This is a genomic window from Azospirillum sp., assembly GCF_050789165.1.
This window is the reverse complement of record NZ_JBOZRT010000010.1, coordinates 1-113,786: the sequence shown is the minus strand read 5'-3', so window position 1 is coordinate 113,786 and position 113,786 is coordinate 1. Positions and strand designations below refer to the sequence as shown.

Below are 113,786 nucleotides of genomic sequence, written 5' to 3'. Positions count from 1 at the left end.
GGCTCCTCCCGTCGATGGAGACGTTGATCCGCGTGACGCCGCTGCCCGCCAGTTCGGCGCAGGTGTCCTCGGTCAGCAGCATGGCGTTGGTGTTGAAGTGCAGCCGCTCGACGCCCGTCTCCTCGGTCACCCGCCGGCACATCGCGGCCAGACGCGGGTGCAGCAGCGGTTCGCCGCCCAGGTACATGACGCAGGCCTGGAAATGCGGCAGCCGCTTCAGATCCTCAAGCACCCGCTCGAACAGCGCCGCCTTCATCAGCCGCCGGTCGACACCGCCGTAGGCGACGCCGGTCGGGCAATGCCGGCAGCGCAGGTTGCAGGCGCTGGACACTTCGACCCTCACCCGCATCGCCGAGATCGGCATCGTGCCGTCGGGCCGCATCGGCGTCATGGCGGCGGCCTCCCTCTGGCGCCTTTCCGACAGCGCCTGCAAGGCCATGCCGTGAACCTGCGCGCTGGCCTTGATTCGCACTTCCGCGTCGGGATCGTCGAACAGCGCGCGCAACGCGGCCACCGCCTCCTTCCGGCGGCCCTGGGCACATTCGGTGACGGCGTCGTTGTACACGGTGCGTGACATTCGGCTGAAGAACTCGGCCGCCTCCGCCGTCGGCCCGACGCGCAACGCTCGCCGTCCGCACCGCAGCGCCTCCTCGCGCCGCCCATCCTGCCACGCCGCCCGGCCCAGGGCGTGCCAGGTTTCGGCCGAGGCCGGGTCCGCGGCGACCGCGCACGCCAGGACCGCCTCGGCGTCGCCCGCCCCCTGCTCCAGCCTCAGCGTGCCCAGCAGTCCCAGCGCCTCGCCGTGGTCAGGCGTGCCCGCGAGAACGGTGCGCAGCGCGGACTCCGCAGCCGGCCGGTGGCCCGCCGCCAGCAGAAGGCGGGCGAATTCGAGGCGTGGAGCACTGGCGGTCATGGCCGGGGTGTCCATGGTGGCGGTCGGATCGATCTACCCTGATAGCGGCGAATGCTGAAGATTCGGCAAACGGCGCCGCTACGCCGTTACACCCGCCCCAGCCGCTCCACCGCCAGCCGCAGGTCGGCGTGGAAGGCCGGCAACTCGACCAGCTGCCCGCGCAGCAGGTAGCTGGGGTGGAAGGTCGGCACCACCTCGGCGCCCTCCACCATGCGGCAGGGCAGCATCTTGCCGCGCAGCTGCAGGATGCCGTTCTGTCCGGTCAGCGCCCAGGTCGGCGTGCGGCCCAGCGCGACGATGACCGACGGGCCGTACTCCCGCAGCGTCGTCTGCAGATGCCCGATGTCCGCCGCGAACTCGGCCAGCGGCCAGTCGGAGGTGCCGAACGGCCCCCAGCGCTCCTCGATGCCGCGCCCCTCCTTCTTCGCCCGGGTGCGCGAGGCGAAGAAGTGGCCGACCTTGTTCCCCGGCGGCTGGCGGCGGAAGACGTTGGCGACGAGGCAGCGCGCCCGCTCAATCCCCACCTGCTTCAGGCTCTCGTTGAGCAGCTGGCCGCTGCGCCCGGCGAAGGGGATGCCCTGGCGCACCTCCTCGGCCCCCGGCGCCTCGCCGACGATGGCGAGCCGCGGCCCCTCGGGCGGCAGCGAGGGGAACTGGTAATCGACGAAGGGCCATTCGGTGGTCATGTCGGGTCGTCCGGACAGGGAGTTCCGCCGGAGAACAGGCGGAACGCGGCAAGGGTTCACCGCAGCCTATAGCCCAGCCGGCGCTCCCCCTCAACGCAGGCTTGCCGAAGCGTCCGCCGGACCCCAGGTCAGCACTGCGACGATGCACATCAGAGATCACAGACGGGAGAGAGACAATGGCAACCGCCCAACCGCCCCGCCCCGAATCAGCCCGCGACGAGAACGGCATGGTCTGCGACCTCGCGTCCGGCACGTGCGAGCCCTGCCGCGGCGGTATCCCGCCGATGGACCGCACCATGATCCAGCGCTACCTCGTCCAGGTGCCGGGCTGGAGCGTGGCGGAGAACCCGGACCGGCTGGTCCGCACCTTCACGTTCGACAACTTCCGCGCCGCCCAGGCCTTCGCCGTGCGCGTCGGCGACCTGTGCGAGGAGGAGGGCCACCACGCCGACATCCACCACGGCTGGGGCTACTGCACGGTCGAGTTCTGGACGCACAAGATCAACGGCCTGCACGAGAACGACTTCATCATGGCGGCCAAGGTGGACGGGCTGTACTCCGGCCCCTACGTGCCGGCCTCCGCCTCCATGGGCGACGCGGTGCCGACCAGGCGCTGAGCGGGGCGGCCTTGGCTGAAGACCCTTTTTCGAGTAGGGTCTAGCTGCTCCCTCCCCAGCGAGAGGCCCGCCCCGTGACCGACGCCGACGCGCTGCGTTCCTGGATCGGCCGCACCGAGCGGCGGCGCGACACGCTCTCCCCCTGGCCGCTGGCGGGACTGGCGGCGACGCTCGACCGCGAGGACGGGCATCCCCGCCTTGGCGACCCGCTACCACCCGGCGCGCACTGGCTGTATTTCCTGGAAGCCGCGCCGATGAGCCGGCTCGGCCCCGACGGGCACCCGCAGCGCGGCGGCTTCCTGCCGCCGGTGGCGCTGCCGCGGCGGATGTGGGCCGGCGGACGGCTGAGCTTCCTCGCCCCGCTGCGCGCCGGCGACGACGCCGAACGCGTGTCGGAGGTCGCCGACATCACGGTGCGCACCGGCCGCACCGGCGAACTGGTCTTCGTCATGGTGCGGCACACCATCAGCGGTCCGCATGGCGTTGCGCTGGTGGAGGAGCACGACATCGTCTACCGCGACCACCTGCCGCCCGGCGCCGCCCCGCCGCCGCAGCCCGCCCCGGCCGACGCGGCGTGGAGCGAGACGGTGCACCCCAGCCCGACCCTGCTGTTCCGCTATTCGGCGCTGACCTTCAACGGCCACCGCATCCACTACGACCGCCGCTACGCCATGGAGGAGGAGGGTTATCCCGGCCTCGTGGTGCACGGGCCGCTGATGGCGACGCTGCTGCTCGACTTCGCCGGTCGGCTGCGGCCGGGGCGGACGCCGGCGCGCTTCGCCTACCGGGTGCTGGCGCCTGTGTTCGACACCGCGCCCTTCACGCTGAACGCCCGGCCGGACGGCGACGGGCTCGCGCTGTGGGTGGCCGGCCCGGCGGGCGAGCTGGCCCTGTGGGCGGACGCGGTGTTCTGACGGCGGAACCGCCCGCCCCGCCCGCTGTTGCCCCGGTACCAGACCGGAGGCCCGCATGACCCAGGACACCCCCGAGCGCAAGCCCGACACCGCGAAGGACGAGGCGGCCAACGACAGGGCAGACATCACCATGCCGCCGCGCTGCGACGAGTACAGCGGCGGCGGCGGCTCCTTCCCCGACACCCGCGACCGCGTCGACCCCGGCCACAAGAACGGCGACTGCGACCGCATCGGCAACGCGCCCGACTGAGGGCCCGGGGTACTCCCGCCGCCGACCGGGCGCATCCGTCCCCTCCCCCAAATTGGCCGTAGCCAGCGGCGGCGCGCCGGGATAGAACCGCGGCATCGCAGCCACGGACCGCGACGGGACATGCTGAAGCGCCTCTACGACTGGACGATGGAGAAGGCCGCCTCGAAGAACAGCCGCACCTGGCTGGCGGCGGTGTCCTTCGCCGAAAGCTCGTTCTTCCCGATCCCGCCGGACCTGCTGATGATCCCCATGGTCATGGCGGACCGCCGCAACGCGTGGCGGATCGCGGCGCTGGCGACCGTCGCCTCGGTGGTCGGCGGCATCGCCGGCTACATGATCGGCTATTTCCTGTACGAGACCATCGGACGGTGGGTCATCGACCTCTACCACCTGACCGACAAGTTCGAGGCGCTGCGCCAGACCTTCCGCGACTACGGCGCCGAGATCCTGATCATCAAGGGGATGACGCCGATCCCCTACAAGCTGCTGACCATCACCGCCGGCGTCGCCGAGCTGAACATCTGGGTGTTCATCGGCGCGTCGATCATCTCGCGCTCCATGCGCTTCTTCCTGGTGGCCGGCCTGCTGTACTTCTTCGGCGCCCCGATCCGCACCTTCATCGAGAAGCGCCTGACCCTGGTCACCAGCGTCTTCGCCGTGGCGCTGGTCGGCGGCTTCCTGGTGGTGAAGCTGCTGTAGCCGAGACACCGTCGAGACACTGCCGCCCCTTCCCCTGTTGCCACCGGTGACGGAGCGATGGGAAGGAGCGGCATCATGAACACGTTGCAGGGCGCCTCGGTCGTGCTGACGGGCGCGTCGAGCGGGATCGGACGGGCCGCGGCGCAGGCGTTCGCGCGCCAGGGCGCGCGGCTGGTGCTGGCGGCGCGGCGCGGCGGCTTGCTGGAGGAGGTGGCGGAGGAGTGCCGCGCGTTGGGCGGCGAGGCCGTCGCCGTGCCGACCGACGTCACCGACGCCGACGCGGTGCACGGGTTGGCGCAGCGCGCGCTGGAAGCCTACGGCGGCATCGACGTCTGGGTGAACAACGCCGGCATCGGCGCCGTCGGCCGCTTCGAGGAGACTCCCGTCGAGGCGCACCGCCGCGTCATCGAGACCAACCTGCTGGGCCCCCTCTACGGCAGCCACGCGGTGATGCCGGTGTTCCGCCGCCAGGGGCGCGGCGTGCTGATCACCACCATCTCGGTCGGCGCCTACACCCCCGCCCCCTACGCCGCCGCCTATGCCGCCAGCAAGTTCGGCCTGGAGGGCCTGCTGGAGAGCCTGCGCGCCGAGGTCGGCGACCAGCCGGGCATCCAGGTCTGCGGCATCTACCCGTCCTTCACCGACACGCCGGGCATCCGGCACGGCGCCAACTACACCGGCCATGAGTTGGACCCGGAAAGCCCGTTCTACGACGACCCGGAGGACGTGGCGGAGACCATCGTCGCCGTGGCGCTGAAGCCGCGCCCGCGCACCACCGTGGGCGCGCTGGCCAAGCTGGCGCTGCTTGGCCACGTGGTGGCGCCGCGGTTGATGGAGCGCATCGGCGGCTACGGCGCCCGCCGTCACTTCAGCCGCACTCCGCCGGCCCCGATCACCGACGGCAACCTGTTCGAGCCGATGGAGGAGGGCCGCGGCGTGCACGGCGGCTTCCACCGCCCGCCCCCGTCCTGGGCCGCGCCGGCGATGATGGCCGGGGTGGCGGTTGTGGCGGCGGCGACCTACGCCGGGCTGCGGCGACGGCACTAAGCGGTTGGCGCGGGGGCGGTGCTTGCGCCACACTGCGCGCCATGCCGAAGCCCCCCACCCCCCGCAAGCCAGCGCCGGCCCACACCCGCCGGCCCGCCGCCCCGCCGTCCCAGCGCCCGCACGCCCCCCACCACGCAGAGGAGCACCGCAAGCTGTTCCGCGTCGCCGGTCTGGCCGCCGTGTCGGCGCTGTTCGAACGCGAACCGCAGCGGGTCGAGCGGCTGTTCTTCGACGAGCGGCTGAAGGACGCGGTCGGCGCCATCTGCCAGCGTCTCGCCCGCGCGCGGCGGCCCTACCGCATGGTGGACGGCGAGGAACTGGCGCGCGTCGCCGGGACCCCGATGCACGGCGGCGTGGTGGCGCTGATCGAGCCGCGCCCGGTGCCCGCCTTCGACCCCGAAGCCGCCCGGCGCTGGGCCGCCGACAAGCGGCCGCTGCTGATCCTCGACGGCGTCGGCAACCCGCACAACCTCGGCGCCATCGTGCGCACCGCCGCGTTCTTCGGCTTTCCCCGGCTGATCCTCTCCGACCACCCGGCCCAGGCCCTGCCGTCGGAAGCCGGCTACCGCGTCGCCGAAGGCGGGTTCGAATGGCTGGAGGTCTACCGCGCCGAGCGCTTCGTCACCGCGCTGAAGCGGCTGAAGGGCGCCTACCGGGTGGTCGGCACCGCGCTCAGCCCGCACGCCCGGCCGCCCGCCGCGCTGGCCCCGTCCAAGGACGGCCGCCCGGTCGCCCTGGTGCTCGGCAACGAGGAGGAGGGGCTGCCGCCCGCCACCCTGGCCGCATGCGAAGAGGTGGTGATGATTCCGGGGGCCGGGCACGTGCAGTCGCTCAACGTCGCGGCCACCGCGGCAATCCTCTTCCATGCGCTGTCATCGGCGGAATCGCTGCGACTTTCCTCGGATACATGATATAGGTCACGTACAACGATAGAGTGCTTGCCGTATGACCGGAGAACCTGGGCCGCGAGATGGTCCCGGTTGGCGCCACTCTATCCGACTCCTGACCGACGCCGCACGCGCATGGCATCCGACACCCACATGGCCTTCCAGGTCGACGCCGTGCCGAGGCCGAAGGCCGCCGCGCCCGCGACACGGCTGAACCCGCGGGTGCTGCTGCTGGCCTTCGCGGTGCTGACCGCCGCCATCCTCGGCGCCGCGTGGTGGATGGCAGGGGAGTTCGCCGCCTCGGCGCGCAGCGTCGCCGCCCGCCACCTCGCCACCATCGTGGACCTCCGCCTGGAGCAGGTCATCGACTGGCAGGGCGACTGGAACGGCGCCGCCAGGGTGATCCACGGCGACACCGTGCTGGGCGAATGGATCGACGAACTGTTCGGCGGCATCGCGTCGGAGGACCGCATCGCCGCGCTGTCGGGCCGCCTCGCCTCGGTGCGCGAGGGCTACGGCTACCACGCGGTGACGCTGTACGACCGCGAGGGCCGGGCGTGGCTGGGCGCCGATGACGGGCAGCCCGCGCCACCCGCCGACGCCGTTGACGCCGCGCTGGTCCGCCAGGCGCTGACGGGCAAGCGGATCGTCAATTCCGACCTGATGGTCTTCGCGCGCCCGACCGGGGAGGAGGCGCCGCGCGTCACCGTGCACCTGCACAGCGCGGTGCCGCTGCGCCGCCACGGCAGCGACGAGCCGGTCGGCGTCATGGTGCTGAGCCACGACGCCACCCGCTCGCTGGCCGCCTACCTGCAGGGGGTCGAGACGTCCGGGCCGCGCGTCGACCTGCGGCTGGTGCCCGACCAGCCGGGCGACATTCCGGTGGTCGGCGCCGGCGCCCACCTCGGCACGCTGGAGCGCATGGGCCCGGCCACGCCCGCCGCCTACGCCGAGGTCCGGCGGGCCGGCGAGGCCGCGGTGACCACCCGCGGCGAGGTCGGCCGGCCGCTGCTCGCCATCGCCCGCCCCATTCCCGAGACGTCCTGGCAGCTCGTCGCCCGCACCGAGATGCGCGCGATCGAAGACGCCAACCTGCGCGAACGCAACCAGCTGCTGGCGCTGGCGCTGGCCGGCGTCGTGCTGGTGGCCTCGGTGCTGGTGGCGCTGCGCCGCGACCAGGAGCTGAACGTCGCCCGCACCCGGCTGGCCGCGCAGGCCTCGCTCGACGAGAGCGAGGCGCGCTTCCACATGTTCATGGACAACTCGCCCGCCATCGCCTTCCTCAAGGACGAGCGCGGCCGGCTGCTCTACACCAACGTCGCCTTCCGCCGCGCCTTCGGCTTCGACGACCGGGAGTGGTTCGGCCGCCCGACGGAGGAGCTGTGGCCGGCCGACACCGCCGGTGCGCTGATGCGCAACGACCGCATGGTGCTGGAGACCGACGCCCCCGGCCTGTTCGAGCAGGATTACACCGACGCGCGCGGCACCACGGTGTGGCTGGTCTCCAAGTTCCCGTTCCGCGATTCGTCCGGGCGCCGCTTCCTCGGCGGCACCGCGGTGGACATCACCGAGCGCCGCCGGCAGGAGGAGGCGCTGCGCCGCCGCACCATGGCACTGGCGGCGTCCAGCCGCTGCGGCGACATCCTCGCCCGCGACCTGCCGGAGGAGTCGCTGCTGGCCGAGATCTGCCGTGCCATCGTCGAGGAGACCGGCTGCCGCCTCGCCTGGGTTGGCTACGCGCTCGACGACGCGGCGAAGTCCGTGCGCGCCGTGGCGCGGGCCGGCGTGGACGCCGGCTGCATCGACGGCGTGGCGATGTGCTGGGCCGACACCGAGCGGGGCCGCACCCCGATGGGCACGGCGATCCGCACCGGCCGGCCGGTGGTGGTGCGCGACATCCGCACCGACCCCGGTTTCCGGCCCTGGCGCGAGGAGGCGACGCGGTGCGGCTTCGGCTCGGTCCTCGGCCTGCCGATCGCGCTGGGTCAGCCGGGCGCGGCCACGGCGGAGGCCGGCGGCCACGTGATCGGCGCGCTGAGCGTCTACGCAGCACCCACCGACGCCTTCGGCGCCGAGGAGGTCGCGCTGTTCCGCGAACTGGCGGCCAAGTTGGCGCTGGGCATCGCCCGCGAGCGCGAACGCGCCGAACGCCGGCGCGTCGAGGCCGCGCTGCGCGAGAGCGAGCAGCGCTACCGCCGCCTGTTCACCGGCGCCAAGGCGGTGGAGATGCTGATCGACCCGGCCGACGGCTGCATCGTCGACGCCAACCAGGCGGCAGAAAAGTTCTACGGCTGGCCGCGCGCCACCCTGACGGCGATGCGCATCGCCGACATCAACTGCCTGACGGCGGAGGAGACCGCCAGGGAAATGGCGCTCGCCCGCGCCCAGGACCGCTCGCACTTCGAGTTCCGCCACCGGCTGGCCTCGGGCGAGGTGCGGGACGTCGAGGTGCACTCCGGCCCGATCATGGTCGGCGACCGCGAGCTGCTGTACTCCATCGTGCACGACGTCACCGACCGCCGCCGCGCCGAGCGCGCGCTGGCCGAGACCACGGCGGCGCTGGAGCGCTCGAACGCCGAGCTGCAGCGCCTCGCCATGCGGGACGCGCTGACCGGCGTCTCCAACCGCCGCCACTTCACCACGGTGGCCGAGCGCGACATCGCGACGGCGCGCCGGCACCACCGGCCGCTCAGCGTGCTGATGATCGACTTCGACCACTTCAAGGCGGTGAACGACACGCACGGCCATGCGGTGGGCGACGAGGTGCTGCGCGCGCTGGTCGGCGTGATGCAGACGGTGCTGCGCGCCGCCGACCATCTCGGCCGCCACGGCGGCGAGGAGTTCGTGGTGCTGCTGCCCGACACCGCCATCGACGGTGCCGTCGCCTCGGCCGAGCGGCTGCGCGCCGCGGTCGCCGGCACGGCGCTGACCGGCCGCGACGGCGCGCCGCTCGCCTGCACCATCAGCGTCGGCGCGACCGAGTGGAGCCCCGCCGACGCCACCATCGAGGCGGCGTTCAGGCGCGCCGACGCCGCCCTCTACGAGGCCAAGGCCGCCGGCCGCAACACGGTCCGCTGCGCGATGCCGGAGGCGGTGGCGTAAGGACTGAAAAGCCCCTCCCCCCTCTCCCGTTGAGGGAGAGGGGCTTCACGAACGAACACCGGCAACTCACGCCAGCGCCACGATCAGCAGCACCGCCACGATCCCCATCGACAGCAGCGGCAGCAGCTCGACGCCGTTGCGGTTCCAGGTCGGCGCCCGGCCGTGGCCGCGGCCGTGGTGGCCGTGCGGGTGCGGGTCGCCCATGGCGACCACGTCGGCCCGGGTGGTCGGGCGCACGTTCGGCGCGGAGATCGCCGGGGCCGCCGGGCTCGCGATGGTGACGACGCCATCGCTGTTGCCGCTGGTGGCGTCGGGATGCGGCCGGGTCAGCGTCGGGTCGACGTCCACGTCGATGCCGGCGCGCTCAAGCCGGTCCACCACCTCGGCGACCTCGGTGGCCGACATCGTGTCGATGGGCAGGGCGCGGCCGAGGTCCTCGACGCTCAGGCGACCGCCCTGGCGGCGGGCGTCCTCTTCCAGGCGGCGGTAGGCGGTGTCGTCGATGGGCATGGATGCGACCTCCCGTTTCTGTGTCTTGCGCACTCCTTAACGGTCGGGAGCGGCTGGGGGTCCGACAAGCCCCCCTCGGAACGCCGCCTCCGCTTCGGCCGCCAATTCCCCTTCCCGCCCGGCGTAGCGCGGCGAGAAGTGGAAGGGCACGATCCGCCCTACCCCGGCCGCCGCGGCCAGCCGTCCGGCCTGCGCGGCGGTGAGGTGGTTGCGCTGCGCCGCCAGCTCGGCGTCGACGTCGAGGAACGGCGCCTCGATGAACAGCACGTCGGCGCCGCGCGCCAGATCGACGATGCGCTCCCCGTTGCGGGACGGCGGGCCGGCGTCCACCACGTAGGCGATGGCCTGCCCCGGCGTGGTGGACAAGGCACCCTCGCGCAACCGGCCGAGCGGCAGCACCGCCTCGCCGCCGCCCGGGCGGGCGGCGAGAACGGCCGTGTCGTCCGACTCGCCGCGCAACACCGCGCGCTTGAGGTCGCGCAGCCACGGCCCAGTGCTCAGCCCCAGCGCCTCCAGGCCGCTCTTCCAGACGTTGACGTGCGCCGGCTCTTCGACGCGCAGCGCGAGGCACGGCGTTCCGTGGTCGAGCACCGCCGCCCGCACCGTCAGCGCGTCCTCCCGCAGCAGCACGCCGTTCCCGACGCGGGTTTCCCGCTCCGCCTCGCGGCTGAAGGCCCGGCGGCTGTGGAAGTCGGCGGTCCGCGCCGAGCCGTCTCCATGCAGCGCGGTGGCGGTGATCACGAAATCGTGCACATAGCCCGGCGCGAGGTTCCAGGTGTAGCCGGCCAGCCGCCCGGCGACGCGGTCGATGAACCCCTCCGGCCCGAAGAGGTGAAGCGCCTTCTCCCGCCCCAGGCAGACGCGCAGCAGCCGGTCGAGCCCGGCAAAATGGTCCATGTGGGCGTGCGTAACGAAGGCGTGCGTCACCCGCAGCAGGGTGCGCGGCGGCACCGGCGCCAGATCGCCGAGGTCGAACAGCAGCGCGCGCCGCTCGAACAGGAACTCGACCAGCAGGCCGGGATCCTCGTCGGGCGGGTTGATGAGCCGGGGGTGCAGCAGCGGTTTCAGGGTCGTTGTCCCCGGATGAGGGTTGCCGGCGCGGCCGGGCGGTCCAACCTTGCCCCTGGGCTACCATATAAGAGCGAATCCGATGACCGGACGGGAGGCCGGACCGCCATGCTTGAACACTTCCTGCGCAAGCCCCTCACGCTGCCCACCGCCGCCGAGGCCCTGCCCGGCCGCGACCGCGCCATGCCGGTGCCCGAGCGCCACCACGTCAACGGCCGGCCGCTGAAGCCGCCCTACCCCGAGGGGCTGGAGGTCGCCGACTTCGGCCTCGGCTGCTTCTGGGGGGCGGAGCGCAAGTTCTGGCAGGTGCCGGGCGTCTGGGTCACCGCCGTCGGTTACCAGGGCGGCGAGACGCCCAACGCCACCTACGAGGAGGTGTGCAGCGGCCGCACCGGCCACGCCGAGGTGGTGCGCGTCGTCTACGATCCGGCCAAGGTGCGCTACGAGGATCTGCTGACGGTGTTCTGGGAAAGCCACGACCCCACCCAGGGCATGCGCCAGGGCAACGACGTCGGCACGCAGTACCGTTCCGCCATCTACGTCCATTCCGAGTCGCAGCGTGCGGCGGCCGAGGCCTCGCGCGCCGCCTACGAGCGGGCGCTGAAGAACGCCAGCTACGGCGCGATCACCACCGAGATCCGCGACGCGCCGCCCTTCTATTTCGCCGAGGACTACCACCAGCAGTACCTGTCGAAGAACCCCGGCGGCTACTGCGGCCTCGGCGGCACGGGGGTGAGCTGCCCGGGGTGAGCGGGCATCATGTGCCCCCACCTTCCCGCACTTACGGCGGGGAGCGTGGGGGCAGGTGATGCAGGGGAGTGACATCGCACCGCCGTCACCAAGGCTTGGTTGCAGCCGGCGGTGGGTTCCGGGTATGGTTCCGGCGGCCCTTGAAGCCGTCCCGGCACCCGACGCGAAACCGCACATTTCATGACCAAGGAAAGAACTGAGCTGTCCACGCCCGCGCTGAGCGGCCTCCTGGACTTCTGGCTCAGCAAATGCTCCGGCGGGAATCCGCCGGTGTCCAGCACGATCACGCCGGCTGAGCTGCGGCCGTGGAAGGACAACATTGTCATCTTCGAGGTCATCGGAGAGGACAACTACGTCTATTCCTATTACGGCAAGGCGCTGGAGAAGGCCTGGGGGCACTCGCGCCTCGGCCACACGCTGGACGCCCTGCCCGACGACCAGCGCCGCACGCTGCACGAGGAGTACGAGACCGTGCTGCGCGAGCGCCTGCCCGTGTCGCGCGTCTACACCGGCAGCTTCGACGACGTCGCCCGCACCTGGGAACGCCTGGTGCTGCCGCTGTCCAGCGACGCCGGCATCGTCGACAAGCTGCTGGTCGCCGCCTACGAGATGCCCACCTCCTTCCCCGTCCGCCCCTTCACCCTCGATTCCAAGCCAGCGGGAGCCACGGCATGAAGCCGCGTACGCCCCACCTGACCGCGCCCGCCACACAGTCGGGCATCGTCACCGCGGACGAGTTCAATCTGTGGTGCGCGCTGAACAGCCGCCCGTTCAACCTCGTGCCCAACGCGCGCAGCGATGGCCACACGCTGTGGGACGTCGAGGTGCTGCCCGGCACGCCCGGCTCGGGCCGCGTGTACTCGACCAACCTGGGTGACGAGGCGCTGGCGGTGGTCGCCGGCTTCGCCTTCCTGGCCGGCGTCGAGTGGGCCTACGAGGCCCGCTCCGCCATGGCCGAGGAGCACCAGCAGGCCGCCGCGCCGAAGCCGGAACCCGCCCCGGCCGCCGCCGCGCCGGAGGCCGCCCCGGCCGAACCGCCGGCGCCCGCCGCTGTGGAGCCCCCCGCTCCCGTGGCCGCCCCGCTGCACGTGATCGTCCCGGCGCCCGCTGTCGAGGAGTCGAAGCCGCGCGCCGCGGGCGAGCCGTACCGGTTGCCGGCCTCCACGCTGCTGCAGTCGCCGCCGCCGCTCCCGCCGGCGCAGCACGATGAAACGGTACTCACGCAGAACACGCGCATGCTGGAGACGGTGCTGAAGAACTTCCGCGTGCGCGGCGAGATCATGGACGTGCGCCCCGGCCCGGTGGTGACGCTCTACGAGTACGAGCCGGCGCCCGGCACCAAGTCGGCCACCGTCATCAACCTGACCGATGACATCGCCCGCTCGATGAGCGTGGTCACCGCCCGCATCGCCATCGTGCCCGGCCGCAGCGTCATCGGCGTCGAGCTGCCGAACCCGGTGCGCGAGATGGTCTACCTGCGCGAGATGTTCGACTCCGAGTCGTTCCGCTCCTCGCAGGCGCAGCTCGCCATCGCGCTCGGCAAGGACATCAGCGGCGAACCGGTCGTCGCCGATCTGGCGCGCATGCCGCACCTGCTGGTGGCCGGCACCACCGGCTCGGGCAAGTCGGTGGCGATCAACACGATGATCCTGTCGCTGCTCTACCGCCTGCCGCCGGAGCGCTGCCGCTTCATCATGATCGACCCGAAGATGCTGGAGCTGTCGGTCTACGACGGCATCCCGCACCTGCTGACCCCGGTGGTCACCGACCCGAAGAAGGCCGTGGTCGCGCTGCGTTGGGCGGTGCGCGAGATGGAGAGCCGCTACGAGGCGATGTCGCGCCTCGGCGTGCGCAACATCGAGGGCTACAACGCCCGCATCGCCGAGATGCAGGCCAAGGGCGAGAAGCTGCCGCGCCGCGCCCCCGCTGGCGACACCGACTCACTGTTCGACCTGACCTCGGACGAGCCGGTGCCGCTGCACTACATCGTGGTCATCGTCGATGAGATGGCCGACCTGATGCTGGTGGCCGGCAAGGACATCGAGGCGGCGATCCAGCGTCTGGCGCAGATGGCCCGCGCGGCGGGCATCCACCTGATCATGGCGACGCAGCGCCCGTCGGTGGACGTCATCACCGGCACCATCAAGGCCAACTTCCCGACCCGCATCAGCTTCCAGGTGACGTCCAAGATCGACAGCCGGACCATCCTCGGCGAGGCCGGGGCAGAGCAGCTGCTCGGCCAGGGCGACATGCTCTACATGCAGGGCGGCGGCCGCATCACCCGCGTGCACGGCCCCTTCGTCTCCGATTCGGAGGTCGAGGAGATCGTCCAGTTCGTCAAGGCGCAGGGCCAGCCGAACTACGTCACCGCGATCACCGAGGAGGAGGAGGAGCTGGTCGCCGACGAGGACGACGATGCGGCCGGCGGCGCCACCGGCGACGACCTGTACATGCAGGCGGTCAACCTGGTGGTGCGCGACGGCAAGGTGTCGGTCAGCTTCATCCAGCGCCAGCTGCAGATCGGCTACAACCGCGCTGCCCGCCTGGTCGAGCGCATGGAGCAGGAACGCGTCGTCTCCCCCGCCAACCACCAGGGCAAGCGCGAGGTGCTGCTGTCGGTGGCCGGCCTGTCGGCGAAGCGCGCGGGGGTGTAGTTTGCAACCGTAGCCCTCCCCCGCTCCGGCGGGGGCGGGCGAGGAACGGAGGCCGCCCATGAAGTCCCACTTCGTCACCTTCGCGCACTACAACCGCTGGGCCAACCGCCGCCTCTACGCCGTCGCCGCGGAGCTGACCGACGCGCAGTTCCGCGAGGACCGCGGCGCCTTTTTCGGCTCGCTGCGCGGCACGCTGAACCACCTGCTGGTCGGCGACCGGGTGTGGTTCAACCGCTTCACCGGCGAGGGCGTCAACCCGCCGAGCCTCAACGCCATCCTGCACGACGGCTTCGACGAGCTTCGCACCGCCCGCGCGGCGGAGGACGAGCGCATCCTCGCCTTCGTCAACGACCTGGACGCATCGCGCCTCGACCGGCCCTTCGCCTACCGCAGCATGGACGGCTCGCCCGTCGAGCTGCCGCTCGGCCAGCTGCTGGCGCACGTCTTCAACCACCAGACGCACCACCGCGGGCAGGCGCACACGCTGCTGACGCAGTTCGGCCTCAGCGTGCCGGCGCTGGACCTCGTCTACTTCCTGCGCGATTGACGCGGAACGCGCCCCCCCCTGAGGCGGCCAAGCATCGCCCGCGCCGGACTTCAGCAAACACTCCACGCGTGCATATCTATATATTCATACCAATTTTCTGGCCGCAGCATTATTATCCGCCTACGATTAAAGGAGATCCGATCAGGGGAACAATACATTAATCGGGCGAAGCATTCGCATGCCTTCGCCGGAAAGGACTCTCCTCGGATCGCTTATACGGCACAGCGGGAGAGAATTATGGTATTTCGCACCATCATGGGGGTCGGCGTCGCCGTCGGCCTGCTGGCCGCGACGGCGGCGCACGCGCAGGACGCCGCGGCCCAGTCGAACGCGCAGAAACCGAACGCGCAGGGCTGGACCCCCGCGCAGCAGGCCCAGTACTACACCGAGGACCAGGGCTCGCGGATGATCCCGCTGCGCTGGCTCCAGGCGCTGAAGCAGCGCGACCGCAAGACGCCGTTCCTCGCCGACAGCCTGCAGCGCTACGGCTACCTGCCCAACATGGCCTCGGCCGTCGCCGGCCTGCCGGTCGGCTTCAACGCGACCAACGGCAACCGCAACGACAGCGTCATCGGCATGACCTGCGCCGCCTGCCACACGCGCGACCTGCGCATCAACGGCCAGACGCTGCGCATCGACGGCGGCCCGGCGATCACCGATTTCTTCGCCTTCATGGTGGACCTGGACGACGCCGTCACCTACGCGCTCGGGCCGGGCTGGGTCGAGTTCGCGCAGGCGGTGCCCGAGCCGAGGAACAAGGCGCAGCTGCGCAAGCAGGTGCTGGAATGGGCGATCCCCTTCCACACGCTGATGAGCAAGGCGCTGACCGGCACGCCGTGGGGCCTCGCCCGCCTCGACGCGGTGTCGATGATCTACAACCGGCTGACCGGCCTCGACCTCGGGCCCAAGCAGGCCAACTACCTGATCCCGGAGAACATCCAGCCGGCCATCGCCCCGGTCCGCTACCCGTTCCTGTGGAACGCCGGCCGGCAGAACAAGACGCAGTGGCCGGGCTTCACCGACCAGACCAGCGTGCTCGCCCCGCTCGGCCGCAACATCGGCGAGGTGTTCGGCGTCTTCGGCCAGTTCAACCCGGTGAAGAGCGAGTGGCACCCGATCCTCGGCGTCAACTACTGGAACAACAACTCGGTCCAGATGACCGGGCTGAAGATCCTCGAGGACCTGATCACCACGCTGAAGCCGCCGCCCTTCCCCGGCGCCATCGACCAGACCAAGGTGAACCGCGGCCTTCAGCTCTACAACGCGGAGTGCCTGGGCTGCCACGCGCTGCCCACCGGCACCGCGCGGGCGAGCTGGAACACGCCGATCCAGAACGTCGGCACCGACGGCACGGAATGGCTGGTGCTGCCCCGCACCGCCAACCCGGGCGTGCTGACCGGCGCCTCGCTGCCGAAGGAGCTGGACCCGACCAGCGCGCCGCTGGCCAACCCGTCGCCGTCCATCGCGATCCTGCAGACGTCGGTGATGGGCAGCATCCTGCAGCACCTGCTGCCGGCGCTGCAGCCCACCGACGTCTCGCTGAAGAACGTCGACGCCGACGCGCTCAACACCATGCAGTTCTTCAAGAACCGCGGCATCGACGCGCAGACCGCCACGGCGGCGGCGGCCACGGCGAACGCCGCGGACAAGCCGCAGTCGTCGGGCACCTTCTGCGACGTCGGCTACAGCCCGCCGTGCTACGAGTCGCGCGTGCTCTACGGCATCTGGTCGGCGGCGCCATACCTGCACAACGGCTCGGTGCCGACGCTGTGGGACCTGCTGACCCCGGCCGCCCAGCGCCCGGCGACCTTCGAGATCGGCGCCGACTACGACGCGGTCAATGTCGGTCTGGCGAAGACGCAGACCGGCCTGAAGACGGTGATGAAGACCACCGGCTGCGAAGACCTGAAGTCCGGCAACAGCCGCTGCGGGCACGAGTTCGGCACCACCCTGTCCGACGCGGACAAGTGGGCGCTGGTCGAGTTCCTGAAGGGGCTGTAAGCGGTCCGGAACGGCGTGCGGCGGCGGAGCGATCCGCCGCCGCTTCACCCCAGCAGCTGCAGCGTGCCGCTGGCCGCGAACAGCACCAGCATCGCCTCGATGACGGCGAGCAGGCCGCGCAGCATCACCAGCACGGCGTCGGTCAGCCGGTCGCGCTGGGGAAAGACGTCGGTGACCATCTCCACCACGGCGCGGCGCAGGCGGGCCGTCGCCGTGCCGGTGACCAGCAGCATGACCGGGGAGCCGACCAGGAAGTACGCCACGCCCTTCCACCAGGTGAACAGCGCCGGGGCACCGGCGAAGGCGTAGATGCCCGCGGCGATCCACAGGACCGCCGGCCACAGGTCCACCGGCCCCAGGCTGCCGGTGGGCGCACCCTCATGCGGGCCGCCCATCGCCCTCAGCCGCCGGGCAGGTGGCGGTAGGCCAGCACGCTGGCCGGCCGGCCGGACTCGTCGGTGAGCGGCAGCATGACCTCGACGAAGCGGGAGCCCGGCAGGATCGGGTCGCCCTTGACCAGCAGGCTGACCGGTTCGCCGCCGTCCAGGCAGGCCCTGAGATCGACCAGCCAGCGCTCCGCCGCGTCGGGGTGCAGCGCCGACACCGTCTTCATCAGCGGGCGCGTGCCCAGCCGGCGCTGGATCGCCCGGCCGCAGGCGCGGTAGAGGAAGTCCTTGCCGCCGTCCACCGGCACCAGCAGCGCCAGCCGCGGCACCGCCTCGCGGATCTGCGCGGTGTCCAGGTCCCAGGAGGCCGGCAGCGCCTTGAGCTGCGCCTTCAATCGTAGCCAGTGCGCGACCAGCACGCGCGCCGCGGGCGGCACCTTGTCGATGTCCAGCGGCTCGGTCCGGCGGCCGTCCGGCTCGGGTTCGGCCTTCGGCTTGGGCGCAGGAGGGGCGGCGACCGCGGCGGGCACGCTGGCGCCGCTGGCGATCAGCGCCGAGATGGCGGCCGAGGGCCCCGGCGTGCGCTCCGACCGGCCGCCATGGGACCGCAGCAGGGGCAGCGACTGCCACGCCGTGCAGGTGTGATAGGCCTTGGTGACCTTGCGGTAGTCCTGGCTGATCGCGGTCAGGCAGGCGCCCTCGACGCTGTAGCGGGTGACGTGCACCAGGGTGTTGTCGGGCGCCATCGCGCGCTCGCCGCCCCAGGAGACGCAGGCGGCGCAGGCGCGGCTGTCTTTGGCGAAGGCGTGCACGGACATGGAGGCGGCTCCGAAAGGGGTACGGCAACCCCGGTGCATCGATTGATGACGCCGTTCGAGCGGCGGTTCAAGCGGCGTTTCAGCCCACGCTTGCATTGTTTCAGCGGCATGGCCGGATCGCCCAACCGGGCTCTTCCCCCCGGCGGGGTTAGTCCGTATAAGGGGGCCTTGCCACGTCATATTCCCGCCCCCTCTCCCCGCGCACACGGCGGGGAGGGGGCTTTTGCTGACTGAATGCCAGAAGCGAGCCGCCATGCCCAAGCGTACCGATATCAAGTCCATCTGCATCGTCGGCGCGGGGCCGATCGTCATCGGTCAGGCTTGCGAGTTCGACTATTCCGGCGTCCAGGCCTGCAAGGCGCTGAAGCAGGAGGGGTACCGGGTCATCCTGGTCAACTCCAACCCGGCCACCATCATGACCGACCCGGGCCTCGCCGACGCCACCTACATCGAGCCGATCACCCCCGCCGTGGTCGCCAAGATCCTTGAGAAGGAGCGCCCCGACGCGCTGCTGCCCACCATGGGCGGCCAGACCGCGCTGAACACCGCCATGGCGCTGTCCGACGACGGCACCCTGGAGCGCCTGGGCGTGGAGATGATCGGCGCCAAGCGCGACGTCATCGCCAAGGCCGAGGACCGCATCCTGTTCCGCGACGCCATGGACAAGCTGGGCCTCGAGTCCCCGCGCTCGCGCATGGTGAAGTCCTTCCGCGAGGCGCTGGAGGCGCTGGAACTCGTCGGCCTGCCCGCCATCATCCGCCCGTCCTTCACGCTGGCCGGCACCGGCGGCGGCATCGCCTACAACCGCGAGGAGTTCGAGGACATCGTGCGCGGCGGCCTGCGCGCCAGCCCGGTCGGCGAGGTGCTGATCGAGGAATCGGTGCTGGGCTGGAAGGAGTATGAGATGGAGGTCGTCCGCGACAAGGCGGACAACTGCATCATCATCTGCTCCATCGAGAACATCGACCCGATGGGCGTGCACACCGGCGATTCGATCACCGTCGCCCCGGCGCTGACGCTGACCGACAAGGAATACCAGATCATGCGCAACGCCTCGATCGCGGTGCTGCGCGAGATCGGGGTGGAGACCGGCGGTTCCAACGTGCAGTTCGCCGTCAGCCCGACCACCGGCCGCCTGGTGGTGATCGAGATGAACCCGCGCGTGTCGCGCTCCTCGGCGCTGGCGTCGAAGGCCACCGGCTTCCCGATCGCCAAGATCGCCGCCAAGCTGGCGGTCGGCTACACCCTGGACGAGCTGACCAACGACATCACCGGCTGCACGCCCGCGAGCTTCGAGCCGACGATCGACTACGTCGTCACCAAGATGCCGCGCTTCACCTTCGAGAAGTTCCCGGGCGCCGAGCCGCTGCTGACCACCTCCATGAAGTCGGTCGGCGAGGCGATGTCGATCGGCCGCACCTTCGCTGAGTCCGTGCAGAAGGCGCTGCGCTCCATGGAGACCGGCCTGACCGGCTTCAACGAGGTGCACATCGGCGTGGCCGGCGTCGAGCCGGATGCGGCCACCATCCGCGGCGCGCTGGCCAAGCCGACGCACGACCGCCTGCTGGTGATCGCCCAGGCGTTCCGCCACGGCTTCTCGGTCGCCGACGTGCAGCACGCCTCCAAGTACGACCCGTGGTTCCTGGAGCAGATCAAGGCCATCGTCGAGGCCGAGGCGGTGGTGAAGGCGAACGGCTTGCCGACGGCCAAGGACGGCTGGCTGAAGCTCAAGCAGATGGGCTTCTCCGACGCCCGCCTCGCCGAGCTGTCAGGCAAGTCCGAAGCCGAGGTCGCGGCGGCCCGCCGCGCCGTGCAGGTGACGCCGGTGTTCAAGCGCATCGACACCTGCGCCGCCGAGTTCCCGTCGCGCACCCCCTACATGTACTCGACCTACGAGACCGACGGGTCGGGCGAGGCGGAGTGCGAGTCCGAGCCGACCGACAAGACCAAGGTCGTGATCCTCGGCGGCGGCCCGAACCGCATCGGCCAGGGCATCGAGTTCGACTACTGCTGCGTTCACGCCGTCTACGCGCTGCGCGAGGCCGGCTATGAGACCATCATGGTCAACTGCAACCCGGAGACGGTCTCCACCGACTACGACACCTCCGACCGCCTGTACTTCGAGCCGCTGACCGCCGAGGACGTGATCGAGCTGGTCCGCGTCGAGCAGCGCAACGGCAAGGTCCTGGGCTGCATCGTGCAGTTCGGCGGCCAGACGCCGCTGAAGCTGGCCGAGGCGCTGGAGAAGGCCGGCATCCCGATTCTCGGTACCTCGCCGGACGCCATCGACCTCGCCGAGGACCGCGAGCGCTTCCAGAAGCTGCTGCACGAGCTGGGCCTGAAGCAGCCGGCCAACGGCCTCGCCCGTTCGCTCAAGGAGGCCGAGACGGTCGCCGAGCGCATCGGCTTCCCGGTCGTCATCCGCCCGTCCTACGTGCTGGGCGGCCGCGCCATGGAGATCGTCCACGACATGGCCGGGCTCCAGCGCTACATGGGCACCGCCGTGAAGGTGTCCGGCAAGAACCCGGTGCTGATCGACAGCTACCTGCAGGACGCCATCGAGGTGGACGTGGACGTGGTCTGCGACGGCCAGCAGGTCTACGTGGCGGGCGTGATGGAGCACATCGAGGAGGCCGGCATCCACTCCGGCGACTCCGCCTGCGCGCTGCCGCCCTACTCGCTGCCCAAGGACGTGATCGCCGAGATCGAGCGGCAGTCCGACTCGCTGGCCCGCGCGCTCAAGGTCGTCGGCCTGATGAACGTGCAGTTCGCGGTGAAGGACGGCACGGTTTACATCCTGGAGGTCAACCCGCGCGCCAGCCGCACGGTGCCCTTCGTCGCCAAGGCCACCGGCACCGCCATCGCCAAGATCGCCGCCCGCGTCATGGCCGGCGAGCGCCTGAAGGACTTCAAGCTGAACGGCCCGAACCCGCCGCACACCGCGGTGAAGGAAGCCGTCTTCCCGTTCGCCCGCTTCCCCGGCGTGGACGTGGTGCTGGGCCCGGAGATGAAGTCCACCGGCGAGGTCATGGGCCTCGACCACAACTTCGCGCTGGCCTTCGCCAAGTCGCAGCTGGGCGCCGGCGTCACGCTGCCGACCCAGGGCACCGCCTTCATCTCGGTCAAGGACCGCGACAAGGCGTCGCTGGTGGCCATCGCGAAGAAGCTCCAGGACATGGGCTTCCGCCTGGTCGCCACCGTCGGCACCGCCGCCTTCCTGAAGGACTCGGGCGTCGTCGCGGAGATCGTGAACAAGGTTGTGGAGGGCAAGCCGCACATCGTCGATCACATGATCAACGGCGAAGTGGCGCTGGTCATCAACACCACGGAGGGTGCCCAGGCGCTGTCCGACAGCTTCAGCCTGCGGCGCACGGCGCTGACCTACAACATCCCCTACTACACCACCGTGGCGGGGGCGCGGGCGGCGGTGGAGGCCATCGCGGCGCTGCGGAACGGCAGCCTTGAAGTTGCCCCGCTGCAGTCGTACCTTAGCGGATCGTACTAGGGATGGTTGACGGCGCGGCGGCTTCCGTCGCGCCGAAATCTTTCCCTGGATTCGTGTTCGCTGGGTTGATGGACCGCAAGACATGGAAAAAGTGCCGATGACCGCGGCGGGTTACGACCGCCTGCAGGAAGAGTTGAAGCACCTGAAGGTCGTGGAGCGGCCCGCCGTCATTAAGGCGATCGCCGAGGCGCGCGAGCACGGGGACCTGTCGGAAAACGCCGAGTACCACGCCGCGCGCGAGCGCCAGAGCTTCATCGAAGGCCGCGTCGGCGAGTTGGAGGACAAGATCAGCCGGGCCGAGGTCATCGACCCGTCCAAGCTGTCGGGCGACACCGTCAAGTTCGGCGCCACCGTGACGCTGGCCGACGAGGACACCGACCAGGAGATCACCTACCAGATCGTCGGTTCGGAGGAGAGCGACATCAAGAACGGCTTCCTGTCGATCACCTCGCCGCTGGCGCGCGCGCTGATCGGCAAGTCGGTCGGCGACAGCGTCGAGGTGCCGACCCCCGGCGGCTCGAAGCTGTACGAGATCGTCACCCTCGCCTTCAAGTAAGCCCGTCCGGGCTGCCTCCCGATGCGCCACGCCCTCGCCCTGGCCGCCGCCTGCGCGCTGCTGTCCGGCTGCCTGCTGCCGGACCGCTTCGACGCGACGCTGGAGGTCGGGGCGGAGCGGGCGACGCTCGACTACCGCGGCGAGTTGGTGGCGATGTCCGCCTACGCCGACGCCGCCAAGCTGACGCCCGCCGAGGACGAAAAGGCCGTGCGCGAGGCGCTGGACGCCGTCGCCGCGGACGTTCGCACGGACGGCGGCACGGTGGACTACGCGCCGCTCGGCAAGGGCCGCGCCAAAGCGGCGGTGCACTGGATGCAGGCGCTGCCGCCGGTGGGTGAAAAGACCACGTTCGCCGACCTCGTCGCCATCCGCCGGCAGCCCGACGGCTCCCTGGAGATCGTCACCCCGGCGCTGAAGGACCGCGACCGCACGCAGCTCGCCAGGATGGGCCTGGGTGACGCGGCGGGGCGCCTGTGCGTGAAGACCGCGGGGACGGTGGTGGAGAGCAACGCGCAGACCAAGCCGGAGACGGCCGGCGGCTGCTGGGGCTGGAACATCACGGTGCTGAAGGACGCGCCGGTGCGGATGGTGGTCCGGTTCTGAAGAGACGGCCCGCGTCGGCCCGGTCCCTCGCCACTTCGCGGAGGAAGAAGAAGCCTCTCTCCCCTTGCGGGAGAGGGGTTTGGGGAGAGGGGGATTACCGCCAGATGGCGGGCAAGAGAGTCTTTATGCGGCCTCCCGGCCGCTACGCCCCCTCTCCCCACCCCCTCTCCCACAAGGGGAGAGGGGCATTTCACATTGATAATGCGCCTGCGGCGCGGTCATGGGGAATCGCGGAAAGAGATCACTGCTCCAGCAGGCTGCGCAGCATCCACGCGGTCTTCTCGTGGATCTGCAGGCGCTGGGTCAGCAGGTCGGCGGTCGGCTGGTCGTTGGCCTGCTCGGCGGTGGGGAACGCGGCGCGCGCCGTGCGGGCGACCGCCTCGTGGCCTTCCACCAACTGGCGGATCATGTCGGTGGCGCGCGGCACCGTGGTCTCTTCCGCGATGGACGCCAGCTTGGTGAACTGCGTGAAGCTGCCCGGCGCCGGGTAGCCCAGCGCGCGGATGCGCTCCGCCAGCTCGTCCAGCGCGGTCCACAGCTCGGTGTACTGCTCCATGAACATCACATGGAGCGTGTTGAACATCGGCCCCGTCACGTTCCAGTGGAAGCTGTGCGTCTTCAGGTACAGCGCGAAGGTGTCGGCGAGCACGCGGCTCAGCCCCTCGGCGATGGCCTTGCGGTCGGCTTCGGCGATGCCGATGTCGATCTGCATGGTGTAGCCCTCCTTGGTTTGGTCCGTCTGCCTACCTTGGTCGCGGCGCGGCGGTTTCAACCCCGCCGCGCCACGATGCCGCACCCCTGGGTTTCGCGGTCAGCCCTGCCGCAACCGGTCGATGAACCGGCGCACCTCGCCGCCCAGCGTCACCGCCTGACCGTCCAGCAGTTCGGCGGCGCGCAGCACCTCGCCGGCCGCGGTGCCGGTCTCGCCGGCGCTGGCCGAGACGTCGCCGATGGTGCTGGAGACGTCCGCCGTGCCGGCCGCCGCTTCGTGCACGTTGCGGCTGATCTCCTGGGTGGCGGCCGCCTGCTGCTCCATGGAGCGGGCGATGGTGCCGATGATCTGGTCGATGGCGACCACCGTCTCCCCCACCCCTCTGATGGCGCCGACGGCGGCGCCGGTCACCGCCTGCATGCCGCCGACCTGGTTCTGGATGTCCTCGGTGGCCTTGGCGGTCTGGGTGGCGAGGTTCTTCACCTCGCTGGCCACGACGGCGAAGCCCCTGCCAGCCTCGCCGGCCCGCGCCGCCTCGATGGTGGCGTTCAAGGCCAGCAGGTTGGTCTGCGAGGCGATGGAGTTGATGAGTCCGACGATCTCGCCGATCTTGCCGGCGGCGGACGACAGGCCGACGACGTGGCCGTTGGTCTCCTCCACCGCGCGCACGGCGGCGCGCACCATGTCGAAGGAGCGGCGCACCTGCCCGCCGATTTCGGCGATGGAGGCCGACATCTCCTCGGTCGCGGCAGCGGCGGTCTGCACGCTCATGCCCGCCTGCTGGCTGGCCGAGGCGACGGAGGCGGCCTGCCGGTTGGCGGCCTCGGCGCGCTCCAGCATCCCCTTGGCGTTGGCGCGGACTTGGCTGGCACCGGATCCCACCTGCTGCACCACCTCGCTGACGCGCGCCTCGAACAGGTCGGCCAGGTCGTGGATGGCGCGGTGCTTCTCGGCCTCGGCCTCCTGCTTCTGCCGCTCCTGCTTGATCGTCAGGCGCTCGACCTCGCGGGCGTTGTCCTGGAAGACCTGCAGCGCGCGCGCCATGGCGCCGATCTCATTCTTCATCCAGGCGCCGTCCACCGCCGCGTCCAATCGGCCGGCGGCCAGCTCGGTGGTGGTGTCGGACAGCCGGCGCAGCGGCACCGTGATGCTGCGCGCCAGCAGCAACCCGCCCGCCGCCATCGCCGCGAGCAGCGCCGCCATGACCAGCGCGAACTCGGTGCGCGCCGCCGCCGCGGCGTCGCGGGTGTCCTGCGTGGCCTTGGCGGTGGAGCGGCCGATGGCCTCCTGCGCCGCCAGCGCCTTGTCGGTCAGGCCCTTGAACTGGTCGTCCACGGCGCCCATCAGCGGGATGGCGATCAGGCGGTCGATGGTCGCCATCTCGTTCATCTGGTCCACCGCCTTGGCGTAGGCGTCCAGCCGCTTGCCGATGTCGGCCAGCAGCGCCCGCTCGCCCTCGGCCAGCGGCAGCGCCGCCAGCGCCGCCAGCGCCTTGCGCTCCTTGGCGAGGTTGGCGTCGACCGCGTCGCGCATCACCTTGAGCTTCGCGTCCTCCAGCCCGGATCCGGCGAGCGCCAGATGCCGCGACACGTCGGAATGGATCTGGTAGGCGGTGGCGACCAGCCGGTCGATCTGGTCGCGCCGCTCGCCGGCCGACAGGTGGATGGCGTCGATGGCCGCCGTGGCCTGCTCCGCCTGCCGGTCGGCCAGCAGCAGCGCGCCGACCGTCAGAAGAATGCCCAGCAGCGGCGCGGCGAACACGCGCGCGGCCACCGAGGTGCCGCTCACCCGAGCGAGAATCCCGCGGTTCATGTGGCTTCCCGATCTCCAGCCGGGGGCGCCGGTCGCCCGGCGCCCGCCGGGCTTACTTGTAGATGCCGACGTAGGCGACGAGGTCCTTGCCGTCGACCTTCTTCACGTAGGTGACCTTCGGCTCGATCTTCTCCGACGCCGGGTTCTTCCAGCGGTACTCGACCCAGCCCTCGCCCTTGTCCTTGGCGACCTTGAGGATCTCCTGGATGATGAAGACGCCGTCGGCATCCTTCACCTGGCTCATGTTCTGGCCCACGCCCGCCGGCTTCGGCGGGTAGACGCGCCAGACGCCGTCCAGGTCGATGACGTTGACGTAGATCTCGCCGTGCTTGAACTCGCCGTCGGCGTTGAAGACCGTCGCGGCGGCGTCCAGGCCCTTGGCGGCCAGCAGTTCGGCCGCCTTCAGCGTGGTCGCCTTGGCGTCGTCCATGGTCGGCTTCTTGTCCTGGGCGGCGGCGGCCCCGGACAGGCCGAGCACCAGCAGGCCGGCGGTGACGAGACGGAACAGTGCGCGCATTCGTTTTCCCCCATAATGATTCTTGACGCTTCCGGTCGGATACCGGCGCGCATTCGCAAGTCTTTCGCGACACCTTGTTCCCGTATCCGGTCGGCGCGCAGATCAGTCGTTACTATCGAAAGATTTCACGAATTTGTCCGCTCAATTTTTCCTTTGTCATACTTAGGTTGCTGCGCCGCAACAATCATAGCCATACCTATGATCGAGGGCGGAAACGGCGGAACATCCCAATGCACGAGCGGCGCGGCGGCGCCCTCTGCGAGCGCCTCCAGGCGGCCCTGCGGCTTCGCGGCCTATTGCCGCACAACACCGCCGGGTCCACTATTCTCGGAACAGGCAACGGGATGGGGGGATTCGGCATGCGCATCGCGGTCATGGGCGCCGGCGCGGTCGGCGGCTATTTCGGCGCCAGACTGCTGGCCGCCGGGGCGGACGTGGCGTTCCTGGCGCGCGGCCGGCATCTGGCGGCCATCCGGCAGGACGGCCTGCGCATCGAGAGCGCGGCCGGCAATCTCCACCTGAAGAACGTCACGGCCAGCGACGACGCGGCCGCCATCGGCCCGGTCGACATCGTGCTGTTCGCCGTCAAGCTGTGGGACACCGAGGCGGCGGCGGCGAAGCTCGCCCCCCTGGTCGGCCCGGACACGGCGGTCATCACCCTGCAGAACGGCGTCACCAGCGCCGAGACGCTGGCCTCCGCGGTCGGCGCCGCGCACGTGGCCGGCGGCGTGGCGCACATCGCCGCGCAGGTCTTCGCCCCGGGCGTCATCCGCCACACCGGCACCATGGCGCGCCTGAGCTTCGGCGAGTTGAACGGCAAGCGGTCGGAGCGGATGACGCGCTTCCACGCACTGGCCGCCGACGCCGGCTTCGACGCCATCTACAGCCCGGACATCCTGTCGATGATCTGGGAGAAGTTCACCTTCCTGGCCCCCTTCAGCGGCGTCACCGCGCTGACCCGGCAGCCGGTCGGCGTGATCCGCGCGGTGCCGGAGACGCGCGCCCTGTTCCTCGACGCGGTGGCCGAGGTGGCGGAGCTGGCGCGGCGCAAGGCGGTCAACCTCGGCCCCGACATCCTGGACCGCATCGGCACGCTGATCGACAGCCTGGTGCCGGAAATGAAGTCCTCCATGCTCAACGACCTGGAGCGCGGCGGCCGGCTGGAATTGCCCTGGCTGTCGGGCGCCGTGGTGCGGCTGGGCCGCGAGCTGGAGGTGCCCACGCCGGTGCACCGGGTGATCGCGGCGGCGCTGGCGCCCTACGCGGACGGTCAGCCGGCCAAATAGTCCGCGGCACAGGGGTGGCGTGACGCGATGCCGCCCCTTTTTTCCGTCGACAGGTCCCCGCCCGCGGGTGGACCATTCCGCAGGCGTATCGAAGAAAAGACCACCGGGAGGTGTGCATGCCCCATTCACAAGTATCGACGGCGCGCTGCGCTGCGCTGGTCGGTCCGTACCTGAGCGGCAAGACGACCCTGCTGGAGAGCCTGTTGTTCGCCACCGGCGCCGTCACCCGCAAGGGCAGCGTACGGGACGGCAACGCGGTCGGCGACAGCGCGCCGGAAGCCAAGGCCCGCCAGATGAGCGTCGAGGTGAACCTCGCCCACGCCGAGTACCTGGGCGAACGCTGGCACTTCCTCGACTGCCCCGGTTCCGTCGAGCTGACCTACGAGACGCAGTGCGCGCTGATGGCCTGCGACGTGGCGGTGATCGTGGCCGAGCCGTCGGCCGAGCGCGCCGTGCTGCTGGCGCCGCTGTTCAAGTTCCTCGACGACAACCAGATCCCGCACATCCTGTTCATCAACAAGGTGGATACGCTGGGCGACCTGCGCATCCGCGACGTGGTGCAGGCCTATCAGGCCGTCTCCTCGCGCCCGCTGGTGCTGCGCGAGGTGCCGTTCCGCGAGGGCGACAAGATCGCCGGCTACGTCGATCTGGTCAGCGAGCGCGCCTACCACTTCAACCCGCACAAGCCCTCCGACCTCGTGCAGATGCCGGACTCCGTCAAGGAGCGCGAGTCCGAGGCCCGGCAGGAGATGCTGGAGGCTCTGGCCGACTTCGACGACGGCCTGCTCGAACAGTTGCTGGAGGACGTCCGGCCCGACCCCGGCAAGGTCTACGAGGACTTCGCCAAGGATCTCGCCGAGGACCTGATCGTGCCGGTCTTCCTCGGCTCGGCCGAGAACGACGGCGGCATCCGCCGCCTGCTGAAGGCGCTGCGCCACGAGGGGCCGGAGGTGACCAGCACCGCCGAGCACCGGCTGGTCCCCGAAGGCGTGGTGGTGGCGCAGGTGTTCAAGAACCTCAACGCCGCGCACGCCGGCAAGCTGAGCTTCGCCCGCGTCTGGCGCGGCACGGTGACCGACGGCATGACGCTGGGCGGCGAGCGCGTGTCCGGCGTCTACCACATGATGGGCCACGACCAGCAGAAGCTGACGCAGGCCGCGGCCGGCGAGGTGGTGGCGCTTGGCCGGCTTGAGAAGGTGAAGGCCGGCGACATCCTGACCGACAAGGGCAACGACGGCGCGCCCGCCAACTGGCCGGAGGTGCCGTCGCCGGTGTACGGCCTCGCCGTCAACGCCGAGAACCGCAACGACGAGGTGAAGCTGACCGGCGCCATCCAGAAGCTGATCGAGGAGGACCCGTCGCTGAGGTTCGAGCAGTCCCACGACACCGGCGAGATGGTGATCTGGGGCCACGGCGACATCCACCTGCAGATCACCATGGACCGGCTGCGCAGCAAGTACAACGTGCCGGTCAAAGGCAAGCCGCCGCAGGTCCCCTACAAGGAGACGATCCGCAAGGGGGTGCCGGAGCACCACGCCCGCTTCAAGCGGCAGACCGGCGGCCACGGCCAGTTCGCCGACATCGTCATCCAGGTCAGCCCGCAGCCGCGCGGCTCCGGCTTTTCCTTCAAGGACGCCATCGTCGGCGGCGTGGTGCCGCGCAACTTCATCCCGGCGGTGGAGGCCGGCATCCGCGAATACACCGTGCAGGGGCCGCTGGGCTTCCCGGTGGTGGACTTCGCGGTCAGCCTGACCGGCGGCCAGTACCACGCGGTGGACAGCTCGGAAATGGCGTTCAAGACGGTGGCCCGGCAGGCCATGCAGGAGGCGCTGCCGTCCTGCGAGCCGGTGCTGCTGGAGCCGATCCTGCAGGTCTGCATCGCCGTGCCCAGCGAGTTCACGCCGAAGGTGCAGCGCCTGGTCAGCGGCCGGCGCGGCCAGATCCTCGGCTTCGACGCCCGGCCCGGCTGGCAGGGCTGGGACGAGGTGAAGGCCTACATGCCGCAGGCGGAGATCCACGACCTGATCGTCGAGCTGCGCTCGCTGTCGCTCGGCGTCGGCACCTTCACCTGGACGTTCGAACGCCTGCAGGAGCTGACCGGCAAGATGGCCGACAAGGCCGTCGAGCAGCGGAAGGCCGCGCTGGCGCACGCGTAAGTCGGATCACTCCCTCCCCCGCCTCCGGCGGGGGAGGTCAGGTGGGGGCGACGCCCTCCCCGCCCCCGCCGCCAACCCTCGCACATGCACCCGCGCAACCTGTTCCGCGCGGTCGGGGTCGCGGGCGCGGATCGCGGCGACCAGATGCGCGTGATCGTCACGCCGCACCGCCAGCTCGCCGGGCGTGGTCGGCATCCCCCGGCACATCGCCCGCGTCTGGGCGTACAGCGCCTCCAGCAGCCGCGCGATGGTCGCGTTGTCGGCGATGCGCAGCACCGCCTGATGGAAGGCCAGCGCCGCGTCGGCGTAGGCGGTGGCGTCCGCGCGGTCCAGGCAGTCCCGCTGCTCGGCCAGCGACCGTTCCAGCGCCGCCACGTCGGCCAACCCGGCGCGTTCCGCCGCCAACCGCGCCGCCATGCCCTCCAGCGCCTCGCGCGTCTCGTAGATCTCGGCCAGACGCCGGGCGTCGAAGCGCACCAGGAAAACGCCGTGCCGCGGCGCCACCTCGACCAGCCCTTCCGCCTCCAGCCGCGCGATGGCGTCCCACATGGGCGACCGGCTGACCCCCAGTTCGCGCGCCAGTTCCACGACGGGAACCTTGTCGCCCGGGGCATAGCGGTCGCCCTCCAGCAGCAGGCGGCGCAGGGCAACATACGCTTCCTCCCCCAGGCTGGGGCGGTGCGATCGGGCGTCCGTGGTCATGGCGGTATCTGTCATGTTAATCTTGACGGTAACATGTCACCGGCGCACAGTCGAGCCCGGACCATGTGAAGGGAACCCGAAGGATGCTGTTGGATGCCGCCGCCGAGCGCGTGCTGCGCGACCTGGAACGCTTCGGCGCCGAGAACGACGCGCGCGAAGCCGACCGCTCCCGCAAGATGCTGAACCTGGAACGCGACACCGCCGAGCTGCTGCACGTGCTGGTCCGCACCGGCCGGCGCCGGCGCGTGCTGGAGATCGGCACCTCCAACGGCATCAGCACCATCTGGCTGGCCGCCGCCCTCCAGGCCACCGGCGCGCCCGAGCCGCTGGTCAGCGTCGAGCGCGACGCCGACAAGCTCGCCCAGGCTCGCGCCAACCTGGAGCGCGCCGGACTCATCGACCGCGTGCGCCTGCTGCACGGCGACGCCACGGAGACGGTGGCCGGCCTGCCCGGCCCGTTCGACTGCGTGTTTTTCGACGCCGACCGCTGGAGCGCCCCGGACCAGCTCCGCCTGCTGCTGCCGAAGCTGGAATCGGACTGCCTGCTGCTCGCCGACAACGCGTTGTCGCACCCGGAGGAGATCGCCGGCTACATCGCCGCCGTCGAGGCGCTTCCCGGATTCGCGACGACGGTGTTCGCGCTGGGCAAGGGATTGCACGTGGCGAACCGGGCGTAGAGCGGGCCTATGAAAGGGCGGACACGAGAAGCAGCCCCAGATAAACGCCGATGAACAGGCCGAGGACGATGCCGTAGTCCTCCTCGGTCATCGGGTTGCTGTCGGGATCGAACTGCCGCATTCGGTACGCCTTCCGGGTCGTTGCCTCGCCCAGAATAACGTTTGACGGCAGGGAGTGTTGCGACAACGGCGCGGCAGCGCCCGGTGACCACGATCAGGTGGACGGCCGCGCTTCGCCGGTGATGGCAGGCTTCTCCGGCATCTCCTCGGCCAACGCCCGGTAGGCCAACCCGCCCGCCATGCCGCCGATCAGCGGCGCGATCCAGAACATCCAGAGCTGTTGCAGGGCCCAGCCACCCACCACCAGCGCCGGGCCGGTGCTGCGCGCCGGGTTCACGGAGGTGTTGGTGACCGGGATGCTGATCAGGTGGATCAAGGCCAGGGCCAGCCCGATGGCGAGGGGAGCAAACCCCGCCGGGGCGCGCCGGTCGGTCGAGCCGAGGATGACGAGGACGAAGAAGAAGGTCAGCACGACCTCGATCAGAAAGCCGGAGGAGACCGCGTATTGGCCCGGCGAATGCGACCCATAGCCGTTCGCGGCGAGCCCGTTCGTCGCCAGGCTGTAGTCCGCCTTGCCGGTGGCGACGACGTAGAGCACCAGCGCGGCGGCGAAGGCGCCCACGACCTGGGCGACCACGTAGGGCAGGATGTCCTTGGCCGGGAACCGCCCGCCGGCCCACAGCCCGACGGTCACCGCCGGGTTGAGGTGGCAGCCGGAGATGTGCCCGATGGAATAGGCCATGGTCAGGACGGTGAGCCCGAACGCCAGGGAGACGCCGAGCAGCCCGATGCCGACCTGCGGAAAGGCCGCCGCGAGCACCGCGCTGCCACAACCGCCGAAGACCAGCCAGAACGTCCCAAGGAACTCGGCCGACGTCCGTCGAACCATGCCCATGCCTGCCTCCCGTTCCCGATGCCGGTGAGCCCGCGCTTGCCGATGCACCGAGAGTAGACCCGAACGGGAGGGGACGGAGCGCACGCCTTGGAGGGAGATGGCGGAGCAGAGGGACAGTCCCCCGTCCGGCGCATCGTTTACGGCATGCACACATATTGCGGTGCAAGAACGCCGACCGCTTCAGGGAATTTCCCGTACCCCCCGTGAAGGCGGGGATGGCGTAAAGCTATTTGTATCGTCAGCGCCCCATCGCACCACGAAGCGCCTCGTGGGGGATGCTCCGCTGCCGCCGAAAAGCCCGCTTTGTACGGCTTCGGCAAAGGTGCCGCGCGACCGCCCGCACGTGGAACACCGCCGCTGCGCAGCCGGCGGGGGCGCACAACGGTGCACCATGGGGCACACGAGGGGGCGGTCGCCCGCCCCCTCGGCCCGGTCAGTCTCAGTCCTTCAGGTTGCCGCAGAAGCGCTGGATGCGCACGCAGGCTTCCTCCAGCTCGGCCGTGCTGGTGGCGTAGGAGATGCGGAAGTGCGGGGCCAGGCCGAAGGCCGAGCCCTGAACCACCGCCACGCCCTCGGTCTCCAGCAGCGCGGTGACGAAGTCCTCGTCGGTCTTGATCACCGTGCCGTCCGGCGTCGTCTTGCCGATGGTGCCGGCGCAGGACGGGTAGACGTAGAACGCGCCCTCCGGCGTCGGGCACTTGATGCCCTTGGCCTGGTTCAGCATCGACACCACCAGGTCGCGGCGCTGGCGGAAGGCCTCGGCGCGCTCCTTGATGAAGTCCTGCGGGCCGTTCAGCGCCTCGACCGCGGCGGCCTGGCTGACCGACGACGGGTTCGAGGTGGACTGGCTCTGGATCACGCCGATGGCCTTGATCAGCTCCTTCGGACCACCGGCGTAGCCGATGCGCCAGCCGGTCATGGCGTAGCTCTTCGACACGCCGTTCACCGTCAGGGTGCGGTCGTACAGCGACGGCTCGACCTGCGCCGGGGTGCAGAACTTGAGGCCGTCGTACAGCAGGTGCTCGTACATGTCGTCGGACATGATCCAGACGTGCGGGTGCTTCACCAGCACGTCGGTCAGCGCCTTCATCTCGTCCCAGGTGTAGGCGGCGCCCGACGGGTTGGACGGCGAGTTCAGGATCAGCCACTTGGTCTTCGGCGTGATCGCCTTCTCCAGGTCGGCGGCCTGCAGCTTGAAGCCCTGCTCGGCCGGGCAGGAGACGGTGACCGGCGTGCCCTCGGCCAGCTCGACCATGTCGGGGTACGACACCCAGTACGGCGCCGGGATGATCACCTCGTCGCCGGGGTTCAGCGTCGCCATCAGGGCGTTGTACAGCACCTGCTTGCCGCCGGTGCCGACGGTGATCTGGTCGGCCGTGTACTTCAGGCCGTTCTCGCGCTCGAACTTGGCGCAGATCGCCTTCTTCAGCGCGGGCGTGCCGTCCACGGCGGTGTACTTGGTGTCGCCGGCCTGGATGGCCTTGATGGCGGCGTCCTTGATGGTGTCCGGCGTGTCGAAGTCCGGCTCGCCGGCGCCCAGCCCGATCACGTCGCGGCCGGCCGCCTTCAGCTCGCGGGCTTTGTTGGTCACGGCGATGGTCGGCGAAGGCTTGATGCGCGACAGGCGGGAGGCGAGGATCGACATGGGTCTGCCCCTAAGGATCGATGGTGGACAATGCGGCCGGGAAAAACGGCTCGCGACAATACGACCGACCTCGGATGGAAGCAAGGGCGTGGGGCGGCTTTTGCGGGAAGCGGGAAAACCCCGATCGTCCGCGCGCGCGATCATTGGACTTGAAGACCGGGGTTGGCACGGCTAAGACGGGGGCGAATCAGCGGCCCAGCCCGCCAATAAACCGCTCAGCGACAAGGAAGCGTCAGTCATGCCCGACAAGCAGTTGCTCCACCTCGTGTTCGGCGGCGAACTCGTGCGCCCCGACGTCCAGGAATTCGTCGACCCGAAGAAGCTCCACATCGTCGGCATCTTCCCGAACTACGACGAGGCCCAGAAGGCGTGGCGCGGCGCCACCGGCGCCACCATCGACGACGCCCACATGCGCTATTTCATCGTGCACCTGCACCGCTTCCTCGATCCGGCCAACAAGGACCACGATCATCATCACTGATCGGCTGCCAAGCGATCCGGTCGTCCGGCGCGGGTGTTGAGGGAGGGGCAAGGCTCTCCCCCGGCAGCAGCGGAGGACGACCGTGGCGGTCTTCTTCACCAGCGACACGCATTTCGGCCACGCCGGCGCGCTCGGCCGCTTCCGGCGGCCCTTCGCCTCGGTGGCGGCGATGGACGAGGCCATGGTGGCGGCCTGGAACGCCGCCGTCTCCCCCGACGACGAGGTCTGGCACCTCGGCGACTTCGCGCTGCGCACCAAGCCGGATGCCATGGCGGCGCTGCTCGACCGCCTCAACGGCACCAAGCACCTGATCGCCGGCAACAACGACGGCCCGCCCACCCTTGCCCTGCCCGGCTGGGCCAGCGTCGGGCACTACGCCGAGATCCGCGTCGAGGACACCCACCTCGTGCTCTGCCACTACCCGTTCCGCACCTGGAACGGCATGTACAAGGGCGCCCTCAACCTGCACGGCCACAGCCACGGCGCGCTCAAACCGATGCCCCGGCAGATCGACGCCGGCGTCGATGTCTGGAACTTCCGCCCGGTGCGGCTGGCCGAGCTGGCCGCGCCGCGGCGGCGCAAGGCCGCGACCGCGTGAGGGCTCACGCCCCGGCCAGCATCTGCTGGCGCAGCGCGTCGTCCAGCTCGGTGGGCAGCACCGGCTTGTGCACCACCAGCAGCCCTTCGGCCGCCGCGTCGCGCAGCGCGGCGCCCGCCGTCTCGCCGGTCAGCAGCACGCCGGGGATGGGGTGGCCGCAGGTCTGGCGGATCAGGCGGATCGCCTGGGTGCCCACTTCGCCGGCGCGCAGACGGTAGTCGCTGACCAGCACGTCGGGCAGCCGGCCGTCGGCGCGGATGCGCTCCATCGCCTCGGCGCCCGAGCTGGCGGTCAGCACCTCGTAGCCCCATTCGGTCAGCAGGGCCTCCAGCGCCGTCAGCACGATGGAGTCGTCCTCGACCACCACCACCAGCCGCGACTCCGCGCCCGGACCGGGGGCCGACCGCGCCGCGGCGAGCGCCGGCGGCGCGCCGTCGGGGTCGAGCGGCACCTCCACCGCGAAGACCGAGCCCTTGCCCGGCTCCGAACGCGCCGTCACCGGGTGCCCCAGGAGTTCCGACAGCCGCCGCACGATGGCGAGTCCGAGGCCGAGGCCCTTCTCGCGGTCGCGCTCGGGGTTGCCGACCTGGTGGAACTCCTCCCAGATGCTGGCCATGTGCTCGGCCGGGATGCCGATGCCAGTGTCGTGCACCTCGATGGCGAGGCGGTCGTCGCCGGCCCCATCCTTCGCAATCCGATGGCACGTGACCCGCACGCCGCCGCGCGGGGTGTAGCGGATGGCGTTCTCGACGAAGTTGCGCAGCAGTTGCGCCAGCAGCGTCGGGTCGGTGTGGACCACCGCGTCGCACGGCTCCACGCTCCAGCCCAGCGCCTTGTTGGCGGCGATGCGGGCGTAGGCGGTGTCGAGCGCGTCGAGCAGGTCGGCCACCTGCACGCTGCGGACGTCCGCGGTGACCGAGCCGGCGTCGAGCCGCGAGACGTCGAGCAGGCTGTCCAGCAGCCCCTTCATCGCCTCCAGTCCCTTGTGCAGCGCGCCCAGCGTGCCCAGCGCCTTCTCGCTGCCGGCGACCTGCGCCTCCAGCACGTGGGCGAACAGGAACAGGGATTGGAGCGGCTGGCGCAGGTCGTGGCTGGCGGCGGCGAGGAACTTCGACTTGGCGAGGTTGGCCTGCTCCGCCGCCTCCTTGGCCTCGGCCAGCTCGCGCTCGATCCGCTTGCGGTCGGTGATGTCGACGATGCCGGAATAGATGTAGGCCTTGCCGTCGATCTCCACCGGCAGGACCGAGACGATGACGTCGCGCATCGCCCCGTCCTTGGCCTTCAGCCGCGTCTCGTGGGCGGCGCGGGCGCCCGACGCGATCAGGTCGCTCTGCGCCTGCACGATCTGCTCGCGGGTGTTCCCGACCTCGATGTCGGCGACGGTCAGGCGGGCGAACTCGGCGCGGCTGTAGCCGAGGATGCGCGGCGTCTGGTCGTTGAAGGCGACCAGGCGCAGCGTGCCCGGCTCGACCATCATGACGCCGAAGGGGGCGGCCTCGAACAGCCGGCGGAAACGCTCCTCGCTGTTGCGCAGCGCGGTCTCCACCGCCTGCCGGCGCGACACGTCCTCGACAATGTTGAGGCGGGTGTCGCCCTCCTCGCCGCCGCGCACCAGCGACGAGGTGACGCGCACCCACACCCGGCTGCCGTCCTTGCGGATGTACCGCTTCTCGAAGGCGTAGCGGCCCACCTCGCCGGCCAGCAGCCGGCGCAGCGGCTCGCGCTCGCCCGGCAGGTCAACGGGATCGGTGATCTCCTCGAAGCTGCGGCCGACCAGCTCGGCCCGGGAGTAGCCGAGGATGGCGCACAGCGTCTCGTTGGCATCGACGATGCGGCCGTCGAGGTCGAGGCGCTCGATGCCCACCGCCGCCTGCTCGTAGACCGAGCGGAAGCGCTCCTCGCTGGCGCGCAGCGCCGCCTCGGCGCGCTGCAGGGCCTCCAGATGCTCCTCCTTGGCGACCAGGGTGGACTCGGCGTAGCGGCGGCGCAGCACCTCGGCGTGCAGGCGGTCCTCGCGCCGGCGGGCGACCTGCACCACGGCGGCGAGCAGCAGCGCCGTCGCCGCGGCCAGCGCCGCCACCACCAGCACGCTGCGCCGCCACGGCTCCATCACCGCGGCGCGGTCGAGGCCGACCGTGACGTAGGCCGGGTAGCCGCCCAGCCGCGCCTGGAAATAGATCCGCTCGCGCCCGTCGCTGAGCGAGCGGAAGCTGTACTGGCCGGTGTCCCGTCCGGCCGCAACCAGCGCGTAGAAGGGGGAGTCGGCGGGGATGCGCGGCGGCGGCGCCGTCAGCGTCGGGTAGCGCGCCAGGATCTCGCCGTCGGTGCGCAGGATGCCGACGACGTGCGGCGCCTGCTCGCCCAGAACGCCGCGCCAGAACCCGGCGAAGAAGTCGATGGAGGTGGTGACCAGGATCACCCCGTCGAAGGTGCCGGCCGGGCTGCCGGGGGGCGGCGTGCGCCGCCGGCTGAGGTTGAAGTTCAGGTTGCCCTTCAGCCGGCCCTGGATCATCCGGCCGAGATGAGTGACGTCGCGCTCCTTCAGCACCTGGAAGTACTCGCGCTCCGCCACCGGCGAGAACGGCATCGGGTAGAAGTCGGCGCTGGCCGCCGTCCGCCCCTCCGGCCGGACCAGCCACAGCCCGTCGATGTGCGGCGAGGCATCGGCCAGCGCCTTCAGCCGGGCGTGGATCGGCTGCGAGGCCTCGATCTCGTCCCACGACAGGCCGGCGATGTGGGCGTCGATCTGGGCGATGACCTGCTCCTGCACCTCGAACACGCGCATGGCGTGCTCGCGCAGGATGGACACCATCTGCACCCCTTCCGCCGAGGCGCGCTCCAGCGTCTGCTCGTAGGAACGCCACGCGATGGCGCCGGCGACCGCCGGCGGCAGCAAGAGGGAGACCCAGAAGAGGATGGTAAGGGGACGCATGCGGCCGACAGGATAGTGGAAAACCCTAACAAACCCTCAACCACTTTATGCCGAACAGGATATCTCCGAGCGACTGGGATCATCCTCGTCCGCCTCGCCCTCCCGCACCACGCGGTTGCGGCCCCGCCGCTTTGCGGCGTAGAGCGCACGGTCGGCGCGGCTGAGCAGGCGCGACAGGTCGTCCTCCGGGCGCAGCTCGGCGATGCCGGCGCTGACGGTGAAGCCGAAGGCGCAGCCCTCCCCGCGCACCTGGTGCGCGGCGACCAGGTCCCGCAGCCGCTCCATCACCGGCACGGCGGACTCGAGCCCGGTTTCCGGCAGCACGATGGCGAACTCCTCGCCGCCCATGCGGCCGATCACGTCGGAGGCGCGCAGCGCGTCGCGCGCCAGTTCGGCGAATCCGCGCAGCGCCGCGTCGCCGGCGGCGTGGCCGTGGCTGTCGTTGATCGCCTTGAAGTGGTCGAGGTCGACCATGGCGACGCTGAGCGGCCGGCCGTAGCGCCGGGCACGCTCCGCCTCGGCCTCCAGCCGCTCCAGGAAGTGGCGGCGGTTCGGCAGCTCGGTCAGGCCGTCCATGACGGCGAGGCGCTGCAGTTCCGCCTCCAGCCGCTTGCGCTCGGTGATGTCGTTGATGCCGAGGACCACGGCCGGCTCGCCGTCGAACACCGTGCGCGCCGCCGACAGCAGCACCACCAGCGTGTCCTCGCCGCGGCGGAACTCCGCCTCCACATCGCGGGCGTGGCCGTTGCGGGCCACCGCCTCGATCAGCCGCGCGCGCACCTCCGGCTGGCTCCAGTAGGTGGGCGCGTAGACGCCGATCAGCCGCTCGCGCGACGATTCGAGCAGGCGTTCGGCCCGGCTGTTGACGAACAGCAGGCGGTGCGTGCGCAGGCTGCTGACGAACAGCGGCACCGGCGCGTCCTCCAGCACCAGCCGCAGCTGCCCCTCGCTCTCCTTCAGCGCGGCGGTGCGCTCGGCCACCGTCTGCTCAAGCGTGTCGACCATGCGGCGCAGGTTGCGCTCGGCCCGGCGGCGGTCGTTGGCCTGGGCGCCGCAGGACAGCACGGTCAGCGCCCCGGTGACGATGAAGACGCCGACGTACAGCATCGGCTTGTCGATGCCGGGCGCGGCGAACGGGCCGTAGCCCATGACGGTGCCGCCGACCATCAGCAGCACCAGCGCGCTGAACTGGGTGTAGGTGTCGCGCAGCAAGAAGCGCATGGCCATCCACGCCAGCGGCACCAGCAGCAGGAACGGCAGCGCCGCGTTGGCCGGGTCGTCGAAGCGCGTGCCGATGAACAGCACCATCCCGCCGGCCAGCGTCGCCGCCGCAACCAGCACCAGCTCCGCCAGCCGGCCGCGCGTCGCCGCGCCGAAGCCGCGGTCGAGTCCCCACAGCAGCGCCGACGGCGCCAGCACCAGCGCGCCGCCGGCATCCGACAGCCACCAGCGCACGAACACCGGCACCGCGAGATCGCCCGGCACCACGCCGGCGATGACCAGCACCGCCGCCCCGCAGCCGGCGCTCACCGCGGCGTGCACGCCGACCGCGCCGAGCGCGAAGGACGCCACCGGCCGCAACCCCGGCAGTCGCGTCAGCGGTCCGCCGAGCCGCTGCGCCAGCCGCACGCCGAGCACCGGGCCCAAGGCGTTGCCGGCGGCGATTCCCGCCGCCTCTGCCCAGGTCGCCTCGAACACCACGAGGTTGGAGAGGAACGCGCCGAGCGCCAGACCCGGCACCGCCTTCCAGCCCAGCAGCATGGCGGCGGCGACGGACAGGCTGGCGGCCGGCCACAGCGGGGCCGGAAAGAAGCCGTACTGCCGGAAGAACAGGTCGGTGACGACGCCCAGCCCCAGGTAGGCGGCGGCGGCCAGAAGGCTGGCGCACAGCACCACGCGCGGCCGATCCGCCCAGCGGACGCCGCCTCCGGCGTTGCCGGCCGTGCTCGCTTCCCAACCCCCCATGGGGATCTCCGCCCCTTCTCGCTGGCTCCGCTTCTACCACCTTCAGCGGCGGAATGGGGCCAGAAATCTTCATGGGCGCGGGGGATGCCACACCTTCGGACGATCCCCAACCGGGGATGTGCACGCCAGAAGGGCAGTGGCGAGCGTGAGGAACGCCCGGGAACGTTGTTGGTCGCAACGCCACGCCGCATACAGAGGAGACGGCCCCGTGCCCGCCGCCACCAGCCCCAACGCCCAGCCCGCTGCCCTCCCCGCCGACGCGCTGCGCCACCTGGAGGACGAGGTCCTTCCCGACTACATCGCCGCCCGCCGCTGGTACGCCGCCAAGGGCGCCGGCCGGCCGCGCGTGCAGGTGGTGGACGCGGTCCCGCTGGGCGGTGCCCAGCTCTGCATCCTGCGCGTCCAGCCGCCGAACCGGCCGCCGCAGCTCTATCTGCTGCCGCTGGTGGTGGAACGGGGCGAGGTCGCCGGCGATTCGTTCCGGATCGCCGGGCCGGGCGACGGGCCGTGGGGCGGAACCGTGCGCGACGGCTTCGGCGACGACCGGGTGGTGCGGGCGCTGCTGGACGGCGTCCGCGATGGCGGGAGCGACGGCCGGCTGCGATTCGGCCGGACGGCGGCGCTGGCGGGCGTGGCGCTCGACGGGCCGTTGCACCGACCAGGGGCGGAGCAGTCCAACACCTCGATCCGCATCGGCGACGCGGCGATCCTCAAGGGCTTCCGCAAGCTGGAGGCCGGCACCCACCCGGAGTTGGAGGTCGGCCGCTTCCTGACCGAAGTGGCGGGCTATGCCAACACGCCGCCGCTGCTCGGCTGGGTCGAGGTGGCGGCGGGGGAGGAGGCCAGCATGGCCGCCGCCGTGCTGCAGGCGCTGGTGCCCGACGCCGCGGACGCCTGGGCGCACGTCACCGGCCGTCTCGCCGACCGGCTGCGCCGCTTCGACGACTCCGACGCCGAGTCCGACCGCGCGCTGTTCGCCCTGATGCACCGCCTCGGCCAGCGCACCGCCGAGCTGCACCGCGCCTTCGCCGCCCCCACCGACGACCCGGCGTTCCGGGCGGAGCCGGCGGACGACCCGGTGCTGGCCTCCTGGGCGGAGGACGTGCGGCGCATGGCGCACCACGCGCTGGACGCGCTGCGCGGCGCGCTGCCGCTGTTGGACGGCGCGCTGGCCGCCCAGGCGCGCACGCTGCTGGCCTGCGAGCCGGCGCTGCTCGCCCAGATCGACACGCTGCTGCCGAAGGCGAGCGGCCTGCAGCGCACCCGACTGCACGGCGACTTCCACCTGGGACAGGTGCTCGTCTCCGGGGACGACGTCTTCATCATCGACTTCGAGGGCGAGCCGATGCGCCCGCTGGCCGAGCGGCGCGGCAAGCACAGCCCGCTGCGCGACGCGGCCGGCATGCTGCGCTCCATCGCCTACGCCGCGGCCACGGCGCGCCGCGGCCTGCCCGGCGACCTCGACGAACCGGCGCGGGCGGCGCGCGACTCGTGGCTGGCGTGGTGGGAGGCGGAGGCCGGCGGCGCCTTCATCGACGGCTACCGAGCGGCCATCGGCGACTGCCCGAGCTTCCCGGCCGACGGCGAGGCCGCCGCCGGCCTGCTGAAGCTGTTCCTGCTGGAAAAGGCGCTGTACGAGGTCGGCTACGAGCTGGCGAACCGGCCGGACTGGCTGCCGATCCCGCTGGGCGGGGTGCTCGGCATCCTCGGCGCCGACGCGGGGCCGGAGGTCGCCGACCACGTCGGCACCCGGGCGGCCGAGCAGCTGGGCGAGGTGCGCCGCCACCCGATGCCCTTCGGCGCCGAGGTGCTGGGCGACGGCACCGTGCGCTTCCGGCTGTGGGCGCCGGGGGTGGAGTCGGTGTCGCTGTGGCTCGACACTGCCGCTGAGCTGCTGCCGATGCTCCGCCAGGGGGCGGGCTGGTTCGAGTGGACCACCGCGCAGGCGCAGGCCGGCACCCGGTACCGCTTCGTGCTGCCGGACGGGCTGCGGATCCCCGACCCGGCGTCCCGCTGGCAGCCGGAGGACGTGCATGGTCCCAGCGAGGTCATCGACCCGGCCACGCACCGCTGGCAGGACACCGACTGGCACGGCCGCCCCTGGCACGAGACGGTGCTGTACGAGCTGCACGTCGGCACCTTCACGCCGGAGGGCACCTTCCGCGCCGCCATCGGCAAGCTGGACCATCTGGCCGAGCTGGGCGTCACCGCCATCGAACTGATGCCGGTCTCCGACTTCCCGGGCCGCTGGAACTGGGGCTACGACGGCGTGCTGCCCTACGCGCCGGACAGCGCCTACGGCCGGCCGGAGGACCTGAAGGCGCTGGTCGACGCGGCGCACGCGCACGGCCTCATGGTCTTCCTCGACGTCGTCTACAACCATTTCGGGCCGGAGGGGAACTACCTCAACGCCTACGCCGCCGCCTTCTTCACTGAGCGCCATCACACCCCCTGGGGCGCCGCGATCAACGTGGACGGGCCGGACAGCGCCACCGTGCGCGACTTCTTCATCCACAACGCGCTGTACTGGATCGAGGAGTTCCACCTGGACGGCCTGCGCTTCGACGCCGTGCACGCCATCCCCGACGACAGCGACAAACCGTTCCTGGAGGAGCTGGCCGAGCGCGTCGCCGGGCTGACCGGCGGCAAGCGGCACGTGCACCTGGTGCTGGAGAACGACGACAACGCGTCCCGCTTCCTGGAGCAAACCGCCACGACGCCGCGCTGGTACACCGCGCAGTGGAACGACGACCTGCACCATGGGCTGCACGCCGCGGCGAGCGGAGAGGCCGGCGGCTATTACGCCGACTACGCCGACGATCCGGAGAAGTGGGCGCGCGCGCTGGCGGAGGGATTCGCCTTCCAGGGCGACCCGTCCGCCTACCGCGAGGGCGAGCCGCGCGGCGAGCCCTCGGCGCACCTGCCGGCGACGTCGTTCGTCAGCTTCCTGCAGAACCACGACCAGATCGGCAACCGCGCGTTCGGCGAGCGCATCGGCGCCATCGCCCCGCACGCCGCGGTGCGCGCCGCCACCGCCATCTATCTGCTGGGGCCGCAGATTCCCATGCTGTTCATGGGCGAGGAGTGGGCGGCGCCCCAGCCCTTCCCCTTCTTCGCCGACTTCGGCGGCGACCTCGCCGACGCGGTGCGCGAGGGCCGGCGGGCCGAGTTCGCCAAGTTCCCGGAGTTCCAGGACCCGGGCTCCCGCGACCGCATCCCCGACCCCATCGCCGAGGAGACGGTGCGCAGCGCCGTGCTGGACTGGAGCCTGCGCAACCGCCCGCCGCACGCCGACTGGCTGGCCTGGGTCCGCCTGTTGCTGACCTTGCGCAGCGTCGAGGTCACGCCGCGGCTGGCGAACATGCCCGGCGGCACCGGCGCCTACGAGGTCGTCGGGCGTGGCGGCCTGTCGGTGCGCTGGCGGCTCGGCGACGGCAGCACGCTGCACCTGCGCGCCAACCTCTCCGGCACGCCGGTGCCCGGCCTGGCCGAACCGCCGGGCCGTCTTCTCTGGACCGAGGGCGATGGGGTGCGCGACGGCGCGCTGTCCGCGTGGTCGGTGATCTGGTCGATCGAGGAGCCGACCGCGCTCGACCGGCTGGCCGGGCGCATGGGCATCGAGACGTTCTACACCAACGCCGCGGGCGAGACGGTGCGCGCGTCGCCGGACACGGTGCGGGCGCTGCTGGCCGCCATGGGCGTGGACGCGCCGGACGAGTCCGCCGCCCAGGCGCGGCTGGCCGAGATCGACCGGACCGAGCTGGCCCGCGCGCTGCCGCCGGTGGCGGTGCTGCGCACCGACCGGCAGCCCTTCGCGGTGCCGCTGGCGCTGCCCGCCGGAACCACGGAGCTGCGCTGGACGCTGACGCTGGAGGACGGCGGCGAGCGGAGCGGCGACGTCCTGTTCGCCGACCTGCCGCTGGAGCGGGCGGCGGACCTGGACGGCCACGCGGTGGAGGTGCGCCGCCTGGACCTCGGCGACGGGCTGCCGCTCGGCTACCACACGCTGAGCGTCGAGGCCGGGACGCAGACGGCGACGACCACGGTCATCGGCGTGCCCGACCGCTGTCACCTGCCGGCGCCCATCGAGATGGGCACGCCGGTGTGGGGCCTGTCGGCGCAGCTGTACGCGGTGCGCTCGGCCGCCGACTGGGGGATCGGCGACTTCGGCGACCTCGCCAGCCTCGCCGAGATGGCGGCCAGCCGCGGCGCCTCGGTCATCGGGCTCAACCCGCTGCACGCGCTGTTCCTCGACGCGCCGGAGCAGTGCAGCCCCTACTCCCCGGCCAGCCGGCTGTTCCTCAACCCGCTCTACATCGACGTCACCGCCCTGCCCGAGCTGGTCGGCTGCGCCGACGTGCGCGAGCGCATCGCGTCGGACGACTTCCTGGCGGCGCGCACCGAGGCGCGCGACAGCGACATGGTGGACTACGACGCGGCGGCCGGGTTGAAGCTGCCGCTGCTGGAGACGCTGTTCCGCGCCTTCCGGACCGACGCCCCCGCTCCGCGCCGCCTCGCCTTCGAGGCGTTCCGACGCGAGCGCGGCGTGAGCCTGGAACGCTTCTGCATCTTCCAGGCGCTGCGCGAGCGGTTCGACGGCCAGGGCTGGCCGCAATGGCCGGAGGAGTTCCGCGACCCGGCCTCCGATGCGGTCGCGCGCTTCGCGCAGGAGAACGCCGAACGCATCGACTTCCTGGCATGGCTGCAATGGGTGGCGGACGGACAGCTGGAAGCCGCCGCGGAGCGGGCCAGGGCGCGCGGCATGGCCGTGGGCTTCTACCGCGACCTCGCGGTCGGCGCCGACGCCGGCGGGGCGGAAACCTGGGCCTCGCCGGACGTGGTGGTCTCCGCCGCCCACGTCGGCGCGCCTCCGGACCTGTTCAACCCGGCCGGCCAGGACTGGGGCCTGCCGCCCTTCCACCCACAGGCGCTGCGCGAGCAGGGCTATGCCGACTTCATCGAGCTGGTGCGCGCCAACATGCGGCACGCGGGCGCGCTGCGCATCGACCACGCCATGGCCCTCCAGCACGTCTACTGGATCCCCGAGGGGCGTTCGCCCAAGGACGGCGCCTATGTCGCCTACCCCATGGACGACCTGATCGGCATCCTGGCGCTGGAGAGCCGCCGCCAGAATTGCCTGGTGGTCGGCGAGGACCTCGGCACCGTGCCGGACGGCTTCCGCGAGCGCATGACGGAGGCGGGAATCCTCAGCTACCGCGTGGTGTTCTTCGAGTGGACGGACGATGGCGGCTTCGTCGGGCCGGACGGCTACCCGTTCCTGGCGCTGGCCACGGTGGGCAGCCACGACCTCGCCACGCTGCGCGGCTGGTGGGAGGGCAACGACATCGAGCTGAAGGCCGCCAAGGGCCTCTACCCCGCGCCCGACGAGGCCGACAAGCAGCGCGCCCGGCGGCGCGAGGAGCGCAGCCGGCTGATCGACGCGGTGCGGGCGGCGGGATTGCCGCTGCCGGCGAGCTTCGGCGCGGAATCGCCCTACGACCTGACCTTGGCGAACGCCGTGCACGCCTTCCTGGCGCGCAGCAACGCGGCCATCGCCATGGTCCAGCTCGACGAGCTGACCGACGAGCGCGAGCAGATCAACCTGCCGGGCACGGTGGACCAGCACCCGAACTGGCGGCGCAAGCTGTCGCTGACGCTGGAGGAGCTGGCCGACGACGGTCCCGCCACCGCGCTGGCCGCCATCATGGCCGCGGCACGCCCGGCGCCGACGGGGCAGTAACGCCATCCTGCCCCCTCCCCAGCCCTCCCCCGCTCTCGCGGTGGAGGGGGCAGAGCGGCGGAGTTCCCTCTCCCGCGACAGCGGGGGAGGGCCAGGGAGGGGGCAACACGGAAAGGAAACGCATGCTCAAGGCGGTGATCTTCGACGTGGACGGCACGCTGGTGGACACGGTGGACAACCACGCCCGCGCCTGGCAGGAGACGTTCGAGCACTTCGGCATCCCGACCACCTACGAGGACGTGCGGTCGCAGATCGGCAAGGGCGCCGACCAGCTGATGCCGGTGTTCGTGCCGAAGGAGGAGCTGGAGCGGCGCGGCGAGGAGATCGATGCCTTCCGCTCCGCCCTCTACAAGCGCACGTACCTGCACGAGGCGCGCGGCTTCCACCGCACCCGCGCGCTGGTGCAGCGCATCCTGGCCGACGGCAAGCGGGTGGCGCTCGCCTCCTCCGCCAAGGGGGACGAGTTGGCGGTCTACAAGCGGGCCGCCGACATCGACGACCTCGTGGACACCGAGACCGCGTCGGAGGACGCCGACCAGTCCAAGCCCCACCCCGACATCTTCCAGGCGGCGCTGGACAAGCTGGGGATCCGGCCGGAAGAGGCGGTGGTGGTCGGCGACACGCCGTGGGACGCCGAGGCGGCGGTCAAGGCCGGCATCCCGATGGTCGGCGTGCTGAGCGGCGGCTTCGCCGAGGCGGACCTGCGCGCCGCCGGCTGCCGCGAGGTGTGGGACGACCCGGAGGACCTGCTGGCCCATTACGGCGAGAGCCTGCTGGGCAAACGGTGAACGGAACCTTCGCCGTGGCGGCGCGGTTGCTAGGGGGCCACACCACGCAGCACGGGAGCCACGCCATGGCCATCGAGAGCACGATCCGCGACACCTACGACACGGTGTTCGGCGGCGAGCGCAACCTGTCCACGCTGGAGCGCGTCACCTCGGTCGGGCTGGGCCTGATCATGGCGGCGGCCGGCGTCAACCGCGCCGACCTGCCCGGCGCCATCATGGGCCTGACCGGCGGCGCCCTGGTCGCCCGCGGCATGAGCGGCCACTGCCCGATCAAGTCCGCCATGGGCTACGACGAGCACGGCCAGATCACCCATCACCACGACACCGGCGAGGCCGCGCACGAGGCGCAGCACGACCGGGCGATGGCGACGCACGCGATGTGACGTTTGATAGCCCCCTCCCCAGCCCTCCCCCGCTGCGCGGTGGAGGGAGTTTATGTTCCCTCTCCCGCGCAGCGGGGGAGGGTTAGGGAGGGGGCAAAATCAACCCCTCCACTCCCTCAGGCGTGCAGGCTCAGCGAGGGCGGAAACAGCTCCAGCTCGCGCGGCACGAAGGAGGGGCGCAGACCGCCCATTATCTCGCCGACCACGCCCACGGCGTCGAGCAGCGCCTGTGGCGCGAACGGCTTGTGCAGGAAGCCCAGCGCGGTGTCGCGCACCTCCTCGGCGTGGTGGTCGTAGCCGGTCACCAGCACCGACGGCACGCCCAGCTCGGCGCGCAGGCGCCGGCTGAGGCTCACGCCGTCCTCGCCGCCGGCCAGCAGCACATCGACCAGCGCCAGATCGGGGCGCTCGCGTTCGGCCAGGCGCATCGCCTTGGATGCATCGCGCAACGGCCCGACGACCGTGTATCCCGCCTTTTCGAGGACCGCCTTCATGGCCGGCCCGACCAGCGGATCGTCTTCGACTATCAACAGCTTCACGATGGTCTCATCCGGTATGGAGCGAAGGCCGCTCCAACATGGGGAGACAACGGTTCAATTCAACATCGGGATCCATGGGATACCATCGGGTCACCCACCGATGGACCACCGGGAACCTTCGCGGCGGCGGGTTATTGCGCCTGCCACGTCACCAGCCAGGTTTCGAACCCCTGCGCCATGGCGTCGCTGGCGAGGCGGTTGGCCGAGAGTGCGTCCGCCTGCGGCCCCAGCGTCACCGTCAGCCAGCCGCTGGCATCCGGCGGGTCGGGCACGACGACCATCGGCTGGTAGCCCTTCTCCTGCGCCCGGGCGAACAGGCGGTCGGCGTTCTCCTCCATCAGGAAGCGGCCGAGCGACACCGAATAGACCAGCGCCGGCCCGGCATCCTTCGCGGCCTCCTTGGGCGTGTCCTTGGGCGTGTCCGCCGCGTCGGCGGCCGGCGCATCCACCGCCTGCAACAGTTTGCCACGCAACGCCGAGGCAGGCTCGACCGAGGGCGGGGCGCCGTAGCCCAGGCCCTTCACCTTCACCGGCTTGACCGCCGGGGCGGGCTCGGCCGCGCTGCTCTTGGCCGGCGCGGCGCTGGAGGGTGCCGCCGTGGAGGGTGCCGCGCCGCCACCCGCCGACGATCCGCCCTGCGCCGGGACCGCCGGCGCGGCCGGGGGCGGGACCGGCGCGGCAGAGGCAGGTGCGGCGGAGGCAGGGGTGGCGGGAGCGGCCGGCGCCGCGGTGGCCGCGGGCGCGACGGGCGTGGTGGCCGGGACGGACACGTTCACGCCGATCAGCAGGCCGAGCAGGAAGGTCAGCACGCCGAACAGCAGCGTTCCGGCCAGGATCAGCGGCAGAGAAGAGCGCGGCGCCGCCACCGCTCAGCTCCCCTTGTCGGCCGGCTTCGGCGCGGTCTTCTCCGACGGCTTGGCGGCCGGGGTGCGGGGTGACTCATCCTTCGCGGGAGCCGTGGCTCTGGTAGGCGCGGCGGGCTTCGCCGGCTCCGCGCGCTCCGGCTTGGCCGGGGCGGCGGAGGCGTGGCGGTCGTTGAACATGCCGCGCTGCAGGCCGACTCCGCCCATCTGCAGCCTCTGCCACGGCACGAAATGGTCATCGGGCAGCTGCGCCTGCTGGCGGAAGGCGGCGATCGGCTGGTAGGTGCCGGAGTAGTTGCTCCACCAGTCGATGCGGCCGCTGTCGAAGCGCACGGTGCCGGCGTACAGCACCGGCTTGCCGCCGGCCAGCCCGGCGTGGCCGCTGCGCGGCGAGACGAAGGTGTGCGCGTCGCTGCGCGTGGTGCCCTGCACCCGCACGAAGTTGTAGGTGCCGTTCGGCTTGACGTGCAGACCGCGGTCGGCGGTCTTCAGCACGAACTGGTTGCCCTGGAGGCGCAGCAGCTCGTCCCCGGCGCCGCCACGCTCCGCCTTGCCGGTGCGCAGCGCGCCGAAGGTGGCCTGCGGTTGCGCGACGGGGCTGTGGGCGGGCTTCGCCTGAACCGCCGGTTCCGGCCGGCGGCCAGGCCAGTGGGGCGGCGGAGGGGCGAAGCGCTTGTGCGGGTCGGACATGCGTCGGCCTGCGGTGGAGTGCGATTCAGTTTATCGTGTCCGCGGCCCCGGCTGCAACCGGGACGCGATGCCTCACGCCTGGGTCTGGACCTGCCCGGCCATGTTGATGCTGATGACGCCGCCCCAGCTGCACATGCATTTGCAGCCGTCGTTCAGCGCCGGCATGTTGGCGATCAGCACCTGCGGCACGCCCGGCGCCCAGGGCGCGGCGGTCATCGGGATGCAGGGCATCGGCGTCAGCACCCCCATGGCCGCCGCGGTCGCCGCCGCCACCGTGGGGTTGGCCATGCTCTGGCACATGCCGAAGGGCAGGATGTTCAGCATGGGCACGTAGTCCATGATGTTGGCCGCCGGCATGCTGCTGGCCATCACGCAGTTGGTCGGCAGCACCATCAGCGTGGCGGGGGCCACGCCGAAGCTGCACTGGATCATCGCGCCCGACACCACCAGCATGCCCATCGCCCTGCCCTCCCGCTACTTCCCCATCAGCCGTGCCACCAAGCCCTTCTTGCCCGGCGCGTCGGGATCGTCGAAACGCTCCGGCCCCTCGACCGCGACGCCGGCCTGGTAGACGGTGCGCTCGGCCGGCTGGCCGCCGGGGTGGAACTCCACGGCCTCGCCGTCCAGCAGGTCGGCCTTGTAGGAGGCCCGGCGGCGCAGCGAGCCGTCGGCGCGGTACTCCATCACCAGCCCGTCGAGCCGGCCGTCCTTATACTCCGCGGTCATCAGTGGCGTGCCGTCGACGGTGAAGCACTCCATCAGGCCGTTCCGCTTGCCCGCGGACCAGCGCACGACGGTGAGCAGCCGCCCGGCCGGGTCGTAGCTGCGCATCGCGCCGTCCAGCGCGCCGTTCGCATAGCTCATCTCGGTCTGCGGCCGGCCGTCGCGGAAGATGGTGGACGGCCCGTCCGGCACCCCGGCCCTGTAGACCAGCCGCATCTGCACCGACCCGTCCGGCGCGTAGGCGACGAACTCCCCGTCCGGCACGCCGTCCGGCCCCACGGTGGCGGCGGACAGCAGCCGCCCGTCGCCATCGCGCGCCTCGACGATGGTATGGTCGGCCGGGGGTGGGGTGTCGGTTCCGTCCATGGTCAGTTCAGCTGGATCAGGCCGCCCTTCACCGAGGTCATGCCGCCGCCGTCGATGGTGGCCTGGGCGCTGCCCTTGACGGTGACGGTGGTGCCGCCCTGGAGCGTCGCGCCGGTGTCGGCCTTCACCGTGGCGTTCATGCCCTGCACGGTGGCGTCGCTGGTGGCCTTGGCGGTCAGGCCGGCGGACGAGGTCAGGCTCATGTCCGAGGTGGATTGCAGCGTCAGCCCCTTGCCCGCCTTGATGGTCACGGCGCCCGAGGCCTGGATGGTGATGTCGCCGTCCACCTTCAGCGTGAAGTCCTTGGTGACGGTCTGGGTGAAGGCGTCCTTGTTGGTGTGCGTCTCCGCCCCCTCCACCGTCACGTCGCGCGTGCCCTTGACCGAAGTGGTCTCATTGCCCTTGGACACCGCGTAGGTCCGGTTGCCCTCGGTGATGGTGAGCGTGTCGTTGCCCTTGGAGATGGTGGTCGAGCGGTTGCCCTTGTTGAGCGTGAGGGTGTCGTCGGCGGCATCGACCGTGGTGGTGCGGCTGTTGTTGATCAGCACCGTCATGTCCTTCTGCGCCTGAAGGTAGACCTCCTCGCTGCCGGCCTTGTCCTCGAAGCGAAGCTCGTTGTAGCCGTTGCCGCCGGTCGAGCTGTTGGTCTTGATGGTGCTCTTGGTCTGGTCGTCGGTCAGGGTATAGGGCACGGTGTTGGTGCCGTTGTAGACGCACCCCGTCACGATCGGCTGGTCGGGGTTGCCCTCCAGGAAGCTGACGATCACCTCCATGCCGATGCGCGGCAGGAAGAAGGCGCCCCAGCTCTTGCCCGCCCAGCCCTGCGCCACGCGGATCCAGCACGAGCTGTTCTCGTCGTTGGTGCCCTGCTGGTCCCAGTGGAACTGCACTTTGATGCGGCCGTACTGGTCGGTGTAGATCTCCTGCCCCGACTTGCCGACGACGGTGGCGGTCTGCGTGCCGGGGATGCGCGGCCAGGGCGTGACGCGCGGCGGCCGGAAGGTGGTGGCCGCGGGCAGCGCCGTGAAGCTGTTGGAATACTCGCGGAAGGTCGCGCGGTGGCTGACGCTGTGCAGCACCCAGGCGGCGTTGAGGTCGGAGCGCGGGTGCTTCGACAGCGTGAATTTCTGCCCCGCGGTGAAGGCACGCACCACGCCGCCGCCCGACAGCCGCTTGGCCTGGGCCTGGAGCTCCGCCACGCGCACCTTGCCGATCGCGTCGCCCTGGTCCTTGGTCGTGTAGTTGCCGGGGTACTCGTACACCTGCGGCGCGCCGGAGGTGCCGGTGACGCTGGCCTTCAGTCCGGTGGACGGCGTGGTGAAGTTGTAGTCGTCGGCCTGGTACATGCCGCTGGTCACCGCCTGCTCCAGCGAGCAATTGGTGACGTGCAGCGCGTCGATCCAGTCCTTGCCCGTCGGCACCTGCAGGAACGGCACGGTCGCGGTGCCGGAGATGTCGGCGAAGGCCGAGGCGTCGTCGGCCAGCACCAGCGTGTGCTTCCCCGCCGCGTAGGTGAAGAAGTAGCAGATGCCCTCGTCCTCCATCAGCCGCAGGACGAAGTTCAGGCAGCTCTCGCCGTACTGCACGCAGTAGTCGCGCGTGGTGTAGGTGGCGGTCGTCGAGTCCTTGAAGTCGCTGAAGCCGAGGTTGCCGAACACCGCCTTGATGATGTCCACGGCGGTCTTCGACTGGTAGATGCGGTTGTCGGTGCTGAGGCCCAGCATCCATAGCCAGGGGCGCAGCTCGGCGACGTAGGAGGTGGCGGTCTGGATCACCCGCGTGCACATCCCGTCGATGATCCGGGTGGCGCCGCTGTCGCCGGTCAGCGTGACGGTGAGGTGCTGGCCGACCAGCTGGGTCAGGTCGACGTCCTGCGCGCCGGTCGCCGACTGCATGACCAGCTGGAACTCGAACAGGCCGGAGACGTACTCGGTGCCGCTGAACTCCTGGAGGATCAGCGCGTCCTTGCCCAGCGGCGTGCTGACCGACAGCGAGGCCTTGTCCTGCGTGGTCGCCTTGTCGCTCATGGTCCTGCAACGCGGTGGGCGGGCATGCCGAAGGTGTAGCGCAGCCCACCCGAGGCGTCGAGGCCCCCGTCTATGTCGACATGAACGAGGTCCACCGGCAGCCCGTCGGCCAGCCGTTCCAGCACCCCGCCGGACAGCTCGGGCAGCAGCGTGTTGGTCAGCAGGTGGTCGATGGCGCGCGCCCCGGCATCGGTCGCCCGGCAGCGGTCGGCGAGGAAGGCCACCACCGCATCGTCGTAGGTCATCTCCGCCCCGTGCGCCTCGGCGAAGCGCACCTGCACGCGGGTCAGCTTCAGGCGGACGATGTCCCGGATGCGCTCCTCGCCCAGCGGCAGGTAGGGCACCACCACCATGCGCCCCAGCAGCGCCGGCTTGAAGTGGCGCACCAGGTCCGGCCGGATCGCCTCGGCGATGCTTTCGGCGGTCAACGGGGCGGGGAGCAGTGGCGCGGCGGTCAGCGGTCGCACCAGCGGTTCGGACGCCAGCCGCGCGATGGTGTCGGTCCCGAGGTTGGAGGTGAGCAGGATGATGGTGTTCTTGAAGTCCACCACCACGCCCTCGCTGTCCTCCAGCGTGCCCTTGTCGAACACCTGATAGAACAGCTCCAGCACGTCGGGGTGGGCCTTCTCCACCTCGTCCAGCAGCACGACGCAGTAGGGGGTGCGCCGCACCGCCTCGGTCAGCACGCCGCCCTTGCCGAAGCCGACGTAGCCCGGCGGCGCGCCCTTGAGGCCGGAGACGGAGTGCGCCTCCTGGTACTCGCTCATGTTGATGGTGACGAGGCTGCGCTCGCCACCGAACAGCAGGTCGGCCAGCGTCAGCGCCGTCTCGGTCTTGCCGACGCCGGACGGGCCGACAAGCAGGAACACGCCGGTCGGCTTGCCCGGCTCGCCCAGCCCGGCGAAGTAGGTGCGGATGCGCTTCGCCACCGCGTCGAGCGCCGCGTCCTGCCCGACCACCCGCTCGCCCATGCGTTCGCGCAGCGTGCGCACCGCTTGCACGTTGTCGGTCAGCATGCGGCCGACCGGGATGCCGGTCCAGCCCGAGACCACCTGGGCCACCGCGCGGTGGTCCACCGCGGTCGGCACCATGGGGGAGTCGTCCTGCACCTGCTCCAGCTCCAGGCGCAGGCCATCCAGTTCGGCGCGGGCCTGGAGGTAGGCGGCGCCGTTGCGGGCGGGCAGCGAGTCCTCGATGTCGCGGACCCGGGCGACGACCTCGGCCTCCTGGCGCCAGCGCGATTCCAGGCGGTGGCACTCCTCGTCCACCGCGGCGCGCTCGTCGGCGAGGCGCTCCATGCGTTCGGTATGGTCGCGGCCGGCGGCGCTCTCGCGCGCCAGCAGGGCCAGCTCGGCGGTGAGGTCGGCGGAGCGGCGGGCCGCCCCCTGCAGCTCCGGCGGCGGGCCGCTCTGCGCCAGCGCCACCCGCGCGCACGCGGTGTCGAGCACGCCGATGGCCTTGTCCGGCAGTTGGCGGTCGCTGATGTAGCGGTGGGCCAGGCGCACGGCGTCGGCCACCGCCTCGTCCAGGATGCGGACGCGGTGGTGCGCCTCCAGCTTCGGCACCAGGGCGCGCAGCATGGCGGTGGCGGTGGGCTCGTCCGGCTCCTCGACCTTGACCACCTGGAAGCGGCGGGCCAGCGCCGCGTCCTTCTCGAAATAACGCTTGTACTCGGCCCAGGTCGTCGCGGCGATGGTGCGCAGCTCGCCGCGGGCGAGCGCGGGCTTCAGCAGGTTGGCGGCGTCGCCCTGCCCCGCCGGGCCGCCGGCGCCGACCAGGGTGTGCGCCTCGTCGATGAACAGGATGACGGGCGTGGGCGAGGCCGCCACCTCGTCGATCACCTGCTTCAGCCGGTTCTCGAACTCGCCCTTGATGCCGGCGCCGGCCTGGAGGAGGCCGAGGTCGAGGATGCGCACCGCGACGTTCCTCAGCGGCGGCGGCACGGCGCCGTCGGCGACCTGCTGGGCGAAGCCCTCGACCACCGCGGTCTTGCCGACGCCGGGGTCGCCGGTGAGGATCGGGTTGTTCTGCCGGCGCCGCATCAGGATGTCGACGACCTGCCGGATCTCGGCGTCGCGGCCGACGATGGGGTCGATCGTCCCGGCGCGCGCCTGGGCGGTGAGGTCGATGGTGTAGGCGTCCAGCGCCGGCGTCTTCGACGGCCCGGCACCGGCGGCCAAAGCAGACGCGCCGGGCGCGGACGCCGGACTGGGCGCGCCGCCGTCCTCCGGACTGCCGCGCAGCAGGTCGCCCAACTCCTCCGACAGCTTGCCACGGGGGATGAGGGAGAGCTTCGGCGCCGCTTCAATCAGCATGCCGCGCAGCGCGTCGTCCTCCAGCAGCGCCGCCAGGATGGCGCCGGAGCGGATGGCGGAACCGCCAAGCCGCAGCGAGGACACCACCCAGGCGCGCTCCAGCAGGCGCAGCAGGTGTTCGGAGAAGGCCGGCGTCTGCACGTTGCCGCGCGGCAGTTTCTCCAGCGCGCGGGTGAGATCGGCCGACAACACCCCCGCATCGACGCCGTAGTGCCGCAGCAGCCGCGCCACGTCGCTGTCCGCCATGCCGGCGAGCTTGAGCAGCAGGTGCTGCACCTCCACCGCGAAGTGCGTCTGCGTCAGGCAGAGCTGCGCCGCCGTCTCCAGCGCGCGCTTGGCGGTGGGGTTGAGCTTGCCGATGAGGGGCTTCAGGGAGGACATGGGCGCATCAGGGCTTCAAACACACATTTTGGCCGGGGCCTTTCGCTCGGCGTTCAGCAATCATACCCACTCGCGCCTTGTTTCCGCGAGCAATGACTATTTACTTTCCCAAGGATAAATAGGGTTCCCCTCCATATCGAATTTCACCGAAACAGATGACATCCGATCTCGCAATGCCCATGTCTGATATTCTGCCCTTTGTTGCTTAAGAGCCTCATTATAGTACCATTGGGCATTCTCGGTATCGATCGCCAACCCGCCTCTTTCCTCTCCATTATAGCTCCATGTCTCGCTATCGGACTTCGACCTATTGCATTTGCTACAGCACAAAGAAAGATTGCTAGCGGCATTGCTGAACATTATTTCTTGTTTTCTGCTGTCGGCGTAATCTTTAATTTTGCTCCATGGCGTTCCGTGATCAATATCCATAGATTCTTTTGGATAAAAGAGGCCGCATTCATTACACTGGTAATAAATTTTATTCATATTAGCGGAGTTTTCGGCGCCAAGAACCTTCCACAACTCCATCCTTACTGCGCCAGGGCCCTGGAACATGAATTCCTTGGTTTCGTCACGCCACCCCGGGCGCTTCCCCGTCTCTTCGCCTTTCGCCTTGTATTCCAGATTCAAGCCAAATTTATAGAATGTATTTACTTGTTGGTTGTTATTCATCCCTGGGCCATTGCCGAAATCCATCTTTTGGACCACACCACCAGGGTTGCATTTTGCGGGCGCTGCGGTGCCACGCACCGTCTGCATTGCGCTTGGGCGCGCCTGACCGGCAGCCGCCATTTTGGCTTGCACTGCGTGTATGCCAGTAGATGGCACCCTGCTGCCGTGTCCCGCACTCGCAGGTGCATTCCCAGCCGGTGAGGAGAACCGCGTGGGAGGAGGCCCGGGCGGGACCCGACCGGATGTCTGCGGAGGCCGCTTAGGCTGCACGAAATTCGCGCTGCCACCAGCTATGGGAGGTATCGGCGGGCAAGGCCGTGGTTGGCATTGCGCCGGAATGGGCGACTTCCCCGGCATGGCCGGCTGACAGGCGCCCGATGGGGTGGCCACCGATCGGACAACACGATGTTCGAGGGCAGCATTCACCTTCAAGCGGTTCCCGGCGGCGGCCGGCACGCCCGGTCTCGCGGGCTGGACAAAGCGTTCCTGGGAGAACTCTCGAACTCCGTCATATTTCTGCGGCGGTGGCGCGTGCTTCTTCATTTCACCCTCCTATCGGCAGGCGATCGGCGCCAACCTTCAGATCTTCCGATAAAAATCCCGCGGCCCGCGCACCGGCCCGGCGCCGGTCACGTCCACCCCCGCCGCCTTCGCCACGTCGCCGGCGAACGCCGTGCACTGCTGGCGCGCCAAGCTGAATTGCACGTTACCGCCCCGGTACTCGCCGATCTTCGCCAGGGCGCGCTCCGCCTGCTCGCGGCTGACGGCGAAGCTGCGGGTGCGCACGCCGGGCTTGGAGAACGCCGCCTCGTCGCGGTGCACGCGGCCCGGCACGCCGGTGGTCAGGCGTCCCAGGTCGCGCTTCGGGTCCATGGACGACAGGTTGGCGGGCGAGAAGCCCCAGGCCTCGCGCTTGCCGCCGGGGCGCTCCACCGCCACGAAGCCGTGGCCGGCCATGGCGTCGGGCAGGCCCTTGTCCTGGTGCAGGTAGGCGCCGACGATCAGCCGGTAGCCGGAGCCGTCGGCGGCCTTGCGCTGGATCTGCGGCTTCCCGGCGTGCTGCGGCGCCGGCTTGGCCTGCACGGCGGGCGGCGTGACGTGGGAGGCGGCGCGCATGCCCATGCGATCGGCCTCAGCCTCCAGCGACGGGTCCTGCACCACGGCGATGCCGCTGCCGAACGGGTTGCGCACGCGCCCGGCACGCTGCTGGACGACGTGCGTCAGCTCGTGCCCGAGAAGCTGCTGGCCGTGCGGGGTGTCGGGGTTGTACTGCCCCGGCGCGAAATAAAGGTTGGTGCCCAGCGTGAAGGCCAGCGCGCCGATGGACGGCGCCTCGGACCCGACGTGCACGCGCACGTCCGAGAAGTCGGCCTTGAAGAACGACTCCATCTTCTGCCGCACGCCGTCCGGCAGCGGCCGTCCGCCACCGCCCATGCGGATCAGCCCCGACGGCAGCGCCTGGGCGTGGCTGTTCCCCTGCGGCTGCGCCACGGCCCCGCCCGATGTCGGAAGCCTGGGTCCGGCGGCCAGGAACCGGCCCTGGATGACGGTGCCCGATGCCTTCGAGAACGCGGTCATGACAGCCTCCTCCCGCAAACGATGAAGTATCGGGCTACCCCCTCGCCTTCGTCAACGGCGATCACCGGAAGCACCAACGAACGCGCGAGTCGGATCATCGCCGATCTACGCATGGGCACGCCCTCCGCCGCCGCGCAGTTCCACCACCCCCTCCGCCGTCCGCGGCCGGGTCGTCAGCCACGTCGTCCAGCCCAGCCTCGGCGCGTCGGGCGTTGGGCGAGTGATCAGCCGCGCCGCGCCGTCCAGCCGCACACCGTGCACCTTCGGCCGGTCGGCCAGCGCGCGGGCGCCGTGCAGGTGCAGGCGGTTGGCGCCGACCAGCCGCGTGCCTGGCACGTCCGCCGGCTTCAGGCGCAGCCGCACGTCGGTGTCGATGCCCGGCCCGACGTAGAAGGCGGCGAGGTCGCGCAACGCCCGCGCCGCGTGCCCGTCCGGCAGGAAGCCGCGGAACGCCTCCAGCCCCAGCGGGCCGATCTCCAGCACCACCGCCGCCTGCTGGTCCCACGCCCTGCTGCCCAGCACCGCGCCGCCGCCGAGCGTCGAGTTGCGCTGGCCCAGCCGCGTCGTCTGCGTGTCGTCGAGCGTCAGCCAGCGCCCCTGCAGCGGCAGCGCCCGCACCGCCACGCCGAAATGGTCGCCCAGCACGCGCTCCAGCCCGTGCAGGCTGCGCGGCTGCTGCGCCAGCACGCCGGCGTGGTTGAGCAGCACCCGGTCGGGCACCGCCATGCGCCCGCGCAACGCCCCGGTGCCCATGCCGATCAGGCTGTAGAGGTAGCCGGCGAACGGTCCCTGGTCCGGCGTGCCGCGGTTCAGCGCCGGCCGGTGCATGCGCCGCGCCCGGTGCAGCAGCGAGACGAGGCGGTGGTTGAAGAGGTCCAGGAAGTCGCGCGTCGCGGTATCGCCGGCGCGGATCTGGCGGATGATCTCCTCGGTGAAGGGCGCCGGCAGCGGGCCGAAGCCGCCGGCCAGCCCCAGGAAGTTCACCGCCAGCTCCCAGCGCGGCTCGCCCGGTCCCGGCGGACGGGCGGCGGTGAGGTCGCTGGCCGGGAAGGCGCTGCTCAGGGTGGAGCGGAAGCGCACCGCCTCGTGCACCGCGTGGCTGCCGTCGCCGACGCCGCGGGCGTCCGGGCGCAGCCGCTCGATCAGGCTGACCGCCTGGTGGAAGTCGAAGCGGTGGGCCTCGGCGGCCAGCTGCTCGACTACAGAACGGGGCGATCGCCAGCCAGAGGCGGCCATGTCTTCCAGATCCCGTGGCGTTGGCGGCTGGTCAGGACCAGCTGCGTGAAGGAGTTGACGGCGGCGTACAGCCCGAAGAAGCGGTTGAGCACGGACGCGAGCAGGAACGGATGGCTGCCGACGAAGCGCTCCTCGTCCAGTTCCAGCCGCACCTCGGTGCCGCGGCAGAAGCCGCGCCACGCCTCGTTCCCCACCCGCCGCACGACGCCGCCGCAGGACAGGCCGGACAGGCCGGCGACCTGGCTGTCCACCGTGGCGTCGGCGAAGGCGGCGTAGAGGCGCAGGATCTCGCGCAGCGCCGCCAGCCCGGCCTCGCCGTCCAGCGACAGGTGGTTCAGCGACAGGTGCGACACCAGCCGCCACAGCGTCTGCCCGCCCAAGGGCGGAGTGAGCTGGCGCGTCGGTTTGGTCAGGCAGGCGATGCCGCTGAGCGGCGCGTCCACCTCGATGTCCAGGCGGGCGCCGGCCGGCATCTGCTCGGCCACGCCGCGGTTGGTGCACAGCGCGTGGGCGAACACCACCTGCGCCGGCGGCCGCGTCGGCTTGAAGTCGAGGTCGAGGAAGGACAGCACCATGTCGGTGCCCGGCAGGTCGGCCCGGCCCGTCGGCTGGCGCCGCGCGGTCCAGAAGGCGCGGGCGTCCTCGCGCACCGCGCCATGGTCGAAGGAGTAGAAGGGCTGGAAGCTGCGGCTGTCGTCCTCGTAGGCCGAGCTGGCCGAGACCTTGAGGATCGAGTGGATCTCGGTCGAGCGCTCGCGGTAGCTGTCGGGCAACAGCCGGTAGTCCACCTGCGTCTGGTCCAGGCGCACCGGCTCCGTCGTCGTGCGGAACAGGTTGACGATGGGCGCGCAGTTCAGGCGGAAGGTGCCGGCGTCGATGCTCAGCGTCCGCTTCGGCGGCTCGGCCAGCAGGAACAGCAGCTCGGCCTCCTGGCCGTCGCCGAAGCCGCCCAGGCCGTCGATGTCGAGGAACAGGTACTTCTCCGGGAACACGAAGTATTCCTGGATCAGCCGGTACGCCTGATGCGCGTGGCGCGGCCAGGGCAGCACGTCCTCGTCCGGCGCGAAGCCCACGGGGTGGATGCAGGCGGCCGACAGCTCGCGCCCCGGCGCGTGCGCGCCGGCCGGCCGCACCGCCACGCCGCGCACGCCGTTCAGCAGCAGCTCGTACAGCCCGCCGCCGACGATCGGGCCGGCGTGCAGGTGGAGGCGCAGGCGCTTCGGCGCCACGTCGGCGAAGCTCTGCTTGCCCAGGCAGCGCAGCGTCAGCCGCAGAACCGCGCCGACCTCGCTGCGGTGGTCCAGGAACGAGAACGCGGCGGAGGGCTGGATCGCCGCTTCGGCCACGGTGATCGGCCACAGCTCCACCGGGTAGCCGGTGCGGAAGCGGCAGGTGATGCCGTCCGCCGCCTCGGCGTACAGCGGCGTGTCGTCGGCCAGCGTGAAGCCGGTGGCCGAACGCGCCTGCCCCGGATCGACCATGAACTGCGCCACCGCCATGCTGGGCACCGGCGCGGTCAGGTGCGGGTAGAGGACGCCGAGCAGCGCCGCGGGGATCTGCGGGAATTCCGAATCCAGCGTGCGCTGGATGCGCGCGGTGAGGAAGGCGAAGCTTTCCAGCAGGCGCTCGACGTGCGGGTCCGGCGATTCGGCGCCGCTGAGGTCGAGCCGCGCGGCGACGCGCGGGTAGCGCGCGGCGAACTCCGCCCCCTCGTGCCTCAGGTAGGCCAGTTCGCGCTGGTAATAGTCCAGCAGGTCGTCGCGACCGTCAGTCATCGGGCTTCAAACGCCTTTCTCCCGTCATTTCCGCGAAAGCGGGGATCCAGGAAAAGCCCCGACAGGGGCGACACGAGTCATGGGGCTCGCGGACGCGAGCGCTGGATCCCCGCCTTCGCGGGGATGACGGCGAAAGAAGGGCACGCGTCGAAGCCCCGTCACCCTTCATCCCCGTCCTCCACGCCGTCGCTCAGCAGGATGGGGAAGGTCACCGGCTCGACCATGCCGGCCAGTTCGACGTCGCCCATCACGCTGACGCGCAGCTTGCGCCGCTCGCCGACCACGCGTTCGACCCGGACGGCCGGACGCAGCAGGCGCGGCTCGAACGCCGCGACGGTGTCGGCGACCAGGGCGGCCAAACGCGCCTCGCTGTCGGCGTCGTAGGGCCAGAACAGCGACAGGTCGGGCAGCCCGTAGTCGAGCGTGCTGCGCGGCCGCCGGCCCAACGCCTCGGCCGACAGCGGCGTGCGGGTGTTCAGCAGCCGGTCCAGCTCGCGCCGGATCGACGCCGTCAGACCCGCCCGGTCAAGCATCCGCAGATCGGGCATCCGCAGGTCGCGCCGGTCCTCCGGCGCCGGGTTCGCCGCCAGGCGGTCGAACAGCGGCGCCCGGACTCCCTGCGTGACCCGCGGTCCCGGCATGGCGGCTTACGACACCTCCTGCTTGGCGAGGTCGTGCTTGACCGGCTCGTTGCCGCCGCCGGTGCCGTCCGCCGCCTTCTGCTGGATGTAGGTGTACTTCACCGAGTTGTAGCTGAGCGTGACCGTCTCGGTGGAGATGTCGCCCGTGCCGCCGCCGATGGAGACGTTGGAAACGATGACGCCGGTCATCTCGATGTCCAGATACTTGATCGCCTTGTTGTCGCCGTCCGAGCGGTAGGCGGTGAAGGTGGCGGTGCCGATCTGCTTGCCGCTCCAGCACATCTTCAGCAGGTCGTCGGTCGACGCGTCGGTGTACTTGGTGAACGAGAAGTCGGAGTGGTTGGCCTGCTCCACCGTGCCCGAGCCCGCGGAGCTGCGGGTCGGCGAGGTCGGCTGGTTGAACGAGTGGCTCCAGGACAGGACCTGGATCTGATCGGTGTGGGTGCTGTCGGCGCTCTCGCCCTTGATGTCGGGCGTCTTGAAGACGATGAACATATTGGCGGCCATGACGGGACTCCCTTGTCGGCCAGCGTTTCACGTGCGGTGTTCGGCCTCCCCCGCCCGCCGGACGGGAGAGGCGGTCTGCGGGGCCTTACGCGGCCGGCGGCGGCAGCTCGGCCACCAGGCGGATCGACGCGGTCAGCTCCTCCAGCTGGAAGTGCGGCCGCAGGAAGACGGTCGCGTTGTAGCAGCCGGGCTTGCCGGGGATGTCCGTCACATCGACGCGGGCCTCGCGCAGCGGGTACTGCGCCTTGAGGTCCTGGCCGGCGTCGTCCTTGCCGAGGACGTAGTCCATGATCCAGGTGTTGAGATACGTCTGCACGTTCTCCTTGGTCATGAAGCTGCCGATCTTGTCGCGCATGATCACCTTGATGTAGTGGGCGAAGCGCGACGCGTTCAGGATGTAGGGCAGCATCGCCGACAGCCGGCTGTTGGCGTTGGCGGACGCCGTGTTGTACAGCTTCGGCTTGTTGGCGGTCTGGCCGCCGAAGAAGGCGGCGTAGTCGGTGCCCTTGCAGTGCACCAGCGCGATGAAGCCGAGGTCGTTCAGCTCCTTCTCGCGGCGGTCGGTGATCGAGATCTCCGTCGGGCACTTCAGCGCGATGTCGCCCTCGTCGGTGTGGAAGGTGTGGGTCGGCAGGCCTTCGACCTTGCCGCCGCCCTCGACGCCGCGGATCGCCGCCGTCCAGCCGTACTTGGCGAAGGCGTCGGTGATGCGGGTCGCCAGCATCCACGCCGGGTTGCCCCACAGGTACTTGGAATGGTCGCGGCCGTCGGTGTCCTCGACGAACTCCATGCCCTCGACCGGCACGGTGTCCGGGCCGTAGGGCAGGCGCAGCAGCACGTGCGGCAGGCACAGCGTGACGTAGCGCGAATCCTCGCTGGCGCGGAACGACCGCCACTTGATCAGCTCGGCGCTCTCGAAGATCTTCGACAGGTCGCGCGGCACGCCCAGTTCGGTGAAGCCGCCCATGTCGAACAGCATCGGGCTGGCCGAGGCGATGAACGGCGCGTGCGCCGCGGCGGCGACGTTGGAGATCTTCTCCAGCAGCGCCATGTCCTGCGGGTGCCGGCCGAACTCGTAGTCGCCGACCAGCACGCTGTAGGGATAGCCGCCGAAGGTGCCGTACTCTTCCTCGTACACCTTCTTGAAGAGCGCGCTCTGGTCGAACTCGACCGCCTTCTCCAGGTCCTTCAGCAGCTCCGCCTTGGTGATGTTCATCAGGCGCAGCTTCAGGCGCGTGCTGGTCTCGGTGTTGAAGACCAGGTAGGCGAGGCCGCGCCAGGAGGCCTCCAGCTTCTGCAGGTCGGGGTGGTGCAGCACCTCGTTGAGCTGCAGCGAGATCAGGTCGTCGATCTGGGCGATGCGGTCGTTGATGGCGGCGACCACGTCGCCGCTCACCGCGCCGCCGGTCTCGGCCAGCACGGAGTTGACGAACTCGTCCACCAGGTCGCGGGCGTAGCTGCGCTGCGTCTCGTCGCGCGCCAGCTTGCCCTCGACCATGATGCGGTCGAGGATCGGCAGGGTCTCGGCGGCAGCGGCACCCGCGCCCGGGGTCTCGGTTTCTTCAGCCATGGCAAGCGTCTCCTCGTGTCGCACCGCGGTGCGCGTCGGGCCCGCGGCGTCTCAGCGATTGTCGGGCGGCGGGTTACTCGGCCTTCGGCGCATCGGTAGCCGGGGCGGCGTCACCGGCGGGGGCGGAGAGCTGCTTCTTCAGCGCCTCCTGGTCCTCGGTGTTCGCCATCACCTGCTTCAGCAGGCCGTCCAGGTCGTCGTTGCCGTCCAGCTTGGTCAGCAGGTCGCGCAGGCGCGAGCGGGCCTCGAACAGGCGCTTCAGCTGCGGAACCTGCTTCAGCACCTCCACCGGGCCGAAGTCGTCGAGGTGCTTGAACTTCAGCTCGACGTTGAGGACGTCGTTGCTGTCCGGCTGCAGCTTGTTCGGCACCCGGAAGGCGACGCGCGGGTTGATCGCCGACAGCACGTCCTGGAAATTGTCGCGGTCGACCTCGATGAACTTGCGGTCCTTGACGGGCGGCAGCGCCTCCGCCGGCTTGCCCGACAGGTCGGCCATGATGCCGACGATGTAGGGAAGCTCCTTCTTCTCGATCGCGTTGCCGATTTCGACGTCGTACGTGATCTGCACGCGCGGCGGGCGGACTCTGCTCAGTTTGTGCTGGGTGCTCTCGGCCATGGACTTGCCCTTCTCCCAGAGTGTTTCTGTGCACGCCCGACGCGATGATCAGGCGCGTTTTTGTAATCCTGAAATGAACATTAGAATCGCTCTTGCCTGATAACAAGAAGATTCAGCCACATTGGCAATTCATCCGTTCATCGCGCCCCCGTCTTCTGTGTCAGTTCTGTAAAATTGAAGCCGAGGAGATCGAAAACCGTGCCGAGATCGTTGCGGCCACGGCTGACCTCGAGAAGAACTTCATGCAAAGGCATGTTCGCCCAGCCCAGCGCGCGGTGGATCAGGTACGGCGTCGGGCTGTGCGGTTCGGTGCGCAGCAGGAAGTCGGCAACCTCCGCCAGCCAGTAGTAGGCCTCCTCACGCGTGCGGATCGGGCCGGCGTGGACATACGGCGCGGCGTGCTCCTCCGCCTCGCCGTAGTCCTCGGGCTCCGGCTCGGGTGCGAACCCGGCGGCGGTTTCGGCGGGCATCACGGGATCCTCCCCCTTGGCGCGCAGCATGGTGTCCACCCAGCCCTGCAGGCCGGCCAGCGTCTCGCGCAGCGTGACCAGCCCCGGCGCGTCGCGGCCGCAGCGCGCGTCGAGCAAGGCCGACAGCGCGTCGGTGGCGGATATCGCCTCGGCGAGCTGTTCGTGTTGGTTGCGGTGGAAGGCGACCGGGGTGGCGGCGGCGCTGGCATCGACGTCGGGCAGCAGCGCCTCGCCCCTGGCACGGGCAGCGTCGCCGGTGCGCGGGTCCTTCGCCGCGATCATGCTGAGGCGCTGGGCGTTCTGGTAGTCGGCGAAGGAGAAGCTGACCACCGGCTGGCTGCCCGAGCGGGTGATCGGCTGCCGGTGCAGCAGGTTCGGCAGCTTGCCGTTCAGCCATTCCAGCGGCGCCACGCGGGCGGCGACGTCACCGTCGTCGATGTCCGGGTGCAGTCCGTCCCAGAACGCCTCGCACAGCCCGGCGATCATCCGCAGCCCCGGCCCCAGCGCTTTGAGGCCATGCTTGTGGACCAGCGCCTCGATCAGCCAGCAGGCGACCTGCAGGTCCTTCGAGCGCGTCTCCAGCACGCTGCGGCACAGCCGCGCCACCTCGTCCCAGTCGGCGCGCTTCAGCGCCGTCTGCCAGACGCCGGTGGGCAGCGAGGGGTCGTCCTGCCGGCGCGCCTCGCGGATCTCGTCGAAGACCGGGTCGTAGCGCAGCGACGGCCCGGTCGGGGCATCGCCCGGCAGGGGCGCCAGGATGGCGCTGAAGTCGGGAAGCGCGGCGCTCATTTCGTGATCCTCGTCGGGGCGTTCTTCGCCGCCGGGGGCGTGGGGGGTATCACCGCCGCCGTCTTCGCGGCGGCCTTGGCGGCGGCCATCCTCGGCACCGGCGCGGTCGAGACGTCGCCGGAGAACGGTTCGCCGGCGGCCGAGGCGGCGCGTGCGGCGGTGTCCAGGCGCGGCGCGCCATAGGGAAAGGACGGCAGCGTGAAGGTGGTCCTGCCCTTGCCGTCCGGCGTCGGCGTGCTGAGTCCCAGGCGCAGGAAGACGCTGGTCTTGCCGGCGACCGGCGGCTTGGCCGGGCCGGGATCGCCCGGCACCGGGGCGCTGGTGGTGTCGGCCGAGAACTTCAGCGTGTGCGGCCGGCTGTCGGTCAGCTTCGGCAGGTCGGCGGCCGGCGCCCTGTGCACCTGCAGCAGCCGCACCAGCGACCAGCGGTTCATGTAGGCGAAGCCGATGGAGCGGTCGGGCTGCACGCTGCCGTCGGCGCCGACGATGGACACCGGCACCACCGGCGCGTCCTTGGCCCAGCGCAGCGTCACCGTCACCGGGTCGCCCGGCGACCACTTGCCGGCCTGGGTGCCGGAGCCGCGCAGCATCTGCTGGTCGCCGATGGCCACCAGCCACTCGATGATCTGGTTGCCGCCGCTTTCCTTCGGCCGGTTGACGCGGAACTCCGCCGCCACGTCGAAGGCCGGCGGCGCGGTCGAGGTTGCGGCGAGGAACGGCGCCAGGAACTCCTTCACCGCCGCCAGGTTGTCGATGAAGGCGAGCGCCTGGGCGGCCGGCGTGCCCGGCTGCGGCGTGCCGAGGCCGCGGCGGATCGCCGCCTCCGCATTGCCGAAGCGCTCCAGGAAGGCGACGACGGCGTCGAGGTCGGCCTCCGCCGTGTCCGCCCCGCCGTAATCGGCGAACGGATAGCGCCCGGCCAGCATCGCGTTGAAGTCGGTGGCAAGCCGCGTGTAGTCGGTGGACAGCGCCTTCACCGCCACGCGCTGGCACTGCGCCAGCGCCATCCGGCGCAGCGTGTCGCGGCGCTGCTGGAAGAAGTCGCCGCCGGCGCTGGTGCCGCTGGCCAGCTGCTGCAAACAGGTGTCCGGCTTCACCGCGCCCAGGTCGAAGCGGACGTAGCGCTCCAGCAGAGCCAGCGAGCTGGCGGGGTTGTCCGCCTTGTAGCGCTGCTGCTCGATCAGGATGCGCTGCCACTTCAGCACGTGCGGGTCCTGGCGCAGCGTGTTGGGCGTCTGTTCGCGCAGCGCGAAGTTGACCAGCGGCGCCGCCACCTCGGTGCCCAGCCAGTCGAAGCGGCCGCGGGTGTTGTCGAGGTACTGCGCCAGCTCGCTGTCGCTGAGCACCTGGAAGCCCTCGAAGTTGAGCGGCAGCGTGCCGTCCCACTGCTTGAACTCATCGACCGGCAGGTAGGGGGCGCCCTCGTCGCCGATGCGGTCGGCCTGCTCCAGCATGCTGACCACGTGCTGGGCCACGATGCCCGACACGGTCGCGTACGCCTGGTCCATGCCGCGCCGGCTGAAGGCGCCGAGGATGTCGCCCAGACTGCGCGACGCCTTGCCGAACTGGCGCACCTCGCGCAGCAGGCCGGTCTCGTCGGCGACCATGCGGAAGTCCTGGCCGCGCTGCTCGACCACCTGCGCCTGCGCCACCGAGGTCAGCATGGCGGTCTGCAGCCGCTGCGCCGCCAGCGCCTGCACCATGGGGCGCAGCGAGTCCGGCACGCGGGTCAGCGGCCCGGCCTCCATCGCCTCGAACGCCTTGTAGTAGGCCATGGCCCTGGCCAGCGGCTCGGGCGACCACAGGGTAGCGGTGCTGGTCCTGGAGGGCAGCACCGGCTCGCGCACCGGGGTGTCGGCCATGAACTCGTACTTCAGGATGTCCGGCAGCACCGCGGCCAGCCCGTCCACCGCCGGCGCCAGCTTCAGCAGCCCGTCGTCGGTCTCGTCGGCGACCAGCAGCGGCCCGGTGCCCGGCGTCCGGATCGCCAGCAGCGCGGCGCGCAGGTCGGCGATGCGGGTGGTGGCCATGCGCAGCATCGCCTGCGCCGCCGTCTCGCCGAGAAACAGGTTGGCGCGCACGCGCTGGATCTGGTCCTTCCAGTGCGGCTCGTTCTCCGGATGCGCGACGAACAGCCAGCGCAGGTCGGGGTTGCCCAGCACCGTCTGCACCCGGTCGATGGCGGTGTTGAGGTCGACCAGCGTCGCCCCCGCCGCGTCCGGCGCGCCGAAGCGCGCCAGCTCCGCCCGCTCCAGCGCGCTGGCGACGGCGGCGAAGCGCTGCACGATAGGGCCGTCGGGCGACACCAGGGTGACCGCCCCCTGCCCCAGCCGCGCCAGCGTCTGCAGGGACGGCATGATGTTGCGCGAGGCGTCGAACGGCTTCACCTTCGCCACCCGCATCACGTCGCGGTACAGCCCGGCGTCGCTCAGCAGCGCCTCGCCCAGGTTGATGCCGAGCAGCGAGGTGACCAGCTTCGAGAAGGTCAGCACCGGCAGGTCGGTCGCCGTGTTGAACTGCTGGATGTCGGCGGCCAGCGCGTCGAGGTCGCCCAGGTAGGCCTGCACCCGCGCCTGGGCGGCCAGCCCCTCGGGCGCCTGCCCCTGCGGCTGCGGGCCGTATTTCTTCTGGATCGCGTCCCAGCGTTTGATGAGTTCGAGGCGCATCGGGTAGAGCACGACCAGACCGAAGCCGTGCGCCATGGCGTGCTTGACGTCAGCCTCGATGGTGCTGAACCAGGACGTGGGGATGAACGGCTCCAGCAGCGCGCGGTCGCTGAGCGTCTTGAAGGAGTTGAGGATCGGCGCGGTGGCGCCGTGCACGTCGCGGTACAGCCCCTCGCTCAGGCTCTGCCCCGCCTCGCGCGCCCGGTGCACCTGGGCGTCGGTCTTCTCGATCATCATCAGCGGCTTGATGATGTTCGCCGTGGTGCCCTGCAGCGAGGTGTAGGAGTACCAGAGGCCCAGCGACAGCACGACCGCCGCCGCCGCCACGCCGGCCTGGGCGAAGCGCAGCGTCCGGCTGCGCGCCACCAGCCCGCGCCGCGCCGCGCGCACCAGCCGGGATTCGCGGAAGATCTTCTCGCTGAACAGCTCGGTGGCGAACAGCGGCTGCGCCGCCGGAGCCGCCGAGGGGGCCGGCGCCAGCCCGACCGGCAGCTCCGCACCCGCCTCGTACGCCGCCGGCAGGCCGCGCCCGCCGGCCACCAGGGCCGAGCCGTCGCCGGTGAAGTAGAGGCCGCGGAAGAAGTGCGGGTCCTGGTAGGAATCCAGCCGGAACAGCGCGGTGGCGAAGCGCGCCACCGGCGCCGACAGCTTCTGGAACTCCGCCGGGAACAGGAACGCCATGTCGCTGAGGCCGCCGGACGACACCGCGGTGCCGATCAGCGTGCGGTGCAGCTCGCGGCCGATCTCGTCGAACGCCTCGTTCAGCAGGTGCGGGGCGAAGGTGGTCTCCAGCGTCTGCGGGTTCGACCAGCCGAACACCTCGTTCCGGCGCTGCACCGCCAGCGGCTCCCAGAAGCTGGTGAAGCCCGGCACCGTGTCGCACTTGGTGACGACCAGATAGACCGGCAGCCGCAGGCCGAGGTTCTGCTGCAGTTCGCGCAGGCGGCGGCGCAGTTGCTTGGCCCGGCTGGCCAGCGCCACCGCGTCCAGCCGGTCGGGACCGACCAGATCGCCGGCCGGCAGCGTCACCACAACGCCGTCCAGGCCGCGCTCCGGCCGGTGGCGCTGGAGCAGCTGGAGCAGCCGGCGCCAGCCGCCGTCGTTGCCCGTCGCGTCGCCGTCCGGCCCCCACAGCACGCAGCCGGCGGGGTCGAGGACGATGCCGCGCTCGAACACATGCCAGGCGCAGCCCTGCTCGGCCAGTTCGGAATCGACGGTGAGGTCGAAGGGCCGGGTGAGCCCGATGGAGGAGGCCAGCGCGCTCTTGCCCGAACCGGACGGTCCCAGCATCAACACCCAGGGCGCGGCATAGCGCCAGCCCGACCCCGGCATCATGCCGCGCATGGCGCGCAGCGTGGTGGTGAAGCTGGTGTTGAGCGCCCGCACGTCGGCGCCGCGCACCGCCGCCAACAGGTCCGCTTTGCCCGGCGCCGCCGCCGCCCCGCGCTCGTCCCGCCGCACCAGCCAGACCAGCAGCGCCAGCACCGCCAGCGCCAGAGCACCCAGCAGGACGCCGATCAGCAGCGGGTGGTCGGAGAGGAGGCTGGCGGTCACGTCCCCTCCCCTAGCGCGACGGGTTGTTGACGGCGCGGTCGATGCGCTCGACCGCGTGGACCACTTCGTCGGTGCCGGCCACCCAGATCAGGTGGCTGCCGACCAGGAACAGGCTGATCACCGCCAGCAGCGCCAGCCCCCACGGCCGCAGGTAGGGCAGCCGCACCGTGCGCCCCTGGTCGATGGTGTGGGCGTAGGCCTGCGGGAACAGCTGCGCGCCGTCGCGCGCCAGATCCGGGTCGTGGCGGGCGATGATGCGGGCCAGCGCCGCGCGGTAGGAGCGCAGGTCGCCTTCGTCCTCCGGCCGCCAGTAGCGGCCGCGGAAGCCCAGCGCCAGCGCCACCAGATAGATGGTCGCGAGGTCGCTCGACGCCCGGGTGCTGTCCTCCAGCAGGGCGTCCAGCCGCTCGAACACCCGCTCGCCGGCGACGCGCGTGCCGAACAGCGCGGTCTCCAGCAGCCGGTCCTGCCACGCCTGCCTGCCGTCCCAGTTGATGCGCAGCAGCATGGTCTCGTCGGCGAGCGCGGCCATGACGTACTGCGCCTCGCGGTACAGCGTCTCGCCGTAGGCGCCGCCCCAGTGCCGCGCCTTCACCGCCTGCGCTTCCAGCAGCGTGCGCAGCCGCTGGTGCACCAGCCCGGCGAGATCGGCCGGGGTCAGCCCGTCGCCGCCGCCCAGCCGGCCGGCCGCCAGCGCGTACTTCAGCCGCAGCAGCTCGGCGAAGAAGTCGCCGAACTGCACGAGCAGCGCGTGCTCCCCGCGGTCGCCCATCAGCAGCGACGCCACCGACGGCAGCCCGCCGGCGTCGGCGATGTCCGGGGCCAGATCCTGCGATGATACGCCCATGGGTCCCCTCCCCCCGGCCCGCGGCTCAGCCGGCCGCGTCGGCGGCGGCGCGCCCGGACGGCGGGGCGACGTACAGCGCGATCTCCGCCGGACGGCGCGCCCCCGTGCGGTCGCCGGGGTTGGCGATCTCCAGGACCCGGTCGGCCTCGATGAACGAGGCGTCGGGCTCGATGCGGTAGAGCAGCACACCGCGCTCCGGCACCACCTCCAGCCGGTCGTCGCGCTCCACCCGGCGCCGCGCCGCGCCACGCAGCCGGCGCTCGCGCAGCACGCCCATGTTCTCGGCCGAGGCGATCAGGCTCTCGGCCACCCAGGCGTCGGCCTCGCTCTCGGTCTGGCCGGGGGCGAGGCGCACCCCGACCAGCAGCCCGTCCACACCCAGCCACGCCGGTTCGATCTTCAGGCGGAAACCGACCTCCTCGGCGGCGAAGCGCAGGGTCACGTAGGTCTCGCTGACCGTCTCGATCATGCGCTCGATGAACTCGATCACCGGCGCCACCGAGGCGCGGATGTCGCCGTGGTCGTAGGCGTCGAAGATCGGCGGGATCAGGCCCGGCCCCAGCGCCGCCACCTGTCCGGCGATGCCGCACAGCGCGGTGTGCAGCGCGAACGGGTGCGTCGCCCCGGCGCCCAGCAGCGCCTCCAACTGCGGCAGCCCGGCGGCGAGGCACTGCACGGCGTGCCGCGTGTCGGCGATCAGCGTCGCCTGCACCGTGCCGGCCGGGGCGCGCAGCCGGCCGGCCAGGAAGGCGGCCTTCTCCCGCAGGCGCTTGGCGATGGTTCGGCAGGAGTCGGCGAGCGGCGAGTCGGGCGGCGCCGAGAACGCCGGCGGCAGGTAGTCGGTGAGCTGGAACGCCTCGTCGCGGTAGGTGACGCGGGCGATGGGCAGCGCGGCGTACTTCTGCGGCACCTCCTCGCCCACCAGCAGCGACACGCGCGGCTGCAGGCGGGCCATCGCCTGCTCGTTGTCGCCGGTGTTCTCGTCCACCACCGGCTCGCCTTCGACCGAGCGGTAGCGCGCCAGCTCGCCGCCGGCCGCGGCCCCCGGCTTGTAGACCGGCACCACGAGGTGGACGGTGGCCGGCGCGTCCTTCAGCTGGTCGGCGTAGGGCACCAGGCTGACCTGGAGGTCGGCGCCGCCCGCCGGGTGCGTCACCACCAGCCCGTCGGGCAGCACCGCCTCCAGCGCCAGGATGCGGAAGACGCCGACCACCAGCATCGCCTGATCGACCTTCAGCGTCCGCACGCCGTAATGGAACGGCGACAGCCGGCCGAGGTGGTAGTGCAGCAGCCCGTCCTGGCGCAGCCACGCCTGCTGGAAATGCTGCGGCGAGAGCAGCATGCCCTCGTACCACTGGATCGGATCTTGCGGGTTGAAGGGGCTCATACCGTCGGGCACCTGCGGGTTTCGGTCATTTCAAGGACGGGGCGGCCACCGCGAAATCCTTCTCGCCCAGGCGGAGAAGGACGGCGGGCATGCCGTCGATGCGGGCGCGGTGCGGACCGGGCGAGTCGTAGCCGGCGAAGACGAAGGCGCCGAGCGCGTCGCTGCCGCGGCCGGAGATCAGGTAGCGCGGCCCCCTCTGGCCGGGAATGACCTCGAAGGTCTGCACCTCGATGCCGGTGGGGTTGGCCAGCTTCATCGGCTCGCGGTTCTTGAACCAGTCGGCCGAGGTCATGCCGGCGAAGGCGGGGATCAGCGTGGTGTCGTAGACCAGCACCAGATCGACGGCGAGCGCGTTGTCGGCGTTGGCGTTGGCCGCCACCTCCATGTCCAGCGTCTGCGTCTTGATCCGGGAATCGGTCCCGCAGCCGGCGAGCGTGAGCGCCAGCAGGACGGCGGCCGGACCCGCGCGGCGCGCGAACCGGCCCGTTGCGGCCCCTTCCCCGGACCACGACAGAGAAACCACGGCTTCCCGTCTCCCCCAACTTTGCGGAAGCATCGTTATTACCTTCGTCACGAGTGACGAATTCGGATGATGCTCGAAAGGCTAGGGAAGAAACAGCACCTTGTCCATGATATTACGCGATGTCACAGGCCCAGCTCCCGGTATAAGGGCGCAGGCCTAGCCGTTTCGTCATACCCTAGTATGAAAGATCCGAGTCGCGGGACTCAGCCGGGGATGATCTTGCTCAACAACAACTTGATTGAGTCGAGCAGCCGCTCCCCCAATTTCTTGTGTTGATCCTCGATGTTCGCCACCAGACGGGCTTCCAGCCCGGCGATCGCCTGCTGCTGCGCGGCGCTGGCCGCCACCAGCTGGTCGACCCGCTGCAGCAGGGCGCGGTTCTGCGTGATCAACTGTTCCATGAGGGGGTGCGAGGGGTCCGACTCGCCGGGACTCCGTGCCCCCTGTGGGGTGGGCGGCACCGCGGCGGCGGTCGGGCGGCGGAGGGTCCGGACGCCGATCGGCAGCGGCTCGATGGGGGCTGCGGCTTCCGGCCCGTCCAGCCAGCGCGAGACCAGGGCGTAGCTGATGTTCAGTTCGGTCGAGATGCGGCGGTAGCTCCAGCCCTGACGGCGCAGCCGCTCGACCAGCGCGCGGCGCGCGGGGTCGTCCATGCGGCGGCCGGCGCTGTTGGGCAGCCGCTCCTGCTGGTCCGGCATGCCGGCGACGACCTGGAAGTACCCGCTGTCGCCCCGCTCCATCCCACTCCCCACCATCATCGGCGCCTGCGACCGGAGGGAGAGCATGGTAGCGCGATTTCCCCCGCGGGGAAACGGCTTCCGGCGATTCAGGCAGCGTTCAAATCAGGTTGCATACCGCCGTATTCGCACAGCCGGAAGACGCAAACCCTCTGGACTCGTTCTCGTTGCCCCCGGCATGCTGCGCACACCACGCCACGGGGGCCTTACCGATGTCCGACTCCCTCACCGCCATGCAGCGGCTGCACCTGTGCATGGCCGAGAACCCGCCTCTGCCGAAGCCGTCGTTCCGCAAGCTGCGGGTGTTCACCGTCGACCCGTCGCTGGGGGCGGAGCTGGAGACCTACGCGCTCAATGAGACGACGGTCGAGATCCCCTGGGAGCACGACCTGAAGCCCGGCCCGGTCGGCGAGTACCTGGAGGTGGTGGACATCGACCCGGCCAGCGGCTGCGCCTACGCGCCGATCGATCTCAACGCGCCGGAGCTGCTGTCGCAGGACGGGCTGCGTCCGTCCGAGTCCGACCCGCGCTTCCACCAGCAGATGGCCTACGCCGTCGCCATGCGGACCATCCAGGTGTTCGAGCGCGCGTTGGGCCGCGCCGCGCTGTGGGCGCCGCGCTTCGTCCGCAACGCCAAGGGCAAGGTGGAACGCGAGGAGTACGTGCAGCGGCTGCGCATCCACCCGCACGCGCTGCGCATTCCCAACGCCTATTACAGCCCGGAGCGCATGGCGCTGCTGTTCGGCTATTTCCCGGCCTCGACCGAGGCGGAGGCGACGGTGCCCGGCGGCATGGTGTTCGCCTGCCTGTCGCACGACATCATCGCGCACGAGACCTCGCACGCGCTTCTCGACGGGCTGCACCGCCGCTACCGCGAGAACACCAACCTCGACATGCTGGCCTTCCACGAGGCCTTCGCCGACATCGTCGCGCTGTTCCTGCACTTCACCGTCCCCGACGCGCTGAGCAGCCAGATCGCCAGCACCGCCGGCGACCTGGGCAAGCCCAACCTGATGGCGGAGATGGCGTTGCAGTTCGGCCGCGCCACCAAGGGCGACGGGGCGCTGCGCGACTACATCGGCATAACGCCGACGCGCAACGACTACGCCGCCGCGACCGAGCCGCACAGCCGCGGCGCGGTGCTGGTGGCCGCGGTGTTCGACGCCTTCCTGCGCATCTACCAGCTGCGCACCCGCGACCTGATCCGGCTGGCCACCGGCGGCACCGGCGTGCTGCCGGCCGGCGCCATCCCGCACGACCTGGTGCAGCGGCTGTCGCAGGAGGCGGGAAAGCTGGCCGGGCACTGGCTGAACATGTGCATCCGCGCGCTCGACTACTGCCCGCCGGTGGACCTGACCTTCGGCGACTATCTGCGCGCGCTGGTCACCGCCGACCGCGATCTGGTGCCGGAGGACCGCCTGGGCTACCGCGTCGCCATCGTCGCGGCGTTCCGCGACCGCGGCATCTACGCCGAGGGGGTGCGCACGCTGTCCGAGGTCTCGGTGGCGTGGGAGCCGCCGCCCGACCCGCTGGCCAGCCTGAAGAAGCACCTGCAGGGGATGGACCTGTTCCAGAACGGCGTGTCCGACCGCCGCCTCGCCTACGAGCACAGCCGCGAACATGCCGGAGCGCTGCACAAGCGCCTGTTCGGGCCCGACGGGCTGAACGACGACGAGATGGATATCCTCGGCCTGCACCGCCGCCCCGACGAGGCCTTGAACGGCAAGCCGTTCAAGGTGAAGACCGGGGACGGCGCATTCTGGGCGCGCGGCATCGAGGTGCACTCGGTGCGCCCGGCGCGGCGCGTCAGCCCGGACGGGCGCATCCAGTCGGACATCGTCGTCGAGATGACGCAGAGCTGGTCGCCGGACGCGGGCTTCAAGACCAAGTTTCGCGGCGGCTGCACGCTGCTGATCGACGCCGACACCGGCCGGGTCCGCTACCTGATCCGCAAGCGCGTCGGCCGGGCCGCGGTGGCGGCGCCGGAGACCAGCGCCGCGCCGGGCTTCACCGACCCGCGCGACAACTACTTCCGGGCCGAGGGACCGCGCCGCGAGCCCTTCGCCCTGCTGCACGGACACTGAGGAGGCCGCGACCATGAGCAAGGCGAAGACCGGTGCGGCCCCCACTGTCAAAACACCCAGGGCCAAAACACCCAGGGCCAAGGTCCGCATGTACCGCCACGGGCTCGGCGACTGCCTGCTGGTGCGGCTGCCGCACGCCACGGCGGCGGACGGCTGGTTCAACGTGATGATCGACTGCGGCCTGCTGCTCGGCACGCCGGACGCGGCGGCCAGGATGACCAGAGTGGTCGAGGACGTGGCGGCGGAGACCGGCGGCCGGCTCGACCTGCTCGCCGTCACGCACGAGCACTGGGACCACGTCAGCGGCTTCATCCAGGCCAGGGACGCGTTCCGGAAGATCGAGGTCGGCGCGGTCTGGGCCGCCTGGACCGAGAACGAGGACGACACGGCGGTGCAGGCGCTGAAGGACGGCCGCCGCAAGGCGCTGGCGGCACTGCAATCGTCGAGCACGCGGCTGCGCACCATGGGCGCCGACGGCGCCGCCGGGGAGGTCGACGGCCTGCTGGCCTTCTTCGGCATCGGCGCCGGCCCGGACGGCTCGCCCTTCGCCGCCGCCGGCGGCAGCACGCCGGAGGCGCTGCGCACGGCACTCACACTGGGCAAGGAGCTGCGCTACTGCCGCCCGTCCGACCCGCCCTTCCAGCCGGAGGGGGCGGACTGGCGCATCTACGTGCTGGGGCCGCCGCGCGACGCGGTGCTGCTGAAGAAGTCCGACCCGTCCAAGCGCACGCCGGAGACCTACCCGCTCGCCGCCGCCGCCGAGGGTCTGGTGACGGCGCTGGGCGCCGACGAGGACGCCGGGCGCCCCTTCAACCGCGCCTGGGCGATCCCGATGGCGCGGACCAGGGAGCTGGAGTTCTTCCAGCGGACCTACCACGCCGAGGCCGAGGCGTGGCGGAGCATCGACGAGGACTGGCTGGGCACCACGACCGAGCTGGCGCTGAAGCTCGACTCCGACACCAACAACACCAGCCTGGTGCTGGCCATCGAGCTGCCGGCGGCCACGCCGGAGGGCGAGCCCGAGGTGCTGCTGTTCGCCGCCGACGCGCAGGTCGGCAACTGGCTGTCCTGGCAGGACCTGACCTGGACGGTCGACGGCCGCACGGTCACCGGCCCCGACCTGCTGAAGCGCACCACGCTCTACAAGGTCGGCCACCACGGCAGCCACAACGCCACGCTGCGCGAGAAGGGCCTGGAGCTGATGGACGGCCTGCGCGTCGCCCTGATCCCGGTGGACGAGGCGATCGCGAAGAAGAAGCGCTGGAACCAGATGCCGCGCGCCTCGATCATCGAGCGCCTGAACGCGATGGTGCCCGGCGCCGTGCTGCGCTCCGACGAGGACGCCGCGGACCAGCCCTGGCTGACCAAGGACGCGCTGTACTACGAGGTGACGCTCTGAAACTCCCTCCCCTGCCTCCGGCGGGGGAGGGCCGGGGTGGGGGCAACGCATTCCCGGGCAGGCCGTAGCCCCCACCCTTCCCACTTCGTGGGCCCCTGCCCTCCCCCGCCGGAGGCAGGGGAGGGGCTTCCGCCTCTGTCAAACCGCGATCACCAGCCGTTCCGGCGCCAGGGAGTGGAAGCGCACCTCGCCCTCGCCCAGCGCCGAGGCCGCCGCCTCGACCACGTAGCGGTGGTGGGTGAACAGCAGCACCTGCGTGGCCCGGCCCAGTTCGGCCAGCGCGCGGATGCCCGGCACCGTGCGGTCCTCGTCCGAGGTGATGAACAGGTCGTCGGCCACGAACGGCAGCGGCTCGCCCCCCTCGGCGTAGCGCTCCACGGCGGCGATGCGCAGCGCCAGGAACAGCTGGTCGCGGGTGCCGTCGCTCATGCCCTCGACCGGGCAGTGCCTGCCGTCGCGGCGCACGCCGACCAGCACCGGGTGGTCGGCCTCGGCGTAGTCCACGGCCAGCCGCTCGATCGGGTTGTCGCCGGTGGCGGCGATGCGCGCCATCACCTCCGACGCGCGCTTCACCAACGGATGCTCGTTGGCGGAACGGTAGCGCTCCACCGCCCGGCCGAGGACCAGCGACGCCGCGCGCAGCCGCATCCAGCGCCGGGCGATCTCCGCCATCTCCAGCCCGGCGTCCTTGGCCTGCGCCGCCGCCTCGCCGATGCCGGCGCGGCCCCGCAGCGCCGCCAGCTCCTGCTGCGCCACCACCAATGCCTGCGCCGCGGCCTCGCCCTGCTTCTGCAGGCGCGCCGCCTCGTCCTCCACCGCGGCGTCCTCGGCGGCGAGCGCGTCGGGATCGGCGCCGTCCGCCTCCGCCCGCAGCGCCGCCTCGCCCCATCCATCGCCGGCCGCCGCGAGGTCGCGACGCGCCTGCTCCAGCCGGGCGCGGAGCTGCCGGCGCTCGGCGGAACGGCGGGCGAGGTCAACCGCGTCGCCGGAATCGGCCAAGCCGTGCTCATCGCGCAGCAGCCGCACGGCGCGCTGCGCCTGCGCCGCCGCCTCGCGCGCCTCGGCCAGCGCCAGGGCGGCCTTGTCGCGCTGCTTTTCCAGCTCCTGCCGCTTCGAGGCGACGGCCGCCGCCTCGCGCAGCCGGCCGGCGATCACCGGCGCCAAGCCCAGCGGATCGGACGCCCGCAGATCGTCGAGCGCCGGGGATGCCCGGTCGAGCAGCGCGCGGACGGCCGCAGCGTGCGCCTCCAGATCGGCGCGGATGCCGTCGCAGCGGCGGCGGGTCTGGAGGGCGTCGCTGGCTTCCTTCTGGATCTCGTCCCAGACGGTCAGCGCCTCGGTCGCCTCGCCCGGCGTGGCGCCGGGGGCGAGGCCGATCAGCGGCAGGTCGGCCGCCCACGCCGCGATCCAGTCCCCAAGCCGCGCCTGCGCCTCGGCCAGCGCCCGCTCCGCGGCATCCAGCTCACGGCGGCGGCCGGCGAGTTCCTGGCGCAGCCGGCTGGCGCGTCCCCAGGTCTCACCCGCCTGCGCCGCCGCCGCGGCCACCCGGCCACGCAGCGCGACGTCGTCGAGCGCGTCGGTGCCGGTCAGCCCCAGCAAGCGGGCGGCATGCAGCCGGTGCGTGCGCGCCTGCTCGGCCTCGGCGCGCGCGCGCCGCACCGCGGCCTCGGCCTTGCGGGCGGCGTCGGCGAGGCGGACCACGCCGTCCTTGCGCTGCAGCCAGACGCGCATCGCCGCCGGCGTCTGCGGCGCCAAGCCGGAGGCCGCCCACAGCGCGGCCCACGCGACGTTCGCGACGGCGTCGCGAGCGTCGAGGTCGACAAGCCGCGCCTCCGCCGCCGCCAGCGCGCGCTCGGCGTCCTGGCGCTGGCGGGTCAGCGTGGCGAAGCGGGCGACGCGCTGCGCCTCGCGCTCGCGGCGGTCCACGAGGTCGTCGGCACGGATCACCGCCTCCTCGTAGGCCTGCGCCAGATCGGCCTTGGGCGGCGGGTCGTCGGCGATGCCCTCGACGTAGCGGCGACGGATCATCCGCCAGCCGCGGTCGCGGCGCTGGCGGGCTTCCTGCACGGCCTCCGGCGTCGGGACGGCGCCGGCCGCGGTCAGCTCCGCGAGGTCGCCGTCGAGCCGGGCCAACGCCGCGCGCGCCTGGGCCCGCTCGCGCGCCGCCGCCTCGCGTTCGGCCGCCAGCGCGGCGACGGACTGCTCCTGCCGGGCAACCGCCGCGTCGTCGGGGAAGGCGGCGTGCGCCAGTTCGGCCAGCGAGCCGGTCCACAGCCCGAGCGCGGCGAAGGCGACACCGGCCTCCTCCTTGGCCGAGGCCTCGTCGGCCGCCGCCTCGGCCAGCCGCGCGTCGGCATCGCCCGCCTTGGCGGCCTCGGCGAGCGCGGCGGCGGCCTCGGCCGGGTCGGCGGGGGCGCCGAGTTCGGCCAGCGCCGCCTCGGTCTCCGCCAGCCGTTCGGCGACGGCGGCATGCTGGCGGCGCGCGGCGTCGAGCGCCGTGTCGATGGCGTGGCGCTCGGCGATGCGGGCGCGCAGCCGCGCCACAGCCGGGCGCGGCGGCACGCGGGGCGCCGCCTCCTCCGGTGCGAAGCCGCCGCCCAGTTGGGCGATCAGCCCCTCCAGCCGCGTGCGGCCGAGCGCCAGGTCGCGCTCCAGCTTCGGCAGGTCGGCCCGCTTGGCGGCGACGTCGCCGTAGGCCACATGCAGCCGCTCGATCTCCGCCGCCAGCGCCGGCAATGGCCCGGGCACGCCGAAGGCGGACAGGTCGTGCTCCAGCCCCTCCAGCCGGCGGGCGGCGTGCGCCACCGCCTCCGCCGCCTCGTCGGCGGCGCGCTGGGCGGCGCGCCAGACCGCCTCGAAGCCGTCGGGCAGATCCGGCCCCGCGCCGTGCGCGGCCAGCAGCGCCGCCAGCTCGTCCAGGCGGGCGAGGATCGGCAGCACGCGGCGCAGGCGCTGCACCCGGCTGCGCCGCGCCCGCCCGTCGGCCAACTGCGCGTCCACCGCCGCGCGCGCGGCCCCGGCCTCCTGCACCGCCTTGATGGCGCGGGTCCAGTCGTCGGCGCGCAGGGCATCGGCCCGCATGCGGGCCTGCGCCTCGTCCCAGCGCTCCACCGCCTTCCAGAAGGGCTTGGCGGCCGACTTGCGGGTGGTGGCCAGCGCGTCGGCCTCGGCGTCCAGCCGCTCCAGCACCTGGGCGATGCCGGCGACGCCGCTGCCCGCCTCGAACAGGCTGCGCCCGAGGTCGCCGCCGGCCGCCAGCATGGCGTCGCCGCCCTGACGCAGCCGGTCGTGGTCGAGACCGAACATGCGCTCGAAGAAGGCCCGGTCCGCTCCGCCGAGGAACGGCGCCAGCGCCGAGTCCGGCAGCGGCGAGCCGCCGTCGGCGCTCAGCAGCGTGTTCACCCGCCCCTTGCGCCGCTTGAACGCCAGCGTCTCGCCGGCCCTGTTCGACAGCTCGGCGCCGATGCGCAGCTGGCCGTAGTCGTGCCGGAAGGCGTAAGGGGTGCGGTCGTGGATGCCGAACAGCAGGTCCCCGATCGCCGCCAGCGAGGTGGACTTGCCGGCCTCGTTCGGACCGTACACCACGTGCAGCCGCACGCCGTCGCCGCTCAGGTCGAGCGTCCGATCCTCGAAATGGCCGTAGCGCTCCAGGTGCAGGCGCTCGATGCGCATCAGGCGCCCTCCCCGGCCAGCCGGCCCAGCACGATGGCGCGGGCGTCCTCCAGCACGGCGGCGAGCAGCTCGTCGCCCAGCTCGTCCAGTCCGGCCTCGGCCCGCACCGCGTGCGGCATGCGGGAGAGCAGCGCCTCCAGCTCGGCGCGCAGGCCGTCGTGCTCGGCCGGGTCGGCGCGCACCTCCTCGACGGCGCGCAGCAGTTCGCCCAGCGCGTCGGGCAGCGCCGCCGCCCCGGCGTCCGGTTCGGCGGTGCGCAGCTCGACCTTCTCGATCCACACGTCGCCGCCGGCCCGCATGGCGGCGACCTCGCACTCGGCGGCCGTGCGGTCGGGGTCGCCGACCAGCGCGCGGTGCACGGCGCCGCGGCCGGTCAGCGTCAGCCGCACCGCCAGCGTGCGCCGCCCGGCCCCGGCCAGCGCTTCGCCCAGCGCCGCGCGCACCCGCTCGCCCACCTCGTCGAGGCCGGCGCAGCCGCCGACCTCCACCGGCACGCGCGCCCAGCGCACCACGTCGCAGTCCACGTGCTCGACCGCCATCACCTCGCCGGCATCGGCGGTGACCAGGGTGAAGCCCTTGGGCCCGGTCTCGTTGGCGTGGCGGCCCTGGAGGTTGCCGGGGAAGACGATCCACGGCCGCTCGCTCAGCACCTCGCGCGCGTGCACATGCCCCAGCGCCCAGTAGCCGTAGCCCTTGGCCGCCAGTTCGGCCAGCGCGCAGGGCGCATACGGCTCGTGCCCCGGCCGCCCGTCGGCGGCGGTGTGCAGCACCCCGACGTTGAGCAGCCCCGGCACCGGCGCCGGGTAGCCGCCGGCGATGTTGTCGCGCATCGCCCGCTGGCCGTAGCTGCGCCCGTGCAGCGCCACGCCCAGGTTCTCCCACACCACGGTCTCCGCCCGGTCGGAGCGGAAGACGTGCACGTTGGGCGGCAGCGAGAGGCTGCGCGTCATGGCGTTCTCGGCGTCGTGGTTGCCCTTCACCAGCGCCACGCGGATGCCGGCGTGCTCGAGCCGCGCCATGCCCTCGGCGAAGAACAGGCCGGTGGAGAAGTCACGCCAGTCGCCATCGTACAGGTCGCCGGCGATCACCACGAAATCGACGGCTTGGTCGACCGCCGCGTCGATCAGGCCGGTGAAGGCGCGTCGCGTCGCGCCGACGAGGTCGCGCGCCCGCTCCCCCGCCCGCGCGGCGAGGCCGGCGAGCGGGCTGTCGAGATGGATGTCGGCGGTGTGGATGAAGCGCAAGGGCGGGCCTCGTCACGCGGTGGGCGGGCCGACCGTAGCACACGCAGCAACGCGAACGGGAGGGGTACAAAACGGACGCCGGACGCGCCGCGGGCAACAGAAAAGGCCCGGTGGATGCCGGGCCGTCTTCAGCCTATCCCCAGGGGGAGTAAATGGCGGAGGGAGAGGGATTCGAACCCTCGATACCCTTTTGGGGTATACACACTTTCCAGGCGTGCGCCTTCGACCACTCGGCCACCCCTCCGCGGAGGACGCGTTTATAGCCATCCCCGACGCGCTTCGCAAGCCCCTGTTTTGAGGTGCCGGACGCTCCTTACGCAGCGGCCGGCACAGCCCCCTCTCCGGCGCCGGCGCGGCGCTCGCGCAGCCAGGCCCAGGCCTTTTCATGCAGGTGGAAGGCCACCGTGTTGCACAGCGGCTCGACCAGCGCCACGGCGCCGCCCACCGCGATGGAGCCGGTCATCAGGTAGCCCAGGGTGAACGCCACCGTGAAGTGCACGCACGCGAAGCTCAACGTCTTGGCCATGGCCCCCTCCATCTCTGCCGTGGAGACAGAGTGCCAGCCACCCCCCGGCACAGTCCAATCGCCAATCCGGACCGCAGCGATAGGCTTCCCCTATGATGCCAGCTCGTCCGCCACCTCGCCCACCGTGCGGCAGAGCAGCGCGATGTCCGCGTCGCGCGACAGGCGGTGATCGCCGTCCTTCACCAGCGTCACCCGCACGTCCGCCCCGGTCAGCGCGTCGGCGAGTCGCAGGCTGGTCTGCCAGGGCACGTCCGCGTCCATCATGCCGTGCAGCAGCCGCACCGGGCCGCCGAACGGGATCGGGCCGCGCAGCAGCAGGTGCCGCCGCCCCTCCTCGACCAGCGTGAGCGTCACCGGCTTGGGATCGTCGAAGTACTGCGACGGCCGGTACCACGCACCGTCGCGCAGCAGCGCGGCGCGGGCACCGGCGTCCAGCGCGTCCCAGATCAGGTCCTCGGTGAAGTCGGGCGCCGGCGCCACGCCGACCAGCGCGGCCACCCGCTCCGGCCGCCGCAGGGCGAGCAGCAGCGCGATCCAGCCGCCCATCGAGGAGCCGACGAGGATCTGCGGCCCTTGCGTCACTTGGTCCAGCACCGCCAGCGCGTCCTCGACCCAGGTGCCGACGGTGCCGTCCTCGAACCGGCCGCTGGAGGCGCCGTGGCCCTGGTAGTCGAAGCGCGTGTAGGCGAGGCCGCGCATCGCGGCCCAGGCCTCCAGCGCCACCGCCTTGGTGCCGGTCATGTCGGACATGAAGCCGCCGCAGAACATCACGCCGGGGTCGGCGCCGGGCCGGGAGGAGGGGGTGTGACGATAGGCTATGGTGGCCTCGCCGCGGGTCAGGCTATTGTGCCCGCCCGCCGGGGCGTGCGCGCGTTCGCTCATGGCTTCACCACACTCGCGTTTCGGGCATCATGATTCTGGATCCGCACCTTACCACCGCCGACGCGGCGGGCAATGCGCCCGCGGGGGAACAGGCGTTCCTCCGCCAGCCCGGCCGCCGGCCGCCGGTGATCCTGCAGGTGCTGCCCAACCTGGTGACCGGCGGCGCCGAACGCGGCTGCATCGACGTGGCGCTGGCGCTGGCCGAGGCCGGGGCGACGCCGCTGGTGGCCTCCGAAGGCGGGCCGATGGTGCGCGAACTGGACCGCGCCGGCATCGCCCACATCACGCTGCCGCTGAAGAGCAAGAACCCCCTGGTCATCCGCAGGAACGCCGGGCGGCTGGAAAAGATCATCCGCGACTTCGGGGTGGACATCGTGCACGCCCGCTCGCGCGCCCCGGCGTGGAGCGCCTGGATGGCGGCGCAGCGCACCGGCGCGCGCTACATGACCACCTTCCACGCGCCGTACAATTTCTCCAGCGGGCTGAAGCGCTGGTACAACTCGGTGATGGCGCGCGGCGAGCGGGTCATCGCCATCTCCGGCTTCATCCGCGACCACATCCTGAAGAACTACGACGTGGATCCGGCCGCGGTCCGCCTCGTCCACCGCTGCTACGACCCGGCGGTCTTCGCGCCGGAGCGCGTCACCACCGCCCGCCTGATCCAGCTCGCCACCCAGTGGCGGCTGCCGGAGGACCGGCCCGTCATCCTGCTGCCCGGCCGGCTGACCCGCTGGAAGGGCCAGACCGTGATGATCGACGCGCTGGCCAAGCTGGGCCGCAAGGACGTGGTGTGCCTGCTGGTCGGCTCCGACCAGGGGCGCTCCGGCTACCGGCAGGAGCTGGAGGAGCGCGCGCGCCGCGCCGGGCTGGCCGGCGTGGTGCACATCACCGACCACTGCAGCGACATGGCCGCGGCCTACATGCTGTCCACCGTCGTGGTGTCGGCGTCCCGCGAGCCGGAGGCCTTCGGCCGCGTCATCGTCGAGGCGCAGGCCATGGGCAAGCCGGTGATCGTGACCTCCATCGGCGCCTGGCAGGAGACCGTGCTGCCCGGCGAGACCGCCTGGGTGGTGCCGCCGGACGACGCCGACGGGCTGGCCAAGGCGCTGGACGAAGCCTTGTCGATGACGGCCGAGCAGCGCGCCGCCATCGGCGCCCACGCCCAGGCCTTCGTCGCCGAACGCTACACCAAGCAGCGCATGTGCGCCGACACCCTGGCGGTGTACGCCGAGCTGCTGGCCGCGTAAGACCGTTGCCGATACTCGGCAATGATCAACCTCCGCAGTGCGGCAAATTTTCACATCGTGAAAAGACCGCGAAGACGTCGACGGCCACTTTGTCACACCCCCTTGCGGGCAAGATTTGGCATGACGCATAGTCGTTGATGGAATTTAAGAATTCCCAAGACGTTATAAATGCCAAGGAACTCTAGCCGGGAAGCCTAGGCCAGAGGGCATAAAGGGGGAGTCATGCGCCTTCTCAAGGATCTTCCGATCTCGCGGAAGTTCGGCGTGGTGGTGACCGCGCTGGCGCTGATCGCGGTGGCCATCGCGACGCTGGGCGTGCAGGCGATGCGCACCTACGACGGCTACGTCGACGAGATCACCAACGCCTCCGCCCGCGCCCTGGACGGCGAGCGCATGAACGGCCTGGTGCTGGCCGTGGTGATGGACTCCCGCGGCATCTACATGGCGCGCGACGGCAAGGAGGCGGAGAAGTACGCCCCGCCCCTGCTCAAGAACCTGGCCGCCATGGACCGCCTGATGCAGGAGTGGTCGGCGATCACCCCCGCCGCCGAACGCGCCCACAACCAGGAGATCGCCGCCAAGGTGCGGGAGTTCATCACCTTCCGCACCGAGCTGGTCCGCCTCAGCCGCGACGCCTCCATCCCCGAGGCGCGCACCTACGGCGACAACGACGCCAACCGCGCCAACCGGCAGGCGCTGAACGTCCTGCTGCAGAAGCAGGCGGAAACCGACAACGCCAACATCGCCCGCCTCGGCGCCGAGTTGGAGGCGTTCCAGACCACCATGAACCGGCTGCTGATCGCGGTGCCGGCGGTCGGCATCCCGCTGACCATGCTGCTGGCCAGCGTGCTGGCGATCCGCATGATGGTCAACCCGATCCGCCGCATGACGGCGTCCATGCAGGAGCTGTCCGCCGGCCGCCTGGACGCCGCCGTGCCCGACACCGACAGCCGCGACGAGATCGGCGCCATGGCGCGCGCGCTGTGCGTCTTCCGCGACGCCATGCGGCAGGCCCGCGACCTCGCGCAGGAGCAGCAGCGCACCGCGGAGGAGAGGCTGGCCCGCTCGCAGGCCATCGTGGCGCTGACCGACCGCTTCGACCGCGAGGTCACCGGCGTGCTGGCCACCGTCCGCACCTCGGCCGAGCGGATGCGCAGCACCGCCAACGGCATGACCGCCACCGCCCAGGACACCACCAGCCGCGCCGCCGACGTGGCGAGCGCGTCGGAGCAGACCTCGGCCAACGTCCAGGCGGTCGCCACCGCCACCGAGGAGCTGTCCGCCTCCATCGGGGAGATCGGCCGGCAGGTCGCCACCTCCACCGAGATCACCCGCCACGCCGTCGGCGAGGCGCAGCGCGCCGACCAGCAGGTGCGCGGCCTGACCGACGCCGCCGAGAAGATCGGCGAGGTGGTGGAACTGATCAACTCCATCGCCAGCCAGACCAACCTGCTGGCGCTGAACGCGACCATCGAGGCGGCGCGCGCCGGCGAGCACGGCAAGGGCTTCGCCGTCGTGGCGACCGAGGTGAAGAACCTCGCCACCCAGACCGCCAAGGCGACCGAGGACATCGCCCAGCAGATCGCCGGCATCCAGCGGGTGTCCACCGATACGGCGACGGCGATCCGCTCGATCAGCGAGGTCATCACCCGCATCGACGGCATCGCCACCACCATCGCCAGCGCCATCGAGCAGCAGGGGGCCGCCACCGGCGAGATCGCCCGCAACATCCAGCAGGCCGCGCAGGGCACCGAACGGGTGAGCGTCACCATCGGCGGCGTGAACGCCGCCGCCCGCCAGACCGACGGCGCCGCCCGCGACGTGCTGGAGGCGGCGTCCGGCCTGTCCGTCCAGGCCGATTCGCTGCGCGACCTGGTGCATGGGTTCCTGGACGGGGTGAAGACGGCGTAGCGGCTGCTTGCCCCTCCCCGACCCTCCCCCGCTCTCGGCGGATCCGGAGAATCCGCCTGCCGCGTCAGCGCAAGCTTCGCTTGCGCGAGAGCTTCGCGGTGGAGGGGGCAGAGCGGCGGAGTTCCCTCTCCCGCGCCGCGGGGGAGGGTTAGGGAGGGGGCAATACCCCCGCAAAGGACCTCCCATGCTTGACTTGCACCGCCACGCCTTTAGAGTCGCGCGTTCCGACGCGAGTCGGACTCGCATGAACAACGGAAGCGAACGGTGAATCCGGTGACGTCCAGCATTGCCATCACGCTGCCCGACGGCAACGTGCGCGAATTCGACCGGCCGGTCACGGGGGCGGAGATCGCCGCCTCCATCGGTCAGCGTCTGGCCAAGGATGCTCTTGCCGTCAAGATCGACGGCACCGTGAAGGACCTCACCACCACCGTCACCGGCAACGCCAAGATCGAGATCGTCACCCGCAACCACCCCGACGCGCTGGAGGTGATCCGCCACGACGCCGCCCACGTGCTGGCGGAGGCCGTGCAGGAGCTGTACCCCGGCACGCAGGTGACCATCGGCCCGGCGATCGCCAACGGCTTCTACTACGACTTCGCCCGCGACGAGCCGTTCACGCCGGACGACCTCGCGAAGATCGAGGCGAAGATGCGCGAGATCGTCCAGCGCGACGCCCCCCTGGTGCGCGAGGAGTGGACGCGCGACGACGCCGTCGCCTACTTCAAGAACCACGGCGAGCACTTCAAGGCCGAACTGGTCGAGGCGATCCCGGCGGACCAGGCGATCAGCGTCTACCGCCAGGGCGACTGGCTCGACCTCTGCCGCGGCCCGCACGCGCCGTCGACGGGCAAGGTCGGCAGCGCCTTCAAGCTGATGAAGGTGGCCGGCGCCTACTGGCGCGGCGACAGCCGCAACCCGATGCTCCAGCGCATCTACGGCACGGCGTGGCGCGACGAGAAGGAACTGAAGGCCTACCTGACCCAGCTGGAGGAGGCGGAGAAGCGCGACCACCGCCGCCTGGGCAAGGAGATGGACCTCTTCCACGTGCAGGAGGAGGCGGTCGGCTCGGTGTTCTGGCACCCGAAGGGCTGGACGCTGTACCGCACCATCGAGACCTACATCCGCACCAAGCTGGAGCAAGCCGGCTACGTCGAGGTGAAGACGCCGCAGCTGATCGACAGCTCGCTGTTCAAGGCGTCCGGCCACTGGGACATGTACGGCGACAACATGTTCAAGGTGGAGGCGGACGAGGGCAAGAAGCAGCTCGGCGTCAAGCCGATGAACTGCCCGGGTCACACGCAGATCTTCAAGAGCGCGCTGCGCTCCTACCGCGATCTGCCGATCCGCATGGCCGAGTTCGGCTCGTGCCACCGCAACGAGCCGTCGGGCGCGCTGCACGGCATCATGCGGGTGCGCGCCTTCACCCAGGACGACGCGCACATCTTCTGCACCGAGGACCAGGTGCCGAGCGAGGCGGCCGAGTACTTCAAGCTGCAGCTCGGCGTCTACAAGGATCTTGGCTTCGACAAGATCGACGTGAAGCTGGCGCTGCGCCCGGACGTCCGCACCGGCTCCGACGAGCTGTGGGACCGCGCCGAGGACGGCCTGCGCACCGCGCTGCGCTCGGCCGGGCTGGAGTTCGAAGAGCTGCCGGGCGAAGGCGCCTTCTACGGCCCGAAGGTGGAGTTCCACCTGACCGACGCCATCGGCCGCACCTGGCAGTGCGGCACGCTGCAGTACGATCCGAACCTTCCGGAACGGCTCGACATCCACTACATCGGCGAGGACGGCGCGAAGCACCGCCCGATCATGCTGCACCGGGCCATCCTCGGCTCGCTGGAGCGCTTCATCGGCATGATGATCGAGCACTACGCCGGCAAGTTCCCGCTGTGGCTGGCCCCGGTGCAGGCGGTGGTGACCACCATCACCAACGAGGCCGACGGCTACGCGGCGGAGGTCCACAAGATCCTCAAGAGCCGCGGAATCCGGGCCGAACTGGACGTCCGCAACGAGAAGATCAACCTGAAGGTCCGCGAGCACAGCCTTCAGAAGGTGCCGGTGATCGTCGTCGTCGGCCGCCGCGAGGCGGAGGAACGCACGGTGGCGATGCGGTACCTCGGCGGCAAGGATCAGGAAGTTCTTGCCCTTGACGCCGCAGTCAATAAACTTACTGAAGAGGCGCGGTCCCCGGCCGGGGACCGTGGCTTCGATTCGCCATTCTGAGTGACCGCCGTTCACCGGGCCCGCCGCGTCAGCCGGGGGCCCGCCGGACGGGGTCCATAACCATGGAGAGGGTTCCATAGCCAGGTTACCACAGGAAGCCGCCCCGACCCGCGACGGACCGCGGATCAACCGGGAGATCACGGCGCGTTCCGTCCGTCTCGTCGGCGCCGACGGCGAGATGGTCGGCATTGTTTCGTTGCGCGACGCTCTGCTGGCTGCGGAGGACGCCGGCCTCGACCTCGTCGAGGTGGCCCCGCAGGCGGAGCCGCCCGTCTGCAAGATCCTCGACTACGGCAAGTTCAAGTACGAGGAGCAGAAGAAGGCCGCCGAGGCGCGCAAGAAGCAGAAGATCATCGAGGTCAAGGAGATCAAGCTCCGACCGAACATCGATGACAACGACTACGACGTGAAGATGCGCGCCGCGACCCGCTTCCTCGAGGAAGGCGACAAGGTCAAGGTGACCATGCGTTTCCGTGGGCGCGAGATGGCGCACCAGGACATCGGCATGAACGTGCTGATGCGCGTGCGCGACCGCCTGGACGAACTGGCCAAGGTCGAGCAGATGCCCAAGCTCGAAGGCCGCCAGATGATCATGGTGCTGTCGCCGAAGTGACCGCGGTTTACCGCCTGCTTCAAAAAGCCCGCCGGAGACGGCGGGCTTTTTGTTTGAATCCCCTCCCCCCAGCGGGGCTGGGGGAGGGAAACGCTCCGGCCTTCGAACCATCCGCCCCGTGATATTCTAGTATGCGACGCGCTGCCGCATGTATCACGCCGAGGCACGGCGGTAGCATCGGTCACTTCCCGGCAGCCGTTCGACCGCCACGCGCGTGACGACGCCGTCCCCTCGACCCTGCCGGCCGACACGGATCCCAGCCCGGAAGAGCGCGCGCCCGCACAGCGATGCCCGCCGCCGCCCTCCCCCGCCGGGGAGCACTCACGAGGTGACATCATGCCCGAAAAACTGCGGCCTCTGATCTGGGTCGCCGTCGCCGTCCTCGGAGCCGCCTGCCTCGGCGGCATCGCGCTCAACCGCGGCGAGACCATCAACGCCATCTGGTTCATCGGCGCCGCCGCCGGCGTGTACGCGCTGGCGTTCCGCTTCTACGCCGGCTGGATCGCGGCCAAGCTGATGGTGGTGGACGAGACCCGCGCCACCCCGGCCGAGCGGCTGAACGACGGCCGCGACTTCGTGCCGACCCACCGCTGGATCACCTTCGGCCACCATTTCGCCGCCATCGCCGGCGCCGGCCCGCTGGTCGGCCCGACGCTGGCCATGCAGTTCGGCTATATGCCCGGCACGCTGTGGCTGCTGGCCGGCGCCGTGTTCGGCGGCTGCGTGCAGGACATGGTGGTGCTGTTCTGCTCGACGCGGCGCGACGGCCGCACGCTGGGCCAGATGGCCCGCGACGAGCTGGGTCCGGTGGCCGGCTCGGCGGCGCTGCTCGGCACGCTGATGATCATGGTGCTGATCGTCGCCGTCCTGGGCCTCGTGGTGGTCAACGCCATGAAGCACAGCCCGTGGGGCACCTCGACCGTGTTCGCCACCATCCCGATCGCCATCCTGGTCGGCGTCTACATGCGCAACATCCGACCGGGCCGGGTGCTGGAGGGCTCGCTGATCGGCCTGGCGCTGCTGCTGCTGGCGACGGCGGGCGGCGGCTGGCTCGACCACAGCCCGCTGCGCGCCTACTTCGATTACGACGGCACGACGCTGGCGATGTTCGTCATCGGCTACGGCTTCGTCGCCGCCATCCTGCCGGTGTGGCTGCTGCTCGCCCCGCGCGACTACATCTCCACCTTCATCAAGATCGGCGCCATCATGCTGCTGGCGTTCGCGGTCGTCGTCCTCCAGCCGGAGATGAAGATGCCCGCGTTCACCCGCTTCATGGACGGCACCGGCCCGGTGGTCGCCGGCAGCCTGTTCCCGTTCCTGTTCATCACCATCGCCTGCGGCGCCATCTCCGGCTTCCACGCACTGATCTCCTCGGGCACCACGCCGAAGCTGATCGCCAACGAGCGCGACATCGTGCTGGTCGGCTACGGCTCCATGGTGATGGAGAGCTTCGTCGGCCTGATGGCGCTGATCGCCGCCGCGGTGCTCGACCCCGGCGTCTACTTCGCCATCAACGTGCCGGCCGGCATCGCCGGTACGGGCGTCGAGAAGGCGGTCGCCACCATCTCCGGCTGGGGCTTCCCGGTGACCGCGGAGACCATGAACGAGCTGGCCCGCGAGATGGGCGAGACCTCGCTGCTGGCCCGCACCGGCGGCGCGCCGTCGCTGGCGGTGGGCATGGCGACCATCTTCGCCGGCGCCTTCGGCAAGTCGATGCTGGCGCTGTGGTACCACTTCGCCATCATGTTCGAGGCGATGTTCATCCTGACCGCGGTGGACGCCGGCACCCGCGTCGGCCGCTTCATGCTGCAGGACCTGCTGGGCAACATCTGGAAGCCGTTCGCCAACACCCGGTCGTACCCGATGACGCTGTTCAGCTCGGGGCTGTTCGTGGCGGCGTGGGGGTATTTCCTCTACATCGGCGTCATCGACCCGCTGGGCGGCATCAACATCCTGTGGCCGCTGTTCGGCATCTCCAACCAGATGCTCGCCGCCATCGCCCTGGCGGTGGCGACGGTGATCTTCGTGAAGTCCGGCAAGGCGAAACACGCCTGGGTGACCGCGATGCCGACGGCGGTGATCGCCGTCATCACCACCTACGCCGCCTGGGAGAAGCTGTTCTCCGCCGACCCGCGCGTCGGTTTCCTGGCCGGCGCCGACGCGCTGGCCGCCAAGCTGGCCGCCGGCACGCTGACCGGCCCGGCGCTGACCTCCGCGCCGAAGCTGATCTTCAACCAGCGGCTCGACGCGGCGCTGACGGTGTTCTTCGTGGCGGTGCTGTGGGTGGTGATCATCGAGGCCGCCCGCCTGTCGCTGCGCCACCTCAACGGCCGGCCGGTGCCGCCGCTGAGCGAACACCCCTGGGAAGCGCACCCCGTCGGCGGCGACGATTGAGCGGAGGGCGAATCATGCTGCACGTCCTGCGTGCCGGCTGGGAGGGTTTGCGCCAGATCACCGGCGACGACGCGTTCGAGCGGTATCTGGAGCGGCACACCCGCCTGCACCCGGACGTGCCGCCGCTGAGCCGCGAGGAGTTCTACGCCAGCGAGCTGGACCGCAAGTGGAGCGGGGTGAACCGCTGCTGCTGAGCAAGCTGGCGGAGGGCAGACAAGGCAAAGGGGCGGGCGCCGCAAGCGCACCGCCCCTTTGAAATTAGGTGGTAGCGCATTGTAGAACCCCCGGCCCGTCCCGACCTCTGCGGCGTCTTTCGCCACAACGACGCCGATGCCCCTCCCCTCCTTTCTCCGCAAGACGGCCGCCCTGCTCGCCCTCGCCGTGCCGCTGGCCGTCGCCGGCCCCGCCGCCGCGGTCGAGCTGTTCGGCGAGACCTTCAAATCCGCCGAAGAGATCGCCGCCTTCAACCGCGGCGACGGCGTGCGCTACCTGGACCGGCAGGGGCGCTTCCTCGGCTCGGTCGGCGAGAACTACGGCGAGATCGTGCCCATCGAGAAGATGCCGCGCCACCTTCTCCAGGCGCTGATCGCCAAGGAGGACCGGCGCTTCTTCGAGCACGACGGGCTGGACTATTTCGGGCTGGCGCGGGCGCTGTCGGTGGCGGTGACCTCCGGACGCTTCAGCCAGGGCGGCAGCACGCTCACCCAGCAGACCATGAAGAACATCTTCTTCAAGGACTACGGCCGCTGGGAACGCAAGGCCTACGAGATCATCAGCGCCCAGGATTTCGAGGACAAGGTCGGCAAGCGCACCGTCCTCTACCTGTACCTCAACCGCGTCTATTTCGGTTTCGGCGCCTACGGCGTCGACGCGGCGGCCAAGCTGTACTTCGGCCATCCGGCGTCGAAGCTGACGCTGAAGGAATCGGCGGCGCTGATCGGCTCGCTGACCGCGCCGTCGCGCCTCAACCCCTTCGCCGACCGCGAGCGCAACGAGGAGAAGGCGGGCGTCGTGCTGGACGCCATGGCCGACGCCGGCTTCATCACCGCCAAGCAGGCGGCCGCGGCCAAGCGCCAGAAGCTGGAATTGGCCGAGACCAACAGGCTGGGCGCCCAGGTCGCCGGGCATTTCCGCGAGACTGCCAACGCCCGCTTCCGCCGCTTCCACGCCGCCCGCTTCGGCGGGAACGCCGATCCCGGGCCGACCTTCACCGTGCGCACCACGCTGGACCGCGACCTCCAGGCCGCCGCGGTGCGCAACCTGGAACGCGCCGCCCAGCGCAACGCCAAGCGCATGGGCGACGCCGAGTACGCGCTGGTGGCGCTGAACGACCGCGGCGAGGTGCTGGCGATGGTCGGCGGGCGCGACGCGGCGGCGCGGCGCGACCACTTCAACCGGGCGCTCCAGGCGCGCCGGCAGCCGGGCTCGGCGTTCAAGCTGTTCGTGTTCCTGGCGGCGCTGGAGCGCGGGCTGACGCCGGACAGCGTGGTCGACGGCTCGCCGCTGCCCTTCGCCGACGGCCGTTCGATCCGCAACTTCGACGACGCGTACCCGAAGCAGCTGACGCTGCGGCAGGCGCTGGCGCGCTCGGTCAACACCGCCTCGGCGCGGCTGACCGCCGGGCACGTGGACGAGGTGGTGGCGATGGCCCGCCGCCTCGGCGTCGAGACGCCGCTGGAGGCCAACCTCGGCTTGGCACTCGGCAACGCGGAGACGACGCTGCTCCAGCTCACCCAGGCCTACGCGATGGTCGGCAACGGCGGCACCAAGGTGGAGGCGCACGCCTTCCAGCGCATCCTCGACCCGCGCGGCCGTGAGGTCTACGCCTATCCCGGCGCGTCGGCGGAACGCGTGCTCGACGCCGGCACCGCCGCGACGATGAGGTCCATGCTGGGCGAGGTGATGGCCACCGGCACCGGGCGGGCGGCGTTCGTCAAGGGGGGCGCCGGAAAGACCGGCACCACCAACGACTACCGCGACGCGTGGTTCGTCGGTTTCGCGGGCGGCCTTACGGTGGGCGTGTGGGTCGGCAACGACGACAACGCGCCGATGAAGGGCGTCAGCGGCGGCTCCGTCCCCGCCGAGGTCTGGCGCGGGTTCATGCAGGACGCGGTTAAGCTGCGGAAAGGCTGACTCCTGGCCCCCTCCCCATCCCTCCCCCGCCTTGGGCGGTGGAGGGGGCAGAGCGGCGGAGTTCCCTCCACCTCGAAGAGGAGGAGGGTTAGGGAGGGGGCAATCGCCCGTCGCTACTTCGGCCGCCGCTCGGTCAGGAAGGACGAGGACACCCAGCCCACCGGGCGGCCGTTGCGGGCGATGCGCACCCAGCCCTCCTCCGGCGACTTGTCGGGCAGAACCTGCGCCGCCTCGCCTTCCTCCAGCGTGTCGAGCACCGTGCCCTTCCGGCTCGGCGTGGCGCGGATGTAGATGCCTTCCTTGGCGTAGACGGTGCGGGTGGCGGGCTTCCGGTCCGCCGGCTTGGCGGGTTCCGGCTTCGGCGCCTCGGCGACGGCCTTCGGCTTGGCCGCGGGCGGCGGCGGCGCGGTCACGGCGGGCGGGGCCGGAGCGGTGGCCGGGTCGGCAACGGCCGGCGGCTCGCCGGGAACCACGACCGGCGACAGCGGCGGCGCCACCACCGGCAGCGGTTGCAGCACCGCCACGCCGGCCGGCGCGCGGCCCTTCGGTTCGGCGTGCACCGGGGTCGCCTTGGGCAACACGGCGGTGGGCGGCGGGCGCGGCGTCAGCCGGTCGGCCGACACCTGCGCCGTCTGCGCCTGGACCAGCGCCGCCGTCGGCAGCGCCAGCAACGCCAGGGCGAGCAGAAGAGGAGCCCGGCGCATCGCGCGTCAGTCCAGCGTGACGCGCGCGACCAGCGTCGGCAGCGTCTGGCAGCGGTACAGGCCGTCGAGCGTGCGGTGCTCGGTCAGGCGCAGGGTCAGGCTGCAGCCGTAGGTGTTCACCGTCAGCTCGGTCTGCGCCAGCGTGCCGACCGCCACCGCGGGCGCGGCGATGGTGTAGCCGGGCGCCCCCATCTTGCCCTGGAAAGCGCCATTGACGGCGGTGAAGCCCTCCACCTCGATGGTCAGCGGGCCCAGGTTGCGCAGCACGGTGTCGCTGTTGGGGTCTTCCTTGGTGGCGTAGAGCAGCACCGGGATGGTCTTGCGCCGGGCGATCCAGTCCTTCAGCGCCAGGTTGGCCAGCACCGGGTCGCGGCTCTGCAGCGCCGCCTCCACCGCGAACTGGCGCAGCGCCGGGTCGTTGCCGCCCAGCACCGCCTCGTACACCGCGACGCGCGTCCCACGGTCGCCGGACAGCAGGCGGGTGCGCACCTCGCCGATCAGCGTGGCGCGCGCCTCCACGGCCTGGCGCTCGCCGGCGAGGCGTTCGGCCTCGGCCTCGGCCATTGCCCGCTGCTCGGCCAGCAGTTCCTCCTCGCGCTGGCGGCGGGTCTGCTCGTCGGCGAGGCGCTGCTTGGCCTCGGCGTCCAGCTTGGCGCGCACCGCCTTGGCCTCCTCGGACCCGACCACCACCAGCTTGCCCGGCAGCTCTTCGGCCGGCTTGCCCAGGCTGTCCAGCACCTCCGGGTTCTGCAGTTCCAGCTTCACGGCGAGGCTGCCGTCGCGCGCCTTGGCGGTGGTGGCGATGCCGGTCAGCACCTTCTCGGTCCCGGCCTCGGCCACCGGAAGGACGAAGGCGTAGGGGCCGTCGCGGCCGTCCACCACGTAGGTCGGCTTGGCGAGCTTGAGGCGCGCCGCGACGCGCAGCGGCCCGGTGGCCGATTCGGGCGGCTCCAGCATCACCGCGTCGACCCGCCAGGAGGGCGGCACCTGCCGCGCGACTTCGTGCCGCACGGTGTCGGCCAGCGGGGATGCCGCGGGGGTCGGCGCCGGCGCCGGATCGGCGGCCCGCAACGGCCCGGCCAGCGTCAGCCCGAGACCCAACGCCATCACCCAGGGCGCCGTCATCCGCCACGCCGCCGGTCGCGCCATCACCCACCTCGTTCCGTTGCCGCGCAAGGCTTTTTCGCCCGCATACCCATAACCAAAAGCGGTACCGCGAAGCGGTGCCGAAGGGAAGCGGCTTTTCGGCCGGCGCCGCTCCGGAACCGGCCCGTCTGCATACCCGGATATGTTGCGCGCGCTGCGGCACGTCGGATGCGCTCAAGACCGGGACATTATCGACGCGACCGACGGTCGAAAATGCCCGAAGGGCACACACGCCCACTTGCATTCCGATCATACAAATGGATGTATAGGGGTCGCGGGCAGGTTCCGCGCGGGTAACAGGAGAGGCTCAAGGCACGATGGCGGACACGGAGGGCTGGAAGGACAAGCCGGGCTTGGTCTGCCGCAACGTGACCGTCAGCGGCCGGCGGACGAGCCTGCGCATGGAGCCGCTGCTCTGGGACTCCCTGAAGGACATCTGCGATCGCGAGAACTGCACGCTCAACGAGCTGTGCACCATGATCGACCGGCGCCGCGGCGACGCGAACCTCACCGCCTCGATCCGCGTCTTCATCGTCAGCTATTTCCGCTCGGCGGTGCCCAAGCACCCGGCCGGCTTCGGGGAGGCGAGCGAGGTCAAGCCGTCGCCCCGCCTGCGCCGCGCCCTGCAGGACGCCATCCCGCTGGACGATTAGCCGACCCCCGAGTCGGCGGCGGCGCGGCCCGCATCACCCCGGCTTGCGGCTGAGGCGGGGTTCGCCGAACAGGTAGCCCTGGCCGAAATCGACGCCGAGGTCGAGCAGCTCGATCAGCTGGTTCTCGGTCTCGATCTTCTCGACGATGACGTCGATCTCGTGCTCCTTGCAGCGCTTCAGCAGGCCGGGCGCGCGGGCGCGGGCGTCGGGAGCCAGCAGGCGGGCGCAGTCCAGCTTCAGGTAGCGGAAGTCGTTGCGCGCCAGCGCGTCCACGTCCACCGCCGCGACGTCGCCGACCTGATCCATGGAGAAGCGGAAGCCGAGCCGCGCCAGCTGCGACAGGATCGCCTGGGTCACCGCCTGCCCGGCCCGCATGTCGTCCTGGCCCAGCTCGAACACCAGCTTCGGCACCAGCGTCTGGTTCTGCGCCATGAACTCCAGGAACTGCTTCATGAACTCCGCGTCGCCGATGGTGGCCGGCGAGATGTTGGAGAAGAAGCCGATCTGGTGCTGGCGCCGCTCGGTCTCGCGGATCAGCTGGATGCAGCGGACCAGCAGCAGGTTGTCGATGGTGGCGATCAGCCCCTCGCGCTCGGCGATGGCGAGGTAGCGGTCCGGCTTGATGGTGGCGCCGTCGCCGGCCCGCACGCGCGAGAACACCTCGTAGAAGCGGTGGCGGCGCTGCGGCAGGCTGACGATGGGCTGGAGGTAGATGTCGATGCGGTCGGCGCGCAGCGCGTCGCGCACGGTCTCCAGCACGCGGGCGTCGTCCAGCTCGTTGGAGGACGGCGGCACCGCCGCCACCTGGGGGGCCTGCGGCAGCACCGCGCCGCCGCTCTCCACCGCAGTCCGCGCCTTCGGCGCCCCGGCGGTGGCCGGCGGCACCGGGGGACGGGGCGGGGTGCGCTTCTCCTGCAGGCGGCCGACCAGCGACTGCAGCAGCTTCACCTCCTGCATCACGGTGTCGTAGCCGGCGACTCCGCCCAGCTGGCGCACCCGCTCCATGTCGGTGCGGATGGCGTCCATCTCGGCCTGCTGGCGGGTCAGCTCCTCGTTCAGCGTGCCCATCGCCTCGAGCATGAGGGTGAAGCGCTTGTTCTGCGTGCGCTCGCGGTCGAAACGGGTGATCACCTCGTGCACGAGGGCGCCGGCCAGCACCACCATGCCGCCGGCCATCCAGGCGACCAGCGGGTCCATCTCCGGCCGCAGGAACGGCAGCACCGCGCCCACCGACACGCCGGTGACGATGTAGGCGAGCGCGTAGACGATGTGGATCAGGAGCGTCATGGCGGCCGTGGCTCCGGCGGTGGACTCTGGACAGTCTGCCGTGCACCGAAAGCCCCCCTCGCGGGGGAGGGGTTGGGGAGAGGGGGGTAGCGACCGGCAGGTCGCAAAAAGCTCCTGGCCGGTTTCACCGGCGCCACCCTCTCCCCACCCCTCTCCCGTCGAGGGAGAGGGGCTTCAAGGCCATGCAGACCGCGTCGGCCCCAGAGTGGAACAGCAGGGTTACCGCTTCGTCAATTCCGTTCCCACCGCGTCCGCCACGCTGGCGAAGCCGTCCGCCTTCAGCCGCGCCGCGAGGTCGCGCTTGATCGACCGCACCAGCGCCGGGCCGCCGTAGACCAGCGCCGAGTAGAGCTGCACCAGCGACGCGCCGGCGCGGATCTTGGCGTAGGCGTCGTCGCCCGACGCGATGCCGCCGACACCGACGATCGGCAGCCTGCCGCCGGTCAGGCCGTACATCTCGCGCAGCACCTGGGTGGAGGGGCCGAACAGCGGCGTGCCGGACAGGCCGCCGGCCTCGCCCCTGAAGCGCTCCGGAATGGTGTCCGGCCGCGCGATGGTGGTGTTGGAGACGACGAGGCCGTCGATGCCCGAGTCCAGCGCCACCGCGGCGATGTCCGCCTTGTCCTCGTCGGTGAGGTCGGGGGCGATCTTCAGCAGCAGCGGCGGCGCCTTCGCGAGAGCGCACGCGGCGCGCGCGTCGAGCACGCGGCCCAGCAGCGTGCGCAGCGGCTCGCGCCCCTGCAGCGCGCGCAGGCCCGGCGTGTTCGGCGAGGAGACGTTGACCACGAGGTAGTCGGCGAACGGCGCCAGCCGGCGCACGCCCAGCACGTAGTCGTCGGCGGCCTCCGCCGTGTCCTTGTTCTTGCCGAGGTTGGCACCGGCGATGCCGGGGGCGCGGTTCGGGTTGCCGCGGCGGTCCTCGAAGCGGCGGGCGAACTGCTCCAGCCCGCCGTTGTTGAAGCCCATGCGGTTGATCACCGCGCCCTGCTCCGTCAGGCGGAACAGGCGCGGCTTCGGGTTGCCGGGCTGCGGGCGCGGCGTGACGCTGCCCGCCTCGACGAAGCCGAAGCCCATGCGCAGCATGGGGTCCACCACCTCGGCGTTCTTGTCGAAGCCGGCGGCGAGCCCGACGGGGTTGGCGAAGTCCAGGCCCCAGACGCGCGTCTTCAGGACGGGATCGTCCGGCTCGCGGTCGACCGGGCCGAAACCGGCGGCCAGCGACTTGACGGTCAGGGTGTGCGCCGTCTCCGGGTCGAAGGAGCGCAGGATGCGGCCGGCGATGGGAAAGAGGTCGATCACGATGCGGACTCGTCGAAGACGTGCGGCGGGAAGACGTGGCGGCCGTCGGCGCCCAGCGGCAGCGGGTCGGCGCGCAGCACCGCCGACACCGGCAGCTCGGCGTAGAGGTGCGGGAACAGCTGGCCGCCGCGCGACGGCTCCCACCACAGGTCCTCGCCCAGCGCCTCGCCGTCCACCGTCAGCAGCACCAGCCCGTCCTGGCCGGCGCGGTGCTTGGCGGCGCTCTCCACCACCTGGGCGGCGGTCGAGAAATGGATGAAGCCGTCCGCGGCGTCCTGCGAGGAGCCCGGATAGGAACCGGAGTCCGTCGCCTGCCGCCATTCCTCGGCCCGGCACATATGGTAGATGATTCGGTCGGTCATACGATTTCCCTCGGTCGGGGCGGCGCGGACCTTACCCGAAAGGCCTGTCCCCGGCCAGAGGCCCGCGGTGCGCTTTGCAAAATGCGACGCGCGCAACAAACGCGATGCAGCATTTTGCAGATATGTCGCGGCCGCCGCCGCAGCCCGCCGCCGGGACACCAGCGCCGTTTCAACCTTTTCCGGTGTTTTCCGGAATGGTTGCAGTCCGGCGGCGGTTGGCACCGCGCTTGCTATGTGTCCGGCACCTTTCTGGAGGACCGGACATGAACGCGATTTCGGGCATTGTGGTGAAGGACCGTGCGCTGGCCAGCGAGTCGCTGACCGGCCTGCTGGGCCATGCCGAGCCGACCACCGCCACCGTTCCGCTGAAGCCGTCCGCCGCCATGCTGGCCGCCGGCGCACGGGCCGGCGGCGTGTCGGTCGAAGCCGCCTGGAAGATCTACCTGGCGATGATCAAGGCCGCCGAGTAAGCATGGCCCCTGCGCCGCGGTCACTCCGTCGTGGCGTAGAAGAGATGCCGGCCGATCTCGGCGCTGGGCGTGTGCCCCGCCGCCCAGTCGGGATTCAGGCCGAGGGCATGGTAGTGGGTGGCGCCGCCGGTCGGGTCGGACAGCAGCCCGGCAACCGCGCGCCGCGCCACCCGCAGGCAGGCGGCGAACACCGGGTCGGCCGCCGTCACCGCCAGCAGCTTCGGCCGGTTCGGGTCGTCGGCGTTCCAACAGCTGAACTGACAGGGCTTGCGGCAGACCGCCACGACGCTGCCGCCCCACCAGAAGCCGCCGCGCCGTTCCGCCGCGCGCACGCGGTTGACGATGACGGCGGCGACCGCCTCGATGCCGCGCACCGGCTCGCCGCGCGCCTCGCCCCACAGGGTGCGGGCCAGGGTATCGACCGCCTCTTCGACGGTGCCGCCGGGGGTGGGCGGGGCCGGAGCCCTGGCGGCGTCGGCCACCGGGGTGAGGGTCGGGCGGCTCATCGCGCACCGCCGTCGGCGCAGACGCGCTCCAGCTTGTGTTCGATGCGCAGCAGATGGTCGGTGAGACGCTTCTCCACGTCCTTCAGCGTGCTCACCGAGACGTAGGTCTTGGCGACCTCCAGCTTGTAGGCGGCGAGGCTTTCGCGCACCTGGGCGCCCGTGGTCTCGGCGCGCAGGCGCAGCGCCTCCACCGCGTCCTGCGCCTCCTTGCGCAGCCGCACGATCAGCCAGAACAGGCCGCCCATGACCGGCAGCTCGACGGCCGTGATCCACCAGACCACGTCGAGGGTCTCATGCATGGTGCTCTCCGATGTCGGGGTACAGAAAGCCCTCCCTCTCCCCTCTGGGGAGAGGGTCGGGGTGAGGGGGTTTACGGGGGACAGGGAGCGGTCGCGGTGCAGGGCCCCCTCACCCTGCCCTCTCCCCGGAGGGGAGAGGGGATCAGACCGTGAAGTCATTCGGTGCCACGAGCGGGCCGGGGCGCCAGTCGGGTCGGCGGGCGGGCGGCGGGGCCGGGCCGACGCGCAGCGGTTCGGACAGGATGCAGCCGGCGACCGCGTCCAGCGCGTCGTCGTGGCCGCGCTGGCGGCCGGTGGGGCGCCACTCGCGCATCTCGCGCACGAACGGCGTGTCCCAGACGCCGGCGTGGGCGAAGATCCGGCCGGCGGCGAGACGGGCGTCGAACGCCTCGATGATGCGGCTGGCCTTCGAGCGCTTGGAGTGCTCCGTCCGCACCGCGGCGCCGATCCGCGACAGCTTCAGCTGCTTCTCCAACTCCGCCGGCAGGAAGGCGCCGAGCCCGTTGCCCTCCACCCGCACGCCGGGCAGGTGCAGGTCGCGCAGGAAGCCGGCGACCTGCCGGCACTGCTGCTCCGCCTCGGTCGCCGGGTCGTCGGGATCGACGCTGAGATAAAGCACACGGTGCAGGTAGAGATTGCCCTCGCCGTCCGAGAACACCGCGGCCACCACGCTGTCGTCGCCGCCCTTGCGGCCGTCCTCGTCGGGGCGCAGCAGCGCCGGGTCCCACCACGCGCTGGCCGAGACCAGCCGCACGCCGTTCAGCGTCAGCACCGTGTCGTTCTGCGCGGCGTGCAGCGTCAGCTCGCCCTCGTAGCGGCGCAGGTCGTCGGGGTTGAGCCGCGTCGCCGTCGCCGGCATCGGGCGCAGCATCATCTGGCTCTCGAACTTGGCGTGGCCGGAGCGCTTGCGGATGCGGGCGACGTGCTCCGGCGGGAAGCGCTCCGGCCAGGCGCTCGCACCGCGGCGGTCGAGCACCGGCAGGGTCAGGCGGCGGAAGCCCTCCAGGAAGGGCTGCGCCTCGCCGGCCTCGGCGCGCGGGTCGGTGGCGTAGATGGTGTAGTAGCTGTGCGGCGTGCCGACGTAGAGCTGCACGCCGTCCGGCACCATCAGGTAGTCGATCTCGCGCAGGGCCTCGCGCAGCTCCTCGCGCTTGGGCGCGGTGTCGGCGTTCTTCGGCACCTCGACGTCGTCGCAGATCACCACGTCGGCGCGGGTGCCCGTGATGTTGCCGTCGATGCCGGCAGCCAGCACCGAGGGGTCGCGCAGTTCCAGGTCGCGCGCCACGGTGAACTGGTCGGAGGCCCACTGGTCGCGTTCCTTCGGCTTCATGCCCTGGGTCATCGGGTGGCGCTCGATGATGCGCTTGACGTTGCGCACCATCTTCTTGGCCAGCCGCATGTCGGCGGCCAGCACCAGCAGCCGGCGGTTCGGGTCGGTGCGCAGCAGCCACGCGGCGAACAGGCCGACCAGGGTGGACTTGCCCGCTCCGCGGAACGCCATCAGCAGCAGGCGCCGGTCGCCGCCGCCGGCGCGCGCCGCCAGCCAGCGCACGATGACGCGGTGGTGGCGCGGCGTGTCCTGGCCTTGCAGGCCGTTCCAGGCATCGACGAAGTCGCGGAAGCTGCAAAGCCCCTCTCCCCTCGCGGGAGAGGGGTTTGGGGAGAGGGGGACAGGAACCTGGCCGGCTTCGCCGGCGCCACCCTCTCCCCAACCCCTCTCCCGTCGAGGGAGAGGGGCTTCATGCGGCGGCCCCGTCACGGGTTGCGCCCGATGATGTGCCACCCCGCGCCGTTCGACATCACGGTGACGGCGTGGCCGAAGCCGGCGAGCGGGATCGCCTCGTTGTCCGGGCCGCCGCCGCCCTGCTTGGTGACGGTCACCGCGTGGCCGGACTGGTCGGCCTTCTTGATGGTCACCGTGCGGCCCACCGCGTGCGCCGCGCTGGGCGCCGGCAGCCGCACCTCCACCGCGCCGCTCCAGGCGCTGACCAGATAGAGGCCGCGCGTCAGGTCGGGCTCGAACACTCCGGGGGCATCGGTGTAGGCGGCGTTGCCGGGCAGGCTGCTGCCGGCGACGATCCACCAGCCGGCACCATTCGACACCAGGGTGACGAAGTCGTAGCGGCTGCCCAGCACCACGCTGCGCCCGTCCGGCCCGGCGCCGCCGGCCTCGGTGATGGTCACCGGATTGGCCGAGGCGTCGGTCTTCTTGATGGTCACCGCGTGGCCGTTGGCGGCACCCGCGCCGGGAAGCCGCGCCTCCACCGCCCCGCCGTAGGCGCTCACCAGATAGACCGAGCTGGCCAAGTCCAGCTCCATCAGCCCGCCGGCCTCGGGCTCGACGTACTCGGTGTCGTAGCGCAGCGCCTCGACCACCAGCTGGCTGACGCGGGTGGTCGCCAGGCGGTTCTTCTCCGGATAGCCGGCGTTGTGCGCGGTGTAGCGCCCGCCGGAGAAATCCTGGATCGCCGGCCCGGCGCTGGCCGAGAACAGGTTGACGATGCCGGTCTCCACCGAGCCGGCCTCCAGCACCACGTTGGGCACGCCGCCCAGCGTCTCGCAGTACAGGTTGACGATCAGGTTCTTGTCGGTGTCCGCCCCCACCCGGAAGCAGGAGTGCGCCATGGTCGACAGGTTGGCCTCGCAATCGACGAAGGCGTTGTTGTACTTGCCGTGCTCGACGTAGAAGCCGCTGCCGGAGATCGGCGCGGAGAGCGAATACACGCGCACGCAGTGGAAGCGGTTGGCGTTCGGCGAGTCCCCCGCCCCGCTCTTCGTCAGCCAGACGCCGTGGACGGCCGGCCGGGCGACCAGCACCCGGGCGATGTTGTTCCAGTAGGTCGGCCGGTCCGGCGAGGCGTAGCCGTCGAGGACCAGTCCGCAGACGGACTCCCACACCGTGAGGTCACTGAGCACGTTCTGCACGCATGGCCCGTCGCGGCCGAACAGCCGCACGCCGGCCAGCCCCTTCTCCAGGCGCAGGTCGCGCAGCGTGGCGTAGCCGTCCGGCAGGTGCACGAGGTCGAAGCCGTTGCTTGCCGCCCGCAGGATCGAGGACTGGCCGGCGCCGGACAGCGTCTTGCCGTACGGCACGGTGATGGTGTTGGTGACGCGGTAGACGCCCGGCGGCAGGAATACCGCCTGGGCGGAGGTCAGCGCCGCCTGGATGGCGATGGTGTCGTCCACCGTACCGTCGCCGACCGCGCCGAAGTCCTTGGCCGAGACGGCGTCGCCCAGCTTCTCGCGGATCGGCCGGGGCGTGGCGCCCGGACCGGAGGGGACGTAGGTGGACAGCGCCTCCTCGTCCACCGGCAGGCGGATGGTGGGGTTGCCGGTGCTGTCGAACGCCAGCAGCTTGCCGGCGCGGGTGGCCCGGCCGGGCAGCACCGGGCTGGCCGGCAGGTCGGTGTCGGCGTAGCGCAGCATCAGCTCCTGGTCGCCGGCGACCTGCTGCAGGCCGGCGGTCAGCACGTCGAACTCCTTGTTGAGCGTGCTGGCGGGCAGCGGGCCGCTTTCCAGGAAGTCGCTGGTGCGCTCGATCGGCACGCGGCGGCGCAACGTGACGGACGTGCCGGCGGCCGGCGGCGCGGCGAAGGCCACCGTGCCGCCGGCGCTGGCGCCGACCCCGCCCACCGTGTAGCCGGTGGACTGCAACGCGGCGCCGAGGAACACCTGGAGGTCGTCGGCGGCGAAGATCGGGAACGGAAAGGCGAAGGCCGCCACCGCGCCGTCGGCGACGTACTGCACGCGCGGCGTGCCGCGCGGGATCTGGATGGGCATGAAAGTCTCCGTTGGCCCCCTCCCCATCCCTCCCCCGCTTGCGCGGGAGAGGGGGCTGCCGACGACGCGGCGGAGTTCCCTCACCCGCGCAGCGGGGGAGGGTTAGGGAGGGGGCAAATAGGCCGCCGTCAGAAGAACTTGCTCATGAAGTCCAGCCGCTGCTTCTGCGCCAGCTGTGCCTGTTCGAGCAGGTTGCGGCGCCGGGCGTTGTCCAGCTCCTGCTGGATCGCCTGCCGCTTCAGCCGGTCGGCCTGGGTGGCGGCACCGCTCTCCGCCTCGGTGTCGCCGACGAGGCCGAGCAGGATCGCCTCGCCCGAGCCGTCGGCGGCGCTCACCCCCTGGCCGCCGAGGTCGGCGCGGGTGCGGCCCATGGCGCGGCGCAGCGCGTCGCGGCGGCGGCGCTCGTCCTCGGCCGACTGCTGGGCGATGGCGGCGACGCGGGTGCGCGCGTCGGCGTCGGCCGCCTGCAGCTCGGCGTCCCGGCGGGCGCGCAGCTGGCCGGCCTCGAGGTTCTGCGACTGCGTGAGCCACGCCATGCCGCTGCGCCGCTGCTCGGCCTGGGCCTGCCGCTCGCGTTCCTGGTCCTCGCGGCGCAGCTGGTCCTCGCGCTGCCATTGCAGCTGCCGCTCGCGCTCGGCCTGCTGCTGCGCCTCCAGGCGGGCCTGCCGCTCCTCGGCATAGCGGCGTTCCTGCAGCTGCTCCTGGTAGACGCGGTCGGCGGCGTCGCTCTGCGCCTTGTACTGGTACTCCGCCGCGTTGGTCTGCGTGCGGTACTGCTGCTGCTGGTAGTTGGTCAGCGCGGACGTGGCCACGGGCACGGCGGCGCTGACGACGGAGCTGAGTGCGCCCATCAGTCGTTCACCTTCAAGGACATGGTGACGGAGAGCAGGGTGCAGGGAAGCGGCGCGTCCTGCTCGATCCGCCACAGGGGTTTGTCGTTGTCGCGCCGCCAGCCCAGCGCGCGCAGCCGGCGGTCGCCGGAGACGCGCGGCGGCGGCGCCCCGGCCGCCGGCTGCGGGCCGAGACGGTGCAGCGGCATGTCGAAGAGGCCGCGGCCGAGATCGACGCGCAGCGCCGCGGTGTCCTCCAGCTTGAAGCCGACCTCGACCAGCCGGACGAAATCGCCGTCCGCCACCTGCCCCAGCAGGTTGGCGGGCAGCGGCTCGACCACGTGGGTGTAGGTCAGCCCGGCCTCGACCTCCTTCGCCGGCGCGTCCAGCGTGATGCGGCCGGTGACCACCGGGGCCTCGCCGCGCACCACCCCGTCGGCCAGCACGGCGAGCCGCCGCCCCTCAAGGTGGCCGAGACCGGACCACGTGGACACCGCCGTGCCGCTGCCGCCGACCAGCGCGGAGTCGGTGTTGAGCGTGTCGTCGAAGCGCTCGACGGTCCAGGTGCCGGCGCGGTCCACCAGCGCATAGACGTCGTCGCCGACCACCGCGACGGAGCGCACGGCCCCGTCCGTGGTCAGCCGGGTCCAGGCGGTCACCTGCTCGGCCCGGTAGACGGTCAGCGCGCCGATGGAGCCGTCCTCCATCACCACGAACAGCAGCCGCCGGCGCTTGTCGAAATCCTGGTCGCGCGGGCTCTGCACGATGTGCCGGGCGAGCAGCGCCAGGTCGTTGGCCTGGTACGCCGCCTCGGTGTCCGTATACAGGAACTCGCGGATCTCCTTGCCGTTGCGCGAGACGAACAGTGTGGCGCCGTCCACGTCGCGCGGCATGATGGTGCGGTCGATGGGCGAGCCGATGCGCGTCTGCCGGTTCAGCTGGATGCTGCGCGGCGTCAGCGGGTCGCCGGTCACCATGTACTCCGCGCCCGAGGTGAAGAGCTGCAGGTGGCGGCCGGAGAACACCGCGCGGATGGCGTTCACCTGATCGGACAGCAGCCCGAACTCGATGGCCTCGTCGTCCTGGCCGGTGCCGAGGTCGAAGTTCCACAGGTCGGCGGAGCGCGACAGCCACAGCCGGTTCGGCAGGTCGCGCGACCCGCCGATGACCAGCCGGTCCTGGTGGAACGCCGCGCTGACCGGCCAGCCGCGGCGCGGGCTGAACGCCTGCTCGTCCCAGTTCACCGTGGCGGTGGTGTTGGGCAGCTCCTCCTTCACCGTCGCCTGCGCCGAGGTGGCGGAGGCCACGCCGGTGACCACCAGCTGCTTGCCCTTGATGCGGATGCGCGTGCCCTCGTGCAGCGGGTCGAACACCGGGGCGGACGCGGTGACGGTGATGGCGCCGCTGGTGCCGCCGGGGGTCAGCGTCACCTCGCTGTCGGCGAAGCGGTAGAACGGCAGGCGGATCGCCTCGTCCTCCGCCACGTAGGCCCAGTCCGACAGCGTCCACGCATCCGCGCCGGTGCGCGTCAGCTTGCGCGGCGGCACGTCGGGATGGCAGACCAGAAGCGTGTCGGCGCTCTGCGTCCAGGTGATCTGCCTCAGCTGCGCCTCGGTCCAAGGCGCGTCCACCGTGGCGACGCGGGCATCATTGCGGTAGACGTCGATCCTCCCGGCGGAGAAGGCCAGCAGGTAGGTCTGCTCGGTGTTGAACTCGAACGCCACCAGCCGGCCGGCGCCGCGCGCGATGTCCACGAACGCGAGGCCGGAGCGCCGGGTGATGCCGCCGGTCGGGTGGATGAAGACGTTGCGCAGCGTCAGCGCCCCGTTGTCGTAGGCGCGCAGGTCCCTGCGGCCGAGCAGGCGGCGCGAGATCTCGCCCGCCGTGAAGTTGGTCTTCGCCTGTCGGACCCGGCTCATGCCCCGCGCGCCTCGATCAGGGAGAAGTCCTCGAAGCCCGGCTGGACGTCCTGCTGCGCGTCGATCAGCCGGGCACGGCGGAACTCCGCCTCGGCCAGCTGGTGCAGGCCGTCGGCGCGCGACGAGTTCTCGGTCAGCGGGATGCAGAACTCGGCCGCCAGCCGCGCGATCAGCGCCTGGTCGAAGAAGGCCGGGAAGTCCTCCTCGGCCGGACGGTACACGTAGGTCAGCACGACCGACGACGAGCCGGCGTGCAGCGCCCGGCCGGCGATGCGGTAGTCCAGCCCGCGCCCCCGGCTGGCGGCACCCGCCGACAGCGCGCGCAGGAAGTCCGCCGGCAACTGGAAGGCGTGGGCGTAGTCGGCCACCGGCTCGGTGGCGAGGCGGGGCAGCACGGCCTGCGCGGTGGCGAAGCTCCAGGCGCGGGCCGAGAGCAGCGCGTCGCGGGTCGGCGCGTAGAGGGCGGCGGCCACTTCCGCCTCGGCGGTGCCCTCGTCAAAGGATGTCAGCGGCGTGGCGCCGATCTTCAGCAGCGCCCGGCTGCACAGCCCGATCGCGGTGAGTGCCATGGGATGTGTCCTCGTGGTGCCGTTGAATCCCTCTCCCCCCTGGGGAGAGGGTGGCCCGACAGGGCCGGGTGAGGGGGTTTGCGGGGAACCAGAAACGGTCGCCGTGCAGGCCCCCCTCACCCCGCCCCTCTCCCCAGGGGGAGAGGGAGCATCGTCAGTCGCTGTTCGTCGTCCCGAAGGCGGTCAGGTTCGTCGCATCGACGGTGCCGCCGGCGTTGCTGGCGATCACCAGCACGCCCGCCCCGCCGCCGGCGTTGGCGAGCACCATGTCGCCGACGCGCAGCATGTCGGAGGCGCCGTTGAAGTAGCCGCTGCCGTCCACCGCCGTCGCGGCGTCGGGCGTGGTGTAGTGCCAGAGCGTGAAGCCGTTGGCGTAGGCGAGGACGCTCAGGTCCTTGGAAACGAAGGCCATGGGGAATCTCCTGGGAAAGGGTCGGGGCATCGGGGCGCCCCCGCCGCGGGACCAGGAGGATGGTCCGCATGCGGTCGGGAGCGCCCGCCGTCGGTCAGCCTGCGAAACGCCCCTATTCGAGGCAGCGCAGGGTGACGACTCCGCCCTGGTCGATCAGGCAGGCGCCCTGGCTCATCATGTTGTTGACGAAGTGCGCGGCGCGGTCGCCGTGCCACGTGATGTCGGTCTTCACGTCGGCCCCGGCGCCGTGGCCGACCGCGGTCTTGTGGTACCAGTGGCGGGCACAAATGGCAGAAAGATCAGTTACTTATCTTGGCTGTTTGCAGAACAATTTGCAGAACGCCCCGAGGCGCTCAGCGTTTTGTTCCCATGGCGTTCAAACAGAATGCCCCTGCCCGGCGGATGCCGGACAAAGGCCTACGATGGTAGCAGCGGAGAACTGATCCACGGACGGCCCGCGGACAACATGACAGTTGCGCTCATAACTGCCACCAGTTTACTAAAACAGCCTCAATCAACCCACAACATACTAGAGTATGCGATGTTACACTTTGGCTGCACGCTATGCGGAAAATGCTGCACCCTTAACGGGTCCGACGATCTGTTCCTAACGATCGACGAATTTGACAAGTATGCAAATGATTTTCTCTTGCAGGGGATAGTAACAATAAGCAATCCACCTGCATCAGAAGCTAAACTTGTAGCGCAGAATAATGGAATAGCCGATCCGATAGTAATTGCGGACATTGAACGTACGCTTGCATCACAATGCGATGTTCTACATTTTGACGGACCTCCGTTCAGCCTGTCCTTGACTGCGCATGTAGCCATGCTCCCTAAAGTAGGCGGAGCTTGCTGGGCTCTCGTAGACAACAAGTGCTCGATCTATCAAAGCAGGCCATACTCTTGCCAAACTTACCCATTCCCGATCAACGCACCACTTAGCGCAGCCGAAGAACTTATCAATGAAGTCATGCGCGGGGATGTGGATTGCGATACATCAGATTCAGCACCACCGCTGATCGATAACGGCATGATACTGTCAGCCGCCCACCAAAACGCAATGCAACACTCTGGAAAAGCAAACCAGCTCAGGAAGCGGCTTTCTGCGGCAATAAAATGGCACCCTTCTATTATGCCACAAATGCAGCAGATGATTAAGAATGCCGTACAGAACGGCAAAGGCACCAGCCGCATGAACGTTATGCCTTTTCTTGCCGCCGCAGAGGCTTTTGGCTACATAAGCAAAGCACGAGCCAAGGACATCATTGAGCGTCAGCGCGATATAGCCATCGCTCGGATAGATGATGCAAAAAGTAAAAAGCTTTCTACCGAAAAAACTAATACTATGCTGCTTGGCCATTTTGTAAGAGACTATGCTGACCTGCTAAGAGATTGGGATAGCGCGCCACTAAGTATTTTCAACTTCGCCCGCGCCGTCTAACGCAAACATGGTGCGTCGATTGCGACGGCGCACCACCCTTTTGATATCAGCAGCAACCGAGCACAACTACACAGCCTATCCCGGAAACGAAAAGCCCCGCCCGGCGGACCCGGACGGGGCTTACCTGCACCCGTCAAACAGGGGATTATGATGCCAGTGTTGTCTGGCCGACTTCAACGACTTAGCCACACCAACATTGTAAAACGCACCACCACAGATCAATGACTTAGGGACGCATCGTAAAATGCGGTCAACTGGACCGCCGCCTACGTCCACTCAGATCTGAGCGCAGCCAGTGCCAAGTTAGACACCATGTCGGCCTCAGGGCGACACTGACGGAACGGTTGTGGCGCTACGTCACAAGCAGCCACCGGCGACATACACGGGTATTCAGCTATCGAGATTCGACTCAGCTGATAAACTCAACTACCATTAATGGCGACATCGCCAAGAATGAGACCAACATGATCTCCTCCAAGCAATATGTGCCAGTTTTGCGTTGGAAGCAGTCGGAGCAGGATGCGCTCCGGACCATGTTCCCGAGCGATACTCCGAGAATGGCGCCGCTCATCATCATCCAGAGGCCGGCACCCAAGGCTGGCGCCAAGTCCGCCATCGGCACTGTTCAAGCGTGTCTGGACCGGGACGCCACGGCAGCTACCATCGCTTGGAGCGGACGGCCACTCGTAGTTGACGCCACCATCCTGGATGGCCACGCGCCAGTTGGCGTGCAATCTGCCGCAAGCTATTTGTTCTCCCGCTTTGCATCGCTGCACCCGGATTACACTCCGCTTTCGGAGTTGAGCAAATCAGCCAACTTCCAAAGCGATGTTCGAGTTGCAGCGGTTGGGCGCGGGGCGGCCATCCGTCTACGTGATACTGACCTCGCTAACCCAAATCTCGGGGCAAGCCTCACCACCCTTTTGGCGGCGCTCGGGCTGGCCGCGGGCCAGATCGACCTGATCGTTGATCTGGCATTTCTCCCTCTGGTGCCCCCGCCACGAATAGCAAATCTCGGCGCATTGCTCGCTGGTATTCCGTACCTGTCGGATTGGAGGAGCTTCGTCCTTACAAGCGGCGTCTTCCCTGCTAACCTCACGGGCTTCGGCGTCGGGAATCACTTCCTTGCCCGCGACGATTGGGCGTTGTGGCACGGCCTACTATCAACCCCACTCCCCCGCTATCCGACCTTCGGTGACTATACGACACAGCATCCGCTACCGGTCTCATTGCCCATAGGCGCAGTTCCAAGCGCAAGCGTGCGATATGCGTTGCCAGACCGATGGCTGATCATGAGAGGCAACAGCGTCGCTATGGCGCGTGGCGGCGGTTACGGTCAATACATCGCCCACGCACATAACCTTGTCGCATCGCCCCACTTCATGGGCGCGGCATACAGTGCCGGTGACGCCTATATCGAAGGCAGAACCCATCCAGGTGCAAAGAGCGGAAGCGCCCAGACTTGGCTGACGGCCGGAGTTAATCACCACATGACACTAACGGTTCGGCAACTCGCCAGTTTGCCCGGTTTTTGAGACGGCAGCGGACCAAGTGACGGAGGTCCGGTAAGGACATTCCACTCACAAGCCGCTCGTAAACGGCACGCCGGGGCTTGCTGCGGACACCACGCGCAAGCCCTCTTGCCTCCAGTTCCTCCAACGCTTCCTCACGCCAGAGCAGCATCGCTATGGTGAGCGCGTCAGGGCTTGGGTTTACTTCCTCCGACCGCTCCGGCGAAAGAACGACAGAACCGCCCCGCAACTCGGCCACTCTAATTCCCCACCACGGCGGGATTATCTCTTGGGCATGAGAAAGGTGGCGCGCCCCCACCACAAGCGTCACCTTATCGAGCACTAAACTGTAAAGCTCGATCTGCTTTGGGAGTCGCTCAAGCGTATCTCGTTCACTTTTTATCTCATATCCGTGGATTTCGCCGTTTATGACAGCAATATCAACACGAGAAGTGCCGTGCTCCAGAGCCAGCTCTTCGACAACCCGCGTATCGTGATCGGCAGCGTGCGCGGCATCAATTTCCGCCCGCAGCACCCTTCGCACATCAGCATCGCGCATGACGAACCTCCCTAGTGGCCACTGGTTACCCTCTTCCAGCGGCCATTCACAATTGCAAATCACGCAAGCAAACATCGCGCCAGGATTAAGCCGGATGCATAACAAGCCGCCGCCCTGCCTGTTTGGCAAAGCGGCGGCAGAGGCCTACCAGGGCGTTAGCTGCCACTCAGCAGCAGCGGCGCGAGCTGCTGCACGACGGCCCACAGCGCGTCGCTGTCGGTGAGATAAGCTGCGACGGCCGTCACTGCGAGAGCGGCACCGACGATGATCTTGCTCCGGCTGGCGAAGCGGCCGGAGCCGGGAAGGCTCTTCAGGTCCATGGTGTGTTGCCCCTCCTTCGGGCACGAAAAAGCCCGCGGGCGGGATGCTGGCGGGCGGTCAGGTGCAGGGTTGTTGCCGCCGCGCGGTCAGGCGGAACGCGGGGGCGGCAGCTCCAGGCGGAAGAAGCGATGCACGCCCACCTCGGCGCAGGCGACCTTGCCCTTCGACCAAGCCGGGGCTACACCGCGCGTGTGGTAGTGGTCGGCACCAGTGGTCACATCGTGGAGCCGGCCGGCGTGCAGATCGTCGGTGATCTCCAGCGCCAGACGGAACGACCGGTCGGCGTCGGTGACGGCCAGCAGCTTCGCCCGGTTCGGGTCGCTCTCCAGCCAGCACGAGAACTGCGCCGGCTTGAGGCACACGCCAGCCGCGCTGTTACCCCACCAACGGGGGTTGCGCGCCCGGTTCTGGATGACGGAGGCGACAGCCACCATGCCGGCGATCCCCTCGCCTCTCGCCTCACCCCACAGGGTGCGGGCGACGACTTCACGAGGGGGCATGGTGGACGGGTCGCGCGGCAGGGCTACCGAGCTGGATTGCACGGTCATATCGGATACTCCCAGACTGTTGAGAATCAGTTCTTCGACGGCGGCACACGCAGCATGCCGGCCGGAGCGGCGCACAGGGCCGCTTCGAGCAGCAAGGCCAGCAGCAGCAGCGCCGCCGCAGTGTTGCCGCCACAATCAGCGAGGGCCTTGTCTCGCCGTGCTTCGGCGGCAGGCATCAGGTCGCGAGCCATGGCTATTCTGCCGGATGATGGTTTCGAGCAGAGGCGAAGGACGCCAGCAGCGTCGCCTGAAGATGGTCGACTCGACCGTGGACAGCCCGCAGGCCGTTGTCGAGCCGCTTGCCCAGCTCGCGCAGCTCATCGCGGATTTCGGTCAGCTCGCGCGACGCGGCGCTGCCGTCGCAGGGGCCGTCCGGCGGGTCACGGGGCGGTGGACGGCGGCGCAGCAGAGCCACGCCCAGCACACCGGCCAGCACGGCCAGCAGGATGATCACCAGCACCACGAGGGCGTACAGTTCGCCGCTGGCAGCCCGCCCCGCCACCTCGGCGGTGGAACGGGCCGCAACCTCAGCGACGGGCGAAAGATCAGGCGTTGAAGCGGTCATAACGGCCCATTCCCCTTCGTTCGAGCATGAAAAAGGCCGCCTTGGGCGGCCCGGTCGGTCTGGATTGTTGTCGCGGTCAGTAGATGATGATGCGAGCGGCGGTGGCGTCGTCGGCGTTGGCCGATGCCCCGACCCCATAGCCGGACAAATTGCCGTCAGAGGCGAGGCCGGGATTGCGTCCGCTGCCGCCGAAAATCAGCGACGCGGTGCAGGAGGAATGTACGCCGGAACTGCCGCCCGCACCGCCGCCTGGGGAGGTGGCGGAACGGTTCGCGACGCCGGGGCCGCCGCCGCCGCCGTACAGGCCACCGCCACCGCCACCGCCGCCGCGGGGGTCCGGGCCGGAGCCGGAGCCACCGGTTCCGCCCTTCAAGGACGAGCCATTGGTGCCGTTGAACGTAGAGCCGTCCGGTGAGGTGCCGCCTGTGCCGCCGCTGGTCGGCGTACCTCCGGTGGCGGCCGTGGCGCCGCCAAAACCGCCGCTGGTGAGGGTACCATTCGAGCCGGTGAGCCCGCCTGGGCCACCGTGACCTATATAGTGGTCGCCGCCACCGCCCGCTCCAGCCACGGCCAGCGGCGTGCCGCCGCGGAAGATGCCAGCTAGGCCGCCGCCACTGCCGCCGATGTTACCACCAGCCGTGCCGCACGGTCCGCCACCGCCGAAGACAGGGGCGGTTGCCACACCGGCGTTTACCCACCGACCGCGGCCACCAACACGAACAGTCAGTACCTCGCCCGGCGTTACAGGAATCACCGCGTACACGGTCGCCGCGCCGCCACCGACCGCGCCACCTCCAGCCCCACCGGTGCCACCGCCAGCGGCGCGTTCCTTCGTGCGGACATGGGTGACGCCCGCCGGCACCGTATAGGATTGATCCGCGCCGGTGTAGTCGAACAACGTCCCGCTGGCTGGGAACACGTAACCGGCAACAGACCATCCGGTTTCTGGGGTCTCATACCATGTGTTCGCGGCGACCGCGCCGATGTACCACGGGAGGACCGTGGTCCACGACACACCGTCATAACTTCGCTGCACCAGCATAATCACAGGGGTTGCCGCCGACCCAGAGGGTGACGACCGGAACCGAATGCGGTTGATGCTTTTCGGGGTTGCGAAATGATAGCCGATGTACGCGACGCCCTTTACGCCGGCCCCGGACTGAGATGACCCCCAAAAGGTGCCGGTGTCGTCGTCAAAGGCACGGCTCGCCGACCATGAGCCGGCGTCCCCGCCAGAGATGGCGGCCCCCCCGACACACTCATCCGCCACCCCTCCACTGACGAACATTTCGATCTCAGTGGCGCAGAACGCGATCGTGTCGGTGACCGCCTCATCCGCAATGATGCGCCAATAGGGGGCGGAATTGGGGTCCGCGCCCGACGCCATCAGCATGCCCTCAAACAGCAGGTCGCAGACGGACGGCGGGCGGTACTCGCCGGGGAGGACACCGGGCCTGCGGCGGAAGAAATCAGCCATGCCGTCAACCCTCCCAGGCGATGGGGAACAGTGCTGCGACAGCCGCGACGTTGCCCGCCGCGGCCACGGCCACCAACGCGCCGCGACGGCGCCCCTCAATCCCGGCGTTGATCGCCGTCCATGCGGTTTCGGTGGCGGCCACCAGCGTGGCAATGCTCGCTACCGTGGCATCGGGCGTATGCTCGGCCTCGGCCGCCAAGTAGGGGAATGGCCCGGCGCCGCCAGCCAGGAAAGCCCGCGCCTCGGCCGCCTTCTGCACGTAGGTGCCCTCTTGACCGACAGCCTGCGTGATGTAGCGGGCGCGCTTCTGCCCGGCCTCCGCGTTGATCCTCGCCACCGCCTCGGCCTGCACCTGGGCGAGCGGCCGATCCTCGACCGCATAGGTGGCGGTGACCGCCTCCGGCCCGACGACGAATGACGCCTCTCCCCGCACGCGGTACGCCGGATCAAAGGCTTCGCACACCACCGTGCACGGCAGAAGCGCCGCAGGGAGTTCCGGCAGCACCGGCGGATCGTCGCCGAAATCCTCCGGCAACGGCGAACGCCACACCGCCGGCTCCGCCCCCAGCGTCACCGACCACCCCGCCAGCCCAAGCCGGTGCTCAAGGCTCGCACGGTCCCAAGCGGTCGGGCCGTAGAGCACGGCGCCGCCGCTGACAATCACCCACTCGCTCATCTCAGATCACCTTGCCGTAGACGGTGGAGCCGTTGCGCCAGAGCTGCACGAAGTCAGTCCCGCTGCTTTGCAGTGTGCGGTTCGGGCTCGACTGCGTGGCGCCGGTGGAGGTCACAAAGGCGATGGTCGGCCACGTGATCGTTGACGACGCGCCGTTGACGATTTCCAGCAGCAGGCACGCGCCATCCGTAGCGGGCCAATTGGACAGCGCTACGGTGAGCGCGCCACCGACTTGGAGGCGCTGCCAGTTGCCGGCCGACACGTCAAAGGTGACGGTGCCGCTCGGCACCGTGCCCTTATCGACGCGCTTGTATCGGGTGTCCTGCATCAAGGCGGATTGGATGATGTTCCCGGCCATGTTGAGCAAGCCGGTCATGGCACCGCCGGCCAGCTTGAGGAATGTCGCCACAGCCGAGGCCGGGGTAACCGCCTTGGTGGTCAGAGCGCCAGCCGCCGTCTCAGCATTGCTGGCAGCGATCATCAGGCCGTCAGCACCGGGCACACCTTGGATACCCTGCGGTCCCTGGTCACCGGTGTCACCTTTGACGCCCTGAATGCCTTGGATGCCTTGGATACCCTGTATGCCTTGATCGCCCTTATCGCCCGTGCGAAATCCACCCACGGCCAGGGCGTTACCGGACGCGAAGCTGCCGGCGCCGGACACGTACATCACAGTCAGCTTGTAGTAGCCGATGGCTGCGACGGCGGCGGTCACCTGAAACGTGTGCCGGGTGCTGGGCGTGCCCTGGAGGGCCACCCGGATCAGCGCCTTCACCGTGCTGTC

Annotated in this window: 95 protein-coding genes, 1 tRNA gene and 2 pseudogenes (1 of these 98 running past the window's edge); 36 read left to right on the top strand and 62 right to left on the bottom strand. The window is 70.7% G+C overall.

All coding sequences use genetic code 11. The features are described from left to right. On the bottom strand, positions 1–913 hold the 5' portion of the coding sequence (locus tag ACRWK7_RS01795; RefSeq protein WP_431854447.1) for a radical SAM protein. The gene continues 572 nt to the left of window position 1, outside the view; 913 of the gene's 1,485 nt are visible here — the first part of the coding sequence; its start codon is at positions 911–913; its stop codon lies beyond the left edge, outside the window. Positions 914–999: 86 nt separating this feature from the next. Beyond that, complete coding sequence (locus ACRWK7_RS01790) at positions 1,000–1,599, bottom strand: uracil-DNA glycosylase (protein WP_431854446.1); 600 nt, start codon at positions 1,597–1,599, stop codon at positions 1,000–1,002. A 176-nt stretch (positions 1,600–1,775) separates the two neighbouring features. Between ACRWK7_RS01790 and ACRWK7_RS01785 the strand changes: the two genes are divergently transcribed. The 7 genes from ACRWK7_RS01785 (at position 1,776) to ACRWK7_RS01755 (ending at position 9,115) form a co-directional block, all read left to right on the top strand. Continuing rightward, positions 1,776–2,216 carry a 4a-hydroxytetrahydrobiopterin dehydratase gene (locus tag ACRWK7_RS01785; protein ID WP_431854445.1) on the top strand — a complete coding sequence of 147 codons (441 nt, stop codon included), beginning with the start codon at positions 1,776–1,778 and terminating at the stop codon, positions 2,214–2,216. Positions 2,217–2,290: 74 nt separating this feature from the next. Beyond that, positions 2,291–3,130 carry an FAS1-like dehydratase domain-containing protein gene (locus tag ACRWK7_RS01780; protein ID WP_431854444.1) on the top strand — a complete coding sequence of 280 codons (840 nt, stop codon included), beginning with the start codon at positions 2,291–2,293 and terminating at the stop codon, positions 3,128–3,130. Between the two features lie 55 nt (positions 3,131–3,185). Further along, positions 3,186–3,380, top strand: coding sequence for a hypothetical protein (locus ACRWK7_RS01775; protein ID WP_431854443.1), 195 nt, complete (start codon positions 3,186–3,188; stop codon positions 3,378–3,380). 120 nt (positions 3,381–3,500) lie between these two features. After that, positions 3,501–4,079 (top strand): YqaA family protein, encoded by a 579-nt coding sequence (locus ACRWK7_RS01770; RefSeq protein WP_431854442.1) that lies wholly within the window; start codon positions 3,501–3,503, stop codon positions 4,077–4,079. 75 nt (positions 4,080–4,154) lie between these two features. Continuing rightward, positions 4,155–5,126, top strand: a complete 972-nt coding sequence (locus ACRWK7_RS01765) for an SDR family oxidoreductase (protein ID WP_431854441.1) — start codon at positions 4,155–4,157, stop codon at positions 5,124–5,126. Positions 5,127–5,167: 41 nt separating this feature from the next. Beyond that, positions 5,168–6,037: a TrmH family RNA methyltransferase gene (locus ACRWK7_RS01760; RefSeq protein WP_431854440.1), complete on the top strand. Its 870-nt coding sequence runs from the start codon at positions 5,168–5,170 to the stop codon at positions 6,035–6,037. A gap of 111 nt (positions 6,038–6,148) precedes the next feature. Continuing rightward, positions 6,149–9,115 carry a diguanylate cyclase gene (locus ACRWK7_RS01755; RefSeq protein WP_431854439.1) on the top strand — a complete coding sequence of 989 codons (2,967 nt, stop codon included), beginning with the start codon at positions 6,149–6,151 and terminating at the stop codon, positions 9,113–9,115. Positions 9,116–9,181: 66 nt separating this feature from the next. Here ACRWK7_RS01755 and ACRWK7_RS01750 read toward each other — a convergent pair whose 3' ends face one another. Further along, a complete protein-coding gene (locus tag ACRWK7_RS01750; RefSeq protein WP_431854438.1) occupies positions 9,182–9,625 on the bottom strand; it encodes a hypothetical protein in 444 nt (147 codons plus the stop codon). A 36-nt stretch (positions 9,626–9,661) separates the two neighbouring features. Beyond that, positions 9,662–10,681 (bottom strand): ribonuclease Z, encoded by a 1,020-nt coding sequence (locus tag ACRWK7_RS01745; protein WP_431854453.1) that lies wholly within the window; start codon positions 10,679–10,681, stop codon positions 9,662–9,664. Between the two features lie 120 nt (positions 10,682–10,801). Here ACRWK7_RS01745 and msrA point away from each other — a divergent pair, with 120 nt between their 5' ends. From msrA to ACRWK7_RS01720, 5 genes are all read left to right on the top strand, one after another. Next, on the top strand, positions 10,802–11,443 hold the full coding sequence (gene msrA, locus ACRWK7_RS01740; protein ID WP_431854437.1) for a peptide-methionine (S)-S-oxide reductase MsrA: 642 nt from the start codon (positions 10,802–10,804) through the stop codon (positions 11,441–11,443). Positions 11,444–11,623: 180 nt separating this feature from the next. Beyond that, on the top strand, positions 11,624–12,118 hold the full coding sequence (locus tag ACRWK7_RS01735) for a PAS domain-containing protein (protein ID WP_431854436.1): 495 nt from the start codon (positions 11,624–11,626) through the stop codon (positions 12,116–12,118). Continuing rightward, positions 12,115–14,097 (top strand): DNA translocase FtsK, encoded by a 1,983-nt coding sequence (locus ACRWK7_RS01730; RefSeq protein WP_431854435.1) that lies wholly within the window; start codon positions 12,115–12,117, stop codon positions 14,095–14,097. The genes ACRWK7_RS01735 and ACRWK7_RS01730 overlap by 4 nt, the downstream gene beginning before the upstream one ends. Before the next feature lie 58 nt (positions 14,098–14,155). Continuing rightward, the gene (locus ACRWK7_RS01725) at positions 14,156–14,644 is read left to right on the top strand and encodes a DinB family protein (RefSeq protein ID WP_431854434.1); all 489 of its coding nucleotides are present in this window, start codon (positions 14,156–14,158) and stop codon (positions 14,642–14,644) included. A 237-nt stretch (positions 14,645–14,881) separates the two neighbouring features. After that, positions 14,882–16,645, top strand: a complete 1,764-nt coding sequence (locus ACRWK7_RS01720; protein WP_431854433.1) for a di-heme-cytochrome C peroxidase — start codon at positions 14,882–14,884, stop codon at positions 16,643–16,645. A 44-nt stretch (positions 16,646–16,689) separates the two neighbouring features. On the opposite strand, the gene ACRWK7_RS01715 is transcribed toward ACRWK7_RS01720, so the two are convergent. Further along, complete coding sequence (locus tag ACRWK7_RS01715) at positions 16,690–17,040, bottom strand: hypothetical protein (protein WP_431854432.1); 351 nt, start codon at positions 17,038–17,040, stop codon at positions 16,690–16,692. 5 nt (positions 17,041–17,045) lie between these two features. Next, positions 17,046–17,849, bottom strand: coding sequence for a hypothetical protein (locus ACRWK7_RS01710; RefSeq protein WP_431854431.1), 804 nt, complete (start codon positions 17,847–17,849; stop codon positions 17,046–17,048). A gap of 253 nt (positions 17,850–18,102) precedes the next feature. Here ACRWK7_RS01710 and carB point away from each other — a divergent pair, with 253 nt between their 5' ends. The 3 genes from carB (at position 18,103) to ACRWK7_RS01695 (ending at position 22,513) form a co-directional block, all read left to right on the top strand. Further along, positions 18,103–21,354: a carbamoyl-phosphate synthase large subunit gene (gene carB / locus ACRWK7_RS01705; protein WP_431854430.1), complete on the top strand. Its 3,252-nt coding sequence runs from the start codon at positions 18,103–18,105 to the stop codon at positions 21,352–21,354. Positions 21,355–21,436: 82 nt separating this feature from the next. Then, a complete protein-coding gene (gene greA, locus ACRWK7_RS01700; protein ID WP_431854429.1) occupies positions 21,437–21,910 on the top strand; it encodes a transcription elongation factor GreA in 474 nt (157 codons plus the stop codon). Between the two features lie 21 nt (positions 21,911–21,931). Further along, positions 21,932–22,513, top strand: coding sequence for a hypothetical protein (locus ACRWK7_RS01695; RefSeq protein WP_431854428.1), 582 nt, complete (start codon positions 21,932–21,934; stop codon positions 22,511–22,513). 241 nt (positions 22,514–22,754) lie between these two features. Here ACRWK7_RS01695 and ACRWK7_RS01690 read toward each other — a convergent pair whose 3' ends face one another. The 3 genes from ACRWK7_RS01690 to ACRWK7_RS01680 form a co-directional block, all read right to left on the bottom strand. After that, positions 22,755–23,225, bottom strand: a complete 471-nt coding sequence (locus tag ACRWK7_RS01690; protein ID WP_431854427.1) for a Dps family protein — start codon at positions 23,223–23,225, stop codon at positions 22,755–22,757. Between the two features lie 99 nt (positions 23,226–23,324). Beyond that, the gene (locus tag ACRWK7_RS01685) at positions 23,325–25,037 is read right to left on the bottom strand and encodes a methyl-accepting chemotaxis protein (RefSeq protein ID WP_431854426.1); all 1,713 of its coding nucleotides are present in this window, start codon (positions 25,035–25,037) and stop codon (positions 23,325–23,327) included. A 52-nt stretch (positions 25,038–25,089) separates the two neighbouring features. After that, the gene (locus tag ACRWK7_RS01680) at positions 25,090–25,554 is read right to left on the bottom strand and encodes a cache domain-containing protein (RefSeq protein WP_431854425.1); all 465 of its coding nucleotides are present in this window, start codon (positions 25,552–25,554) and stop codon (positions 25,090–25,092) included. A 359-nt stretch (positions 25,555–25,913) separates the two neighbouring features. On the opposite strand from ACRWK7_RS01680, the gene ACRWK7_RS01675 reads away from it, so the two are divergent. Together ACRWK7_RS01675 and ACRWK7_RS01670 are read left to right on the top strand one after the other, a co-directional pair. Continuing rightward, positions 25,914–26,840: a 2-dehydropantoate 2-reductase gene (locus ACRWK7_RS01675; protein ID WP_431854424.1), complete on the top strand. Its 927-nt coding sequence runs from the start codon at positions 25,914–25,916 to the stop codon at positions 26,838–26,840. Between the two features lie 116 nt (positions 26,841–26,956). Next, a complete protein-coding gene (locus ACRWK7_RS01670; RefSeq protein ID WP_431854423.1) occupies positions 26,957–28,996 on the top strand; it encodes an elongation factor G in 2,040 nt (679 codons plus the stop codon). Positions 28,997–29,002: 6 nt separating this feature from the next. On the opposite strand, the gene ACRWK7_RS01665 is transcribed toward ACRWK7_RS01670, so the two are convergent. Further along, positions 29,003–29,698: a GntR family transcriptional regulator gene (locus ACRWK7_RS01665; protein WP_431854422.1), complete on the bottom strand. Its 696-nt coding sequence runs from the start codon at positions 29,696–29,698 to the stop codon at positions 29,003–29,005. A gap of 83 nt (positions 29,699–29,781) precedes the next feature. Here ACRWK7_RS01665 and ACRWK7_RS01660 point away from each other — a divergent pair, with 83 nt between their 5' ends. Further along, positions 29,782–30,375, top strand: a complete 594-nt coding sequence (locus ACRWK7_RS01660; RefSeq protein WP_431854421.1) for an O-methyltransferase — start codon at positions 29,782–29,784, stop codon at positions 30,373–30,375. Positions 30,376–30,589: 214 nt separating this feature from the next. Here the strand turns inward: ACRWK7_RS01660 and aqpZ are convergent, their stop codons facing one another. Together aqpZ and ACRWK7_RS01650 are read right to left on the bottom strand one after the other, a co-directional pair. Beyond that, the gene (aqpZ, locus tag ACRWK7_RS01655; protein ID WP_431854420.1) at positions 30,590–31,330 is read right to left on the bottom strand and encodes an aquaporin Z; all 741 of its coding nucleotides are present in this window, start codon (positions 31,328–31,330) and stop codon (positions 30,590–30,592) included. A 439-nt stretch (positions 31,331–31,769) separates the two neighbouring features. Continuing rightward, positions 31,770–32,975 carry a pyridoxal phosphate-dependent aminotransferase gene (locus ACRWK7_RS01650; RefSeq protein WP_431854419.1) on the bottom strand — a complete coding sequence of 402 codons (1,206 nt, stop codon included), beginning with the start codon at positions 32,973–32,975 and terminating at the stop codon, positions 31,770–31,772. A gap of 238 nt (positions 32,976–33,213) precedes the next feature. Between ACRWK7_RS01650 and ACRWK7_RS01645 the strand changes: the two genes are divergently transcribed. Together ACRWK7_RS01645 and ACRWK7_RS01640 are read left to right on the top strand one after the other, a co-directional pair. Next, positions 33,214–33,456: a DUF4170 domain-containing protein gene (locus ACRWK7_RS01645; protein ID WP_431854418.1), complete on the top strand. Its 243-nt coding sequence runs from the start codon at positions 33,214–33,216 to the stop codon at positions 33,454–33,456. An 82-nt stretch (positions 33,457–33,538) separates the two neighbouring features. Further along, a complete protein-coding gene (locus tag ACRWK7_RS01640) occupies positions 33,539–34,054 on the top strand; it encodes a metallophosphoesterase family protein (RefSeq protein WP_431854417.1) in 516 nt (171 codons plus the stop codon). A gap of 4 nt (positions 34,055–34,058) precedes the next feature. On the opposite strand, the gene ACRWK7_RS01635 is transcribed toward ACRWK7_RS01640, so the two are convergent. After that, on the bottom strand, positions 34,059–36,986 hold the full coding sequence (locus tag ACRWK7_RS01635) for a PAS domain S-box protein (RefSeq protein WP_431854416.1): 2,928 nt from the start codon (positions 36,984–36,986) through the stop codon (positions 34,059–34,061). Positions 36,987–37,031: 45 nt separating this feature from the next. Beyond that, positions 37,032–38,951, bottom strand: a complete 1,920-nt coding sequence (locus tag ACRWK7_RS01630) for a diguanylate cyclase (RefSeq protein ID WP_431854415.1) — start codon at positions 38,949–38,951, stop codon at positions 37,032–37,034. Positions 38,952–39,159: 208 nt separating this feature from the next. Between ACRWK7_RS01630 and treZ the strand changes: the two genes are divergently transcribed. The 3 genes from treZ to ACRWK7_RS01615 all read left to right on the top strand — a co-directional run bounded on the left by treZ (position 39,160) and on the right by ACRWK7_RS01615 (position 45,862). After that, positions 39,160–44,691, top strand: coding sequence for a malto-oligosyltrehalose trehalohydrolase (treZ, locus tag ACRWK7_RS01625; RefSeq protein ID WP_431854414.1), 5,532 nt, complete (start codon positions 39,160–39,162; stop codon positions 44,689–44,691). 122 nt (positions 44,692–44,813) lie between these two features. After that, entirely contained in the window at positions 44,814–45,479 is a 666-nt protein-coding gene (locus ACRWK7_RS01620) for an HAD family hydrolase (protein WP_431854413.1), read from the top strand. Between the two features lie 65 nt (positions 45,480–45,544). Next, positions 45,545–45,862: a YgaP-like transmembrane domain gene (locus ACRWK7_RS01615; RefSeq protein WP_431854412.1), complete on the top strand. Its 318-nt coding sequence runs from the start codon at positions 45,545–45,547 to the stop codon at positions 45,860–45,862. A gap of 116 nt (positions 45,863–45,978) precedes the next feature. On the opposite strand, the gene ACRWK7_RS01610 is transcribed toward ACRWK7_RS01615, so the two are convergent. The 21 genes from ACRWK7_RS01610 to ACRWK7_RS01510 all read right to left on the bottom strand — a co-directional run bounded on the left by ACRWK7_RS01610 (position 45,979) and on the right by ACRWK7_RS01510 (position 71,382). Then, entirely contained in the window at positions 45,979–46,401 is a 423-nt protein-coding gene (locus tag ACRWK7_RS01610) for a response regulator (protein WP_431854411.1), read from the bottom strand. 131 nt (positions 46,402–46,532) lie between these two features. Continuing rightward, complete coding sequence (locus tag ACRWK7_RS01605; protein ID WP_431854410.1) at positions 46,533–47,267, bottom strand: SPOR domain-containing protein; 735 nt, start codon at positions 47,265–47,267, stop codon at positions 46,533–46,535. Positions 47,268–47,270: 3 nt separating this feature from the next. After that, the gene (locus ACRWK7_RS01600; RefSeq protein WP_431854409.1) at positions 47,271–47,954 is read right to left on the bottom strand and encodes a hypothetical protein; all 684 of its coding nucleotides are present in this window, start codon (positions 47,952–47,954) and stop codon (positions 47,271–47,273) included. A gap of 72 nt (positions 47,955–48,026) precedes the next feature. Continuing rightward, entirely contained in the window at positions 48,027–48,413 is a 387-nt protein-coding gene (locus ACRWK7_RS01595; protein WP_431854408.1) for a DUF4280 domain-containing protein, read from the bottom strand. 15 nt (positions 48,414–48,428) lie between these two features. Further along, positions 48,429–49,043, bottom strand: coding sequence for a toxin-antitoxin system YwqK family antitoxin (locus tag ACRWK7_RS01590; protein ID WP_431854407.1), 615 nt, complete (start codon positions 49,041–49,043; stop codon positions 48,429–48,431). A gap of 2 nt (positions 49,044–49,045) precedes the next feature. Further along, positions 49,046–51,070 (bottom strand): type VI secretion system Vgr family protein, encoded by a 2,025-nt coding sequence (locus ACRWK7_RS01585; protein WP_431854406.1) that lies wholly within the window; start codon positions 51,068–51,070, stop codon positions 49,046–49,048. Continuing rightward, the gene (gene tssH, locus ACRWK7_RS01580; RefSeq protein ID WP_431854405.1) at positions 51,067–53,766 is read right to left on the bottom strand and encodes a type VI secretion system ATPase TssH; all 2,700 of its coding nucleotides are present in this window, start codon (positions 53,764–53,766) and stop codon (positions 51,067–51,069) included. The genes ACRWK7_RS01585 and tssH overlap by 4 nt, the downstream gene beginning before the upstream one ends. A 96-nt stretch (positions 53,767–53,862) precedes the next feature. Beyond that, positions 53,863–54,558 carry an HNH endonuclease signature motif containing protein gene (locus tag ACRWK7_RS01575; protein ID WP_431854404.1) on the bottom strand — a complete coding sequence of 232 codons (696 nt, stop codon included), beginning with the start codon at positions 54,556–54,558 and terminating at the stop codon, positions 53,863–53,865. A gap of 459 nt (positions 54,559–55,017) precedes the next feature. After that, on the bottom strand, positions 55,018–56,016 hold the full coding sequence (locus ACRWK7_RS01570) for a DUF4157 domain-containing protein (protein WP_431854403.1): 999 nt from the start codon (positions 56,014–56,016) through the stop codon (positions 55,018–55,020). Between the two features lie 105 nt (positions 56,017–56,121). Then, positions 56,122–57,252 carry a type VI secretion system baseplate subunit TssG gene (tssG, locus tag ACRWK7_RS01565; protein ID WP_431854402.1) on the bottom strand — a complete coding sequence of 377 codons (1,131 nt, stop codon included), beginning with the start codon at positions 57,250–57,252 and terminating at the stop codon, positions 56,122–56,124. After that, positions 57,216–59,027 (bottom strand): type VI secretion system baseplate subunit TssF, encoded by a 1,812-nt coding sequence (tssF, locus tag ACRWK7_RS01560; RefSeq protein WP_431854401.1) that lies wholly within the window; start codon positions 59,025–59,027, stop codon positions 57,216–57,218. The genes tssG and tssF overlap by 37 nt, the downstream gene beginning before the upstream one ends. Before the next feature lie 158 nt (positions 59,028–59,185). Continuing rightward, a complete protein-coding gene (tssE, locus tag ACRWK7_RS01555) occupies positions 59,186–59,668 on the bottom strand; it encodes a type VI secretion system baseplate subunit TssE (protein WP_431854400.1) in 483 nt (160 codons plus the stop codon). A gap of 6 nt (positions 59,669–59,674) precedes the next feature. Further along, complete coding sequence (locus tag ACRWK7_RS01550; RefSeq protein ID WP_431854399.1) at positions 59,675–60,175, bottom strand: Hcp family type VI secretion system effector; 501 nt, start codon at positions 60,173–60,175, stop codon at positions 59,675–59,677. An 85-nt stretch (positions 60,176–60,260) separates the two neighbouring features. Further along, entirely contained in the window at positions 60,261–61,745 is a 1,485-nt protein-coding gene (tssC, locus tag ACRWK7_RS01545; protein WP_431854398.1) for a type VI secretion system contractile sheath large subunit, read from the bottom strand. A 73-nt stretch (positions 61,746–61,818) separates the two neighbouring features. Continuing rightward, positions 61,819–62,361, bottom strand: a complete 543-nt coding sequence (tssB, locus tag ACRWK7_RS01540; protein WP_431854397.1) for a type VI secretion system contractile sheath small subunit — start codon at positions 62,359–62,361, stop codon at positions 61,819–61,821. 137 nt (positions 62,362–62,498) lie between these two features. Further along, complete coding sequence (gene tssA, locus ACRWK7_RS01535) at positions 62,499–63,620, bottom strand: type VI secretion system protein TssA (protein WP_431854396.1); 1,122 nt, start codon at positions 63,618–63,620, stop codon at positions 62,499–62,501. Continuing rightward, complete coding sequence (locus tag ACRWK7_RS01530) at positions 63,617–67,840, bottom strand: type VI secretion protein IcmF/TssM N-terminal domain-containing protein (RefSeq protein ID WP_431854395.1); 4,224 nt, start codon at positions 67,838–67,840, stop codon at positions 63,617–63,619. The genes tssA and ACRWK7_RS01530 overlap by 4 nt, the downstream gene beginning before the upstream one ends. A gap of 10 nt (positions 67,841–67,850) precedes the next feature. Further along, positions 67,851–68,687: a DotU family type IV/VI secretion system protein gene (locus ACRWK7_RS01525; RefSeq protein WP_431854394.1), complete on the bottom strand. Its 837-nt coding sequence runs from the start codon at positions 68,685–68,687 to the stop codon at positions 67,851–67,853. Between the two features lie 25 nt (positions 68,688–68,712). Next, on the bottom strand, positions 68,713–70,074 hold the full coding sequence (gene tssK / locus ACRWK7_RS01520; RefSeq protein ID WP_431854393.1) for a type VI secretion system baseplate subunit TssK: 1,362 nt from the start codon (positions 70,072–70,074) through the stop codon (positions 68,713–68,715). A gap of 25 nt (positions 70,075–70,099) precedes the next feature. Next, complete coding sequence (locus ACRWK7_RS01515; protein ID WP_431854392.1) at positions 70,100–70,597, bottom strand: hypothetical protein; 498 nt, start codon at positions 70,595–70,597, stop codon at positions 70,100–70,102. 203 nt (positions 70,598–70,800) lie between these two features. Next, on the bottom strand, positions 70,801–71,382 hold the full coding sequence (locus ACRWK7_RS01510; protein ID WP_431854391.1) for a helix-turn-helix domain-containing protein: 582 nt from the start codon (positions 71,380–71,382) through the stop codon (positions 70,801–70,803). A gap of 164 nt (positions 71,383–71,546) precedes the next feature. On the opposite strand from ACRWK7_RS01510, the gene ACRWK7_RS01505 reads away from it, so the two are divergent. Together ACRWK7_RS01505 and ACRWK7_RS01500 are read left to right on the top strand one after the other, a co-directional pair. Beyond that, positions 71,547–73,418, top strand: coding sequence for a hypothetical protein (locus ACRWK7_RS01505; RefSeq protein WP_431854390.1), 1,872 nt, complete (start codon positions 71,547–71,549; stop codon positions 73,416–73,418). 88 nt (positions 73,419–73,506) lie between these two features. Further along, on the top strand, positions 73,507–74,817 hold the full coding sequence (locus tag ACRWK7_RS01500) for an MBL fold metallo-hydrolase (protein ID WP_431854389.1): 1,311 nt from the start codon (positions 73,507–73,509) through the stop codon (positions 74,815–74,817). Positions 74,818–74,955: 138 nt separating this feature from the next. On the opposite strand, the gene ACRWK7_RS01495 is transcribed toward ACRWK7_RS01500, so the two are convergent. The 5 genes from ACRWK7_RS01495 to ACRWK7_RS01475 form a co-directional block, all read right to left on the bottom strand. Further along, on the bottom strand, positions 74,956–78,489 hold the full coding sequence (locus ACRWK7_RS01495; protein WP_431854388.1) for an AAA family ATPase: 3,534 nt from the start codon (positions 78,487–78,489) through the stop codon (positions 74,956–74,958). Next, positions 78,489–79,733 (bottom strand): metallophosphoesterase family protein, encoded by a 1,245-nt coding sequence (locus tag ACRWK7_RS01490; RefSeq protein ID WP_431854387.1) that lies wholly within the window; start codon positions 79,731–79,733, stop codon positions 78,489–78,491. Before ACRWK7_RS01490 ends, ACRWK7_RS01495 begins: the two co-directional genes overlap by 1 nt. A 153-nt stretch (positions 79,734–79,886) precedes the next feature. Next, positions 79,887–79,977: transfer RNA gene (locus ACRWK7_RS01485), tRNA-Ser, on the bottom strand. 69 nt (positions 79,978–80,046) lie between these two features. Further along, entirely contained in the window at positions 80,047–80,259 is a 213-nt protein-coding gene (locus tag ACRWK7_RS01480) for a DUF2061 domain-containing protein (RefSeq protein ID WP_431854386.1), read from the bottom strand. A gap of 90 nt (positions 80,260–80,349) precedes the next feature. Beyond that, positions 80,350–81,141 carry an alpha/beta hydrolase gene (locus tag ACRWK7_RS01475; protein WP_431854385.1) on the bottom strand — a complete coding sequence of 264 codons (792 nt, stop codon included), beginning with the start codon at positions 81,139–81,141 and terminating at the stop codon, positions 80,350–80,352. A gap of 29 nt (positions 81,142–81,170) precedes the next feature. Here ACRWK7_RS01475 and ACRWK7_RS01470 point away from each other — a divergent pair, with 29 nt between their 5' ends. The 7 genes from ACRWK7_RS01470 to ACRWK7_RS01440 all read left to right on the top strand — a co-directional run bounded on the left by ACRWK7_RS01470 (position 81,171) and on the right by ACRWK7_RS01440 (position 91,665). Beyond that, positions 81,171–82,388: a glycosyltransferase family 4 protein gene (locus ACRWK7_RS01470; RefSeq protein ID WP_431854384.1), complete on the top strand. Its 1,218-nt coding sequence runs from the start codon at positions 81,171–81,173 to the stop codon at positions 82,386–82,388. Positions 82,389–82,610: 222 nt separating this feature from the next. Then, positions 82,611–84,299: a methyl-accepting chemotaxis protein gene (locus ACRWK7_RS01465; protein WP_431854383.1), complete on the top strand. Its 1,689-nt coding sequence runs from the start codon at positions 82,611–82,613 to the stop codon at positions 84,297–84,299. 273 nt (positions 84,300–84,572) lie between these two features. Continuing rightward, positions 84,573–86,525 (top strand): threonine--tRNA ligase, encoded by a 1,953-nt coding sequence (gene thrS / locus ACRWK7_RS01460; RefSeq protein WP_431854382.1) that lies wholly within the window; start codon positions 84,573–84,575, stop codon positions 86,523–86,525. Between the two features lie 76 nt (positions 86,526–86,601). Next, positions 86,602–87,138, top strand: coding sequence for a translation initiation factor IF-3 (infC, locus tag ACRWK7_RS01455; protein ID WP_431854452.1), 537 nt, complete (start codon positions 86,602–86,604; stop codon positions 87,136–87,138). Between the two features lie 336 nt (positions 87,139–87,474). Further along, positions 87,475–89,532, top strand: a complete 2,058-nt coding sequence (locus tag ACRWK7_RS01450; RefSeq protein ID WP_431854381.1) for a carbon starvation CstA family protein — start codon at positions 87,475–87,477, stop codon at positions 89,530–89,532. A 14-nt stretch (positions 89,533–89,546) separates the two neighbouring features. Then, a complete protein-coding gene (locus ACRWK7_RS01445; RefSeq protein ID WP_431854380.1) occupies positions 89,547–89,726 on the top strand; it encodes a YbdD/YjiX family protein in 180 nt (59 codons plus the stop codon). A 136-nt stretch (positions 89,727–89,862) separates the two neighbouring features. Continuing rightward, a complete protein-coding gene (locus ACRWK7_RS01440) occupies positions 89,863–91,665 on the top strand; it encodes a transglycosylase domain-containing protein (RefSeq protein ID WP_431854379.1) in 1,803 nt (600 codons plus the stop codon). Between the two features lie 113 nt (positions 91,666–91,778). Here ACRWK7_RS01440 and ACRWK7_RS01435 read toward each other — a convergent pair whose 3' ends face one another. Continuing rightward, positions 91,779–92,369 (bottom strand): SH3 domain-containing protein, encoded by a 591-nt coding sequence (locus ACRWK7_RS01435; RefSeq protein WP_431854378.1) that lies wholly within the window; start codon positions 92,367–92,369, stop codon positions 91,779–91,781. 6 nt (positions 92,370–92,375) lie between these two features. Further along, on the bottom strand, positions 92,376–93,518 hold the full coding sequence (locus tag ACRWK7_RS01430; protein ID WP_431854377.1) for a hypothetical protein: 1,143 nt from the start codon (positions 93,516–93,518) through the stop codon (positions 92,376–92,378). 314 nt (positions 93,519–93,832) lie between these two features. Between ACRWK7_RS01430 and ACRWK7_RS01425 the strand changes: the two genes are divergently transcribed. After that, the gene (locus ACRWK7_RS01425; protein WP_431854376.1) at positions 93,833–94,168 is read left to right on the top strand and encodes a ribbon-helix-helix domain-containing protein; all 336 of its coding nucleotides are present in this window, start codon (positions 93,833–93,835) and stop codon (positions 94,166–94,168) included. A gap of 33 nt (positions 94,169–94,201) precedes the next feature. On the opposite strand, the gene ACRWK7_RS01420 is transcribed toward ACRWK7_RS01425, so the two are convergent. The 3 genes from ACRWK7_RS01420 to ACRWK7_RS01410 all read right to left on the bottom strand — a co-directional run bounded on the left by ACRWK7_RS01420 (position 94,202) and on the right by ACRWK7_RS01410 (position 97,116). Further along, entirely contained in the window at positions 94,202–95,455 is a 1,254-nt protein-coding gene (locus tag ACRWK7_RS01420) for an EAL domain-containing protein (RefSeq protein ID WP_431854375.1), read from the bottom strand. Between the two features lie 219 nt (positions 95,456–95,674). Next, complete coding sequence (locus ACRWK7_RS01415; protein ID WP_431854374.1) at positions 95,675–96,754, bottom strand: quinone-dependent dihydroorotate dehydrogenase; 1,080 nt, start codon at positions 96,752–96,754, stop codon at positions 95,675–95,677. Further along, entirely contained in the window at positions 96,751–97,116 is a 366-nt protein-coding gene (locus ACRWK7_RS01410) for a DUF952 domain-containing protein (RefSeq protein ID WP_431854373.1), read from the bottom strand. Before ACRWK7_RS01410 ends, ACRWK7_RS01415 begins: the two co-directional genes overlap by 4 nt. 263 nt (positions 97,117–97,379) lie before the next feature. Here ACRWK7_RS01410 and ACRWK7_RS01405 point away from each other — a divergent pair, with 263 nt between their 5' ends. Further along, entirely contained in the window at positions 97,380–97,586 is a 207-nt protein-coding gene (locus tag ACRWK7_RS01405) for a hypothetical protein (protein WP_431854372.1), read from the top strand. A 20-nt stretch (positions 97,587–97,606) separates the two neighbouring features. Here ACRWK7_RS01405 and ACRWK7_RS01400 read toward each other — a convergent pair whose 3' ends face one another. The 9 genes and pseudogenes from ACRWK7_RS01400 to ACRWK7_RS01360 all read right to left on the bottom strand — a co-directional run. Then, positions 97,607–98,092 (bottom strand): cell wall hydrolase, encoded by a 486-nt coding sequence (locus tag ACRWK7_RS01400; protein ID WP_431854371.1) that lies wholly within the window; start codon positions 98,090–98,092, stop codon positions 97,607–97,609. Further along, positions 98,089–98,391, bottom strand: coding sequence for a hypothetical protein (locus tag ACRWK7_RS01395; protein ID WP_431854370.1), 303 nt, complete (start codon positions 98,389–98,391; stop codon positions 98,089–98,091). Before ACRWK7_RS01395 ends, ACRWK7_RS01400 begins: the two co-directional genes overlap by 4 nt. A 142-nt stretch (positions 98,392–98,533) precedes the next feature. Next, the gene (terL, locus tag ACRWK7_RS01390) at positions 98,534–100,150 is read right to left on the bottom strand and encodes a phage terminase large subunit (protein WP_431854369.1); all 1,617 of its coding nucleotides are present in this window, start codon (positions 100,148–100,150) and stop codon (positions 98,534–98,536) included. Beyond that, complete coding sequence (locus tag ACRWK7_RS01385; RefSeq protein ID WP_431854368.1) at positions 100,147–102,171, bottom strand: glycosyl hydrolase family 28-related protein; 2,025 nt, start codon at positions 102,169–102,171, stop codon at positions 100,147–100,149. The genes terL and ACRWK7_RS01385 overlap by 4 nt, the downstream gene beginning before the upstream one ends. 128 nt (positions 102,172–102,299) lie before the next feature. Next, entirely contained in the window at positions 102,300–103,022 is a 723-nt protein-coding gene (locus ACRWK7_RS01380) for a hypothetical protein (protein WP_431854367.1), read from the bottom strand. Continuing rightward, on the bottom strand, positions 103,022–104,920 hold the full coding sequence (locus tag ACRWK7_RS01375; RefSeq protein WP_431854366.1) for a hypothetical protein: 1,899 nt from the start codon (positions 104,918–104,920) through the stop codon (positions 103,022–103,024). Before ACRWK7_RS01375 ends, ACRWK7_RS01380 begins: the two co-directional genes overlap by 1 nt. After that, on the bottom strand, positions 104,917–105,489 hold the full coding sequence (locus ACRWK7_RS01370; RefSeq protein ID WP_431854365.1) for a hypothetical protein: 573 nt from the start codon (positions 105,487–105,489) through the stop codon (positions 104,917–104,919). The genes ACRWK7_RS01375 and ACRWK7_RS01370 overlap by 4 nt, the downstream gene beginning before the upstream one ends. A gap of 154 nt (positions 105,490–105,643) precedes the next feature. After that, positions 105,644–105,901, bottom strand: a complete 258-nt coding sequence (locus tag ACRWK7_RS01365; RefSeq protein WP_431854364.1) for a hypothetical protein — start codon at positions 105,899–105,901, stop codon at positions 105,644–105,646. A 112-nt stretch (positions 105,902–106,013) separates the two neighbouring features. Then, positions 106,014–106,178: pseudogene (locus ACRWK7_RS01360) on the bottom strand (phage capsid protein); the annotation flags it as partial. Between the two features lie 108 nt (positions 106,179–106,286). Here ACRWK7_RS01360 and ACRWK7_RS01355 point away from each other — a divergent pair. Together ACRWK7_RS01355 and ACRWK7_RS01350 are read left to right on the top strand one after the other, a co-directional pair. Further along, entirely contained in the window at positions 106,287–107,345 is a 1,059-nt protein-coding gene (locus ACRWK7_RS01355; protein WP_431854451.1) for a YkgJ family cysteine cluster protein, read from the top strand. Positions 107,346–107,809: 464 nt separating this feature from the next. After that, positions 107,810–108,880: a beta family protein gene (locus ACRWK7_RS01350; RefSeq protein WP_431854363.1), complete on the top strand. Its 1,071-nt coding sequence runs from the start codon at positions 107,810–107,812 to the stop codon at positions 108,878–108,880. On the opposite strand, the gene ACRWK7_RS01345 is transcribed toward ACRWK7_RS01350, so the two are convergent. The 8 genes and pseudogenes from ACRWK7_RS01345 to ACRWK7_RS01310 all read right to left on the bottom strand — a co-directional run. Next, on the bottom strand, positions 108,825–109,415 hold the full coding sequence (locus tag ACRWK7_RS01345; protein WP_431854362.1) for a sce7726 family protein: 591 nt from the start codon (positions 109,413–109,415) through the stop codon (positions 108,825–108,827). The genes ACRWK7_RS01350 and ACRWK7_RS01345 overlap by 56 nt on opposite strands. 155 nt (positions 109,416–109,570) lie before the next feature. Continuing rightward, positions 109,571–109,735, bottom strand: a complete 165-nt coding sequence (locus tag ACRWK7_RS01340) for a hypothetical protein (protein WP_431854361.1) — start codon at positions 109,733–109,735, stop codon at positions 109,571–109,573. Positions 109,736–109,822: 87 nt separating this feature from the next. After that, positions 109,823–110,284: a cell wall hydrolase gene (locus tag ACRWK7_RS01335; protein ID WP_431854360.1), complete on the bottom strand. Its 462-nt coding sequence runs from the start codon at positions 110,282–110,284 to the stop codon at positions 109,823–109,825. A 26-nt stretch (positions 110,285–110,310) separates the two neighbouring features. Continuing rightward, positions 110,311–110,475: a hypothetical protein gene (locus ACRWK7_RS01330; RefSeq protein WP_431854359.1), complete on the bottom strand. Its 165-nt coding sequence runs from the start codon at positions 110,473–110,475 to the stop codon at positions 110,311–110,313. Positions 110,476–110,477: 2 nt separating this feature from the next. Next, the gene (locus ACRWK7_RS01325; protein WP_431854358.1) at positions 110,478–110,849 is read right to left on the bottom strand and encodes a hypothetical protein; all 372 of its coding nucleotides are present in this window, start codon (positions 110,847–110,849) and stop codon (positions 110,478–110,480) included. A gap of 76 nt (positions 110,850–110,925) precedes the next feature. Beyond that, the gene (locus tag ACRWK7_RS01320) at positions 110,926–112,326 is read right to left on the bottom strand and encodes a discoidin domain-containing protein (protein WP_431854357.1); all 1,401 of its coding nucleotides are present in this window, start codon (positions 112,324–112,326) and stop codon (positions 110,926–110,928) included. Between the two features lie 4 nt (positions 112,327–112,330). Beyond that, positions 112,331–113,002, bottom strand: a complete 672-nt coding sequence (locus ACRWK7_RS01315; protein WP_431854356.1) for a hypothetical protein — start codon at positions 113,000–113,002, stop codon at positions 112,331–112,333. A gap of 1 nt (position 113,003) precedes the next feature. After that, positions 113,004–113,786: pseudogene (locus ACRWK7_RS01310) on the bottom strand (hypothetical protein); the annotation flags it as partial.

Excerpts from the sequence above, each read along its gene's own strand:
- tssC (WP_431854398.1), bottom strand. The coding sequence starts at position 61,745 with ATGGCTGAAGAAACCGAGACCCCGGGCGCGGGTGCCGCTGCCGCCGAG.
- ACRWK7_RS01730 (WP_431854435.1), top strand. The coding sequence starts at position 12,115 with ATGAAGCCGCGTACGCCCCACCTGACCGCGCCCGCCACACAGTCGGGC.
- ACRWK7_RS01425 (WP_431854376.1), top strand. The coding sequence starts at position 93,833 with ATGGCGGACACGGAGGGCTGGAAGGACAAGCCGGGCTTGGTCTGCCGC.
- ACRWK7_RS01550 (WP_431854399.1), bottom strand. The coding sequence starts at position 60,175 with ATGGCCGCCAATATGTTCATCGTCTTCAAGACGCCCGACATCAAGGGC.
- ACRWK7_RS01720 (WP_431854433.1), top strand. The coding sequence starts at position 14,882 with ATGGTATTTCGCACCATCATGGGGGTCGGCGTCGCCGTCGGCCTGCTG.
- greA (WP_431854429.1), top strand. The coding sequence starts at position 21,437 with ATGGAAAAAGTGCCGATGACCGCGGCGGGTTACGACCGCCTGCAGGAA.
- ACRWK7_RS01340 (WP_431854361.1), bottom strand. The coding sequence starts at position 109,735 with ATGGACCTGAAGAGCCTTCCCGGCTCCGGCCGCTTCGCCAGCCGGAGC.
- ACRWK7_RS01685 (WP_431854426.1), bottom strand. The coding sequence starts at position 25,037 with ATGAACCGCGGGATTCTCGCTCGGGTGAGCGGCACCTCGGTGGCCGCG.
- ACRWK7_RS01690 (WP_431854427.1), bottom strand. The coding sequence starts at position 23,225 with ATGCAGATCGACATCGGCATCGCCGAAGCCGACCGCAAGGCCATCGCC.
- ACRWK7_RS01410 (WP_431854373.1), bottom strand. The coding sequence starts at position 97,116 with ATGACCGACCGAATCATCTACCATATGTGCCGGGCCGAGGAATGGCGG.
- ACRWK7_RS01505 (WP_431854390.1), top strand. The coding sequence starts at position 71,547 with ATGTCCGACTCCCTCACCGCCATGCAGCGGCTGCACCTGTGCATGGCC.
- ACRWK7_RS01775 (WP_431854443.1), top strand. The coding sequence starts at position 3,186 with ATGACCCAGGACACCCCCGAGCGCAAGCCCGACACCGCGAAGGACGAG.
- ACRWK7_RS01615 (WP_431854412.1), top strand. The coding sequence starts at position 45,545 with ATGGCCATCGAGAGCACGATCCGCGACACCTACGACACGGTGTTCGGC.
- tssG (WP_431854402.1), bottom strand. The coding sequence starts at position 57,252 with ATGGCCGCCTCTGGCTGGCGATCGCCCCGTTCTGTAGTCGAGCAGCTG.
- ACRWK7_RS01710 (WP_431854431.1), bottom strand. The coding sequence starts at position 17,849 with ATGTCCGTGCACGCCTTCGCCAAAGACAGCCGCGCCTGCGCCGCCTGC.
- ACRWK7_RS01585 (WP_431854406.1), bottom strand. The coding sequence starts at position 51,070 with ATGAGCGACAAGGCGACCACGCAGGACAAGGCCTCGCTGTCGGTCAGC.
- ACRWK7_RS01765 (WP_431854441.1), top strand. The coding sequence starts at position 4,155 with ATGAACACGTTGCAGGGCGCCTCGGTCGTGCTGACGGGCGCGTCGAGC.
- tssH (WP_431854405.1), bottom strand. The coding sequence starts at position 53,766 with ATGTCCTCCCTGAAGCCCCTCATCGGCAAGCTCAACCCCACCGCCAAG.
- ACRWK7_RS01675 (WP_431854424.1), top strand. The coding sequence starts at position 25,914 with ATGCGCATCGCGGTCATGGGCGCCGGCGCGGTCGGCGGCTATTTCGGC.
- ACRWK7_RS01480 (WP_431854386.1), bottom strand. The coding sequence starts at position 80,259 with ATGGCCAAGACGTTGAGCTTCGCGTGCGTGCACTTCACGGTGGCGTTC.
- ACRWK7_RS01600 (WP_431854409.1), bottom strand. The coding sequence starts at position 47,954 with ATGTCCGACCCGCACAAGCGCTTCGCCCCTCCGCCGCCCCACTGGCCT.
- ACRWK7_RS01375 (WP_431854366.1), bottom strand. The coding sequence starts at position 104,920 with ATGAGCCGGGTCCGACAGGCGAAGACCAACTTCACGGCGGGCGAGATC.
- aqpZ (WP_431854420.1), bottom strand. The coding sequence starts at position 31,330 with ATGGGCATGGTTCGACGGACGTCGGCCGAGTTCCTTGGGACGTTCTGG.
- ACRWK7_RS01350 (WP_431854363.1), top strand. The coding sequence starts at position 107,810 with ATGATCTCCTCCAAGCAATATGTGCCAGTTTTGCGTTGGAAGCAGTCG.
- ACRWK7_RS01435 (WP_431854378.1), bottom strand. The coding sequence starts at position 92,369 with ATGCGCCGGGCTCCTCTTCTGCTCGCCCTGGCGTTGCTGGCGCTGCCG.
- ACRWK7_RS01385 (WP_431854368.1), bottom strand. The coding sequence starts at position 102,171 with ATGCCCATCCAGATCCCGCGCGGCACGCCGCGCGTGCAGTACGTCGCC.
- ACRWK7_RS01365 (WP_431854364.1), bottom strand. The coding sequence starts at position 105,901 with ATGGCCTTCGTTTCCAAGGACCTGAGCGTCCTCGCCTACGCCAACGGC.
- ACRWK7_RS01735 (WP_431854436.1), top strand. The coding sequence starts at position 11,624 with ATGACCAAGGAAAGAACTGAGCTGTCCACGCCCGCGCTGAGCGGCCTC.
- msrA (WP_431854437.1), top strand. The coding sequence starts at position 10,802 with ATGCTTGAACACTTCCTGCGCAAGCCCCTCACGCTGCCCACCGCCGCC.
- tssK (WP_431854393.1), bottom strand. The coding sequence starts at position 70,074 with ATGAGCCCCTTCAACCCGCAAGATCCGATCCAGTGGTACGAGGGCATG.
- ACRWK7_RS01665 (WP_431854422.1), bottom strand. The coding sequence starts at position 29,698 with ATGACCACGGACGCCCGATCGCACCGCCCCAGCCTGGGGGAGGAAGCG.
- ACRWK7_RS01770 (WP_431854442.1), top strand. The coding sequence starts at position 3,501 with ATGCTGAAGCGCCTCTACGACTGGACGATGGAGAAGGCCGCCTCGAAG.
- ACRWK7_RS01570 (WP_431854403.1), bottom strand. The coding sequence starts at position 56,016 with ATGACCGCGTTCTCGAAGGCATCGGGCACCGTCATCCAGGGCCGGTTC.
- ACRWK7_RS01405 (WP_431854372.1), top strand. The coding sequence starts at position 97,380 with ATGAACGCGATTTCGGGCATTGTGGTGAAGGACCGTGCGCTGGCCAGC.
- ACRWK7_RS01760 (WP_431854440.1), top strand. The coding sequence starts at position 5,168 with ATGCCGAAGCCCCCCACCCCCCGCAAGCCAGCGCCGGCCCACACCCGC.
- tssE (WP_431854400.1), bottom strand. The coding sequence starts at position 59,668 with ATGCCGGGACCGCGGGTCACGCAGGGAGTCCGGGCGCCGCTGTTCGAC.
- ACRWK7_RS01645 (WP_431854418.1), top strand. The coding sequence starts at position 33,214 with ATGCCCGACAAGCAGTTGCTCCACCTCGTGTTCGGCGGCGAACTCGTG.
- ACRWK7_RS01785 (WP_431854445.1), top strand. The coding sequence starts at position 1,776 with ATGGCAACCGCCCAACCGCCCCGCCCCGAATCAGCCCGCGACGAGAAC.
- tssB (WP_431854397.1), bottom strand. The coding sequence starts at position 62,361 with ATGGCCGAGAGCACCCAGCACAAACTGAGCAGAGTCCGCCCGCCGCGC.
- ACRWK7_RS01465 (WP_431854383.1), top strand. The coding sequence starts at position 82,611 with ATGCGCCTTCTCAAGGATCTTCCGATCTCGCGGAAGTTCGGCGTGGTG.
- ACRWK7_RS01355 (WP_431854451.1), top strand. The coding sequence starts at position 106,287 with ATGCCCCTGCCCGGCGGATGCCGGACAAAGGCCTACGATGGTAGCAGC.
- ACRWK7_RS01320 (WP_431854357.1), bottom strand. The coding sequence starts at position 112,326 with ATGGCTGATTTCTTCCGCCGCAGGCCCGGTGTCCTCCCCGGCGAGTAC.
- ACRWK7_RS01335 (WP_431854360.1), bottom strand. The coding sequence starts at position 110,284 with ATGACCGTGCAATCCAGCTCGGTAGCCCTGCCGCGCGACCCGTCCACC.
- ACRWK7_RS01475 (WP_431854385.1), bottom strand. The coding sequence starts at position 81,141 with ATGAGCGAACGCGCGCACGCCCCGGCGGGCGGGCACAATAGCCTGACC.
- ACRWK7_RS01400 (WP_431854371.1), bottom strand. The coding sequence starts at position 98,092 with ATGAGCCGCCCGACCCTCACCCCGGTGGCCGACGCCGCCAGGGCTCCG.
- ACRWK7_RS01430 (WP_431854377.1), bottom strand. The coding sequence starts at position 93,518 with ATGGCGCGACCGGCGGCGTGGCGGATGACGGCGCCCTGGGTGATGGCG.
- ACRWK7_RS01725 (WP_431854434.1), top strand. The coding sequence starts at position 14,156 with ATGAAGTCCCACTTCGTCACCTTCGCGCACTACAACCGCTGGGCCAAC.
- ACRWK7_RS01510 (WP_431854391.1), bottom strand. The coding sequence starts at position 71,382 with ATGCTCTCCCTCCGGTCGCAGGCGCCGATGATGGTGGGGAGTGGGATG.
- ACRWK7_RS01590 (WP_431854407.1), bottom strand. The coding sequence starts at position 49,043 with ATGGACGGAACCGACACCCCACCCCCGGCCGACCATACCATCGTCGAG.
- ACRWK7_RS01440 (WP_431854379.1), top strand. The coding sequence starts at position 89,863 with ATGCCCCTCCCCTCCTTTCTCCGCAAGACGGCCGCCCTGCTCGCCCTC.
- ACRWK7_RS01420 (WP_431854375.1), bottom strand. The coding sequence starts at position 95,455 with ATGACGCTCCTGATCCACATCGTCTACGCGCTCGCCTACATCGTCACC.
- ACRWK7_RS01790 (WP_431854446.1), bottom strand. The coding sequence starts at position 1,599 with ATGACCACCGAATGGCCCTTCGTCGATTACCAGTTCCCCTCGCTGCCG.
- tssF (WP_431854401.1), bottom strand. The coding sequence starts at position 59,027 with ATGACTGACGGTCGCGACGACCTGCTGGACTATTACCAGCGCGAACTG.
- ACRWK7_RS01470 (WP_431854384.1), top strand. The coding sequence starts at position 81,171 with ATGATTCTGGATCCGCACCTTACCACCGCCGACGCGGCGGGCAATGCG.
- ACRWK7_RS01595 (WP_431854408.1), bottom strand. The coding sequence starts at position 48,413 with ATGGGCATGCTGGTGGTGTCGGGCGCGATGATCCAGTGCAGCTTCGGC.
- ACRWK7_RS01670 (WP_431854423.1), top strand. The coding sequence starts at position 26,957 with ATGCCCCATTCACAAGTATCGACGGCGCGCTGCGCTGCGCTGGTCGGT.
- ACRWK7_RS01680 (WP_431854425.1), bottom strand. The coding sequence starts at position 25,554 with ATGCGCGCACTGTTCCGTCTCGTCACCGCCGGCCTGCTGGTGCTCGGC.
- ACRWK7_RS01330 (WP_431854359.1), bottom strand. The coding sequence starts at position 110,475 with ATGGCTCGCGACCTGATGCCTGCCGCCGAAGCACGGCGAGACAAGGCC.
- ACRWK7_RS01660 (WP_431854421.1), top strand. The coding sequence starts at position 29,782 with ATGCTGTTGGATGCCGCCGCCGAGCGCGTGCTGCGCGACCTGGAACGC.
- ACRWK7_RS01500 (WP_431854389.1), top strand. The coding sequence starts at position 73,507 with ATGTACCGCCACGGGCTCGGCGACTGCCTGCTGGTGCGGCTGCCGCAC.
- carB (WP_431854430.1), top strand. The coding sequence starts at position 18,103 with ATGCCCAAGCGTACCGATATCAAGTCCATCTGCATCGTCGGCGCGGGG.
- ACRWK7_RS01325 (WP_431854358.1), bottom strand. The coding sequence starts at position 110,849 with ATGACCGCTTCAACGCCTGATCTTTCGCCCGTCGCTGAGGTTGCGGCC.
- ACRWK7_RS01695 (WP_431854428.1), top strand. The coding sequence starts at position 21,932 with ATGCGCCACGCCCTCGCCCTGGCCGCCGCCTGCGCGCTGCTGTCCGGC.
- ACRWK7_RS01450 (WP_431854381.1), top strand. The coding sequence starts at position 87,475 with ATGCCCGAAAAACTGCGGCCTCTGATCTGGGTCGCCGTCGCCGTCCTC.
- ACRWK7_RS01620 (WP_431854413.1), top strand. The coding sequence starts at position 44,814 with ATGCTCAAGGCGGTGATCTTCGACGTGGACGGCACGCTGGTGGACACG.
- tssA (WP_431854396.1), bottom strand. The coding sequence starts at position 63,620 with ATGAGCGCCGCGCTTCCCGACTTCAGCGCCATCCTGGCGCCCCTGCCG.
- ACRWK7_RS01630 (WP_431854415.1), bottom strand. The coding sequence starts at position 38,951 with ATGGGGGGTTGGGAAGCGAGCACGGCCGGCAACGCCGGAGGCGGCGTC.
- ACRWK7_RS01395 (WP_431854370.1), bottom strand. The coding sequence starts at position 98,391 with ATGCATGAGACCCTCGACGTGGTCTGGTGGATCACGGCCGTCGAGCTG.
- ACRWK7_RS01315 (WP_431854356.1), bottom strand. The coding sequence starts at position 113,002 with ATGAGCGAGTGGGTGATTGTCAGCGGCGGCGCCGTGCTCTACGGCCCG.
- ACRWK7_RS01650 (WP_431854419.1), bottom strand. The coding sequence starts at position 32,975 with ATGTCGATCCTCGCCTCCCGCCTGTCGCGCATCAAGCCTTCGCCGACC.
- ACRWK7_RS01750 (WP_431854438.1), bottom strand. The coding sequence starts at position 9,625 with ATGCCCATCGACGACACCGCCTACCGCCGCCTGGAAGAGGACGCCCGC.
- ACRWK7_RS01755 (WP_431854439.1), top strand. The coding sequence starts at position 6,149 with ATGGCATCCGACACCCACATGGCCTTCCAGGTCGACGCCGTGCCGAGG.
- ACRWK7_RS01345 (WP_431854362.1), bottom strand. The coding sequence starts at position 109,415 with ATGCGCGATGCTGATGTGCGAAGGGTGCTGCGGGCGGAAATTGATGCC.
- ACRWK7_RS01715 (WP_431854432.1), bottom strand. The coding sequence starts at position 17,040 with ATGGGCGGCCCGCATGAGGGTGCGCCCACCGGCAGCCTGGGGCCGGTG.
- ACRWK7_RS01495 (WP_431854388.1), bottom strand. The coding sequence starts at position 78,489 with ATGCGCATCGAGCGCCTGCACCTGGAGCGCTACGGCCATTTCGAGGAT.
- ACRWK7_RS01445 (WP_431854380.1), top strand. The coding sequence starts at position 89,547 with ATGCTGCACGTCCTGCGTGCCGGCTGGGAGGGTTTGCGCCAGATCACC.
- ACRWK7_RS01525 (WP_431854394.1), bottom strand. The coding sequence starts at position 68,687 with ATGGGCGTATCATCGCAGGATCTGGCCCCGGACATCGCCGACGCCGGC.
- ACRWK7_RS01370 (WP_431854365.1), bottom strand. The coding sequence starts at position 105,489 with ATGGCACTCACCGCGATCGGGCTGTGCAGCCGGGCGCTGCTGAAGATC.
- ACRWK7_RS01635 (WP_431854416.1), bottom strand. The coding sequence starts at position 36,986 with ATGCGTCCCCTTACCATCCTCTTCTGGGTCTCCCTCTTGCTGCCGCCG.
- ACRWK7_RS01575 (WP_431854404.1), bottom strand. The coding sequence starts at position 54,558 with ATGGCGGCTGCCGGTCAGGCGCGCCCAAGCGCAATGCAGACGGTGCGT.
- ACRWK7_RS01380 (WP_431854367.1), bottom strand. The coding sequence starts at position 103,022 with ATGGGCGCACTCAGCTCCGTCGTCAGCGCCGCCGTGCCCGTGGCCACG.